The following is a 115343-nucleotide window of genomic DNA, read 5'->3' on the forward strand; positions in this document are numbered from 1 at the left end:
CGATTGCCAGCCACAGGCGGCCAGTGCACATAAACGCGCCGGCGAACAGCAGGCCCGCCGCCATGGCGCCGGCGGTGCTCAGAGCCGACGCGCCGGGGCCGGCAAGGTGCGCCGCGCCGAACAGCAGCAGCGAGAGCGCAATCGCCGGCCACGCGCCCAGGCGCGCGCTGGCGATCCGCAGCAGCACGCCGCGAAACAGCAGCTCTTGCACGAACGCGCTGGCGCTCGCACTGGCCAGCGCCGCTACCAGCACCGCCCAGCCATTTGTTCCAACCACGCGGTATGCGCCGATCAGCCACAGCGCGCCAATCACCAGCGCGAACAGCGCCAGGCCGCCCGCCAGGCCGGCGCCAAGCTCGCGCGCCGCGCCCGCGCCGCCAAGCTCGGCCGGCGCGCGCTGCTCGGCCAGCGCCAGGTACATGCGATATGCGCCGTAGGTCAGCGGCACAAACAGCGCGAATGCGGCCAGGCTCAGCTGGGTGCGCCCGGCTAGCACACCGGCGGCCCGCAGGCCATTGAGCGCAAGCTGCGCCACCACAAAGCCGGCGCCAACGAACAGCGCGGCGCACAGCAGGCGAAACAGGGTGTTGCTCAGCAGCCATTCCGGCCAGAAATGTGCGCGGCGCGGGCGGGCCTGGGTTGCCATTGTGTTACTCCTTGGCGAGGTGCCGCGTTGCCTGCGGCGGGCACGGCAGTTCTGCCAAGGAGTATACAGAAAACACCGCGCCGGCGGATCGTGCGCGCGACGGCATACGCATACATCGTTTAGCCGACTGCAGCGCTACAGCAGCACGATCTTCTCGCGGCCGGCGGCTACATTGCGTGTGGCATTGCGCGTGTCGACAATCACCGGCGCGCGGGCGACCACATTGGCGTAGTCGAAGGCGCTGTGGTCGGTGATGATCGCCACGCAGTCGGCCTGCTCGATCAGCGCATCGCTCAGCGGCGTGGTGCGGAAGGTGCGCCCGTGGTGATCCTCGAACTCGGCGACATGCGGATCGACCGTGACGACCTCGGCGCCGTCGCCTTCGAGCAGCTCGATCACCTTGAACACCGGCGACTCGCGGTAGTCGTCGACGTCGGGCTTGTAGGCCACGCCCAGCAGCACCACGCGTGCGCCGTTGATCGCCTTGCGGTGGCGGTTCAGCGCGCGCGCCACCAGGTCGTGCACGTGGCGCGGCATCTGCGTGTTGATCTCGCCGGCCAGCTCGATGAAGCGCGTGGTCAGGTCGAACTCGCGCGCCTTCCAGGTCAGGTAGAACGGGTCGACCGGGATGCAGTGGCCGCCGAGGCCCGGGCCGGGCGTGAACTTCATGAAGCCGAACGGCTTGGTGGCCGCGGCGTCGACAACCTCCCAGACATTCAGGCCCATGCGGTCGCACAGCAGCGCCAGCTCGTTCACCAGCGCGATGTTCACCGAGCGGAAAATATTCTCGAACAGCTTCGTCAGCTCGGCCACGCGCGGCGACGAGACCGGCACGACGCGGCTGGTGATGTGCGAGTAGAACGCCACTGCCAGCTCGGTGCAGCCGGGCGTCACGCCGCCGACGACCTTGGGCGTGTTCTCCACCGTCCAGCCCTTGCTGTTGGTCTGGCCGGGGTCGATGCGCTCGGGCGAGAACGACACGAACACATCTTCGCCGACCTTCAGCCCGGTCGATTCGAGCCTGGCCTGGATCACTTCTTCGGTGGTGCCGGGGTAGGTGGTGCTTTCGAGGATCACCAGCTGGCCGCTGCGCAGCGTGCGGGCGATATCTTCGGCAGCGCGCTCGATAAACGAGATGTCGGGGTCGCGCGTGATATTCAGCGGCGTGGGCACGCAGATCACGATCACGTCGCAGGCGCGCAGCCGCCGGAAGTCGGTGGTGGCCTCGATCCGGCCGTGCTCGCGCAGCTCGGCCACTTCAGCCGAGCTTACGTCGCCGATGTAGCTGGCGCCGGCGTTGATCTGGCCAACCTTGGCCTCGCTGACGTCGAAGCCCAGCACGCCGAAGCCGACCCGTCCCGCGCGCACTGCCAGCGGCAGGCCGACGTACCCCAGGCCGATGACGCCAATGCGCGCGGCCTCGGTTTGAATTTTCTGGAGCAGTTCTGTTTGAATTGACATGCGTGTTTCCTTGTTTCAAGATGGCGCTGAAGCCAGGAAGAGCCCGGCGTCTTTGCTGATATGGATCGGCCCGCCGGCCTGGATGGCCTGCTCGACATAGCGCAGCAGCTGCGCGCGCAGCTGCGGGCTGGCGTGCTCGGCGACGTGCATCGACAGTACGAACGCCACCAGCGGCTCGGCCTCGGCGACGCGCAGGCCATCGGGGTAGCGCCGCAGCTCGGCCGGCCCAAACCATGGCGCGAGCTGCGCGGCGCCGTTTTCGAGCGTGAAGTCGCGCGGCTCGGCCGAGCCCCAGGCCGCCAGGCGCGGGTCGACGCGCTGCACCAGCTCGCGCAGCTCGCGCATGTGGGCGCTGCCATTGGTGGCGGCGTAGAAGCGGCCGCCGGGCCTGAGCACGCGGCGCAGCTCGGCCAGCGCGCGTGGCCGGTCGGGCACGTGGTAGAGCATGTGGTTGGCGATCACCGCGTCGAATGCAGCGTCGGCAAAAGGCAGCTGCTGGGCGTCGGCCTGCTCAAACGCGATCTGCGTCAGGCCGGCCAGGTTGTGCCGCGCCTCGGCCAGCATACCGGCCGAAAAGTCGGCCAGCGTGATCTGCCAGCCGGGCGGGATGCGCTGGCGATTCTCGAACCAGAGCCAGCCTGGCCCACAGCCGACCTCGAGCACCTGGGCTGTGGGCGGCAATGCGAGCTGCTCGAACATCCAGCGCTGCCAGCCGTACGCGTTGGTGCTGAAGCGCGCGTGCAGCGCCACGCGGTCGTTCAACTTGCTCGCGGTGTTGTACTGCTGGGTTCTGAGGTACTGCTGGTCGTCGATCTTCGACATAGCCCCTCCGCTTATGACGCCTGTACCCGAGCTACGCGGTGGGGTTCGGGGGCGGCTTCGCCGCCCACGAAAACTTCCCCACGCTTCAGGCCTATGCCGGGCTGGCTGTACCGGCGCCTGGCTCCATGCCAAGCGCGCGGGCGTAGGCCTGCTCGAAGCGCGCGGCGGTCTGATCCCACGTCAGCTCTTCGGCGACGCGCTGGCGGGCCGCCGCGCCGAGCCGCGCCGCGAGCGGGCGGTCGGCCAGCAGGCGCGTCACGGCCACCGCAAGCGCGGCCGGGTCGCGCTCGGGCGTGAGCAGCCCGTGCACGCCGTTCTCGATCACCTCGGGGATACCGGCCACGCGCGAGGCCACGATCGGCCGGGCGGCGGCCATACCCTCGAGCAGCGCGTTTGGCAGCCCGTCGACATTGCCGCCCTGGTCGCGGATCGAAGGCACCGCGTACACGTCGGCGGCGCCGATGTACTGGGCCGCGCGCTCGCGCTCGAGCTGGCCGGGGAAGCGCACGCTCGCGCCCACCCCGAGGTCGCGCGCGCGGCGCTCCAGCTCGTCGCGCAGGTCGCCGTAGCCGGCGATCGCCAGCACCGCGCGCGGCTGCGCGGCCAGGATCGCCGGCATGGCGTCGATCAGGTAGGTCAGGCCCTTCTTATACACCAGCCGGCTCATCGTCAGCACCAGCGGCGTGTCGGGCGCGAGGCCCATCTCGGCGCGCACGCTTGCGCCGGATGCCTGGGCTGGCTGGAATGCGCCGGCGTCGACGCCATAGGGAATCACCGCGACGCGCTCGGCCGGCGCGCCCAGGCGCAGCGCGCGCTGCCGCAGGTCGCCGCTGCACGCGGTGATCGCCGCTGCGGCGCGGTAGGTGGCGGCGGCGGCGAGCGACAGCGGGGCGGCGCGCTCGGCCAGGTATACATCCGAGCCGTGCATGCTCACCACCAGCGGCAGGTGGCGCAGCCGGGCCACCAGCGCGGCCGGCGTGCCGTTGGGAATGACCCAGTGGGCGTGAACCAGGTCGAATCGCCGAGGAGCGGGCGCGCGTTCGGCCGGCGCAGCGCCTATCTCGGCGCGTGTGCCCGTCAGGCGCCACAGCGCCAGCATGCTTGCGCCAAGCGCCAGCGGGGCGGCGGCCAGCACCGCGCCGCGCAGGCCCACGTCGGCCTGGAGCGACTCGGCGTAGCCCCACACGTTCAGGGCGCGGGTTGGGCTGTAGCGGAAGAAATGCAGGTGCACGCCGCGCTCGACTGCGGCGCGCCGCACGTCGCGGTGGAATGGCGCGAGCACGTGCACGGTATGGCCGCGGCGCACCAGCCCGGCGGCGATCTCCTCGATAAATGGCGCGGTGGTCTCGCCAGCGTACTTCGGGTACGACGAGGTGAGCATGCAGATGTTGAGTGGTTGCACAGTGCTTTCTTTCATATTGCCAGCAGCTATGCGGCGGCGCGCGTCAGGGCGTCGCCGGCAGGCGATACACCCGCGTCACCAGCGTGGTGGGCTGTCCGTCGACCACCGCCGGGTAAGGCGGCGTCTGGTACGCCAGCTCGATCCCCAGCTCGTCGTCTTCGAGCAGGCCGTCGAGCAGCTGGCGCGTGGCGTCGCTGGGCTGGGCGAAGGTGTCGCGCACGAGGTAGCGCACGTGGTAGTGCCGCGCCAGCGCCAGAAACGCCGCGCGGTCGGCAGTGTTCGGCACCATCAGCGCGGGCCGCTCGCTCACCCAGTTGAGCTGCCAGGGCAGCCGGGTCATAGCTACGTCGGTGGGCGCGCTGTTGGCGCGCAGCCAGCGGTAGGCATCGGTGTCGGCCTGGTAGAGCGCCGGCTCCTCGCGCACTTTCTTGGCGATGTACGGCCACGAGGGCGCGATCATCAGCGCCAGCGCGGTGCACGCCAGCGCCAGCCCGGCCGGCGCCCAGCGGCCATCGCCGATCGCCGCCACCCGGTCGTAGCCGCGCCATAGCGCGTAGCTGGCCAGCAGCGCCAGCCAGGGCATCATCATCAGGAAGTAGCGCTCTTCGTCGGCGTGCCAGTAGCCTACCAGAAACAGCGTATACGGGCCGAACGCCAGCAGCAGCAGCGCCAGCAGGCGCCGCCGCGAGCGCAGCGCGCCGAGCGCGCCAAGCAGCGCCAGCCAGGCGCCCAGGCCGAACAGCAGCGCTTTCTTCTGGCTGTCGGCGTCGGCCAGCGCGCGCGTCTGATCGAGCCAGGGCGGCAGCAGGTAGTTGCGCACCGCGCGCGCCTGCGTGGCCAGCTTCAGCAGCGTCACGTCGAAGCCCCAGCGCAGCACCCAGCTCCGATCGGGCACGCCGGGGCCGCCCAGGCCGGCCTGGGCGGTGTAGATCTTGTAGATGTCTTCCCAATCGCCAAAGCCCAGCACCCACGCGTCGTAGCTCTCGGTCGAGTAGAACGGCTTGCCGAACAGCAGCTGGTTGCGCAGCAGGTAGGGCGCGAGAATGGCGAGCGCCAGCGCGGCCCACAGCGCCACCGGCGCCAGCGCGGCCAGGAGCGCGCGCAGCTGCCGCACGTGGCCGCGCCAGCCGGCCTGGCCGACGAACCACAGGCCCATACCGAAGGCGATCAGCGCGCCGCTGGGTTTCTGCAGCAGCATCAGCCCGGTAAGCACGGCCGAGCCGACGAGCATTCGCCATGAGATCCGCAGATCGTCCGCTGGCGCGGGGCTCCTGGCGCTCGCAACGCCCGCCTCGATGACGCGGCGCCAATGGAGCGACTGGTACAGCAGCGCGATTGCGCCGAACGAGAACAGCACGAATGCCAGGTCGCTGGTGGTGTAGATCACCAGGCGGAAGAACAGGTAGTTGGTGAGGATCAGCAGCGCGGCGGTGAGGCCCACGCGCCGATCCCACAGCCGCGCGCCAGCCGTGAAGATCAGCAGCGTCAGCAGCGCCATGAAGATCAGGTTTGGGATCTTGGCGGCCCAGGCGGCTGGCCCGAAGAGCAGAAAGAACGGCGCGATCCACACCGGCTGCAGCAGCGGCCACGTCTCCTGCGGGCGCGTGGTGCCGGGGTAGAGCTGGTAGAACTGCGTGACGTAGTCGACGACCCAGCCGCGGCCGCGCGCCAGGTTGCGCGCCACTACCGCGTTGTCGGCGTAGTCGGCGTGGCCGACATAGGGCAGCTGGCCGATCACCCAGGCCTCGTAGCCGAGCCACACCAGCGCGCCCAGCGCCAGGATGGCCAGCGCGCCGCGCCGCGATCCAATCAGCCGCACGATCGCGCCGGCCAGCCGCGGCAGGCCCTCGCGGCCGCGCACCAGAACCAGCAGCAGCAGGCCCATGCCCAGCAGGCCGTACAGCAGCGAGTCGGGGAAGCTGTCGCTCAGCAGCTTCAGGCCGGGCAGCCGCAGGCTGGCGCTCAGCCGCGCCGCGACGTACGCCAGCCAGGCCGCCACCATGCAGGTAAGGCCATAGTTCAGCGCCGCGCCGCGCGCGTAGCGCTGCAGCAGCCGCGCGAGCAGGCGCACCAGGTCGCGCTGGCGTGCCAGCGCCAGCACCACCACGAGGGCGCCGGCGGCCCAGGGCAGCAGCGTGGCGGCCCAGACGCGCGCCAGCGCCAGCGCCAGCGCCAGCCCGCTGACGAGCAGCGTGGCCAGCACAAACGCCAGTGTGGGCAGGCGCAGCAGCACCACTAGCGCCAGCAGCGCAAGCGCGCCGCACAGCACCAGCAGCGCCAGCGGCCGGGCCGCCGGCAGCGCAAAGCTGTTCTCGCGCTCGGCGCCGCGCAGGCGGAGCGCATCCAGCCGAATGCCCTTGGGGCGCGGGTCGTCGCCGGTGAATGTGGCCGAGGTGTGCAGCTGCAGCGTCAGCGTATCGCGCGACGCAACCGAGGCCGGCAGGCGAAAAGTGTACTCGGCCCACGCCGCGGTAGGCTGGAAACGAAACACTGGCACGCCGTTTGCTAAAATGTCGACGAGCGGCTGTTGGGCATCGGGTGGGAGTGCGGTGGTGGGCCAGCCCTGCGCGCGCAGCGTGACGGTCAAGTCGGCGCTGTCGCCGAGGCCGGGCAGCCAGATGCTGGCGTCCTGGCGCGTCCAGCGGCTGCGGTCGCCCTGGCTGCCAGTGATCTCATCGCCGTAAAACGTGCCGGCATCGGCGGCCCCCAGGCCCTGGCTGGCATCGAGAAACAGCCGGTCGCCGAGCCAACCGATCGCGATCGACGAGGCCGGCGGGGCCTGGTAAGCAAGAATTCCGGCGAGCAGTGCCAGCAGCAGGATGAGGATCAGGCGGCGATCACGCAGGTACGCGAGCGGTCCGCTCCGCGCGCCGGGTTGCGCAGGCCAGGTTGTAGAGGGTCGGCTCGCCGTTTCTGTGCTCACGGGCGCTATTATACCGCGAGTTTTGCTTGCGAAACAATGCGGCGCGGATGATGCCCGGCTGGCGCCAGGGCTCGTGCAACGTCTTTCGACCCCTCCCCCTACCGCTCTCCCCTGTCAGGGGAGGGGAAACACATCTGGCTGTGTGGTGCGACTGCCGCTCGAACGCTAGACATGGGGGGAGAATGTGATACAATAGGTTGATTATCTTCATCCCGCCAAAAAATTTGTCTGTTAAGCGCAGGCATAGCCACCTGCATGCGTTGCGAGAGGAAACCTACTATGTCTGTAGTTGAGCTGGACGTACTGATTGACCGGCTCCTTCCGCAGATTTTGGCCGACCGCGACCTTGGCGACGGGCGCACATTCACCCGGCTCCATCTTAATCATCTTTGGGCTCTCAGCTGCTTGTATGCGGGCGAATGTTACGACGAGGAGCTGCTTGCGAGGCGTGTAATAAATCATCTGCCGCCGCGGGTGCTGATGGCGCGCGAGGTGGTGGCGTAGGTTTCTGGCTTCAGCTGGTCGATCTGGCGCTCCGCATTGGCGGGGCGCTTTTCTTTACGCTTGTGTGCGGTTTTTCCGCGCGCAGCGTGGAAAAACGCACACTTTTTTGCAGTGCCCTGCCCAACGAAGCCGGGCAGGGCACTGCAAAAAAGTGTCAGACCGAGCAGCTATCATACCAACTCCGTTTGATTACTTGTGTTTTTAGGCGCGCGGCAGCCGCGCCGCAAAGAGGTCGCGGCGGCGAAGCCGCCCCCGAACCCCACCAAAGTGCCAGTAATCAAGCGAATTTGCTATCAGGCGTTTACGGCGCGCTCGTAGGCCGGCGGCGGGGCGTCGGCCGGGCTTGCCGCCGGGATGGCCACGCAGATCGTCGACCCGCTGGGGCCGCTGTCTTCCAGCCAGATCTGGCCGCCAAACGCCTCGATGTCGCGCCGGGCGATGCTCAGGCCCAGGCCGGTGCCGGGCGTGCCCGAGAGCGCGCGGGTGCCGCTGCCGCGATAGAACGCCTCGAACAGCCGGTCGTGCTCTTCCTGCGGAATGCCCGGCCCTTCGTCGGCGATGCTCAGCAGCACGTGGCCGTCGTGCGGCTGCGCCGCAAGCGTGACGGTGCCACCCTCGCTGTAGCGCACCGCGTTGTCGACCACCTCGTGCAGTGCGCGGCACAGGCTGGGGATGTACGCCATCACTGCCAGCTCGGCGCCGATGTGCAGGCCGAAGCGCACGCCTTTCGCCGCGGCGATCGGCAAATACGCCTCGACGATCTCTTCCAGCAGCGGCGCCAGCCGGATGGGAAGCAGCGGCGGCTGGATGTCGGTGGGTGGGTCGAGGCCCAGATCGAATGCCAGCACGCGGTCGACTAGCGCCTGGATCTGGGCGACGCCGGTGCGGGTGATGCTTGCGAGCGACTGGGGCATGCCCGCCTGGCGATCGAGCAGCTGGATCGCCAGGCTGAGCGTGGTGAGCGGCGTGCGCAGCTCGTGGCCGACGCTCTGGATGAACTCGGCCTTCATCTGGTCGAGCTCGCGCAGCTCGCGGTTGAGCCGGGCAATCTTGCTGTAGGCGCGGGCGTTCTCGAGCGCGCTGGCCACCGCAGGCGCGAGCATCAGCAGCACATTGATCACGCGCTCGGGGTAGAGCCGCCCGTTCACCGGCGCCGCGCAGCCGTAGATGCCGATCAGCTGGTTGCCAACGTGCAGCGGCAGCGCCAGCCGCACGCCCTGCTCGCTCAGCGGCAGCCATTCCGTGTCCACGCCCTCGGCGGGGAGCAGCAGGTAGTTCGGCTCGGCCGAGAGCCGGCGGGCGATCGCGCCATTCACCAGCAGGCGCCTGTCCAGCCGGGCGTCGTCGCGGCCGACCATCACGAACACCTGGTCGTGGGGCGGCTCGAGCATCCAGAGCGTCGCGCCCTGCAGGCGCAGGCGCTGCGGCAGGTCGTCGACGAGGATGGCGTGGATGCGGTCGAGGCTGATCGTGCGGCCGAGCGCCGCGCCGACATCGCGCAGCAGGGCCTGGGTGGTCTGCCAATCGCGGTACATCAGCCGGTTGAACACCAGCCCGAGCCGGTTCCGCACCGGCACGACTAGGGTGGCGATCAGCACCGCCGCGAGCGTGTGGCCGAACGGCATGCCGGGGACGTCTAACCGCGGTGCCAGTGCCGCCAGCAGGATGATGTACAGCCCGCTGAGCAGCAGCACCAGGGTGCCGATCGTCAACCCTTTCCCGATCAGCCGAGCGCGCCAATCAACCCCGACTAACGTCGTTCTGCCGTGCACCGCTCTACTCCCTTGCGAGATCGCTCTGATACGTAAAACGCTCGCATGCGGGGTGAAAGATACGCGCGCGGCCGAAAAGCTTGCGAGCCGGCGTAGCGCTGGCTCATGAGAGGCGCTCAGGCCGAATCGAGGCCGGCGCGGATGTCGTGCAGCAGCGCGCGGCAGCGGGCCGCGTCGTCGGCGAGCTCGGCCTGGCCTTGCGCGCCGGCAGTGGATGCCAGGTCGGCCAGCATTGCCTGCGCGGCGCCGGTGAGCAGCATCGGGTGTGCGCCGAGCACCTCGGCAACCGCGTCGTTGCCGTCGGCGTCGAGCAGGGCGCGCACTGCGTCGCCCAGCGCTTCGGCGCTGCCCAGGCGGGCGCGCAGCTGGGCCAGCGCCTCGCGCCGATCGTCGATCAGCTGCGCCAGGCGCTCGTTGCCCTCGTCGAGCGCGGCCTCGGTGCGTGCTGCCAGCTCGGCGTCGGCCCAGTCCTCCAGCAACACCGGGTAATCGCGCGCGGCGGCCTGCAGTGTTTCGGGCGAGGCGACGTGCAGCAGCGCCTGGTAGGCCGGGCCAGGCAGCCGCGTGCCTGGCGGCTGCTCGGCGGGTGTATCGGCCGGTGGTGCGTCGGCGGCGGGCGGCAGCAGCGGCGCGCCGCTGCGCAGGCGTGCCAGGGTGGCCCGCAGCTCGCGCAGCGCGTCGGACACCGCGCGCTCGCCTTGGGCGTAGGCCAGGTCGGCCAAGCTGCGCACCGCCGCGTCGCCAGCCTCGCTGAGCAGCGCGGGGTTGGCGGCCACAATCGCCTCGAACTCGGCGGCGTCGTCGGCGGCCAGCAGCGCGCGCACCGCGTCGCTAAGCTCGGGCTCGCGATCGGGCGTGGGCGTGGCCTGCCCGGCCGGCTCCGGCTCGGCCTGGCGCGTCACGGCGGCCGGGGCCGTGGGCAGCTGGCCCCGCAGCGACTCGACCGGCTTGCCGGCGGGCGGGCGGGCCGGCGCGGCCGCCCGCCCGCGCTCGCGGCGCAGCACGGCCCGGCGCACCCCGCCAAGCTCCTGCTCAACCTGCACATCGCCCAGGTAGGGCAGCCGATCGTCTTCCGGCAGCGCGCCCACCAGCTCGTAGAGCAGCGCCTGGGCCTGCTCGCGCCAGCGGTGCTCGCCGGTGTCGGGTGGCACCGCAAAGTACACCCGGCGGCTTGCTGGGTCGTGGAAGAGCAGCGCGGCGCCTGCCGGCGCCACAGCGCCGCAGCGTGGGCACTCGGCCAGGTTGAGGGTGCCGTCGCGCAGCGCGGCCGCCAGGTCGGGCCGCTCGGCCGCGTCGACCAGCGCCCATGCCACAGCCTCGAACGCGGCGCCGCAGCTGGGGCAGCGCAGCCGGATTGTTTCGCTCCGAGAGATCGCCATAGCATCTCGCAGCGCCGCAGCCAGCCGGCCGAGGCGCGATCGTTGATTTCGGGCGGCCGAACATCTGCCGGCCGCGCTCATTGTAGCGTATGGGCGGTGTGCGTCAAGCGCGCCGCGCGATACTGTTAGGGCCGGCGCAGCTGCGCATGTACAAAGCCCCGGCGCGCATAGGAGGCGTGCCGGGGCTTTGTATCGTGCCTGGCGTCGCGCATCAGGCCGGCGTGGCTTGTTCGGCGGGCTGTGGCGCCGATTTGGCCGCCATCTTCTGCTTTTCTTCTTCCACCAGCACGCGCCGCAGCACCTTGCCGACCATGGTTTTGGGCAGCTCGGCGCGGAACTCAACATCGCGCGGCACCTTGTAGGGCGCCAGGTGCTGCTTGCAGAACTCGCGGATCTCGTTGGCGTTGGGCTGCTCGCCCGGCTTCGGCACCACATATGCCTTCACCGTGTCGTCGCCGCGTGTCGGGTGGCGGATGCCCACCACCACGGCCTCGAGCACCTGCGGGTGCATGAACAGCACCTCCTCGACATCGCGCGGCAGCACCTTGAAGCCCGAGGCGATGATCATGTCCTTTTTGCGGTCGACGATATAGAAGTAGCCCTGGGCGTCGGTCTTGCAGATGTCGCCGGTGTGCAGCCAGCCGTCGGCGTCGATCGTATTGCGAGTCTCTTCGGGCTGGTTCCAGTAGCCCTGCATTACCTGCGGGCCGCGCACGCACAGCTCGCCCTCTTTCTCGCCGCCGATCGGCAGATCGGCGCCGGTTTCCAGGTCGATGATCTTGGCCTCGGTGTCGGGCAGGGGAATGCCGATCGAGCCATTCTTGCGCTGGCCATACACCGGGTTGCAGTGCGTCACCGGCGAGGCCTCGGTCATGCCGAAGCCCTCGACCAGCCGGCCGCCGGTGATCTGGCCGAACTTTTCCTGCACCTCCATCGGCAGCGGGGCCGAGCCGCTGATGCAGGCCTTCACCGATTTCAGGTCGTACTCGGCGACCTTGGGGTGGTTGATAATGCCGATGTACATCGCCGGCACGCCGGGGAACACCGTGCAGCGCTCTTTCTGGATGATATTCATCACGTTGTCGATCGGCCGCGGGTTGGGCACGATTACAATCTCGGCGCCGGTCGAGATCGCGTAGATCATGCCTACTGTCATGCCGTAGACGTGAAAGAACGGGATGGCGGCCATGAGCTTTTCGCCGCCAAGCTGGCCGGTGGTGAGCCAGCTGCTCACCTGCAGCGTGTTGGCCACCAGGTTGCGGTGGCTGAGCATCGCGGCTTTGGGCAGGCCGGTGGTGCCGCCGGTGTACTGGAACAGCGCCGTATCGTCGGGCGATAGTGTGACATTTGGCAGCGTGGGTGGGTGGCTGTCGATCAGATCTTTGAAAAAGAACACATTTGGCCCGGGCGGCACATCGACCCAGGCGGCATCTTTGCGCTGCTTCGCTTTCACCAGCAGGTTCGAGGGGAAGCCCAGCGTATCGAACACGTGCGTGACGATCACGCGCTTCAGCGATGTTTCGGCCTGGATCTCGTGCAGGCGCGGCCAGAACAGATTGAGGATGATGATTGTCTCGGCGCCCGAGTCCTCGAGCTGGTGCTTCAGCTCGCGCGCGGTGTAGGTCGGGTTGTTGTTCACCACCACCGCGCCGATCTTCATCGTGGCGAAAAAGGCGATCACGAACTGGGGCGTGTTCGGCAGCATCAGCGCCACCCGGTCGCCCTTGCGCACGCCCAGCTGGTACAGCGCATTGGCGAAGCGATCGACCAGCTCGTTCAGGCGGCGGTAGGTGAGCTTGCCGCCAACAGTGTAGCGCCCGCCCAGTAGGTAGCTCAGCACGAAGTTGCTGGCAGTGTTGAAGGGGTACTTGCGCGCGCTTTCGCTCAGGAAGACATCGAGGGTATGGTTCGGGTAGCCGAGCGTCTGCGGCACGCTCGGTTCGTAGTTGGTGAACCAGGGTTGTTCCATGTCATGCTCCTTCGCATAGTAACACGGCTGACGTGCTGGGTGGTTTGGGGGCGGCGCATCCGCCCCGCAAACCTCTTCATGGCCGGCCAGAAAAGAAACAACCGTGGAGGGTTGCGCGCTCGGGCAGCTTCTGGACGACCCCGCGCGGGAAGCGGCCGCGTAAGCCGTGATAATAACGCAAGGGCGGCGGCTTGTGCATGGCCGCGCGCCCGCGTGTCAACCCACCTCACATACAACCCTGCCAGGGCTGCTAGACATCGTCTTTCAGCCAGCCGCGTTCGCGCGCGATGAACTTGATCGTGGCGTCGTCGGGTGGGTACAGGCCCGCGGCCTGGTAGGCATAGGCCAGTAGCGCCGCTCCGCCGAGCATTCCCAGCATAAGCCCTATCAGAAATGTCATTATGCCAATAACCTTGCGCATTGGATCTCTCCTCGTGCAATCGTAAGCGGTGGGAGCGAGTGTGTGATGGTATGATACCGCAGGGCAATGCCTACCGTCAACCTCGCCAGCCCGATGCACAGGGTTGGTGCAACGTCGGCCCTCACCCCCCTTACCCGCCTCTCCTGGGTGCGGGAGAGGCGGGTAAGGGGGGTGAGGTGCGGTCGCCGCCGCGACCGCACCTCACAGCCAGATGTGTTTCCCCTCCCCTGTCGGGGGGAGGGGGTAGGGGGAGGGGTCGAAAGACGTTGCACCAGCCCTGGCCCGATGCAAAGCCGAAAGCTCTCGCTCCCGCCCGCCTCCGCTCGCGGGGAGGGTCAAGGGACATTGCACGACGACCGTCAACCTCGCGGCGTGTGTTTCCGGGGCGGCGCGCTACAGCGGGCGCTGGGCGCGCTGGCGCGCGCTGGCCAGCGAGCCGCTGAGCACCACGTGCTCGCTGGGCTGCCGGCTGCCGCCGCTGGCCTCGATCGTCACCATCACCTGGTCGTACTCGTTTACCGGCGCGGGCGCGTCGATCGCGAGCGTAGCGGTGCCGTCGGCGCCGACATCGAAGGTGTTTGCCGGCACCTGCACGCCGGGCCGGGCCAGCCAGAACTGGTACACCTGGCCGGACGCGGCGGGTGGCAAGCCCGACACCACCAGCACCGCGTGGACGCTGTTGGGCTGCATATACATGATCGCGCTGGCGTGCCGGTCGGGGCTGTCGAGGCGGCGCGGCACCGTTTGCGGCGCGGCGATAAACACTACGGTCTGCTGCTGGCGCGCGAGCGTGGCCTGCAGCCCGGCGATCTGCTGGGCCTGCTGATCGAGCCGGGCCGCGAGCAGGTCGGCGCGGCCGCGCGCGTCGAAGCCCAGGAAGCCAAACAGCAGCGCCAGCGCCAGCGCGCCAGCCGCCAGCCCGAGCTGCCAGCGCGGACGCGCCGGGCGCGTGGGTGCAGCCGCGCCGCCCGCGCCGGTGGCGGCAATGCGCGCGAACAGCTGCCGCTTGACGTGCGCGGGCGGCTCGAGTGGCCGCGCGGCGTAGGGCAGCAGCTCCACAACTGCGCGAAACGACTCGGCCTCGGCGCTGCACGACTCGCAGGCGGCCAGGTGCATGCTTACCTGGAATGTTTCGTGCGAGTCGAGCGTGCCAAGCACAAAGTCAGGTATCAGCTCAAGCGGATGCGCGTTTGCGTTCATGGGTGTTCGATTATATCTTCTATGCCGACCTGCTGGGCGGCGAGCACGTCGCGCATGCGGCGCAGGCCAGATCGAATGCGTGCCTTGATGGTGCCGACCGGGCTTTGCAGCCGCTCGGCGATCTCGCTCTGTGAAAGGCCGCCGAAGTATGCCAGCTCGATCGCCTGGCGCTGCTCGTTAGCCAGCTGGCGTAGGGCCGTATCGATCAGGCGCCGCTGCTCGTTCTCGATCGCGGCCGTATCGACGCTGGATCGCGTGTCGGGTAGCTCGGCCAGCGCCGCGCCATCGGCCGCGTCGGCCGCCTGGCCGGGGCGCACGCGCTGGCGGCGCAGCTCGTCGATGCTCAGGTTATGCGCGATGCCGCAGATCCAGCCCGGCACCGTGCCGCGGTGCGCCGTGAATGTTGCGCTGCGCCGCCAGACGCGCCAGAACGTTTCTTGCACGATATCATCGGCCTGCTCGGCGCTGCCGAGCATACGTAGCGCCAGCCCGTACACCACGCGAGCGTAGCGCTGGTAGAGCACTTCAAGCGCCTGAGTGTCGCGCTGGGCAATTCGCGCCATTAGGGCTTCATCATCGGGAGGCTGGGCTTCCGCCAGGCGCAGCGCACTCATGGCCAGGCTCCATAGTGGTGCAATCGCATATTCTGTACGTATAGCTTTCGGCAGCGGATGCCCGCTTGGGCAGATTGCGCCAACGCCGCCGGAATCGGGATGCGCCGGGAGTGCGGGGCTGGTGGCGGCGAGGCAGGGATGGTGCGCGGCATCGGCGCGGGCATTATAGCATAGTGCCGCGCGCCGGCAGATCGGGTACAATATCCTAGATCGCTGCTATACATCTTCAAAATCGCTTCACAATTGTGCTCTATTATAGACCCATCAACAAATCGTCGTTGATGGTTATAGAGGAGCAAGTCAATGGAACATAACGGACGTCGGCTTTCTTGGATCGCAATCGCGCTGAGCGTTGTGGCGCTGGTCGTTTCGCTCGGCGGCCGCATGCACGGGCCTGGCGCGGGCTTTGGCCCGCCTCAGGGCTGGCAGGGCCCGATGATGAGCCAGCAGGCGCCAATGCAGTATCAGCAGGGCCCGCAGGGGCGGCATGGCTGGCAGGGGCCGCAGGGGCCGCAAGCGCCTCAGGCGCCACAGCCGCCGAACGACATGCGCGGCTTCGGCAACGATATGCGCGGCCAGCGCGACTTTGGCGGCCCGGGCCGTATGGGCGGCTTCCCGTTCTTCTTCCTGCCGTTTATGCTGATCGGCGGGCTGGTGAAGCTGCTGTTCGTCGCTGGCCTGATCTGGCTGGGCTTCCGGCTGATCCGTGGCCGCGGCTTCGGCCGGCCGGGCGGCAATGGGCCATGGAATGGCCCCAAGGGCCCTGGCCCCGAGCGCGGGCCGTGGAACGAGGGCGGCGACAAACCGTCGGGTGGTTCCGACCAGCCGCCGTACACCGGCGATACGCGGCAGATCTAGCGCACACGAGTAATGCGGTGGCACGGTGGCACGATAGCGCCGGCTGTCTGGCCATCGTGCCACCGCGCTAGCGCACACCAATGGCTACACGCACGATACTGATTGTAGACGACGAGCCGGGCATCGTGGCAATCGCGCGCGATTACCTCGATCGCGCCGGCTTTCGCGTCGTCACCGCCGGCGATGGCCCCAGCGCTCTGCGGCTGGCGCGCGCCGAGCGCCCGAGCATGCTGGTGCTCGATCTGATGCTGCCAGGCATGGATGGCCTCGACGTGGCGCGGGCGCTGCGCGGCGACCCGGCCACGCGCACGCTGCCGATCATTATGCTCACCGCGCGCGTCGACGAGGCCGACCGGCTGATTGGCCTGGAGCTTGGCGCCGACGACTACATCACCAAGCCGTTCAGCCCGCGCGAGCTGGTGGCGCGCGTGCGCGCCGTGCTGCGCCGCAGCGAGGGCGAGCGCGACGCCGAGACGGTGCTGCGCGCCGGCGATCTGCAGATCGATTTCCAGCGCCGCGGAGTGCGCGTGGCCGGCGTCCCGGTAGACCTGACCGCCACCGAGTTCGATCTGCTGGCGATCCTCGCGCGCGAGCCGGGCCGCCCGTTCAGCCGCGCGCAGCTGCTCGAGCTGGCCTACGACGTAAGCTACGCCGGGTTCGACCGCACCGTCGACGCCCATATCAAGAACCTACGCCGCAAGATCGAGCCCGACCCGCGCAACCCGAAATATGTGCTCACGATCTATGGCGTGGGGTATAAGTTTGCCGACGACGCCGATGAAATCAGGTAGGGGCGGCATCGCTCCCGCCCGTACGCAATTCTGCTAGGACTTACGCAGTTGCGCTGTTCGGCTTTCCGAAGCCGTGCATAGTGCCTGCGGCAGCAAGGTACTTTGTGATCATCGTGCGCGGTTTTTCCGCGCACAGCGCGGAAAAACCGCACACCTCTACGGAATAATGGGGTACCGCTCTGCCGAAGGCTGAGCTCGCCAATTGCGTAAGTCATATCTGCTATGAAGCCACGCCTGTTCTGGACAATGCTGCTGGCCTTTGCGATGGTGATTGTGCTGAGCGTGTGCGGCATGCTCGGCTTTGTGGTGCTGGCGGTGTCGGGCCAGTGGCAGCCGGCTGCAGTGCGCGAGAGCTTTGTCGCATACCAGCGCTCGTACGCGCTTTCGCTGGGCGATTACTACGTGGCGAATGGCAACTCCTGGTCGGGCGTCCAGGAGCGCTTTGACGGCATTTCGTTCGCCGGGCCAGGCAACTTCTTCGACTACGCGCTGGCCGACCCTGGCGGCCGTGTGATCGCCAGCAACGACAGCGCCCTGCCGATCGGCGCGACGGTGGTGTCGGCCGAGCTTGATCGCGGCCTGCCGATCGACGCGCGCGGCCAGCGCGTCGGCATCCTGATCGTCCGTGGCGGGCCGCGGCCTCTGCAGCCGATGCCGCCGATGCCGCCGCAGCCGGTGGGCGGGCGCGCCCAGCGCGATATCGCCTGGCCGCTCATTCGCGGCTTCCTGATCGCCGCCGTGGCGCTGGCGGTCACGCTGCTGCTGCTGGCGATCTTCTTTGTGCAGCGCATCAGCCGGCCGCTGCGCCGGCTCACCGCCGCCGCCAAGCAGCTGGCCACCGGCCAGCTCGACGTCCAGGTCGGCCCTGCGCCCATCCGCGAAGTGAATGAGCTGACCCAGGCGTTTAACTCCATGGCGGTCTCGCTCGCCGCCGCCGACCGCCAGCGCCGCCAGATGACTGCCGATATCGCGCACGAGCTGCGCACCCCGCTCACGATCATCAAGGGCCGCCTCGAAGGCCTGCAGGACGGCGTCTACCGCGCCACGCCCGATGAGCTCGATCGCCTGCTGGGCGAGACGGCGCTGCTCGAACGGCTGATCGACGACCTGCGGCTGCTGGCGCTGGCCGAGACCGGCCAGCTTGCGCTGTACCGCGAGCCGATCGATGCGCGCGATCTGCTCGAAGGCGCGCGCAGCGCCTTTGCCGGCCAGGCTGATGCCCAGGGCGTGCAGATTGTGGTGCAGGCGCCGGCCGATCTGCCGCTGATCGATGCCGACCCGCAGCGCATGGCCCAGGTGCTGGCCAACCTGGTGAGCAATGCGCTGCGCTATACCCCCGAGGGTGGCAGCATCACTCTCTCGGCACACCAGCCGACCAGCGACCAGCGGCTGGCATCATCAGTCGTCCTGCGCATCAGCGACACCGGCCAGGGCATCGCCGCCGAAGATCTGCCGCACGTGTTCGACAGGTTCTACCGCGCCGATCGCTCGCGGGCGCGCAGCAGCGGCGGCGCCGGCCTGGGTCTGGCGATCACCAAGCAGATCGTGCTGGCCCACGGCGGTACGATCGAGGCCAGCAGTGTGGAGGGCCAGGGCGCGGCCTTCACGATCGCGCTGCCACTCGCGCCCGACCAAGCGGGATGATCTGGACTTTCCAAGCCCCTAGGTGCTGGTGCCTGCCAGCGCCCCGAGGAACTCGCTGATGATCGGCCCCTGCGGCTGGTAATCCACCAGAAACGCGTCGTGGCCGGCGCTCGACTCGAGGCTGGCGTACGTAGGCGCGCGGCCCAGGCGCGTGAGCGCGTCGGCGATCAGCTGCGACTCGCCCGGCGGGTATAGCCAGTCGCTGCTGAACGAGAGCAGCAGAAACTCCGAGCGGCTGCGCGCCAGCGCGGCGTCGAGCGAGCCGTAGCGCGCCGGCAGATCCCAGTAGTCCATCGCCTTGGTAATATACAGGTACGAGTTCGCGTCGAAGCGCGCGTTGAAGATCGCGCCCTGGTAGTCGAGGTAGCTCTCGATCGCGAACTCGCGGTCGAGCGAGAACGCCGGGCCGCTGCCGTCTTGAAACGCGCGGCCGAATTTGTGCTCGAGCGCCGGCTCGCTGAGGTAGGTAATATGGCCGATCATGCGCGCAATCGCCAGGCCGTCGGTGGGCGGCTCGCCGCCGTAGTAGTCGCCGCTGCGCCAGCGCGGGTCGCTGACGATCGCACGCCGGCCGATCGCGTTCCACGCCACCGTCTGCGGCGATGAGCGCGCGCTTGTGGCGAGCAGGATGGTGCCGCGCACGCGCTCGGGCAGTGCGGTGGCCCACTCAAGCGCCTGAAAGCCGCCCATCGAGCCGCCGGCCACCGCCAGCAGCTGCGCGATCCCCAGCCGGTCGATCAGCCGGGCCTGGGCGCGCACCATATCGCCGATCGTAATCACCGGAAAGCGCGCGCCGTAGGCCCGGCCGGTGGCTAGGTCGGCGCTGCTGGGGCCGGTGCTGCCCTGGCAGCCGCCGATCACATTCGAGCAGATCACAAAGTAGCGATCGGTGTCGAATGGCCGGCCGGGGCCGACCATCGCGTCCCACCAGCCCGGCTTGGCCGCGCCGGCGTGCCAGCCGGCGGCGTGGGCGTCGCCCGAGAGCGCGTGCAGCAGCAGGATGGCGTTGTCGCGCGCCGCGTTGAGCCGGCCGTATGCCTCGTAGGCCAGCGTGACCGGCGCCAGCTGCGCGCCGCTCTCGAGCACCAGCGGATCGAGCCAGGTCATCGTGCGCCGCTCGACCAGGCCAAGGCCGTCGCTCTGTCGCTCGCGTGTCATAGCGATCATCGTCTCGACTCCACATGTAAGGGCGAAGCATCGCCGGCACAACCTCGGGCTGGCATTCACGGGCGGCGCATCGCCCTTACCTAGTGGCGCCGGCTACACCTGGGCCAGCGCGTGATCCAGGTCGGCGAGGATGTCGTCGATCGTCTCGATGCCGATCGACAGCCGCACGTAGTCGTCGGTCACGCCGGTGATCGCCTGCTCTTCGGGCGACAGCTGGCTGTGGGTGGTGGTGGCAGGGTGAATGGCCAGGCTCTTGGCGTCGCCGATATTCGCCAGGTGCGAGAACAGCTTCAGGCTGTTGATGAACTTGGCGCCGGCCGCGCGCCCGCCCTTGATCCCGAAGCCCAGGATGCCGCTCTGGCCCTTGGGCAGGTACTTCTTGGCCAGCTCGTACGTCGGGTGGCTGGGCAGGCCGGGGTAGTTGACCCAGGCGACCTTGGCGTGCTCTTCGAGGTACTTGGCCACGGCGAGCGCGTTCTGGCTATGGCGCTCCATGCGCAGCGGCAGCGTCTCGATGCCCTGGAGCAGCAGAAAGGCGTTGAACGGGCTGATCGCCGCGCCGATGTCGCGCAGCAGCTGCACGCGCGCCTTGATGATATACGCCAGCGGGCCGAGCGCCTGGGTGTACACCAGGCCGTGGTACGACTCGTCGGGCTCGGTCAGGCCGGGGAAGCGGCCGCTGGCGGCCCAGTCGAACTTGCCGCTGTCGATCAGCAGGCCGCCGATGCTGGTGCCGTGGCCGCCGATGTACTTGGTGGCCGAGTGCACCACAATGTCGGCGCCCCAATCGAACGGCCGCGACAGGTACGGGGTGGCGGTGGTCGAGTCGACGATCACCGGCACGCCGGCCTCGTGCGCGATCGCCGAGATCGCCTCGAGGTTCAGCACGTCGAGCTTCGGGTTGCCGATAAACTCAAGGAAGAACGCCTTGGTGCGCTCGTCGATCGCGCTGCGGAAGCCATCGAGGTCGCGCGCATCGACGAAGCGCGTGGTGATGCCGAGCTTCGGCAGGGTGTGGCGGAACAGGTTGTAGGTGCCGCCATACAGATCCGACGACGAGATGATGTTGTCGCCCGCGCCGGCGATATTCAGGATCGAGAATGTCTCGGCGGCCTGGCCCGAGGCCAGCGCCAGCGCTCCCACGCCGCCCTCGAGCGCGGCAATCCGCTGCTCGAGCACGTCCTGCGTCGGGTTCATGATCCGGGTGTAGATGTTGCCGAATTCCTGCAGGCCGAACAGCCGCGCGGCGTGGTCGGTGTCTTTGAACTGGTACGACGTTGTCTGGTAGATCGGCACCGCGCGCGCGCCGGTGGTCGGGTCGGCCTGCTGGCCGCCGTGCAGCGCCAGCGTCTCGAAGCCGGTGAACGTGATATCGTCCGCCATAGTGGTGTGCCTCCTTGGGCGTTTCGCTAATTGCCAGCAGCGATCTTCCAGCGTGATCGAGAGCGCGGGTGCCAAATGGCCCGGTGAGCGGCGATGGGGCCTCAGCCGGCGATGCACGTGAGCTCGGCGTGATCGTGGCGGCTGGCAGCGAAAAGCCCTCATCGAATAGACGGATGAGGGCCAGCACTAGCTTCAAACAAAACGCCCTTCCAAACAAATTTGGAAGGGGCGTACGTCTGCGTATGCCTCTCATCTTCCAGTCGCGCTGCCGGATTTGGCACCCTAATGATTGAGGTTTGAGCCTTGAGCTTTGAGCCCTGAATAGTTCAGAACTCGCAGCCGAGAACTCAAACGTCTTTCCAGGGTTGCCGAGGTTTCACAGGGCCGGTCCCTCCACCTCTCTGGATAAGAGTCGCGCTCTTCAGTTGTTGCGGCCAATGATAATTGAGTCACGCAATTTTGTCAAGGAGCGCCCATGCCTTGACAGGGCTCGTGCAAGGTCGCTCGACCCCTCCCCCTACCCTCCCCTGTCAGGGGAGGGGCAACACATCGTACGCATGCCTTGACAAAATTACGCAATGCCGGCCCTGTGCCCCGTTTTTCGCACGCGGAAGAGAGGTGCGCTCGAAACACGTTGCGCGAGCCGCGCGCCTTGATAGCGCCGCGCGCGGCTGGTATAATCGCCAGCATCGAACCAACCATCCAAAAGGATCGTTTGTGGCAACAACCGGCCAGTCGCCTTCAGCAGAACCCCGTGGCCCGGCGCGCCCCCGGCGGCGCTGGCTGCCTTTTGCGATCGGGATGCTGATCGGGCTGGCGCTTGGCGGCGCGGCACTGCTGTACATGCAGGCCCGCACCACGCTGCAAAGCATCCAGCAGCCCGATGCCCGCCGTGCGCCCACGCCTACGCCGCGCAGCATTATCCAGCGGATCATTGGCGGCGGCGAGCTTTACCCGACCCAGCCCCCGCTGCCCGACGCGCTGCGCGAGCCGTTCACCACGCTGCTGATCGGCGTGGACACGCGCCCCGACCCCGGCGAGGGCGTGCGCAGCGATACGCTCATCCTGGTGCGCGTCGACCCGGTGGCTAAGTGGGCTGCGATGCTGTCGATCCCGCGCGACTCGGTGACCAGCATTCCGCACCTCGGCCGCGCCAAGATCAACGCGGCCTACTCGCATGGCTACGCTAACGCCGCCGCGCTGTATGGCCCCGGCACCACCCCCGAGGCCGGTGGCGCCGCGCTGGCGGCCGAGGCGATCGAAAATTTCCTGGGCGTCAAGGTCGACTACACCGCCCAGGTCGATTTCCACGGCTTTGCCGCGCTGGTCGACTCGATCGGCGGCGTGCTTGTCGACGTGCCCAAGCCGCTGCTCGACGCCGAGTACCCCACCGACGACTACGGCGTCGAGCGGATCTACATCCCCGCCGGCCTGCAGGTGCTCGACGGCCGGCACGCGCTGATCTACGCCCGCTCGCGCCACGCCAGCACCGATTTCGACCGCAGCCAGCGCCAGCAGCGCGTGCTGCGCGCCGTGCTCGACCAGGTGCGCGCGCGCGGGCTGCTCGACAACATCGCCACGCTGCCGCAGTGGGCCGATGTGCTGGCCCAGAATGTGCGTACCACGCTGCCGATCGGCCAGCTGGGCATGATCAATGGCCTGGCCGGCCTGGCCCGCGAGCTGCATGGCGACCGCGTGCTGCAGTTCAGCATCAACCCGCTCGACGTGGCGATCGACTACGAGGATGGCTCGGATATCTACTGGAACGCCGCCGACGTGGCTACGGTGGTGTCGCGCTGGCGCGCCGGCCCGCAGGCTGCCTCGCAGCGCGGCCGCATCCAGGTGCTCAACGGCGCAGCAGTGGCCGGGATTGCCGGCAAGGTCAGTAGCTACCTGCGCGGCCAGGGCTTTGTGCTGGCCGACCCTGGCCAGGCGCCGCAGGTGTACGAGCACTCGCAGATCATCGACTACACCGGCCAGCCCGAGACGCGCCAGCGCCTGGCGAGCTTGCTCGGCATCGACGCGCGCTACATCCAATCGTCGCCTGCCGCCGATGCGCCGGCCCGGCTCGATCGCGCCGATATTGTTCTGATTGTCGGGCAGGATTACCAGCCGCGCTGGGCCGGCGAGTAGGCTGCGCGCAGGCTGCGCCATTCTCGTGCTGTGCCGAGCTCCGCGGCTGCATTCCGCCGGCCGCTCGAAAGGAGAGCTGCTATGCGGCGATTTCGCTGGCCCGCGCTTGCGGCGCTGTTGCTCGCGCTTCTGGCGGCGCCGCTGCCGGCGCGCGCACTGGGTGGCTGGTCGCCGGCGGCGCCGATGCTCGGGCAGCATACGTTCGGCCGGGCGGTGGCGCTGAACGACGGCCGGGTGCTGGTGATCGGCGGGCAGAACACCGCCGCGACTGAGATCTACGACCCGCGCGCCGATCGCTGGACGGCAGCCGGCGATATCGAGAACAGCTCGGGCGCGGCCGTGCTGCTGGGCGATGGCAGCGTGCTGGCGAGCGGCGGCCGGCCGCTGCTCAGCCCGCACGGCGTGTTCGCCAGCGCGCTGCGCTTCTTCCCCGCCAGCAATAGCTGGCAGCCGGCCGCGCCGATGCTGCGCCCGCGCGCCGGCCACACCCTCACACTGCTGCGCGACGGCCGCGTGCTGGCGGCCGGCGGCGTCGACCAGATCGCTGCGACGGGGATCCGCACGAATAGCACCGAGATCTACGACCCCGCGCGCGACAGCTGGGCCGAGGGGCCGCCCATGCACACGCCGCGCGCCAGCCACACCGCCACATTTCTGGCCGACGGGCGTTTTCTGTTCGTTGGTGGCGACGAGGGCGGCGCCGAGATCTACGACCCCGCCAGCAACAGCTGGCAGGACGCCGCCCCGCCCGCGCGCGCGCGGCAGGCCCACACCGCCACCTGGCTGCCAAACAATACCGTGCTGCTGGTCGGCGATGGCTCGGCCGAGATCTACGACCCCGCCAGCAATCGCTGGCGCGACGCCGGCCCGATGCTGACGCCACGCACCGGCGCCGAGCACAGCGCCACGCTGCTGCCGGGCGGCCAGGTGCTGGTGGCCGGCGGCTGGCAGCAAACCGCCGGCGGCGCCGAGCTGGCGATCCTGGCGGCGGCCGAACTGTACGACTGGCAGCTCGACCGCTGGCTGCCGGCCGCGCCGCTGAGCGCCCCGCGCGCCGGGCACATCGCGATCGTGCTGCCCAGCTTCGCGCTGCTGGTTGCCGGCGGCTACAGCGACGGCGGGCGCGGCCCGCTGCCGGGCGGCGCAAATGGCGTGCACCTGGCCAGCGCCGAGCGCTACGCCGAGTCTGCCGCGCCCGAGCAGTGCTTCGCCGAAACCGGATTCTGCGTGAGCGGGCCGTTTCTGCGCTACTGGCAGGCCCACGGCGGCCTGCCGATCAATGGCTACCCGATCAGCAACGAGTTCGCCGAGGTGCTGGAGGATGGCAACGCCTACATTGTGCAGTACTTCGAGCGTGTGCGCATGGAGTACCACGCCAACAACGCGCCGCCCTACGACATCCTGCTGGGCCAGTTCGGCCGGCGCATTCACCCGGCCGATCCGCCCGCTGCGCCGATCGCCGGGGCGCGCTACTTCGGCGAAACCGGCCACAATCTGCGCGGCGGCTTTTTGCGCTACTGGGAGCGCAACGGCGGCCTGGCGCAGTTTGGCTACCCGCTGAGCGAAACCTTTGCCGAAGCGCTCGAGGATGGCAATACCTACACCGTGCAGTACTTCGAGCGCGCGCGCTTCGAGTACCACCCCGAGAACCGGCCGCCCTACGACATCCTGCTGGGCCAGTTTGGCCGGCGCATCCTGAGGGAACGCTAGCCGCACGTGCGCCGCTTCAGTTTCACGCGTAGCTCGTGTAAATAACACGAGCTACGGGGTGGGGTTCGGGCGGCAAAGCCGCCCCCGAAAACTTCCTTTTGCGCAGGTCGCGGCCACCGCCGTGGCCGCGAACGGCCAAAAAGAGATGATTTGGAGGGCGCAAGCCCTCCAAGGCTCCCGCGCGGGAGGCACCGCGTAAGTAGTGTACATAACATGCAACGAGAAAGAAAGATACACCAAATGACAACAACCAACGACCTGTGGTGGCAGCGCGGGATCATCTACCAGATCTACCCGCGCTCGTTTATGGACAGCGATGGCGATGGCGTGGGCGACCTGCCGGGCATCCTCAGCCGGATCGACTACCTGCACGAGCTGGGCGTCGACGCAATCTGGCTCTCGCCGATCTTTCCCTCGCCAATGGCCGACTTTGGCTACGACGTGGCCGATTACACCGCCATCCACCCGCTGTTCGGCACGCTCGGCGACTTCGATCGGCTGCTGGCGGCGGCGCACGCCCGTGGCATGAAGGTGATGCTCGACTTTGTGCCTAACCACTCCTCCGACGAGCACCCCTGGTTCGTCGAGTCGCGCTCGTCGCGCGAGAACCCCAAGCGCGACTGGTACATCTGGCGCGACCCGGCGCCCGGCGGCGGGCCGCCGAACAACTGGATGAGCTACTTCGGCGGCAGCGCCTGGGAATACGACCCGCCCACCGGCCAGTACTACCTGCACCTGTTCGTCGATAAGCAGCCCGACCTGAACTGGCGCAACCCGGCGGTGCGCGAGGCCATGCTCGGCGCGATGCGCTTCTGGCTCGACCGCGGCGTCGATGGCTTTCGGATCGACGTGATCTGGCTGATGATCAAGGACGACCAGTTCCGCGATAACCCGCCCAACCCCGAGTACCAGCCTAGCCAGCCGCCGCTGAATGCCACCCTGCCGCTGTATACTTCGGATCGGCCCGAAGTACACGAGCTGATCGCGGCCATGCGCCGGCTGCTCGACGCGTACGACGAGCGCATGATGGTCGGCGAGATCTACCTGCCGCTGCACCAGCTGATGATCTACTACGGTACGGCCGACGCGCCCGAGTGCCACCTGCCGTTCAACTTCCAGCTGGTGCTGCTGCCCTGGCAGGCCGCGACGATCGGCGAGGCGATTGCTGCCTACGAGGCGCTGCTGCCGGCCGGCGGCTGGCCCAACTGGGTGCTCGGCAACCACGACCAGCACCGCGTCGCCAGCCGCGTGGGCGAGCGCCAGGCCCGCGTGGCGGCGATGCTGCTGCTGACGCTGCGCGGCACGCCGACGCTGTACTACGGCGACGAGATCGGCATGCACGATGTCGAGATTCCGCCCGACCTAGTGCAGGATCCGCAGGAGAAGGGCGTGCCCGGCTTTGGCCTCGGGCGCGACCCCGAGCGCACGCCGATGCAGTGGAACGCCAGCCCCAATGGCGGCTTCACCCACGGCACGCCATGGCTGCCGCTGGCCGACGATTTTGCCGAGAACAATGTGGCCGCGCAGATCGACAACCCGCGCTCGGTTCTGGCGCTGTACCGCCGGCTGATTGCGCTGCGCCGCGCCACGCCGCCGCTGGCGATCGGCAGCTATGCGCCGCTCGCGGCCGAGGGCGATGTGCTGGCCTACCTGCGCGAGCACGCCGGGCAGCGCGTGCTGGTGGCGCTGAACTTCGGCCCCGAGGCGCGCACGCTGGCTCTGGGCGAGCTGCGCGGCCGGGTGCTGCTTTCTACCCACCTCGACAGCGCCGACGACCCGGTGGGCGATACGCTGGCGCTGCGCCCCGACGAGGGCGTGATCGTGGCGATTGACGCCGGCAGCGCGCCAGACTCCGTTCTGCGCACGAAAGCTTGAGAAGCTTAGAAGCTGTTTGTAAAGGGTGATTTGGAGGGACTTTGTCCCTCCAAGTTTCCACTTTTCTGGCGGGTGGCGGCCACGAATGTGGCCGCCACCCGCCAGAAGGAAGTGCGAGGGGCTATGCCCCTCGCGCACCCCTTTTCAAACAGGCTCTTAGGAGTTGCGCACGTGCGTGATTCGGCTTCCTCAAGCGATGCGTTTTCACCTGCGGCAGCCTTCTGTGCGGTTGTCCGCGCGGAGCGCGGAAAACCGCACATACTACACGAAGGGAGTACCCTATGCCCGAGATCACAACCCAACGCCTGCGCCTGGTGACTTGCTCGGTGGAGGCGGCACAGGCCGCGCTCGACGACCGCGCGGCGCTGGCGGCGCGGCTGGGCGTGCATGTGCCTGGCGACTGGCCTGGCGCTGATCTGCGCGATTTCCTTCCGCTGTACGGCCAGCTTGTCGGCGCCGAGACCGCCGCCCAGGGCTGGGGTATCTGGCTGATGCTGCTGCCGGCCGAGGCCGCGCTGGTGGGCGATATCGGCTTCAAAGGCCCGCCCGACGCTGCCGGCGCCGTCGAGATTGGCTACAGCGTGCTGCCGGCATTCCGGCGGCGCGGCTACGCCGCCGAGGCAGCGCGCGCCCTGGCGGCGTGGGCATTTGCCCAGCCCGGCGTGCAGCGCGTGCTGGCCGAGTGCCTGCACGACAACATTGCCTCGATCGGTGTGCTCGAGCGCATCGGCATGCGCCAGGTTGGGCGCGATAGCGAAAACATCAAATGGTCGCTCGACGCGCCTTCTGTGGTACAATAGCCGCGCAGCTTGTTAAACTATTTTTATACCTTCAGCTTGAATGGCGAAAGAAAGGGCATGACCACCAAATCAACCCTGTCGCTGGTGCACCTGAGCCAGCGGCCGCGCCAGCGCGGCAATGGCCCGCCGCCGCTGCTGATCCTGCTCCACGGCTATGGCAGCAACGAGGCCGACCTGTTCGGGCTAGCGCCCTACCTCGACCCGCGCTTTCTGGTTCTCAGCGTGCGCGCCCCCTACACCCTCATGCACGGCAGCTACGCCTGGTTCGAGCTGGGCTGGACGGCGAGCGGCATCTCGATCGACGCGCGTCAGGCCGAGGCAAGCCGCAAGCTGACCGGCGAGTTCATTCATGCGGCCACGGCCGCCTACGAGGCCGACCCGCGCCGGGTGTATGTGTGCGGCTTCAGCCAGGGCGCGATGCTGGCCTCGAGCATCGCGCTTACGCAGCCCGAGCTGGTGGCCGGGGCGGTGCTCATGAGCGGCCGCGTGCCCGACGAGCTCAAGCCGCTGATCGCACCGGCCGCGCGTCTGGCCGGCAAGCCGTTCCTGGTGGTGCACGGCATCCGCGACACAGTGCTGCCGATCCAGAACGGCCGCGCCAGCCGCGCGATCCTCGAAAAGCTGCCGGTCGAGCTAACCTACCACGAGTACCCCATGGCCCACGAGGTCAGCACCGACAGCCTCGCCGATGTCACAAGCTGGCTGAGCACGCGCTTGAACAGCCCTGCCTGACCTGCGCCGCTGGCATGGGCACTTGCGCAGGTGCGTGGTGATAGTGGTGGTGAGGGTGAGGGTGGTGGTGATGTTGGGGTTCGGGGGCGGCGTTGCCGCCCCCGACCCCCCCCGCGTAACTCGGGTTATTTTAAGGGTGCGCGCGGGGCCTAGCCAGGGTGCCGACAGGGCTCGTGCAACGTCTTTCGACCCCTCCCCTCTCCTGTTACGGAGTGGGGGTATGGGGGGTGAGGGCCGACGTTGCACGAGCCCTTGGGCGCCGCACAAGAAAACACAAGTAATCAAACGGAGTTGGTATAATAAGGCGGCTTCGCGCCACTGCGCTCTCGGCCTGGGCATCGAACCTGTGAAGAGGAGAAAATATGCGCTTGCTCGTATGCGCGCTGATCGCGCTGGCCCTGTGCTGCCTCGCCGGTGTCGCTGGCGCCGCCCCGCGGCTCGCCCCGCCACCGCCCGCCGCAGTGCGCGCCGCTACCCCCGGCCCATGCCACGACGCCACCCTGGCCACCGGCGCGATCACGCGGACCTGCGTGCCCGCTAGCGGCTGGAACGGCGACCTGATCGTGTTCGCGCATGGCTACGCGGCCCCCGGCCAGCCGCTCGCGCCACAGGATCCGTCGTTCAACGGCGCGCCGCTCTCGTCGTCGATCCAGGGCCTCGGCTACGCCTTCGCTACCACCAGCTACCGCCGCAACGGCCTGGCCGTGCTAGAGGGCGCCGCCGACATCCGCGACCTGCTTGGCGCCTTCCCGGCCGCCGCCGGCCAGCCCGCCGCGCACACCTACCTGCTGGGCTTCTCCGAGGGCGCGCTCGTCACCACGCTGCTGGCCGAGCAGTCGCGCACGCTCGTGAGCGGCGCGATCGCGGCGTGCGGGCCGATTGGCGATTTCGAGCGCCAGACCGGGCACTTCGGCGATTTCCGCGTGCTGTTCGATTATTTCTTCCCCGGCAAGCTGCCGGCCAGCCCGGTCAGCATTCCGCAGAGCGTGATCGATACCTGGGCCAGCGCCTACGCCCCGACGATCGCCGCCGCCGTGGCCGCCAATCCCAGCAAGGCCGGCCAGCTGATCGCCACCTCGGGCGCCGCGATAAACAGCGGCGACCCGGCTACGGTCGTCTCGACAACGCTCGATCTGCTGTGGTACAACGTGTTCGCCACCAACGACGCGCGCGGCCAGCTCGGCGGCAACCCCTACGACAACCGCACGCGCGTGTACAGCGGCTCCAGCGACGACACGGCGCTGAACGCTGGCGTGCAGCGCTTCGACGCCGACGCGGCCGCGCTGGCCGCACTGGCGCCCTACCAGACCAGCGGGCGGCCGCAGGTGCCGCTGGTGGTGCTGCACACCACCCTCGACGACGTCGTGCCGTTTGAGCAGTTCACGCTGTACAAGTCCAAGGCGCAGGCCCAGCGCAGCCCGAACGCGACGTTCGTGCCGGTGGAGCGCTATGGCCACTGCCAGTTCAACAGCGGCGAGATCCTGGCGGCGTTCAGCACGCTGGTTCAGCAGGCGCACACGCCGCGCCCGCAGATCTACCTGCCGCTGGCGAAAACATAACCAGGAATACTGGCCGCGCCGCTGCTGCGCGGCTTGTTTGCAACCCCTGGGGCTTCCTTAGGAGGCCCTGCAGTTGCGCTGTTCGGCTTTCCGAAGCCGTGCATATTGCCTGCGGCAGCAAGGTACTTTTTGATTATCGTGTATGCGGTTTTTGCGCCCGCCGCGCGGAAAAACCGCATACCATACACGAAGAGAGTACCGCTCTGCCGAAGGCTGAGCGCGCCAACTGCGTAAGTCCTAAGCTAGTTTACCACCAAGGCACCAAGGCACCAGGCGCTCATACGCTGAAAAAACACCAACACGACATGCTCGATCGTGGTGTCTTCGTGTCTTGGTGGTTGCTTCTCAGACAACCTCTCAGGCGGCCCTGAACAAGCTTCGCGGCGTGCCAAATGTTCCGCCCAAAGCCCGATAGACGCGATCCTCCGCTGTGGTAGAATACTGCCAAGGAATAGCTGACGGAGCAACCAGGCTGTGATGATCGAGCGCACAATCCTCAACGATCTGCCGCTCGCCCTCCTCGATCCCGGAGGGCCACTCGGCGGTGGGAGGCTGTGCGCATGATTCGCTAGCGCGAACTGATCTGCCCCGGCAGCGGGCGCATCACACAGCCTTCCCACGCGGGAAGGTTTTTTGTTGCCTGCGGTGCGTTTGTGCCTGGCAGCACGAGCACACTGTTCTTAGGATTTACGCAGTTGCATTGTTCGGCATCTCAATGCGGCACATTTGCCTGCGGCAGCATGGTACTCAGCCATTTGTGTGCGGTATTTCCGCGCGAAGCGCGGAAATACCGCACACAGATACAGAAGCAAGTACCGCTCTGCCGAAGGCCAAGCGCGCCAGCTGCGTAACATACGTTCAGCTGTTCGCGCGAACCGCGAGCAGCTGGTAACCAAAGCAATCACACTGGAGAATACTTCCATGCGTACCAAGAAAGAAACACGCTCCCTTCTCCCTGGCGTGCGCCGCCTGCTGCGGCTGCTGGCCAATACGCACCCGCTGGTCGTTGCCGTTTCGCCAACCAGGGAGCAGATCCATGAGCGAGGAGTATACCCCCACCGAGATTGAGGCGCGCTGGCAGCAGCGCTGGGCCGCCGAGCGCCGCGGCGTGGTCGATCTGGACCACGCCGCGCGCCGGTTCTATAACCTGATGGAGTTCCCTTACCCCAGCGGTGAGGGCCTGCACGTCGGCCACGTGTTTAGCTTCGGCGGCGCCGATACCTACGGCCGTTTCATGCGCCGGCGTGGCTACGATGTCTTTCAGCCGATCGGCTTCGACGCCTTCGGCATCCACTCCGAAAACTACGCGCTGAAGATCGGCGCGCACCCCCGCGACCTGACTCCGCGCGCCGTCGCGCGCTTCCGCCAGCAGCTGCGCCGCCTGGGCGCGGCCTTCGACTGGAGCCGCGAGGTCGATACCACCGACCCGCGCTACTACCGCTGGACCCAGTGGATCTTCACGCGGCTGTTCCGCGCCGGCCTGGCCTACCGCGCCGAGGCGAGCGTGAACTGGTGCCCGGCCTGCAAGACTGTGCTGGCCAACGAGCAGGTGATCGACGGCCGCTGCGAGCGCTGCGATACGCCCATGGCCCAGCGCCAGATGACCCAGTGGTTCTTCCGGATCACGCGCTACGCCGACCGGCTGCTGGATTTCGGCCAGGTCGATTTTTCGCCTGCGGTGGTCAAGCGCCAGCAAGCCTGGATCGGCCGCAGCGCGGGCGCCGAGGTCGACTTCGCGGTTGCAGGTTCGAGCGTTGGAACGTCGGCGGGTTTGCCTGCGTTTTCCGGCGTTGCTGCGGTGCGCGGCGATGAGAACATGCAATCTTCAAACGATGTCATCACGGTCTTCACCACCCGCCCCGATACGATCTTCGGCGCGACGTTCGTGGCGCTGGCGCCCGAGCACCCGCTGGTGGCCGGCATTGTCGCGGCGGGCGGGCCGCATGCCGAAGCCGTGCGCGCCTGCGCCGAGGCGGCGCGTGGCCGGCTCGAGCTGGAGCGCCAGCAGGGCCAGCCGCAGGGCGTGTTCAGCGGGCTGTACGCGCACAACCCCGCCAACGGCGCGCGCCTGCCGGTGTGGCTGGCCGACTACGTGCTGGCGAGCTATGGCACCGGCGCGATCATGGGCGTGCCGGCCCACGACGAGCGCGACCGGCGTTTCGCCGAGCAGTATGGCCTGATGCCGGCGAGCGCCGAGCAGGTACCTGCGGGCGGCCCCGAACACCAGGAGCAGGGCGACCTGGCGACGCTGACCGCGAGCTGGCAGGCGCCCGGCGCCGCCCGCCCGGCGGTGCGCTATCGGCTGCGCGATTGGCTGATCAGCCGCCAGCGCTACTGGGGCCCGCCGATCCCGGTCGTCTACTGCGCGCGCTGCGGTACGCTGCCCGTGCCCGACGACCAGCTGCCGGTGATGCTGCCGCCGCTGGAGCACTTCCGCCCGACCGGCGCGGGCGTGTCGCCGCTGGCCACCGCTGCCGGGTGGGCCAATACCACGTGCCCGCAGTGCGGCGGCCCGGCCACGCGCGAGACCGACGTGTCGGACAATTTTCTGGACAGCGCCTGGTATTTCATGCGCTACCTGTCGAGCGAGCGCGACGACGTGCCGTGGGACGGCGCGCGTGCGCGCGCCTGGCTGCCGGTGGATATGTACACCGGCGGCCCCGAGCACGCGACCATGCACCACCTGTACGCGCGCTTCGTGGCTATGGCCCTGCACGACCTGGGGCTGTCGCCGGTGGCCGAGCCGTTCGCGCGCCTGCGGCTGCACGGCACGATCACCAAAGGCGGCCGCAAGATGAGCAAGTCGCGCGGCAATGTGGTGAACCCCGACGAGTACATCGCGCGCTACGGCGCCGACGCAACGCGCATGGCGCTGCTGTTCCTGGGGCCGTTCGACGAAGACGCTGACTTCAGCGATCGCGGCGTGGCCGGCATGGTGCGCTTCCTGGGGCGCGTGTGGGCGCTGTGCATCAGCGACGGCGGGCGGGCGGCTAATGCCGAGGGCAACCGCGCCGACCCGCCCGCGTTCGCCGTTCGCCGCTCGGCGTGTGTCAGGCGCGTAACCGAGGCGCTTGAGCAGCGCAGCTTCCACACCGCAATCGCCGCGCTGATGGAGTACGCCAACTGGCTGCGCGGCGTGGGCGCGGCCGACCCGGCCGCGTATGCCGAGGCGCGGCGCACGCTGGTGCTGCTGCTGGCGCCGTTCGGGCCGCATATCGCCGAGGAGCTGTGGGCGCGGCTGGGCGGCGCCGGCTCGGTGCACGACCAGCCCTGGCCCGCGGCCGGCGATGTCGCCGAGCAGTCGATCGAGCTGCCGGTGCAGGTGAACGGACGGTTGCGCGAGCGCATTCGCGTGCCCGCCGGCGCCGACGAGCCCGCCGTGCGCGCGGCGGCGCTGGCCGCCCCCAGAGTCGTCGCGGCGATTGAGGGCCGCACAGTGCAGCGGGTGATCATCGCGCCCGGCCGCATGATCAACATCGTCACCGCGTAGGCGCGGCCCCGGCCGGGCGGCTGCAAGCGGCCGCCTGGCCGGCGTTGCCCTGGGCACGTGGGAACCATTGGGCTGCCGGCGGCGTCCTTCCCCTAACAAAGAAGGAGGCCAACCCATGCAAACCCAACCGAACCCTCGCAGCCGGCGCTACGTTGTCGCGGCCCTCGCGGCGGTGATTATACTGGGCCTGGGCTACTGGCTGCTCGCGCCCTGGCTGTCGAGCGCGGCCGCGCCCGAGATTGAAGGCGTCACCTGGCAGCTGGTGAGCGTGAACGGCCAGCCGGCGGTGCCGGGCAGCCACGCGACGGTCGCATTCAACGGTGGGAAAGTCGGCGGCAGCGGCGGTGTCAACCAGTTTGGCGGCAGCTACCGCGCCAGCGGCGGCAGCCTGGCGATCACCGATCTCGCCTCGACAATGATGGCCAGCGCCGACGCGGCGCTCAACCAGCAGGAGGAAGCGGTGCTGAGCATTCTGCAGGGCCAGAGCACCTACCGCGTCAGCGGCGGGCAGCTCGAGCTGCGCTCGGCCGCCGGCACGCTGATCTTCCGGGCGTAATACCAAATTCGATGGTACTTTTTCATCTTCTTGTATGCGGTTTTTCCGCACTCCGCGCGGAAAAACCGCATACGATTAGTAGATACATTACCGCTCTGCCGAAGGTTGAAGGCGCCAACTGCGTAAGTCATATTGTGTTGCATCGCGTGGCGAAACCACGCGGTGCAGCGCTACAGGCTGTACAGCTCGGCGAACTTGCCGCGCAGGTAGCGAATATATGGCGCAAAGCTCAGTGGGCCGCCGGTAGCGCGCTGCACCAGCTCGGGCGCGGTGAATGTCCGCCCGTGGCGGTAGATGTTCTCCTTCAGCCAGCCGTGCAGCGTGCCGAACTCGCCCTGGGCGATCTCGGCCGGGATGCCGGGGTGCGCGCGCGTGGCGGCGTCGTAGAACTGCGCGCTCAGAATATTGCCGATTGTGTAGCCCTGGAACACCCCGCCGATCCGCCCGCCGTACCAGTGCACATCTTGGAGCACGCCGTCGCGGTCGTCGGGCGGCGCCACCCCCAGATCCGACTCCATACGCTCGTGCCAGGCGTCCGGCAGGTCGCGCACGCGCATGCTGCCCTCGAGCAGCGCGAGCTCGAAGTCGAAGCGCAGCATCACATGCAGGTTATACGTCACCTCGTCGGCGTCGACGCGGATGAGCGAGCGCTGCACTTTGTTGATCGCGCGGTAGAACGTGTCGAGTGATACCTCACCAAGCTGCTGCGCGAAGCTCTGCTGCAGCTGCGGGTAGAAGTGCTGCCAGAAGCTGCGGCTGCGGCCGACGATATTCTCCCACAGCCGCGACTGGCTCTCGTGCACCCCCGACGACGTGCCGTTCGCCAGCGGTGTGCCCTCGAACGCGGGGTTGATGCCCTGCTCGTACATGGCGTGGCCAGATTCGTGCAGCGTGCTGAACAGCCCATCGCCGAGGTCGTGCTCGTTGAAGCGCGTGGTGATGCGCACGTCGCCGATCGAGAACTTGGTCATGTACGGGTGCAGGGTTTTATCCTGGCGGCCGCGGCTGAAGTCGTAGCCGTAGCGCTTGATCACCGCCTCGCCAAACGCGCGCTGCTGGTCTTCGGGGTAGCGCAGCTTCAGGCAGCTCTCGTCGGCCGGCGGCTGCGCGGTGATCGCCTGCACCAGCGGCACCAGCTGGTCGCGCAGCTCGCGAAACAGCGCCCGCACCGACGCCGCCTGCATGCCTTGGTCGGATTCGTCGATCAGTGGGTCGGCGATGTGCTCGTAGCCGGGGAAGAACTCGGCGTAGCGCCGGCTGAGATCGAGCGTCTTCTCGAGCATGGGCGCCACTGCGTTGAAGTCGTTGGCCGGGCGCGCCCGCGCCCACGCCTCGTATGAGGCCGCCGCGTGGGTGTACAGCTCGGTCAGAAACGCGGCCGGCACCTTGATCGCGCGCTCGTAGTCGTGCTGCACCACGCGCAGCAGGCTGGCCTCGGCCGAGTCATACGGCTGGCTGGCCTCGAATGGGCGCAGGTCGTCGAGCAGCCGGCCAATCGCGTCGTCGGTAAACTTCTCGTGCGCTACGCGCGCCAGGGTCGCCAGCTGGCGTCCACGCGCCTCCGCACCGCCCGGCGGCATGTAGGTTGTCTGATCCCAGTTCAGCAGCGCGGCGGCGGCCTCAAGATCGTTGATCTCGCGCAGCCGCGTCTGCAGCTCCTCAAATTTTGGTTCCACGGCGACCTCCTTACTGTTACGCGCCGCGACAGTGTACCACGTTTCTGCTCTCCCAGAGCCGCCTAGCAGGCAGGTTGCCCACCGGCCCGCGCTAGGCGGCTTCGGCGGCGCGCGCGCGCAGGCTCGCCAGCAGAAACGCGTCGATCTGGCCGCCCTGCAGCACTGCTCCAACATCGGCCACGCGCGCGCCGGTGCGTGGGTCGCGCACCGAGCGGTGGCGGCCGCTGCTGGTGTAGATGCGCGCCAGCGCCCCGTCGTCGTCGGCTGTGTCGCCGGCAAGTGCCAGCTGCGCCAGCGCCCCGTACAGCTCGGCCGGGTCGTCGTCGGGCACGCCCTGCGCCGGCAGCACCGTCACGCGCGCCAGGTCGCGCTGGCGGTCTTCGGCTGGCCCGCTGAGCAGCTTGTGCAGGCCAGCCTCGCCGCGCAAGAACTCGTACACATTGCTGCCGCGCACATACAGCGTTGCGGTGCCGCGCGGCCGCGCCCCTGCGCCCTCGGGCGCCAGGATGGTGTACTCGTGGCCTTTGTGCGCGGCCCAGGCGCTATACATTGCCAGCAGCTGGTCGGCCCAGGCGTCGCTGGCGCGCCCCAGCGGCGCGATCTTCAGCAGCGCCTGGTCGTGGCCGCTGCCCGCGCCCGCGCCGGCCAGCTCCATGCGCACATACGCCAGCTCGGCCTCCAATGTGTCGAGGTCGCGCGCAAGCTCGGGGATGCCGCGCCGGTCGCGGCGGATGCGGATCTGGCGGCCTTTCTCTTCGAGATACTCGGCGCGCTCGGCAAGCTCGTCGAAGCGCTTGAGCACGCGCTCGAGGTGGTACACCCGGCCCAGCACCTCGCGCGCGGCCTGCGGCGCGTCCCAGAAGCTCGGCTCGCCGGTGCGCCGCAGCAGCGCCGAAACCTCGCGGCGCAGGCCGCGCACCACCGGCCCGGCGGCCTCGTCGGCGGCTTGCGCGCGCAGCTCGCGCACCGCGCGCAGCACTGCGGCCAGGTCGGTCTCGATCCGCGCGTCGGCCGCGCGCGCCGCAGGCGTCTCGGCCGGCTCGTCGGCGACCTCGAGCGACACCAGGCTCAGCTGGATCTGGCCCTCGCGCACGCCAAAGCGCAGCAGCTGGCCGGCGCCGGGGTTGTGCTCCACCACCAGCCGCGCCAGCGGCAAGATCACCAGCCGCTCGATCTCGCGCTGCAGCGGCCGCGCGCCGTACAGCGGGTGGAAGCCCTGTGCCAGCAGGCGCTCGATCACCGCGTCGTCGATCTCGACCAGCAGGTTGCGCCGCACCACGCCCTCGCGCATCAGCAGCTTGCCCAGCTCGCGCCGGGTGATCAGCCGCATGGCTGCGAGCGTTAGCGGCCGGAACGCGACGATCCGGTCGATCCGGTTGAAGAACTCTGGCCGGAAAAACTGCTCGGCCTCTTTGGTAAAGTGCGCACGCAGCCGCGCATCGTCGCTGGCCTGCCCGTCGCGCCCGTTCGCCGCGAAGCCGATGTCGTGCATCTCGCGGCGGCTCGCCCCCAGGTTCGAGGTCATGATAATGATCGCGTTGCGGAAGTCGGCCGTCCGCCCGGCGGCGTCGGTCAGCCGGCCCTCGCCCAGCACCTGCAGCAGCGCGTCGAATACGTCGGAGTGGGCTTTCTCAAGCTCGTCGAACAGCAGCACGCAGAACGGCTGCTCGCGCACCCGGCGCGCCAGCTCGCCGGCGCTGTCGGGCTTCCAGGCCGTGCCAATCAGCCGTGGCAGTGCGTCAGGCCCGGCGTACTCGCTCATATCGAAGCGGATCAGCCGGTCGCGCGCGCCAAACAGAAATTCCGCCAGCACTTTGGCCAGCTCGGTCTTGCCCACGCCGGTCGGGCCGACGAAAAAGAAGCTGCCCAGCGGCTTGGCCGGGTCGTGCAGGCCGGCTTTGATCACCGTGATCAGGTCGACCATGGCGGCTACCGCGTCGGGCTGGCCCAGCAGCCGCTCGTCGAAGTACGCCCGCACCTCGTCCGCGCGCATGCCCTGCTCGTCCGACACAATGAACGCCGGCAGGCCGGTGGCGCGCGCGAACGCGCGAATGGCCGCGTCGCGGCCGAGCCGGGCGCCGGGCTGCTGGGCCGCGTCGCGCGCGAGGTCGGCCAGAAAGCGCACAGCCTTGCCGGGAAAGGCGCGGTAGGGCATGAAGCGGCGCGTCAGGCTCAGCGCGGCGGCGGTGGCATCCGGCTCGATCGCCACGCCGTGGGCGGCTTCCAGGCGGCGCGCGGCGGCATGCGCGATCGCCAGCGTGTCGGCCTCGTCGGTCTCGCCTACGTCAACGCGGCGGAAGGCGTGCATAAAGCTCGGCTCGACCTTCACCCCGGCGTCGAAGCCCTCGGGCGCGCACTCGCAGATGATCGTCAGCTCGCCGCTCTCGATATATGGCCGCAGAAACCGGCCCATGTTGTTGTCGCTGCCGCTCCAGCGCCCGGCGTCGAGGATCTCGTTCGGGTCGGCCATGTACAGGATCTGCCGCCCGCGCCGCGCCTGCTGAACCAGCTTCTGCGCTCGCCCCTGCCACTCGCCGGTGTATTTCATGCCGGCGATCAGGTTGTTGGCGGTTACGAACCACACCTCGCGATCGCGCAGCGCCGGCGGCACGCTGCCGGCGCGGATACGCTCGACCACCTCGTGCAAGATCGCGGTTTTGCCCACGTCGGCGCGGCCTACCAGCACGACGCTGCTCATGCGCTCGCCCGCCAGCGCGGTGAGCACGTGCTCCACTAGCGTGTCGCGGCGGTCGGCGCGGCCAAGCTTGCCGCGCCCGGCCTGCTCGCTCAGGTTCAGCCCGCACAGCGCCAGTACCTGCTCGCCGCCGGGCGGCCCGCTCGGCTCGGCCGGCGCGGGCGCGTCGGGCAGCTCGATCGTCAGCGTCGCCAGCGTCTCTTCGCCGTCCAGGTCGGCCGCAACGATCGCTGGCGAGCGCCACTTGCGCATGTGGTGCAGCAGCGCGGCGCGTGCCAGTTCCTCGATCTGCTCGGCTGCCGGCGCTACCACGTGAAAGTCGGCGATGCGCGGGGCGGTGATCAGCAGGTGGCCCGCGCCGCCGCGCCGCGCGTCGGTCACCAGCACGTTCACGCTGATCGCGATCGGCGGCTGCGGGCCGCCGCCCTTTGGCGAAACCTCAAGCGCGATCGGCCGCAGATCCTGGCGCTCGTGAAATGGGTAGCGCCCAACCGCGCGCGGTCCGGCGCTGGCCAGGTGTGCGCTGAGCTGGGCCGCGATGTCGCGAATGGCTTCGTCACGGGTGGCGGCGTAGGCCGCGAGCGCTGGCGCCGCTGGCACCAGGATCGTCCAGGCGCCGCCGCTGTGCTGCTGGACGAACAGGCGAAATCGTAGCTGCATTGTTGGTTGTGTGCGATTCAGGCGGGGCGCTCGGCAGGGGCGCGCCCCGATGCCCCATAAGTAAGAACGCGCAGCGATGCTAAATTAACAGGGCTTAGGCGGTGTCCTCCCGCGCGGGAGGTTTGGTTTGCGCCGGTTCGGGCCAGATGCTATACTCCACCTGCGTGAACCATCCTTCGCAATCTGCAATCGACAAGAGGCTGCATGTCCGCTCATAAGAAGCGCTGGGTGCTGCGCGACCCGGCCCCGGCCGATTTCCTCGCCACGATGCGTGATCGCCCTGCCGTGGTGGCGACGCTCCTGTACCAGCGCGATCTGCGCAGCCAGGCCAGCATCGCGTCGTTCCTCTCCTCCGACTACAAGAGCGGCCTGCACGACCCGTTTCTGCTCAAGGGCATGGACGCCGCCGCCCGCCGCGTGGCCGCCGCGATCGCCGAGTCCGAGCCGATCGCCGTCTACGGCGACTTCGACACCGACGGCGTCACGGCGGTGACGCTGCTCATGCAGGCGATCGGCGCTATGGGCGGCGATATTCGCCCCTACATCCCGCACCGCCTGCGCGAAGGCTATGGCCTCAACATCGAGGCGATCGACCAGCTGGCCGCCGAGGGCGTGCGCGTACTGATCACCGTCGACTGCGGCATCAGCAATCTGCGCGAGGTTGCCCACGCCAACGCCCACGGCATCGACGTGATCGTCACCGACCACCATACCCCGCCTGATACGCTGCCCGATGCCTATGCCGTTGTGAATCCCAAGCAGCCCGGCTGCGCCTACCCCTACAAGCAGCTGGTCGGCGTCGGCATTGCCTATAAGCTGGTGCAGGCGCTCGCTCGCCTGGGGGTGAAAATGCCGCTGCGCGGGCGCGACCTGCTCGACGTGGTCGCGCTCGGCACCGTCACCGATATGGGGCCGCTGAACGGCGAGAACCGCGTGCTGGTGCGCGCCGGCCTCGAGTCGATCAATGCCAGCCAGCGCCCCGGCCTCAAGGCGCTGGTCGTCGCCGCTGGCCTGGTGCAGGGCAAGATCACCTCTACCGACATCAGCTTCATGCTCGGCCCGCGCCTCAATGCCGCCGGCCGCCTCGACGACGCGGTGCTGGCGTACCAGCTGCTGCTGGCCGACGATTTCAGCGCCGCGCAGCAGCTGGCCGAGCGCCTCAACCAGGCGAATCGCCAGCGCCAGGAGCTTACCAAGCAGATCCAGCAGTCCGCACGCCAGCAGGCCACCGACCAGAGCAAGCACGAGAACCGGATTATCGTGCTCGACAACGCCGAGTACCCAGCCGGGCTGGTCGGCCTGGTCGCCGCGCGCCTGGTCGAAGAGCTTGGCCGCCCGGTGCTGATGCTCGAGCGCGGCGAGGAAGTGTCGCGCGGCTCGGCGCGCTCGGTGCCCGGCTTTAATATCTTCGAGGCGCTCACCAGCTGCGAGGATCTGTTCGTGCGCTATGGCGGCCACTCCGCTGCCGCGGGCTTCACCATCGCCACCGCGAACCTGCCCGCCCTCGAGCAGCGCCTGCTGGCATATGCCGACGCGCACCTCCCCGACGACCTGCTGACGCCCGCGCTCGAGATCGACGCCGAGGTGCCGCTGGGCCAGCTCAGCTGGGAGCTGCTGGCGCAGATCGCGGTGCTCGAGCCGTTCGGCCAGGCCAATCCACAGCCGGTGCTGCTCAGCCGCCATGTGCACGTGGCCGGCGCATGGCCGCGCGGCGCCGAAGGCCAGCACCTCAAGCTGCGCATCGACGACGGCGCCGGCGGCCCGGCCTACGAGGCGATCGCCTTTCGGCTCGGCAAGCTCGCGCACTACTTCGAGCGCCACCCCTGGCTTGATATCGCCTATACCCTCGAGGCTCACGAGTGGAACGGCACGCGCTCGCTCCAGCTGAATGTCAAGGATCTCCGCCGCGCCCAGTGAATCAGGCTGCATTGTAATCAATAATTTATGCCTGCGCGCCCGGCTTCTGCTATGATGGCGATCGGAGGACGATCGCGGGCATGAGCGCCCGCGTTCGAGTGTGCTCTGATTCGAGCAGACTAGCGAGGAGACGACTATGCGCGATGCGGCGACACAGACCGAGCGCGAGCGAGCTTTTGCCAGCGCTGCGATGATACTGCGCGCGCTGGCCGAGGGGGCGCTGCTCGTCGATACCGCCGGTACGCTGCGCCAGATCAATGCTGCCGCTGCCACCTTGCTGGCGGTCGACGCCGACACCGTGCTCGACCGGCCTGTCGCCGGGCTGCCCGGCGGCGCGCTCTTCGCCGGGGTGGGCGGCGCCGCTGCCGGCGCGTTTGAGTGCGCCGGGCGGCCGCTGGGGTTTCGTCGCCAGCCGCTGCTGAGCGACGACGATCGCGGGCAGGTGGTTGGCGAGCTGATCCTGCTGAACGATCTCGCCAGCGAGCTGGCCGAGCATCGCCGCCAGTACGATTACCTCTGCCGCGCATTGCACGATGTGCGCGTGCCGCTGCAGGCGATCGGCGGCGCGGCCGAGGGGCTGATGCGCGGCTGGTTTGGCCCGCTGAACGACGAGCAGCGCGAGTTCGCCGGCATGATCAAGGAGAACGCCAACCACCAGGGCCAGCTGTTCTCGCAGATCTACGACGCCTACGCGCTCACGAATGGCTTTGTGCAGATCTACCCCGAGCCGATCAGCATCGACGGGGTTATTCACGAGGTCGAGCACGAGCTTGCTGGCCGGTTTGCAGCCCGGCCACTGAGCTTCGCCGTCGAGCTTGCAGGCGGCCTGCCGCTCATCCAGGCCGACCGCCAGCGCTTGCGCCAGGTCGTGCTGTTGCTGCTCGAAAACGCCCTGCGCTACACTTTCCCCGGTGGCGCCGTAACGCTGCGGGCCGTGGCGCACGCGGATGGCGTGCGCGTCGACGTGGCCGACACAGGCGTGGGTATTCGCGCCGCCGAGCATCCCCAGATCTTCACGCCATTCTTTCGCGGCGAAAATCCACTGAAGGAAGGCCGCTACGGCGGCCTGAGCCTGCCGATCGTACGGCAGATTGTGCTACTGCACGGCGGCCAGATCTGGTTCGAGAGCGTCGAGGGCCAGGGCAGCACCTTCAGCTTCTCGCTGCCTGCGGCAGCTTAGCCATGGCTCATACCAAATTCGCTTGATAACTTACACTTTGGTGGGGGTTTGGGGGCGGCGATGCCGCCCCATTCACCTTCTTGTGCGGCGCCCGGCAAAGCCGGGCTTTACTGAAAAACACAAGTAATCAAACGGAGTTGGTATTAGCCCAGCACGAGTAGCACCATGCCCGCCGCCACCAGCGGCACGCTCAGGTTGTCGGTGCCGTGCGGCGATATCGCCTCCGCTGCGGTGGCCGTGCCGGCTCCCAGCAGCGTTGCCGCGAGCGCGCGCCCTGCCCCCGGCGTCGCCGCGAGCGGGCTGAGCGCCGAGCCGGGCATCCGCGTCAGCACCAGCCATATCGCCACGGCCGTGGCCGCGAACATCGCCACCGAGCCCTCCCATGAGCGTGTGCTGCGGCCGACCGTGTAGCGGTGCCAGCCGTAGCGCTGGCCAACCAGCGCGGCCAGCGCGTCGCCCCAGGTCATGGCCATCGCGCCGGCCACGGCGATCGGCGCCCGGTCTAGCGGCCCCTGCGGGCGCCACAGCAGCCCGAACAGCAGCGTGATCGCCAGCGCGAAATACACCGTGCCGGGCGTGCTGTTCTCGCTGTCCATCGAGCCGAACATGCGGTAGCGGTAAAACAGGTAGTTGCCGCCGATAAACGTCGCGAATGGCAGAACCCCCCACTGCCAGTGATCGAAGAGTGCCAGTACGCCGAACACCCACATGCCGGCGCCGATGTGCACTAGCTTGCGCGTCAGCTCTTGCGGCACGCTCAGCAGGCGGCGCAGCGCTTCGGCCAGCGCGATCAGGCCGATCGCGTAGGCGTACGAGGCTGCCAGGCCAATCACGTCGTTTGTTGTCATACCCTGCTTTGTGTTTCAGGCGCGAAGTAGCGCGGGCATACGGCCGGCACTTTGCACGAAGCGGCTACAATCCTTCGACATAGCGGCCAGGGTTGATCTGCCCGGCCGGGTCGAACTCGCCCTTGATCCGGCGCATCAGATCGAGCCCGGGCGGTTGCTCGCCCCAGCGCGGCACGCCCTGCAGCGCGCACGCCACCCACTGCAGCCCCGGCAGCGCTGCCAGCAGCGCGCGCTCGGTTGTGGCGCCCAGCGGGCGCAGCCGCGCGTAGATCACGCCGTTGAGCGCCCGCGCGCTGATGCTGGCCTGCCCGCCATTGCGCGCCGCCAGCGCCTCGATCTGGCCGATCGCCTGCTCGGTGGCGCCCGGCAGCGTCGCCAGCTTGATCACCGCCTCGTCGCCAGCCAGATCGGCTAGCTGCGGTAGGTCGGCCACGCGTAGCCAGAACTCGGTGTCCTGATCGTGATCCAGGCGCGTTGTGTCGGTCGCCTCGTGCGCCAGCGCCAGCGTGCGCAGGTCGCTCAGGTGGCGCTCGACTGCGGCCGGCAGCCCTTCGGCGCGCAGCGCCAGCGCGCACTCTCCGCCAAACTCCAGCGCGCTCAGCGCGCCGCGGTTCAGGTACTCGGCGGCTGTGGGCGTCAGCTGTGTGCGCTGCAGCGCATCGATCGCCGCGAACGCCGCTGCCGACCGCCCGAACCGGCACAGCAGCGTAGCCGACGCGCGCGGCAGCGGCAGCAGCTTAAAATTGGCCGACGCGATGACCGCCAGCGTGCCGAGGCTGCCGTGGTACAGCTTCATCATGTCGAAGCCGCTGACGTTCTTTACCACCATGCCGCCCGCGCGCGAGACGCGCCCGCCGGCTTCGACCACGGTGATGCCAATCAGCAGCTCGCGCAGCGTGCCGTAGCCCAGGCGGCGCGGGCCATCCGCCGCAGTGGCGATCAGCCCGCCGATCGTGGCGCGCGCCGGCAGCGGCGGGTCGAGCGGCAACATCTGGCGGTGCTGCCCGAGGTAGTCGCGCAGCGCGCCGATCGTCATTCCGGCCCCAACCGAGATCGTCAGATCGGCAGGCTCGTGCATCAGCACCGCGTTGAGTCTGCCCGTACGCACTACCAGGCCGAGCCGGCCGGGCGGGTTGCCGATCTGCTGGTGCGTGCCGCCGCCCCACGGCGCGACAGCAGCGCCGTGCTCGTGCGCTATGCGCAGCACTGCCGCCAGCTCCTCCAGGCTTCCGGGCGCAGCCACGCAGCCGGGCACCACGCCTTGAACCGCGTAGCCCGCGCGGCCAGCTAGGTCGCCAAGCACGTAATCTGATCCCACAACCGCGGCCAGGGCCGACGCAAGGGCATGCTGCTCACTCATACGACTCCTAGCTCTTTCTGCATTGCTTTTGGTCGCGCTAGCGTGTCAACCGCCGTGCTCATAGCCATGCCGCGCTTGGCGCGTCGCGCTGGTCGCGCACGCCCGAGACGTCGGCCGGGCCGAGCGCGCCGCGCCGCAGCGCCGCCAGCTCGCCGCAGCCGCGCCCGGCCGGAAACACCTTGCCTGGGTTGAATAATTCAGCGGGGTCGAAGCACTGCTTCAGGCCGGCCATTGCCGCGAGGTCGTCGGTGGAAAACAGCATGGTCATATAGTCGCGCTTCTCGACGCCAATGCCATGCTCGCCGCTGATCACCCCGCCCTGGTTGATCGACTCGTGGAGCACCTGCGTGGCCGCCAGCAGCGCGCGCTCGAGCTGGCTTTTGTCGCGCCGGTCGAACAGGATCAGCGGGTGCAGGTTGCCATCGCCGGCGTGGAATACATTCGCGATCGGCAGGCGAAACTCCTGCGATACCTCGCCGACGCGCGCGAGCGTGGCCGGCAGGCGCGTGCGCGGCACAACCGTGTCGACCAGGTAGTAGCTTGGCGAGAGCCGCCCCATCGCGCCGAATGCGTTCTTGCGCGCGGCCCACACCTGCGCCTGCTCTTCGGCAGTTTTGGCCGGCCGTACCTCGATCGCCCCAAAATCACGGCACGTGCTCGTCACCTCGGCCAGCAGATCGTCTAGGCCGTCGGCCACGCCGTCGAGCTCGATCAGCAGCGCCGCACCAGCGCTCTCGGGCAGGCCCAGCCGGTACATCCCATTCACAGCCTTGATCGCCAGCTGGTCCATCATCTCGAGCGCCGCCGGCAGAAAGCCGCGCGCTACCACCGTCGAGACCGTCTGCGATGCTGATGGAATGTCGGGGAATAGCGCCAGCACGACGCGCTGGGCCTCGGGCAGGCGCGTCAGCCGCACCCACGCCTCGGTGATCACGCCGCACATACCCTCGCTGCCCGTCAGCACGCCCTGCAGGTCGTAGCCGATCCGGTCGGCGCGGCCGTCGCCAGTCCAGATCACGCTGCCGTCGGGCAGCACCACCCGCAGCGCCAGCACATGGTCGGTGGTGGTGCCATACTTGAGGCAGTGCGGCCCGCCGCTGTTGTTGGCAATATTGCCGCCTACGGTACAGGCTTTTTGCGATGAAGGGTCGGGCACGAACTGGTAGCCTTGCGGTGCGAGAAACTGGCTCAGCTCCCAGTTGATCACGCCGGGCTGCACGCGCGCGCGCCGGTTGCGCGTGTCGACCTCGAGCACCTTGTCCATGCGCGTAGTCGAAATCACGACGCCGCCCTGCATAGGCGTGGCGCCGCCGGCCAGCCCGGTGCCGGCGCCGCGCGGCACGATCGGTACGCCTGCGCGTAGTGCCAGCCGAACCACGTCGGCTACCTGCTCGGTGGTGGCCGGCAGCACCACCAGGTTTGGCGCGTGCAAGTCCATAACGCAGCCGTCGGCTTCGTAGGTCATCAGCGCGGCGGCATCGTCGACGACGGCACGCGCGCCAACGACACGTCTAAGCTCCGCGGCGAGGTTAGCGCGATCCATGCCTGCTCCTTGCTGATCAATGGATGTATGTGAGCCTCTATGGTAGCACGTTTTTGGGCAAGCGTGGTCGGCGTCGTGCAGCGAAAAGGGCGGCTTGCGCCGCCCCTGCTCCGAAAGTGGTATGTGCGGCTCGTTTATTTCTTCGGAATGCGCAACACCTGGCCGACGCGCAGGCTGTCGGGGTTCGCGATCTGGTTGTTCGCGATGATGTCTTTGACTGTGACGCCGTATTGCTTGGCGATCGCCTGAAGTATGTCGCCGCGCTGCACTGTGTATTCGGCGAAGCCGCCCGTGGCCTCGGCAGTGGCAGCGGGCGCGCTGGTGGCCTCGGCGGTGGCTTCGGCAGTGGCTTCGGGCGCGCTGGTGGCCTCGGCGGGAGGCGCGGCGGTGGCCTCGGGCGCGCTGGTGGCCTCGGCGGTGGCTTCGGCAGTGGGCGCACTGGTGGCTTCGGCGGCGGGCGCCGCTGTCGGGTTCGTGGGCGTTGCCTGCAGGCTGGTCGGCGCCGCAATGCCGGCGCTAATCACTGGGCCTGTTTGCGCCGACATCCCAGTGACAATGTACCCGGCCGCCGCCGCAACCACACCAAAAAGCACACACACGAGCACAATCATTCTTCGTTGCATACGCACTCCTTTATGGACAACTATACTCAACAATCACAATGTTCTAAATAGCGGCTTTATGTAGTAAACGTCGTCGGGTGGCTCGGCGCTACGCTGTGAGATAAACAGTTTGTCATAATTGCGGCTGAATTATGCCAGTTGCCAGGCTATCTTCTGGTATAATAGCCCAGACCGACGCCATGGTCTATACGACATAGGGAGAGTCGTGAGCATGGAGCAAAAACCAACTATTCTCATCATGGACGATGATCTTGCTATGCAGACAGTGCTTGAGATCGCGCTGCGCGAGGCAGGCTATCAGGTCATTCTTGCCAACGACGGCCAGGAGGGCATCGATAAAATTCGCTCGCTCAAGCCGAACTTGGTGGTATCGGATATCATGATGCCACAGATGGACGGTGTCGAGGCGTTTAACCTGATCAAAGAAGAGCTGCAGGACGACGGCATTCCGATCTTTATCATGACTGCGCTCAATCGCAAGCCCTGGTTCGCCGATATGGAAGCCGATGGCGCGGTGATCATCCAAAAGCCGTTCGAGGTCGATCAGTTCGTGCAGCTCGTCAACGATATGCTGCTCTGATACGCCGGCCGTTCTCCGGCCATTTCCTCTCTCATCGCCTAAATTCGGGGCTGCCAGGCTGCTGAAGCCTGCCGCCCCGAATTGTTTTTCCCTCCCCTCCCCGCCGCTGGTTTGGGCCGCCCCCTGCCCATTGCCCTTCGGCAGGCGCCCCGCTTTGTAGGCTGCTCCGCCCCCTGCTACGCTCCATAACATAAATTGACGCCAGATTCGGCTCATAATGATCTAATTGTCGTAGTAATTGCTTTCATTTCGCAATACGCTTACGTAACAAATTGAACGGTGTATCGGTCTATTCGTAGAGCGTTCGGAGCTGATTAGCGAAAGAACGGTCTAGCTGCATACTAAAACGCAAGAGCTTCATTATCCCACGGCATACGGATCTGGCTAGCATATCACCCGCGATGCCAACGTGCTAGTGGCATAGGTATCAACGAGTATCGTAACCGAGAAATGACCTTGCGTGTCATTTCGCCGGAACCGTGTTCCTCAGCAGGATATGGTTGCCGGTTGTATTTGCGTCTGTACGCTGAAGACAGGAGGCCCGCTTGTGAGTCGCCGCAGAGGATGGATCTTCTTTGTTGTGGGCCTTGCGCTTGCGCTAGGCACCGGGGTGCTGGTGTTCATTTTCCTGCAGCGCCAGGCGGTGATCGCCGAGCAGCAGTCGCGCCAGGCCGCGCTCGAAAAATACGCGCCGCCGCCTACCATGCCGATCGCCGTAGCCGCGCGCCCGCTTGAGGCTGGCACAACGCTGACGCCGAACGACTATGTGATGAAAGAGTTTCCGCTCGATCTGGTGCCGATACAGGCAATCACCGACACCACCAAGCTCGATAACCAAATGCTGGTGCGGCACGTCGGCCAGGGCGAAACGTTTCAGACCGCGCAGTTCCTGGGCGGCCAGGGCTCGTCGATCAGCCAGCAGATCAAAAAAGGCTACGTGCTGTTTGCTTTTCCAATCATCGATCTTATGAGTCAGAGCAATGTTCTCCAGGAAGGCGATCATATCGACCTGTATATCACCCTGCCGCTCAAAGAGCTGGGCAAGGGCCAGGATCAGCCCGATAAAGATCTGGGCAAAGCCACCGCGCTGACACTGCAGAACATCGAGGTTTTCAAAATTTTACGCTCGGTCAAGCAGCAGGACGACAAAGAGGAAGGCGCGCCAACCGCGCTGCTGTGCAGCGTGACGCCTTCCGACGCGGTGATCTTGAAATATGCTAAGGACTCGGGTGGCACGATCGACTTTGCGCTGCGCTCGCCAGCCGACAAAGATCCGTTCACCACGCCGTGGATCGATCCACTGGAGTTCTCGCGTCGCTACTTGCTCTCGCAACAGTAGCGTGTGGCTACGATGGCCAACAAGGGTTCGTAGAAAGGAACCTTGCCGTGATTGGTAACACACTACCCCATATCGTCGTCATTACTGCCCCCGAGCGGCTGGAGCAAGACTGGATCCAGCGGCTGTCGAACGAGGCTAGCTTTGGGCGAGTCGACCGTGCCGGCGTAGTGCAGGCAGGTCTGGATCTCGTTCGCCAGACCAATCCGGCACTGGTCATTGTCGATCGCGATTTCGAGCAGGCCGAGGCTTGCGTGCGCCAGATCTTTACGACCATGCCCACCACAATCTGCATTGCGATTGTGCCGAAGCCCGATGTCGCCGCGCTGCGCCGGCTGGTGGCCGCCGGTGCGCGCGATGTGCTGGTGCGCGCGGCGTTTGAGTACAACGAGCTGCTCGAGAGCGTGCGCTCGCTGGTAGCCGCCGAGCAGGATCGCCGCACCCGCGCTCAGGCTGGCCCGGGCGAGGGCCGCTCGAGCTCTAGGGGCCGGCTGGTGGTGGTGTTCTCGCCCAAGGGCGGCTCGGGCACCACCACGATCGCTACGAACCTGGCGGTGGCGCTGCGCCAGATGGGCGCGGGCCGGGTGGTGCTGGCCGATTTTAGCTTCCAGTTCGGCGATGTTGGCGTTCAGCTCAATATCTGGTCGAAATATACCATCCAGGATCTCTTGCCACGGGTCGACGAGATCGACGATGCCATGCTCGCGCCGGTGCTCCAGCAGCATAGCTCGGGCATTCAGGTGCTGCTGGCGCCTACCACGCCCGACGGCGCCGGCGAGGTCACGGTCGATCAGCTGAACGTGGTGCTCGATCGGCTGCTCGAGCGCAACAGCTATGTCGTCGTCGATACCTGGTCGTTCCTCGACGATGTGGCCGGCACGCTGCTGCGCCGCGCCGACGAGGTGCTGGTGGTGGCCACGCCCGAGGTGCCGGCGCTGCGGAGCGTCAAGCAGTTCCTCGAGTTTATTCGCCAGCAGGGCCTGATATCCGGCCGGCTCACTCTGGTACTCAACCGCTTCCCCAGCGTCAACAACATCTGGCTCGAAGATGTGCAGCAGCACCTACGGCATCAGGTCGGCGCGAATATTCCCAGCGAGGGCCGCCTGATCACCCACAGCATCAACCGCGGCGTGCCGATCGTCATCTCGCACCCGCAGAGCTGGGTAGGCCAGTGCATGATCAAGCTGGCGGCGCATATCGCCGGCGATGCGATCGACCCGATCTCGCTGGCGCCCGACAAAAACCAGCTGAAGCATATGTCGCAGCCCGAAGACAAGGGCCGGCGCAACTTCTTCCGCTTTGTACGGCGCGAGGCATAGCGCGCCACAATACCCGGTGAACCTGCGAACGCGGTGGCAGATTGAAGGAGCTTGACCCATGAATCGAATTCGCTTTTCGCGCCCTGCTGAGCCCAAGCCGGCGCCAGCCGAGCCGAGCGCCCCAGCCGAAACCCGCCAGCCTTCGGCCGAGGCGCAGCCGGCGCTGGCCAGCGGCATTGTGTCGCGCGAAGACCGCGAGCTGATCGAGCAAGTACAATCGCGCCTGCTCTCGGAGTCGACAGCGCTCAACGCCGGTCGCGAATCCGATTATCTGCATCGCCGGATCGCGACGCTCGTCGGCGAGCAGCTCGACCTCACCGGCCGGGTGATCTCCGACCGCGAGCGGCTGCGGCTCACGCGCTTGGCGCAGGCCGAGCTGCTCGGCTTTGGCCCGCTGGAGCCGCTCCTCGCCGACGAGAGTATCTCGGAGATCATGGTGAATGGCCCCGATCAGATCTGGGTCGAGCGCAACGGCAAGCTCCAAGAAACCAATACGCGCTTTGCCGACGACGACCACGTGCGGCGAATTATTGATCGCATTATCTCGCCGCTGGGGCGCCGCTGCGACGAGACCATGCCGATGGTCGACGCGCGCCTGCCCGACGGTAGCCGCGTCAACGCGATTATTCCGCCGCTCTGCCTGAATGGCCCATCGCTGACGATCCGTAAATTTTTCAAAACTCCGCTCTCGGGTGCCGACCTCGTGCGGCGCGGCAGTGCCTCGACCGAGCTGATGGATTTCTTGTATGCCTGCGTGCTCGGCCGGCTGAATGTGATTGTTTCGGGCGGTACCGGCACTGGCAAAACCACGCTGCTGAACGTGCTTTCGTCGTTTATCCCCGAAGACGAGCGGATTATTACGATCGAGAATGCCGCCGAGCTGCAGCTGCAGCAGCGCCACGTCGTGACGCTCGAGTCGCGACCGGCCAATATCGAGGGGCGCAACGAGATCAGCATCCGCGATCTGGTAGTCAATGCCCTGCGTATGCGCCCCGACCGGATCGTCGTCGGCGAGTGCCGCGCGGGCGAGTCGCTCGATATGCTCCAGGCCATGAATACCGGCCACGACGGCTCGATGACCACGCTGCACGCCAACAGCCCACGCGATGCGCTGCACCGCATGGAGACGATGGTAATGATGGCCGGCATGGACCTGCCGATCCGCGCCATCCGCGAGCAGATCGCCTCGGCGATCAATGTGATCGTGCAGCTCGAGCGTATGCAGGATGGCTCGCGCCGGATTACGTATGTCTCCGAGATCACCGGCATTGGCAGCGAAGCCATCACTATGTCGGATCTGTTCTTGTTCCAGCGCCAGGGCGTGCAGGACGGGCGGGTGATTGGCAAGATTATGCCGACGGGTATTCGGCCACGCTTCATGGAGCGCCTGCAGCAGCTGAACATCACGCTGCCCCCGCAGGTTTTTGGCGGAAACCCGGCTGCGCGCTGATCGATAGGTGGATGCTGCGATGAGTATAATTGTCGATCTTTTGCCATATAGCGCGGCAATGTTGGGCAGCGTGGCGGTGCTGACGTTTCTGTTCGGCCTGCGTCGCATCCTCCGCCGCGACATCACCGTCGACACCCGCCTGAGCACATACCTGGAGCCGGGCAGCGTCGCGCCACAGCTGGAAGAAGCGCCTGCGGCGCCGGCGCTGGCCGAGCGGCTCAACAGCGTGATCAAGCAGCAGAGCTTTGCCGAGCGCATCGAGCAAGATCTGCAGCAGGCCGATCTGCCGCTCACCGTGCCGGAGTATCTGCTGGTGCGGGTTGGCGTGGCGCTGCTGCTGGCCATCGGCGCGCTGCTGCTCTGGCGCTCGATCCTGGCGATCCCGCCGGCAATGCTGGTTGGCTATATCATCCCGATCTTTTGGCTGCGGCGGCGGCGCACCCTGCGCAACCGCGCGTTCAACGACCAGCTGGCCGAAACACTGGCGCTGATCGCCGCCTCGATGCGCGGCGGCTTCAGCTTGCTTCAGTCGGTTGCACAGGTGGCGAAGGACGCCCCCGAGCCGACCAAGCGCGAGCTGACGCGCGTCGGGCAGGAGATCCAGCTTGGCTTGAGCCTGCCGCAGGCGCTCGATAACCTGGTGGTGCGCATGGAGAGCGAAGACCTCGACCTGGTGGTGACGGCGATCAAGATCCACGCACGGGTCGGCGGTAACCTGACGACCATACTCGATACCATCAGCAATACCATCCGCGAGCGTGCGCGCTTGCGCCGCGATGTGCGCGTGATCACATCGATGCAGCGGATGTCGAGCTATATCATTGGCTTTCTGCCGATCGGCCTGGCGCTGATTATTTTCACCATCAACCCGAAGTACATGAGCAAGCTATTTCTGCCGGGCTGGACGCTCTGCATCCCGATTGGCGCGATATTCTTCTGGCTGATCGGCTTTTTGGTCATTCGCAAGATCGTCGATATCAAGGTGTGAGGCGCGCGCGATGGTAATGATAGTAGCACTGAGCGTCATGGCCGCCTTGAGCATAGGCTTTGTGGTTGTCGGTGTGATGGCAACCCAGCGCGATAAACAGCTCAGCCGGCGGCTCGACGTGTACCTTTCGACTGGCGACCCCGAGCAAAGTGTGACGCTGAAGGAGCTTGAGCTTTCGAAGCCCTTTCGCGAACGGGTGATCTTTCCTGCCGCGCAGCGCGCTGCACGCCTGTTCGTATGGATGCTGCCGAAAACTCGCGTTCAAGCTTTGCGGCAGCGCCTGGTGATGGCCGGTAACCCTTCGAATATTCAGCCAACGGCGTTTATTGGCGTCAAGGGCCTGGTGATGGTGCTGACGGTCGGCATGTCGTTGGCCTTCGGCTACCTGACGCATTACCCGGCGACGTTTTTTAACATGCTGATGCTGGGCTTGCTCGCGTTTTGCTCGTTCGCGCTGCCCGACTTCTGGCTTTCGCGGCGTGTTACGCAGCGCCAGCTGGCGATCGTGAATGCGCTTCCCGACGCCCTCGACCTGCTGGTGATCGCCAACGAGGCCGGCCTGAGCTTCGAGAGCGCAATGCAAGAGATCACCAGCAAGTGGGATAACGAGCTTGCGGCGGAGTTCGGGCGAGCGCTCGCCGACATGCGCATGGGCCAGGCGCGCCGCGAGGCGCTGACGGCGCTTGGCGATCGGACTGGCGTGCTTGATGTGAACACCTTTGTCTCGGCGGTGAACCAGGCCGAGAGCATGGGCGTGAGCATTGGACGGGTGCTGACGGTGCAGGCCGAGGAGCTGCGCGTGAAGCGCCGCCAGCGCGCGCAGGAGCGTGCCAACCAGGCCCCGGTGAAAATGATGATCCCACTGGTGTTTTTGATCTTCCCGTCGATCTTTGCGGTGCTGCTCGGGCCGGCTGTGCCCGAGCTGCTGACGGCTTTCGGCGGCCTGTGAGCGCGTGCGAGCAAGTTCGGCGTATCGAATAGTATTTCAGGAATGACACCGCAATGTACGATGAGCAGAATCTCAAACCCGAAGAGCTATACGAGCGCGGCTTAGCTTACTACCGTGCGGCCGAATGGGAAGCTGCCATTCAGGATTTTTCGCGGCTGCAGGCTACGAGCAATGCCTTCCCCGAGGTCGATGATCTGCTGGCCAATGCCAAGTTGAAGATCGAGATTGAGCGATCCGAGGCGCCGCCCGGAATTCTGCCGCCTAAATACCGTACGTTTCTGCGCCCGCGGTTTGCCACTGCGGTGCCGGTGCTGCTGATCCTGGGCTTGCTCCTGCTGGCGCTCCGGCCCAAAACCGACCCAGCGCCAACGAGCGCCCCCGCGCCGACGCAGGCGCTGGCGCTGCCCACCCGCGCCCCGACAAATACGCCGGTGCCGGCGCCGACGGGCACGGCCGCGCCAACAGGTACGCCAGCGCCTACCGCGACGCCTGGCCCCGGCACGCTGGTAGTGCGCCTGGCGGCGCAGCAGTCGCAGCCACAGCTCGACAGCATCGAATTGATCCTTGATGCGTCGGGCAGCATGGGCGCGCTGGTTGGCAATCGGCGCCGTATTGATATTGCTCACGACGCGCTGGCAACCCTGATCGGCCAGATGCCGGAAGGCGTTAATGTCGGGCTGCGCACGTATGGCCACCGCCGCTCGGGCGACTGCAACGACATTGAGCTGGTGGTGCCGCCTGGGCCGCTCGACCCGGCCAACATGACGGCGCATATCAATGCGATAAACCCGGTGCGCTTGGGCCAGACGCCACTTGGCGCCAGCCTGAGCCTGGCGGGTGAAGATCTCAAGGCGGTGTCGGGTGATGTTCGCGTGGTGCTCGTGACCGACGGGGAAGAAACCTGCCGTGCCGACCCGGTACGTGTGGCAGCGCAGCTGCGCGCGAACAACCCCCGCCTTACACTCGACGTGATTGGCTTCAATGTCGACAGCCGTACGTCGGCGCGGCTTGGCGCGATAGCGCAGGCTGGCGGCGGGCGCTACTTTGACGCAGCCGATGCCCAGCAGCTGGTTGATGCGCTGCGCCAATCGGTGCTGCGTACGTACCGGGTGCGCGACGCGGCTGGCAACGAGGTGTACACTGGCCAGCTGGGCAGCAGCGCCAACCTGCCTGCCGGCCGCTATACCGTCGAGATCGCCGGCGCGGCGCCGCTGACGATCGGCGGTGTGACTGTGGATGGCGCACATCCGGCTACAGTCGAGCTGCACGAGGAGAATGGCAAACTGGTAGCGACTTTAGCGCCCTGACCGGGCTTCGAGCTAGGCACCGGCTGGCGCGTTGAGCTGGTCGAAGAACGGCCGCAGTTTGGCGTAGGTCTGGTCGAGGGCTTCGGGAATAAGCTTGGTGCCGCCGACGATCGGCATAAAGTTCGAGTCGCCGTTCCAGCGCGGCACGATATGCATGTGCAGGTGTTCGTCGATGCCGGCGCCGGCGGTGCGGCCGAGGTTCATGCCGATGTTGAAGCCATGCGGCGCCAGCGCTTCAGCAAGGATTGCCACGCAGCGCTGGGTAAGATCGAACAGCTCGTGCGCACTGGCAGGCGCCAGGCCGGGCAGATCGGCAGTGTGGAGGTAGGGCACTACCATCAGGTGCCCGGTGTTATACGGGTAGAGGTTCATCAATACATAGCAGCCGGTGCCACGGTATAGCACCAAGCTGCTCGAATTCGGCTCAGTTTGGCCGTTTGCGCATAGCACGCATGCCGGATCGGCAGGGGTAGCTGCGCTTTTGATATACGCCATGCGCCATGGTGTGAATTTAATGTCCATGTGGAAACGCTCCTCTTGGTAGGGTGCCCGACAGGCGCATCATACCACGACCGCTGCCAAGTGGTAGCAGGCGCACGCCGCGACCGCGAGAGGAACGTTTTGGTGGTAAGGAGGATGTTGGGCAATGCGAGCATATTCTACACGACATCGCAAGCCTCGCGCGCAGAGTATGGTCGAGTTTGCGCTGATTCTGCCGGCCTTGGTGCTGCTGATTGTTGGAATTGTTGAGATGGGCTATGCGACGTTCATCTATGTTGAAGTGAACAACGCAGCACGCGAGGGCGCTCGTTCGGCGGCGGTACACGCCTGCCCAAACAACGACGATTATATCGCGATTCGAGCAGCGGCGCGCGCTCGGGTGGTCGCGCTGGTCGATCAATCGAGCATTACGCCGCGGCTCGACTATATCGGCGTATCGGTCGACACCGCGCCGAACACCCCGCTGTCTACCGGCACAACCGGGTATGTTGGCCTGCCGAAGCAGAGCTTTGGCGACCCAGTGACGGTGACGGTGCAATACTCGTTTGATCTACTCGACCCGCTTACGCGCAGCGTCATCCCGCATGTGAACGTTGATGCGGTGGCGAGCCGTACGATCACGACTGGCTGCCAGGTGACATCCGGGTTCGTGCCGACGCCGACGCCGGTGCCGCCGACGCCGACGCCAAGCGACACGCCGACGCCAAGCGACACGCCGACGCCAAGCGACACGCCGACGAACACAGCGACGAGCACGGCCAGCCCGACCAGCACTTCGACCAGCACGCCGAGCAATACGCCGACGCGCACCAACACGCCAACGATTACGAATACGCCGAGCAATACGCCGACGCGGACGAGCACGCCGACGCCGAGCAATACGCCGACGCGGACGATCACGCCGACGCCGAGCAATACGCCGACGCGGACGATCACGCCGACGCCGAGCAATACGCCGACGAATACACTGACGCCAACCGCGAGCGGCACGCCAACCAAGACGCTGACGCCGACGAATACGAGCACGCCGACGATCACGCCGACGCCGACAAACACGCCAACAGCGCACCAACACGCCGACGATTACAAACACGCCGACGCGCACCAGCACGCCGACGATTACAAACACGCCAACAAACACGCCGACGCGCACCAACACGCCGACGGTTACGAATACGCCGACGCCGAGCAATACGCCGACGCGCACAAGCACGCCAACGATCACGCCGACGCGCACAAGCACGCCAACCGCCACCAGGACATCGACGCCGACGAATACGCCGCTGGCGCCACCGACAAACACGCCGACGCCAACGCCGCAGCCGCTGGCGGTGAGCGTGCTGCCTCAGAAGTATACGGTGACGAATGGTGGAACTGTAGCGGCGCCGTTCTACCTGCAGGTGCAGGTGTACAACCCGCTCACCGGCCAGGGTATTGCCGGTGTCACCGTCACGATCTATCGCTCGAAGAATGGTGTTGCCCAGTCGTCGCTCACGCTGACAACCGACTCGAATGGCATCGCGCAGATCTGTGGTATGTCGGGGTACACCGTGTCGGATCAGCTGCAAATCGGCTACCCGGATGTTTCGGCGCCGGGGTATATAACCGCGCCAGGCGATAGCAACGTGCCGGTGACGACATCGCCGGGCGTGCCATCATTCTGCTAGAGACGAAGCTGATGAAGAGTAATCGTACACAACATGGGCAGGCGTTGATCGAGTTTGCGCTGGTGGCGGTGCTGCTGCTGACGCTGCTGATGGGCGGTGTTGATTTCGCGCTGGCCTACTCGTCGCAGGTGGCGCTGCGCAATGCAGTGGCCGAAGGGGGCTACTACGCCATGCAGCACCCGCGCGACGAGCCAGGCATTCGCGGGCAAGTCGAGAGTGAGCTGGCCCAGCGCACATTTCTCGAAGAGGTGAGCGTCACGATAAACCAGTGCATCGACGACGCGGTAGGCAGCAAGGAAACGACGATCGAGGCGACATACCACCACAATCTGCTGTTTAGCTACCTGGTGCCCAGCATGCAGGTGACGCTGCGCAGCCGGACGGTGGTTCCGCAGCTGGGTTGTTGAGCGAGGAGCAAGGACATGATCCGACGACATGCGCATCAGCCGGGCCAGGCGGTAGTACTGGTGGCGCTGGTGCTCGTGCTGCTGGTGGCGCTGGTGGGCTTGGGCGTCGACGGCGCATATGCATTTGCGCAACGCCGCAATGCCAATATTGCGGCCGACTCGGCGGCGATGGCCGGCGCTCGCGCGCTGCTCGATGCGAACCTCGACAGCTCGCAGAATCATAACAGCACGGTGTACAACGCGATCGACAGCTACCTGAACGCGCATCTTAGCGGCAGCTCGGCCGGGTCGATCAGCTGGACAGCCTACTATATCAGCAAGGTCGGCACGCCGATTGGCAGCGCGATCGCGAACAATAGCAGCTCGGTGCCGCAGGTGAAGGGCATCAACGAAACCTCGGATGATATTCGTGGGGTTTCGGTTGAGCTGCACTATACGTTCCACACGTTTTTCATGCCGCTGATGGGGCGCGACACGCTGAACGCCCAGGCGTTTGGGCTGGCGTTCGTCGGCCCGCTAGGCGGCGCGAGTGGGGTGGACATTGTGCCGCTGGCGATCAATCGTACCTGGGCGTCGCTGTGGTCGCGCTCGGTGACGGGAACGGCGTGGGATATTGATATGTTCAGCTCGACCGTCACGACCTCGACAAGCGGGCATATTGGCACGGTGGATCTGCGCCAAGTGACGCTGCTGCCGGATGGGCCGGCGCCGCCGCTGGGCTCAACCAGCAGCTGCAACAGCTACAGCGAGACGGCATTTGAAGACAACCTGAGCTACTGGTGGTGCAAGGGCTCGGCGCATCGGCTGGTGAGCGACACCGAGCAGCAGACGCTGGCTGTGCCGGTGAATAGCGCGCTGAAAAATGCGGTGGACTGGCGGATTAGCCAGGCCGATCGTTCGACGGTGCTGTTTCCGGTGTACGAGCGGCTTTCGTCGGGCGGCGCGATCTCATATAACATACGCGGCTTTATGGCGATCAAGCTGGTGAGCCGCAGCGGCAACGTGGTGCGTGGCGAGCTGGTGAAATACTATAGCGCGCCCGGCCCGATCAACGGCAACACTACCTCGTTCTTTGGCACATTCGCGATCAACCTGGTGCAATAGATTTTATGCGCTCTCGCTTGATCATGTATAGATTGTGTGTCACTGCGTAGCTTCGCCACGCAGTGACACACAAAATAGGAGATTACCCAGTTGGCGTGCTTAGCCTTCGGCAGAGTGGTACTTTCCTTTTGGACGTGTGCAGTTTTTCCGCGCGGAGCGCGGAAAAACTGCACACAGAAGATGAATAAGTACCATGCTGCCGCAGGCTCGATCTCGTCGCTTGAGCAAGCCGAAACACGCAAATGCGTAACTCTTAACAAAAAGAAATTTGGGGGCGACGAGGTCGCCCCCAAACCCCCATCAAGGCGAAACTGCCCCAAACCCCCACATCAAACCAAGCGATTGGCCTTTATGCGCGCCCGTCGGGCAGGGCTGGCGGGGCTGGCTGGCTTGCCAGCAGCTGGGTGATGATCTCGCTGCGCGGCGGCACCAGGGTGATCGGCACCTTACCCTCGATAAGCCGCTGGTTCTCGAGGATCTCGAAGAGCGCCTGGGCCACCTCGGGATCTTGCGCGATCTCGTTGAGCGCAGCGCCGACAATCGTCGGGCGCATGGCTTCGGCCTTGGCAAACTCGATGGCGGCCTGGCGCTCGGCGGTGCTGGTGATGATGCTGACCTGGTTGGCGCCATCCTGCTTGATCGCCGAGGTGACCTGGCGCAGCCGGTTGACGACCTTGGCCTCGATCTGGCGAATCATGCCCTCATCGCGGAAGTGCACTTTGCGGATGTAGATCGAGCCGAGCTGGTAGCCCCACTCGTGCGACTTGGGCGAGACTTCGGCGCGCACGGCCTGGCTCATGGTATGGCGCGTCTCGAGCATATCGGCCAGCGGCATGTTGCTGAGGTTGCGCACCACCGCATTGCTGACATTCGCCGCCAGCGAGCCGCGCGGGTCGGCGTTTTTGAACAGGTAGGCCACCGGGTCGCTGATATACATCTCGTACCAGATGCCGATGCCCATGGGTGCGCCTTCTTCGGAGTTGACCGGCTGGCTGCGCAGGTACACCTGGTCGCGGCGCATGTCGAGCACGTGGCGGCGGCCGGCGAAGCTGATGATAAACGCGGCCGGGCCGAGCTTCAGCGGCAGGAAGTACAGCCCTGGCTCGCGCAGCACCGCCTGCACCTTGCCGAACAGCACGTACACGTGGCAGGTGCCCTCGTTGACGATTGCGTAGAGGCCGAAGAAGCGCGCGAACCCCAGCACAACCGGCACGAGCAGGAAGCTGAGGATGAAAGTGACAAACGCGCTGATCAAGAATGTGCTCATTCTTTCACCTCCAGGATGGCGCGCTGGGCCTGGTTGTAGAGCCGCAGGCGCACATTGCGCAGGTACAGCTCGAGCGCGCGCGGGCCGTTGCGCTTGAGCTCGGCGAGCTGCCCCGCCAGCGCGCGCAGCGGCTCGACCTCGGCATGGGCCTTGAGCGTCTCGATCTCGACAGCGCGGCGCGACTGCACGATCTTCTGATCGGCGGCGGCCTGGGCCAGGCTGATGTCGGACGACACCTGGTTATGGGCGGTGTTGATCGCCGCGAGGGCCGACTCAACCTCGGGCGGCGGGTCGATGCCGGTGATCAGCGAGGCGTCGAAGGTAATGCCGTAGCGCGCCTCCGACGAGAGGCACTCGCGGTCCATGAGCTCGTTGAGGTCGCGCAGGTTTTTGCGCAGGTCGTTGATCGAGACGCCGGTGACGATATTGCTGTCGAGCTGGATGGTATCCATGGCGTTGGCGCGCGGGGCCTCGAAGTTCGCGATGCGCTCGCGCAGGATCGAGATGAAGTAACCGAGCACGTGCACCACCGGCTGCTTCACGCCAAACAGGTAGGCGTAGAGGTTGCGCTCGCAGACGCGGTAGCGGATCTGGCCGGTGAGGCCGATATTGAGCTGATCTTTGGTGACGGCGGCGAGCTCGGTGCCCTGCTTGTTGGCGGTAGGGTCTTCGGGATCCGAGGCCATGTTCACCGTCTGCGTGGCCACCGAGACCTTGTAAATGCGCTCCCAGGGCCACTTCCAGTAGGGGCCGCCGGGCGGGATGACGCGCACCTGCGGGTAGGCGTAGCGCTCGCGCTCTTCGGGGCGCAGGTATTCGGCGAACGGGTCTTCGAGCGTGGATTTGCCCAGGCGCTCGGCGCGGCCGAAGATCGTTTTGACGGCGCGCTCGTTCTGGTTGACGGTATAGAAGCCACCGATCAGGTAGCGCACCAGAAACCAGGTGACGAAGCCGAAGATGAGGCCGGTGAAAAGCATATTTCCTCCTCCGCTATTCCGATGCAGATTGCAGCTGCCACACGAGCAGGGCTTTCGCGGTTGGCGTGCTCCGCCTTCGGCAGAGCGGTACCGCCTGATAGACTGCGTGGTTTCCCCGCGCGGGAACACCGCAACGCAGAAGATGAGCAAGTACTATGCTGCCGCAGGCGAAAACGCGTACCTTGAGGAAGCCGCATCACGCAGGTGCGTAACTCCTACCTAGATCTACGCAGAGTAGGCCGCCGGGTTTCGGCGGGCGCTATAGCGGAGCACTTGGGCGCTCTGATGCGCTCGAGCGACACTCCACCGCTATCTCGGCTCCTGGCCACTAGGAGAGGCGAGCGACCTCCTGGCGCAGAATGCGCCGGGCGATCGCCAGCGACGTGGCGTAGGTCGGATCCATGCCGAAGTACGACAGATTGCGCGAGCCGAGATTGAGCCCTTTGCTGTAGGGAGTATCGGAGGCGTAGTGCAGGAAGCCGATATCGAAGGGCGGGCGTAGAAAGCTGACGTTCTGATCGCGCGGGTAGCGCTCGGCGAAGGTGTGCTCGTAGATCGCGTTGAGATACGGGCCGGCCTCCATCTCGACATCGGTGAAAAAGTCGCGGTAGAGTGCGTCGAGGAAGGCAGTGTTTTGCAGGAATGTGCCGCGCGACGTGACGGCCTTCTGGTTATCGAGGACGCTGCCGTGGGCCAGGTAGGGCTCGATGTCGGCGGCGCTGAAGGCCGAGGCGAAGCTGTAGGTGTTGTCGGTGTGCTCGTCGTAGACCATGTTGGGGATGAGCACATCGCCGATCTTGCCGTTGAGCGTGGCGGCTTTGCCGAGCACATACACGCCGCGCAGCTCGCCAACGCTACGGCCGACGATCTTGAGAATGTGGTAGGCGGCCAGGCCGAGCGGGTAGTCGATATTCACCAGCAGCGCGTCGCTCGCGCGCAGGCGTTCGGCACCCTCCACGCGGATGCGCGGGTCGAGGCAGGCCGGGTCGAGCTTGCTGAGCTCGATGACCTGGGCGTCGACATCGACATAAAATTTGCTGGGCACGCGATGAATGCCGAGGGCGCGCTCTTCGGCGGCGCGCTGCTCGAAATAGGCGGCGCTAGCGGGGGCGGCCTGGTACTTCTTCTGGACATAGTAGAAGAAGTTTTCGAGCGACGAAGGCACCTGCTCGTCGACGATCTTCTGGTACTCGGCCAGCAGGCCGCCGTGGTCGCGCGCGCGGATGAAGCCGAGCAGCTCGTCGGTGTGGCGCAGCGCGAAGCCCGAGAGGAGATTGATCAGGCTGTGAGTATTGCTGGAGACGAAGTAGACCGGGCGTTGGCTGAAGCAGATCGGCTGAAGCTCGTGCTCGATCTTCCACCACCAGCGCAGCGTGGCGCGCTCGTAGTCCATGAGCGAGCCGCCGAGCATACGCACGGCGAAGCGCTTCTTCCACTGGCCGATGCGCAGCAGGCGCTCGGCCAAGGCCTCGCCCCAGATCGTACGGAGGCGCGCGATGTCGTCGCGGGCGAGGCCGGCGGCGGCCAGCAGCTCGTTTTGCTCGTCGCTGGGGATGGCGACCCGGTCGCGCAGGCGCTCGAGACCGCTGAGCAGGCGGTGGTCGGCCAGCAGCGTATGAATTTTGTTCCACTCAATCTGGAACGCCACCAGGATGGGGATGAGGTCGTCGAGGTCGGATGGGCTAGCGATCAGCACGGCGAGCGTCTCGTGGCCGTCGAAGAAGATCTTGCGGCGGCGGCCGGGCGCGCTGACCGGCTGCCAGGCGAGGACATCGCCGTAGCCGTGGCGGGCGAAGACCTCGTGCGACTGGCCGAGCAGCACAAGGCGCACGGCGTCGATGCAGGCGGGCAGGCGCAGCGAGGTATAGGTGAGCGCGGCGAGATCGGGGGTTTGCTCGCGCACGAGGTGGTGCAGGCTAGGCTCGAAGGCGGCGTACTGCTCGACGAGCGCCTGGATCTGGATCTCGCCGGTGCTGCGCAGCAGTGAGTGGTAGGTGCGGTGGAACAGGTCGAGCGGTGCGCGGACGGTATGATCTCTCAGGTGCATGAGTGCCTCTTGCGCGGTTCGCCGGCTGGATGGGCCTCCCGCCGATCGGGCGCGCTCGCCGGCTCTGGCGAATCGTTTCTGGTGATCAGTATACCAGATGTTGTCTGCGCCGGTCTGACGTACTATTCAGGTTGGTATTGCAGTTTGTTCAGGCGCGGCCCTCGCGCCTCAGCCCCTCCTCGGCGCGCGCGAGATGGCGATGTTTGCTGCGGCCTGGCGGTTTCGGCGAAGCTGAAACCGCCAGGCCGCAGATCATTCTGCGGTATGATATGCGCCTGGAGATGCATATATCGTGGAGACTATGGCAAGCAGATCAATCGCGCGCGGCGGTGCGGCGCGCCAATCGTACCTGGCGGTGCTGGCGATGGCCGGCATCAATATCATCTGGGGTGCGGCATTTCCGCTGACCAAGCCGGCGCTGGCGAGCATCCCGCCGCTGACATTTGCGCTGCTGCGGTTCGTGCTGGCGCTGGCGGTGCTGCTGCCGCTGGCGCGCGGCGCGGCCTGGCGGCTGCTGCGCGGCCCCGACGCCGGGCGGATTGTGGCGATGGGGCTGAGCGGCTTCTGCTTTGTGCAGCTCAGCCAGACGCTGGCGCTGCAGCTGAGCCCGGCGGCCGATATCGCGATGATCGCCACCACCACGCCGCTGTGGGTGGCGGTGCTGGCGTGGCCGTGGCTCGGCGAGCGGCTGAGCTGGCGCGGCGGGCTGGGGTTTGTGCTGGCGATCGGCGGGCTGCTGCTGATCCTGTGGCCGCAGGGCGGCGACGGGGGCGCGTTCGCCAGCCGCCTGCTGGGCGACGCGATCTTTGTGGCTGGCTCGCTTGGCTGGGCGGTGTACAACCTGCTGGGGCGCGACCTGATGCGCCGCCACGCGCCGCTGCCGGCAACCGCCGCGGCCGGGCTGGTGGGCACGCTGGCGATGCTGCCGTTCGGCGCGTACGAGTGGGCCGGCGGCCAGCTGCCGCGCTTCACGCCGATCGGCGTGGCGGCGCTGGCGTACACCGGCCTGCTGGTAACGGTGTTCGGCTTTCTGGTGCTGTTCTGGGCGCTTGGGCGGGCAGGCGCCGCGCCGGTGGCGGCGATGATGTACTTTCAGCCGCTGGCCGGCGTGCTGCTGGCCTGGCTGTTTCTGGGCGAGCCGCTGGGTGCGGCGTTTGTGCTGGGCGCGGCGCTGATGCTGGTGGGCGTGAGCCTGGTGGTGCTGCGGCCGGAAGGTATTGCTACAGATGATGATCCGGTTCTTTGATAAGAGGAGCGGCCTAGCGTGACAACAACTGATTTCACACGGCCGTGGGTGCCGGCCGAGCTTGAGGCAGCGATCGAGGAGCGCGCGGCGCACTACCGTGGGCTTGGATCGGACGCGCTCGAGCGCGAGGTGCACGAGCTGCTGGCGCGCCACGAGCAGTACATGGATCGCGAGTGCCTGAGCCTGTACGCCGGCACGAACGTGCTGAACCCGCGCGCCGCGCGGCTGATGGGCGCGAGCGTTGGCAGCCGGCCGAGCCTGGGCTACCCTGGCGCGAAGTACGAGATGGGCATGCAGCACGCCGAGCAGCTGGAGATCATCGCGGCCGAGCTGCTGAAGGAGCTGTTTGGCTGCGCCTACGCCGAGTTTCGGGTGGGCAGCGGCTCGCTGGCGAACCTGTATGCGTACATGGCCTGCACCAAGCCGGGCGACCGGATCATGGCCTTTGCCGACAGCGCGGCCGGCCACGTGACGCACCACCAGGCCGGCGCGGCCGGGCTGTATGGCCTGGAGATCCACGACGTGCCCTACGACGCGGCGCGCATGTCGATCGACGTGGCAGGGCTGCGCGCTGCGGCCGAGCGCATCCGGCCAAAGCTGATCATTGTGGCCGGCAGCATGTGCCTGTTCCCCTACCCGGTGGCCGAGGCGCGCGCGGTGGCCGACGCGGTGGGCGCATACCTGATGTACGACGCGGCGCATATGTCGGGCCTGATCGCCGGCGGCGCGTTTCAGCAGCCGCTGGCCGAGGGCGCGCACCTGATGACCAGCTCGACCTACAAATCGTTTGGCGGGCCGCCCTCGGGCATGATCCTGACGAACGAGCCCGAGCTGGCGCGGCGCCTCGACGCAATCGCCTACCCAGGGCTGACGGCGAACTTCGACCTGGGCAAGACGGCCGCGCTGATCGTGGCGATGCTCGACCTGCGCGAGTTTGGGCGCGCGTATGCGCGCACGTGTATCGCGAACGCGCAGGCGCTGGCGGCGGCGCTGGCCGAGCGCGGCTGCCCGGTGCACGCGGTGGCGGGACGTGGCTACACCGAGTCGCAGCATGTGGCGATACACGCGCAGGCGTACGGCGGCGGCACGGCGGCCGCGCGCGTGCTGGAGCGGGCGAATATTCTGACGAGCGGGATCGAGCTGCCGCTGCCGCCGGTGCCGGGCGACTTCAACGCGCTGCGGCTGGGGACGCAGGAGATCACGCGCTGGGGCATGCAGCCGGCGGATATGCCGCGCGTGGCCGAGCTGATCGCGCGGGTGCTGGTGGCCGGCGAGGCGCCCGAGCGGGTGCAGCCCGACGTAGTGGCGCTGCGGCGCGGCTTTCAGCAGCTGCACTTTGTGCGCCAGTAGGGCGAGAAAACGCAGCCGGCGGCTGGCATTGGGTTGCTGCCAGCCGCCGGCTCGGCGCTACTGCCCGCAGGCTACTCGATGCCGACCAGCTCGAGGTCGAATGTGAGGTCGTAGCCGGCGAGCGGGTGATTGGCGTCGAGCGTCACGGCGTCGGCGGTGATCTCGCTGACGGTGACGACCATGGGCGTGCCGTCGCCCTGCTGGATCTGGTACTGCTCGCCGAGCGTCGGCGTGAAGTTCGGCGGCAGCTGCTCGCGCCCAACCTCGAACACCATATCGTCCTGATACTGGCCGTAGGCGTCGTCGGCGGGGATGACCACCTGCTTGCTTTCGCCGGGCTGCATGCCGAGCACGGCCTGGTCGAAGCCGGGGATCACCTGGCCCTCGCCGAGCGTGAACGCCAGCGGCTCGCGCTCGCGCGAGCTATCGAAAACCGTGCCGTCGGCCAGCGTACCGGTATAGTGAACCTGCACGGTATCGCCGTGTTTTGCCTGTGCCATAACCCTCTCCTTCTCGGCTGTGCTGGGCGCGGCCAGCACAGGTTGCCAAGCGCTTTTATGAGGCGTCAGCATAGCACACTCGCAGTGCCGGCGCAATGAAGGTGGCTCAGGCGAACCAGAACGGCGAGCCGGCGGGCAGGTGTGTGGCCGGGACGCCGGGCAGGCGCTCGCCAAGCCACTCGGCGAGGTAGGCCATGCCGGCCTCTTCGCTGGGCGCGTGCCCGGTGACAATCAGGCCGCGCGCGAAGCCAAGCAGACCGGCGTCGCGCACGTACTCGCTGGTCTCCCACTCGGCGATCTCGCCGCACACCAGCACGTCGACCTCGTGCTGGCTCATCACGTCGATCTGCACGCGCCCGCCGATCGCGCCGACCAGCAGGCCCACGCGGCGGCAGGGCAGATCGGGGCTGCCGACTGCGCGCAGCATCGTGATGCCGAGCTTGTGCTTGAGCTGCGCGGCCAGGTCGGCCAGCGTGGTGGGCGGGATGTCGAAGATGGGCGCGTCGGGGTGGGCCGGCTGCCAGCCGAGCGCGCGCAGCACGCCGGTGTAGATGCCGTCGGGCTGGTGCATGTGCCAGTGATCGTGGAAGCGCCAGATCACCAGGCCGTGGCGCTCGATCAGCGCGTGCTTGGCCTGGTACACCGGGTCGTGCTCGAGCCAGTCGGTGGTGTCGAGGTGGTTGTAGAACGTTGGCTCGTGGGTGATCAGCAGGTTGGCGCCGGCGGCGGCGGCGCGCTCGATCACCTCGCAGGTGGCCATGAAGGTGGTGGCGATGCCGCGCAGCGGCTGCTGCGCGTCGCCAATCTTCACAGTATCGACAGTATCGTAGGCCGGGTCGAATGGCGTGGCCGCCAGGATCGTGTCGATCGCGGCGGCGATGGTGAGTGGCGATGGCATAGCGCCCCTTTCGAAAATCAGCCGAACAGCGGTTGCGGGCAGGCCAGCCGCCATGATACACCGTTTCTAGCCGGCGACGACTATAGTCTACTACTACATCCGGCTGAACATTTGCTGTATGTGAGGGGGTTTGGGGGCGGGGAAGCCGCCCCAAACCCCAGCAAAGCGTACGTAATCAAGCGAAGTTGGTATAAGCTAGGATCGAGGAAGCGATGACGCGAGGGTTCTGGTTCGCGCTCGGCGCGGCGCTGCTGAGCGCGGTGGGCGGGATGATGTTGCTGGGGCTGCCAGGCGCGCTGATCTTCGCGGTCGCGACGCCGGTGATCACGCTGCTGTTTGGCGCGGGCGCGCTCGATGCGCTGCCGGCCGACAGCTACTGGCCGATCGCGATCTTCATAACGCTGCTGTGGCCGCCTTCGATCGTGGCGGGCTACCTGCTGGCCTACCGCAGGCTGGCAGGGGCGACGGCGATGCGGCGGCACGCCAGCTTTGTGGCGGTGCTGGCCGTGTGGGGGCTGGTGTTGTCGGTGGCGATGTTTCTGCTGGGGCGGAAGACGTAGGCGCGCTGGGAATGCGGCACGGGGGCGGCGAAGCCGCCCCCCAACCCCCCACCAATTGGTATTAGGCTTCTTCGGCGCGCACGTTGATCATCGTGGCCATGCGCGTCAGCTCTTTGTCGGTGGTGCCCTCTTCCTGCAGCGTCGCGTCGAGCTGGCTGGCGTCGTCGCGGAAGCCGAGCAGCTGGGCGTAGGTGCGCAGCGTGCCATACGAGGCGATCTCGTAGTGCTCGACCTTCTGAGCCGCGCCGATCAGGGCGGCGTCGAGCACATCGGGGCTAGCCTTTTCCTTCATGATCTCGTCGCCCTCGGCGATCAGGCCCTTCATGGCCTTGCAAGCCTTGCGCTCGGCCTTCGCGCCGTGGTTTTTGAACACCGTCTCAAGCCGCCGGATCTGCTCCTCGGTCTGCTTGAGGTGCTTCTCGAAGCCGGTCTTGAGCTGTGTCGACGACGCGGCCTTGATCATCTTGGGCAGCGCCTCGGTGATCTGGTGCTCGGCGTCGTACATGTCTTGCAGGTCGGCCATGTACAGGTCTTCCAGCGAAGTCATTTTCATGGAAGTGCTCCTCTCGTGTGGCGGCGGCGCTTTTCAAAGCAACGGGGCCGGTACTGCGGCCAGGCCGCGTCCCCAAGCCCCACAAACCACCGCCGCTTGTTGCAATGCCACCATTGGCATAGCCGAAAGGGAGCAAGCTGCGTGCCATCGCGGCTATCGCGCCACCAGGCCGCCGTCGACGGCGAGCGCGTGGCCAGTGACAAACGCTGCCGCTTCGGAGCAGAGCCACACGACCGCCTCGGCCACCTCCTCGGGGGTGCCGAGCCGGCCGAGCGCGTGGGCGCGCGCCAGGCGCGCGTTGGCCTGGGCGTCGTCGTTGGTGAATCGCACGAGCATGGGCGTGTGGATGAAGCCAGGGCAGACGGCGTTGACGCGCACCCCGGCGCGGGCATATTCGAGCGCGGCGGTTTTGGTGAGCCCGACGACGCCGTGCTTGCTGGCGCTGTAGGCGGCCAGGCCCTCGGAGCCCACCAGCCCGGCCACCGAGGCGGTATTGACGATCGCGCCGCCGCCCTGGCCGATCATCTGGCGGATCTCGGCCTGGAGGCACAGCCACACGCCCTTGAGGTTCACGGCGATGATCCGATCCCACTCGTCTTCGCCGCATTCGAGCATCGGGCCGGGCTGGCCCTCGATGCCGGCGTTGTTGTGCGCGTAGTCGAGCCGGCCGAAGCGCGCGACGGCCTGGGCGATCATCGTGTGCACGTCGGCGCTGCGCGACACGTCGGCGTGCAGGAAGAGCGCGGTGCCGCCGTCGCGGCCGATCGCGTCGGCGGCGGCCTGCCCTGCATCGTCGTTGGTGTCGGCCAGCACCACTGCAGCGCCGCGGCGGGCGAATGCCAGCGCGGTGGCGCGGCCAATGCCCGAGCCGCCGCCGGTGACGAGTGCGACCTTGCCAGCCATGTCGTTATTCATTGCAGTTCTCCTTATACTAGTACGCTCTTCGCTTGATCACGTATAGATTGTGTTGCACTGCGTGGCGAAGCCACGCAGTGCAACACAAAGAATGGGGCGGCGAAGCCGCCCCCAAACCCCAACCAAAGTGTAAGTAGCGGCGAAGCCGCCCTCGAACCCTCACTGTACAGCAATCGAGCATATGTGTTTAGCCGACGACCATCCCGGTATGCCCCTGGGTCGCCCCGCAGGATTGCTATCGCTGCCTTTGGCTAGAGCGTGGCGAAAGCATCGCGCGCGGCATCGAGCGTGCGCTCGACGAGCGCGTCGTCGTGCGCGAGCGACACGAACGCGGCCTCGAACTGCGAGGGCGCGAGATACACGCCGCGCTCGAGCATGGCGTGGAAGAAGCGCGCGTAGCGCGCGGTGTCGGCGTGCTGCTTGGCGCTGGCGTAGTCGCGCACGGGCGCGGCGGTGAAGAAGAAGCCCCACATGCTGCCGGCTGCGGCGGCCTGGAGCGGCACGCCGGCGGCCTCGGCGGCCTGGGCGAAGCCGTCGCGCAAGCGCGTGGCGGCGCTCTCGAGCCGCGCGAACGCGCCCGGCGCGCCGATCGCCTCGAGGGTCGCGATGCCGGCGACCATCGCCAGCGGATTGCCCGAGAGCGTGCCGGCCTGGTAGACCGGCCCGGCCGGCGCGATCTGCTGCATGATCTCGCGGCGCCCGCCGTAGGCCGCAGCCGGCAGACCGCCGCCGATCACCTTGCCGAGGCATGTCAGGTCGGGCGTAACGCCGTAGCGCGCCTGCGCGCCGCCGTAGGCCACGCGAAAGCCAGTCATCACCTCGTCGAACACCAGCAGCGCGCCGTGTGCATCGGCCAGGGCGCGCAGGCCGGCCAGAAAGCCCTCGGCCGGGAGCACCAGGCCCATGTTGCCGGCCACCGGCTCGACGATGATCGCCGCGACCTGCTCGGGGTGCTGCTTGAGCAGCCGCTCGACGGCCGCGAGGTCGTTGAATGGCGCGCTGAGCGTGCCGGCGGTGGCGGCAGCGGGCACGCCGGGGCTGTCGGGCAGCCCCAGTGTCGCGACGCCCGAGCCGGCCTGCACCAGGAACTCGTCGGCGTGGCCGTGGTAGCAGCCGGCGAACTTGATGACCTTGGCGCGGCCAGTGTAGGCGCGCGCCAGCCGCACGGCGCTCATGGTGGCCTCGGTGCCCGACGAGACAAAGCGCACCAGCTCGACGGCCGGCATGGCCCGGCTGATCAGCCGCGCCAGCTCGCTCTCGATTGCGGTTGGCGCGCCGAACGAGGTGCCGCGCGCGGCCTGCTCGGCCACAGCCGCCACAACGCGCGGGTGGGCATGGCCGAGGATCAGCGGCCCCCACGAGAGCACGTAATCGATGTACTGGTTGCCGTCGGCGTCGGTGAGGATGGCGCCGGCGCCGCGCTCGATAAAGCGCGGCACGCCGCCGACGCCGCGAAACGCGCGCACGGGGCTGTTCACGCCGCCGGGGATGAGCTGCTGGGCCTCGGCGAACAGCGCGGCCGAGCGAGTGGTACCGAGCATTGCAATGCCTCCTTGAGCGGCTTGAATGGGTACATTCAAGCCAGAGTAGTGTCCGGCTGTATGCCTGTGGGCGCGCCGGCCGCCAGGGCTTCGAGCCGGCCGATCGCGGCGCGCACCTCGGCGAGCAGGCGCGGGTAGTCGAGCGCGGCGAAGTCGGTGGTGTCGACGTCGATGCGCGCGCCGCCGATATCGAGAAAATCGTTGCGCGGGCCGGCGCCTTCGCGCGCCACCGGCTCGTACACGGCGACGTTCAGGTGATCGAGGTGGCCAGGGTGGCGCGTGCCGCTTTCGGTGCGGCGCTTGAAGCGCTCGAACAGCACCGGGCCATCGGCCATGCAGCGCACCTGGAGCGGCAAAAATGGGTGCTGCTCGGCCAGCGCGCGCAGGCGCTCGTGGTCGTGGGCCGGGTCGAAGTTGCTCTCGACGATCAGCGAGCGGCCGGCGCGCAGCAGCGCCTCGGCGGTATGGTACAGCAGCGCATAGCTGGCCCCGCCGAGTCGCTGCGACCAGGCCAGGTCGTCCCAGCCGAGCGTATCGAACAGCAGCTCCTTGAATGCGTCGCGGTGGAATAGCGGCAGCCGCAGCTCGGCGGCCAGCCAGGCGCCGAGCGTCGTCTTGCCCGAGCAGGGCGGCCCCGAGATGATCATCAGCAGTGGTGTTGGCATCGACTCACTCAACTGCGGCGGCGCGGCCGCGCACAAAGGCCGCGGCCATGGCGGCGCCAAGCCACGCCAGCGCCGCGCACACGAGCATCACCGTGCGAAAGGTATCGACGAACGCCAGCCGCACGGCCTGCCGAGCGGCTTCGGCCTCGGCGGGCGCGAGCGTAGCTGGCAGCGCCTGCGCCCGAGCTGCGCGCCACGCTGCAGCGTGGCGCGCGCGGCAGGGCTGAGCGGCAGCGCGGCGGCGTGGCGAGCGAGCGCGCCCGAGTAGAGCGAGAGCGCCAGCGCGCCGACGACGGCCAGCGCCAGCACCCCGGCGACGCGTGAGATTGCGTTGTTGATGCCCGAGGCCGTGCCGGCGGCGCGCCCCGATACCGCGCCCATCACCGCCGCCGTAAGCGGCGCGACAGTGATGGCCATGCCCAGGCCCAGCAGCAGCACGCACCGCAGAAAGGTGCTCCAGTACTGGCTGGGGCCGCGCGTCAGCCCGACAAGCGCGAACGCGGCGAAGCTCAGGCCCACCAGCGCGGGGCCGGCGATCAGCGGCCCGCGCGCGCCGTAGCGGTCGGCCAGGGCACCGGCGCGGCGCGCCAGCAGCGCCAGCGTGAGCGCGAACGGCGTGAAGGCCAGCCCGGCCAGCGACTGGCTGTAGCCCTGGGCGTTCACCAGGTTCAGCGACAGAAAGAAGGTGGCGACGGTGAGCGCGCCATACAGGAACAGCGTCAGCAGGTTGGTTCCGCTGAATGTACGCGACTGGAACAGGTGCAGCGGCATCATCGGGTGGGGGCTGCGCGCCTCGACGGCCACGAACGCCGCCAGCGCGGCCAGGCCGCCCAGCAGCGTGCCGAGCACCAGCGCGTCGGTGAAGCCGCGATCGGGCGCGGCGATGCTGCCGTAGGTCAGGCCGGCCAGCCCGAGCGAGGCCAGCGCCGCGCCGGGGTAGTCGATCGGCCCGGCGGCAGCGCTGCGGCCCTCGGGCACGAAGCGCGCAAGCACTGCCAGCGCGGCCAGGCCGATCGGCAGGTTGATCAGAAACACGCCGCGCCACAGCCCGGCCTGGGCCAGCAGGCCGCCGAGGATCGGCCCGGCGATCGTCACCAGCGTGGTGGCCGACGACCACGCGCCGATCGCGCGGCCGCGCCGCTCGGCCGGGTACGAAGCGCTGATCAGCGCCAGGCTGCCGGGGATCATCAGCGCGCCGCCGAGGCCCTGGAGCAGCCGCGCGCCGATCAGCACCGCGATGCTGGGCGCCAGGCCGCAGGCCAGCGAGGCCAGCAGGAACAGGCCAATGCCGGCCATAAACACGCGCTTGCGGCCGAGCGCGTCGCCGAGCGCGCCGCCGAACAGGATCAGCGCGGCGAGCATCAGCAGGTAGGCGTTCACCACCCACAGCAGCTGCGCGCCGCTGGCGCCCAGGCTGGCCTGCAGCGCTGGCAGCGCCACATTCAGCGCCGACGAATCGATAAACGCCATGCTCGACGCCAGGATCGCGGCGGCCAGCACCCAGCGCAGCTGGCGGTCGGGAAGTGGTTGCAATCGGCTACCCCTCTTGGGCTACAGCGCCAGCTCGCCGCGCAGCACCGTCACCGCGCCGCCGCCGACCCGGACCGTCTCGATAGCATCGGGCGTGCCGACGACCTCGACCTGCGCCTGGCCGGGGCGCTGCATCCAGTGGCCCTGCTCGGCCACGAAGCGCGGCTGGGCTATCAGGCGGTAGCGCCACAGGTAGGCGGCCATGCCGCCGGTGGCCGAGCCGGTGAATGGATCCTCGGACGTGTCGGGCGGCGTGCCGAAGTGCCGCGCGAATGTCTGCCCGGCCGGGGTGGCACCGCCGAGGCAGAACAGGTGCGGGCTGAAAAATCCGGCCGCGCCGCGAAAGCGCGCATAGGCGGCGGCATCGGCGATCGTGGCGCGGCGGAGCGCGGCGTGGTCGCGTAGCGGCAGCATCAGCTGTGGCGTGCCGGTGCTGACCACCTGGATCGGCACGCCAGGCAGCGCGTCGCCGGCAGCGAGGCCGAAGATCGGCAGCACCTCGTCGGCCGGGAAGGTCGCCAGAAACTGCGGCTGCTTCTGCGACATCGTCACCGTATGCACCAGGCCGTGGCTGGCCTGAACGTCGACGCGGATCGGGCCGACCTTCAGCTCAAGCGCGATCGTCGTGTGGTCGCCGGCAAGCCGAAGCCGCCCGCTCTCAAACAGCGCGAATACCGTGGCGACGGTTGGATGGCCGGCGAGCGGGATCTCTTCGGCCGGCGTGAAATAGCGCGCGCCGACATCGGCCACGGCCGATCGCACCACGAACGCAGTCTCCGACAGGTTCATCTCGCGGGCGATCGCCAGCATGGTCGCGTCGTCGAGCGTGTCGGCGTCGAACACGATTGCGCACGGGTTGCCGCCAAGCGGGTGGTTGGTGAAGGCGTCGACCTGCATAAACGGAAACGTGGGCATTGCTCTTGGGTCCTTCTGCTCCTTCCCGCCGAGCGGGGAGAGGCATCTGTGGGTGCGGCGGCCTTGCCGCCGCCACCGCACCATGTTCAGGCAGCTTCTAAGAAGCTGTTTGAACATGGTGGTTTGGAGGGACGAAGTCCCTCCAAGTATTCACTTTTTCTGGCGGGTGGCGGCCACGAATGTGGCCGCCACCGCCAGAAGAAGTGCGAGGGACATAGGCCCTCGCGCACCCCCTTCCCAAACAGGCTCTAAATGCGCTGCGCGGTGCTCGGCTCAGGCGTGCGCGAGGGCGGAATGGCGGGCCTGCGCCAGCAGCAGCGCGATCGCGCACGATGCCATGCGGCTGAGCGGGTTGTCGGCGCTGCTGGTGAGCACGATCGGCACGCGCGCGCCCAGCACTACCCCGGCCGACTCGGCGTCGGCCAGGTATTCGAGCTGCTTCACCAGCATGGTGCCGGACTCGAGATCGGGCACGACCAGGATGTCGGCCTGGCCGGCCACCGGCGAGGTAATACCCTGCGCCTGGGCCGCTTCGGCCGAGACGGCGGTATCAAAGCCGAGCGGGCCGTCGACCAGGCCGCCGCTGATCTGGCCGCGCTCGACCATCTTGCACAGCGCGGCGGCGTCGAGTGTCGAGCGGATGCGCGGGTTGATCGTCTCGACCGCCGAGAGCAGCGCGACTTTTGGCTGCTCGATGCCCAGAACGCGCGCCAGGCGAATGGCATTCTGTACGATGTCGCGCTTGTCGTCGAGCGTGGGCGACACGTTCATCATCGAGTCGGTCAGAAACAGCGGCCGCGGGTATGTCGGCACGTCGAGCACGAACACGTGGCTCATGCGGTGGCCGGTGCCCAGGCCGTTGGCAGGGTCGACCAGCGCGCGCAGAAACTCCTCGGGGCGCAGGCTGCCGTTCATGAGCGCGTCGGCCTCGCCGGATCGCGCCAGCGCCGCAGCCTTCGCCAGGGCGGCGTTGCGATGCTCGACGGCGACCAGCTGGTAGGGGCCAATGTCGACCCCGGCCTCGTCGGCGACGGCGCGGATCTTGGCCTCGGGGCCGATCAGCAGGGGAACAATCAGGCCGGCGCGCGCGGCCTCGATCGCCTCGAGCAGCGCGCTGTGCTCGACTGGGTGCACCACGCCGGTGCGGATGGGCGGCAGCCCGGCGGCGGCGGCGATCAGCTGGCGGTAGCGCGCGCCGTGGTCGTGCAGGTGCACGTCGGGCAGGCTCACGCGCGGGCGCTTGACCTTCTCGCTCGGCGCGATCACCTCGGCGGTGCCGCCGATCACCGGATCGCCGGCCTGGTTGACGCACGCGCAGTCGAAGGTAATGCGGTGCTTCTCGGCGTCTTTGAGCGTGGCCTGCACCGACACCGTGATGGTGTCGCCGACGGCGACCGGCCGGCGGAAGCGCAGCGTCTGCCCGAGGTAGATCGTGCCGGGGCCGGGCAGCTGGGTGCCGAGCAGGGTCGAGATCAGCGCGCCGCCCCACATGCCATGCGCAATGATCTTGTGGAACATGTCGTTGCGAGCGTACTCTTCGTCGAGGTGGGCCGGGTTTACATCGCCCGACATCACCGCGAACAGTTTGATGTCAGCCTCAGTGAGCGTGCGGGTGAGGCTGGCGCTATCGCCGACTGCGATCTCGTCGAAAGTGCGGTTCTCGATGTATTCCATGTGGCTACTCCTGAGCGAGCCAGCGCAGCGCCTCCTTGGCATAGTAGCTAATGATCAAGTCGGCGCCAGCGCGCTTGATGGCGATCAGGCTCTCGAGCGCGGCACGACGCTCGTCGATCCAGCCGTTCTGCGCGGCCGCCTTGATCATAGCATATTCTCCGCTCACCTGATACGCCGCCAGCGGCAGGTCGTAGCGCGCACGCACGGCGCTGATGATGTCGAGGTACGCGCCGGCGGGCTTGACCATGAGCATGTCGGCGCCTTCGGCGGCGTCGAGCGCGACCTCGCGCAGCGCCTCGCGCGCGTTGGCCGGGTCCATCTGGTAGGCCCGCCGGTCGCCGAACTGGGGTGTGCTCTCGGCAGCCTCGCGAAACGGCCCGTAGAATGCCGAGGCGAACTTGGCGGCATAGGCCAGGATCGGCACGCCCTGGTGGCCGGCGGCGTCGAGCGCGGCGCGGATAGCGGCCACCTGGCCGTCCATCATGGCGCTGGGGGCCACGATATCGGCGCCGGCGTCGGCGTAGGCCACGGCCGCGCGCGCCAGCAGCTCGAGCGTCGGGTCGTTCTGCACGTCGCCGCTGCCTGGCTCGGGCGAGAGCACGCCGCAGTGGCCGTGGTCGGTGTACTCGCACATGCACACGTCGGCCACCACGGCCATGTCGGGGGCGCGGCGCTTGATCGCGCGGATGGCGCTTGGCACCGGCCCATTGGCGGCCCACGCGCCGCTGCCCTGGGCATCTTTCTGCGCCGGGATGCCGAACAGCAGCACGGCGGGCACGCGCAGCTCGGCCAGATCGTCGACCTCGCGGTCGATCCGGTCGGCCGAGAGCTGGGCGTGGCCGGGCATCGAGCCGATCGGGCGCGCGATGCCACGGCCCTCGGCGATGAACAGCGGCGCGATCAGATCCTGCGCGCCCAGCGTCGTCTCGCGCACCATGCGGCGCAGCGTGGCGGTGCGGCGCAGCCGGCGCGGGCGGAAGAGTAGCGACATACAAAGGTCTCCTTGGGTGTTGCAGGTTTGCAGGCTGAACGTTCCAACGTTTAACGTGCAACGTCCTGGCGCTCCGGCGTGCCAACCGCCGGCCCGCTGAACCACTGAACTAGCGCGTCGAGCAGGCCGCTCTCGGTGTACTCGCGTGCCTCGGCGGCCACGCGCAGGCCCTCGGCGCGCGCGGTAGCGGCGGTGATCGGGCCGATACAGACGACGGCTGTGCGATTGAGCGCCGCCACCGCCGTGGGCCGGTCGAAGCCGTGCGCGCCGAGGCCGTCGAGCAGGTAGCGCACGGTCGACGAGCTGGTGAAGGTGATCGCGCCGAGCGTGCCGGCGCGCAGCCAGCTGGCCAGATCGGCCGCGCCGGGGCCGGGCACCGTGCGGTAGGCCGCCACCTCGTCCACCTCGGCGCCCTTGGCGCGCAGCCCAACCGCCAGCGCCTCGCGCGCGATGTCGGCGCGCGGCAGCAGAATGCGCTGGCCGGCCACGTCGCCGATCTCGTCTACGATCGCCTCGGCCACGTAGGCGCCGGGCACGAACGACGCGCGCAGGCCGTGCTCGGCCAGCGCCTCGGCGGTCGCCGGGCCGATCGCGCCGATCGCAATTCGGCGCAGCGGCATGCTGCTTGCGCCGAGCTCGGCCATGCGGCCGAGCAGCGCCTGCACGCCATTCGCGCTCGTGACGATCAGCCAGCTGTAGCTGCCCAGCCGCGCGATCGCCGCGTCGAGCGCGGCGGGGTCGGCCGGCGGCGCGATGGCGATCGACGGGCAGGCCAGCGGCTCGGCGCCCAGCGCGCGCAGCCGAGCCAGCAGCGCGGCGGCCTGGTGCGCCGGGCGGGTGACGGCTACGCGGATGCCGGCGAGCGGCAGTGATGGTGTGCTGCTCATATGGTTAAGCGAGAGGGTGCGGCGCAGCCGCGCGGGCGCCCGCGCTGGGCACGTGCTCATTCTTCCCCGGCTGGTATGGGCAAAACGGGTCTTCGGCCAGCGGGTCGCCGCTGGCGGCGAAGGCGCGCGAGCGCGATCCGCCGCAGATCACCCGGTGATCGCAGCTGCCGCACTTGCCGGTGAAGCCGCTGGGCTGGTGCAGGCTGGCGAACAGCGGCGCGCTGCGGTACATTTCGGGCAGCGAGTCGTGGCGGACATTGCCGGCCGCCAGCGGCAGAAAGCCAGCCGGGCAGATATCGCCGGTATGCGAGACAAACACAATACCGTGGCCGTCGCGGATGCCAAACCCGCGGTAGGCCGGCGTCTGTTTGATCTCGGCCGGCGACAGCCCCTCGGCGCGCATGAGCTCGAGCGCGACCCTGCGGTACGAGGGCGCCTCGGTGGTGGCCACGGCGAATGGCGCCACGCGGCTGGTGGCATACACCCAGCGCATCAGCGCCTCGCCCTGCTCGGGGCTGAGCGCCTCGAGCACGCGCCCGCGCCCGACGGAGATCAGGAAGAACAGGCTCCAGCGCGCCACGCGCAGGCCCTTCAGTAGCTCAAACACCGCTGGCAGATCGGCGGCGGTCTCGGCGGCCACCAGCGTGTTCACCTGCAGCGGGATGCCCAGCTCGGCGGCCCAGCGCGCGGCCAGAATGGTGCGCTCGAAGCAGCCGTCGATGCCGCGAATGGCGTCGTGGCGCTCGGCCGCCGCGCCGTCGAGGCTCAGGCCCAGCCCGGCCACGCCATGCTGCCGCAGCTGCTCGAGCACGTGGTATGTCAGGCGCGGCGTGGCGGCCGGCGTGATCGACACGCTGACGCCGAGGCGCACGGCCTCGTCGATTAGCTCGAACAGATCGGGCCGCTGCAGCGGGTCGCCGCCGGTGAGAATGACCTGCGGCCGCGGCTCGCCGAAATCGGCCACCTGGCGCAGCAGCGCCTTGCCCTCTGCGGTGCTCAGCTGGCCGGGGTGGGCCGCCAGCATGGCCTCGGCGCGGCAGTGGCGGCAGGCCAGCGCGCACGATTGGGTCATCTCCCAGTACACATTCAGCGGCGTGCTGGCGTAATCGCGCGGGGCGTGGTGGCGGCTGTGCATTGCCGGTACGGCAGTGTTCATGATGCGTTACTCCGCTTGTAGAAGCGCCAGGCCGCCGTTGGCCAGCAGTTCGTCGGCCAGCGCCGTGCCGAGCGCGGAAGGGTTGGCGGCCGGGCCGCGCCGCGCGCCGCGCACCACGCGGCCATCGCGCGCGCCGACCATGCCGCCAAGCTGGATCTGGTCGCCCTCGGCCTGGGCGTAGGCCGCGATCGGCACCTGGCATCCGCCGCCAAGCCGCGCCAGGAACGCGCGCTCGGCGGTGACGGCTAGGCGCGTGGCCGGATGATCGAGCGGCGCCAGCAGCGCCGCCAGTTCGGCGTCGCCGGCGCGCGCCTCGATGCCGAGCGCGCCCTGGCTCACCGCCGGCAGCATCTGCGCCGGGCTCAGCAGCTCGGTGATCTCGCCTGCCAGCCCCAGCCGCCGCAGCCCGGCGGCCGCCAGCACGATCGCGTCGTACTGGCCTTCGCGTAGCTTGCGCAGGCGCGTGTCGACATTGCCGCGCAGGTCGGCGACGCGCAGGTCGGGCCGGATCGCGCGCAGCTGGCAGGCGCGCCGCAGGCTGCTGGTGCCGACGCGCGCGCCCTCGGGCAGCTCGGCCAGGCGCTCGCCGCGCAGCGACACCAGCGCGTCCAAGGGGTTCTCGCGTGCCGGGAGGGCCGCCAGCGCCATGTCGGGCGGCAGCTCCGAGGGCAGATCCTTGGCGCTGTGCACGGCCAGGTCGACCCGCCGCTCGCGCATCGCCTGCTCGATCTCGCTGACGAACAGGCCCTTGTCGCCGATCGCGCTGAGCGGCCGGTCGAGGATCAGGTCGCCTTTCGTGGTGATCTGCTCGACGCCAACCTCCAGGCCCGGCCAGGCCGCCAGCAGCGCGTCGCGGATGGCGTATGTCTGCGCCAGGGCCAGCTTGCTCGCGCGCGTGCCGATCACCACGAGCGACGGCAGATGGACGGCGGCTGGCCCGCCGCTTGCCATTCCTCGGGCGATACGCGAGATTGTGTCAGAAGCCATAGTGTTGCTCATCGCAGGGTGTTCTTTCAGCTGCCCGCGCTCTCTAGCACCACCGCGCGAATCACCTCGACGAACTCGGGGTCGGCGTTGGGCATGCGGATGCGCCGCAGCGTCATGCCAAGCGCGCGGGCTTTGGCCTGCGCCTCGGTGTCGATATCCCACAGCACCTCGAGATGCTCGGCCACGAAGCCGAACGGCACGCTGAGCACGTAGCGCACGCCCTCGCCGTGCAGGGTTTGCAGGTAGTCCACGATGTCTGGCCCGAGCCACGGCTCGGGCGTGGGCGCGGCGCTCTGGAAGCAGAAGCGGTGCTCGCGCAGGCCCACCAGCGCGCTGATCGCGGCGGCGCTCTCGCGCAGCTGAGCTACGTACGGGTCGCCCATGGCCACGATTTTCTCGGGCAGGCTGTGGGCGCTGAACAGCACGGCGACCTGGCCCTGGGCCTCGGGCGGGAACTCGGCCAGCGCGGCGCGAATGCGGTCGGTGATCAGCGCGCGGAACAGCGGGTGATCGTGCCAGTGTTCGACGAAGCGGAAGCTGAACGGCCGATCGAGCTGCGCGAGCGCTTTTTCGGTGTAGCTGCGGTAGCCCTCGAGGCTGTAGCGCGAGTAGTGCGGCGCCAGCACCACGCCCACCACCTCGCGGATGCCGTCGGCGGCGATCTGCGGCACGACCTCGGCGATATATGGGTGCCAGTGCTTCATGGCCAGGTACACGCGGTAGCGGCCGGGGAACTCGTGCTCAAGCCGGGCGCGCAGCTGATCGGCCACGCCTTTGGTCAGCTCGTACAGCGGCGTCTGCCCGCCGACTTTCTCGTAGCGCCCGATCAGGTCGGCCAGCTGCTCGGGCGAGGGCTTGCGGCCGCCGCGGATATGTGTGTAGTATGGCTCGACATCGGCCAGCGTCTCGGGCGTGCCGTAGGCCATCACCATGATGCCGGTCGGAGTGGTTTCGCTCATATGTTGGTGCCTTTGAGTGCCCCCAATGCGCAGGGGCACGGTGCCCTTCCTGTCAGTGCGAAGAGTATTCATGCACGAAGTCGGCCAGCCGCGCGACGTGCTCGACCGGCGTTTCGGTAAGGATGCCGTGGCCGAGGTTGAAGATGTGGCCGGGCCGGCCGGCGGCGCGATCCAGAATAGCGGCGGCGCGGCGCTCGATCGCCTCCCACGGGCCAAACAATGTGTGCGGGTCGAGGTTGCCCTGCACGGCCACGCCCGGCCCGAGCTGCGCCCAGGCGTCGTCGAGCGCGATGCGCCAGTCGAGCCCGACCACGTCGGCGCCGGTGTGGCGCAGCATGCCGAGCATGCCGCTCATGTCGGTGCCGAAGTAGATCACCGGGGCGCCAGGGCCGCCTGCGCCGGGCGCCTGGTCTTGAGTTGTTGGCTCGTGGCGCTTGATCGCGGCAACGATCTGCTGCACATACGGCAGCACGAACTCGGCGTAGTCGTCGGGGGCGAGCGCACCGGCCCAGCTGTCGAACAGCTGGATCGCGTCGGCGCCGGCCGCGAGCTGCGCCAGCGCGTAGTCGCTCACCAGCCGCGCGAGCTTGGCCATCAGCGCGTGCCAGGCGTCGGGCTGGCGGTGCATCAGCTGTTTGGTGCGCCGGTACTCGCGCGAGCCGCCGCCCTCGATCGCGTAGCTGGCGAGTGTGAACGGCGCGCCGCTGAAGCCGATCAGCGGCAGCGTGGCGCCAAGCTCGCGCCGCACCAGCCGGATGGCCTCGAGCGTGTAGCCCACGGTCTCGCGCGGGTCGGGCTGCGCGAGCGCGGCGATATCGGCCGGGGCGCGCAGGGGGTTGTGGATCACCGGCCCCTCGCCCTTGGCGTAGCTCAGGCACAGGCCCATGCCCTCAAGCGGCGGCAGGATGTCGGCGTAGATAATCGCCGCGTCGACGGCAAAGGCGCGTATGGGCTGGAGCGTGATCTCGGCGGCCAGCTCGGGCGTCTTCACCATCTCGAGAAAGCCGTAGCGCTCGCGGATGGCGCGGTACTCGGGCATATAGCGGCCGGCCTGGCGCATAAACCACACCGGGGTGCGGTCGGCCGGCTGGCGGCGGCAGGCTTTAAGAAAGCGATCGTTCAAACGATACCTCATGAGTGCTAAGTACAGGCTACCGCAGGTTCGATCCGAGTTTTCAGGACGAAGGACGAAACAGCGCCGTCTTTCGTCTTCCATCTTTCGTCAAACCCGGTTCGGATGTGTGATAGGCTGCACTCAGTTTTGAGTTTCGAGTTCAGCTCTATGCAAAACTCAGAACTTACAGCTCAAAACTACCCAATCAGCTCAAGCGCCTCGCGCAGCGGCCGGTGGATGCCGGTGATGATCGGCGTGTCGCGCAGCGTGTAGCGCCGCGCCTCGGTGTCGCGCAGCACCGTCACCAGCTCGCTGAAGCGCGGCAGATCGTCCATCTCGTAGGCCACCACAAACTCCTGGTCGTCGAGGCCGGTCGAGTACAGCAGCACCTGGCGGATGTCGGCGTAGTCGTGGCCGATGCGCATGTGCTCGTTCATCATGCCCTGGCGCGCGTCGCGGCTCATCAGGTACCACTCGGTGGTCTTGCTGAACGGGTAGACCGTCAGGAAGGTCTGGCGGTCGTTCAGCTCGATCGCCTGCTCCTGGGTGGTCGGGCGCTTGGTGTAGTTCGAGGGCCGGGTGAAGCCGTACAGGTTGTGGGCAAGCTCGAGGTACGCGCCCAGGCCGGTTTGCAGCAGCCGCGCGGTCATCTCCTGCATGCCGATCGGGTCGGCGCCGCGCCGCCACAGCAGCAGGTCGCAGCCGGTCTTCATGCCGATCGTGCTGTAGGCCCATGTGGCGACGCCGGGCGCGTACTCTTCGATGGCGCGCGCGAATGATTCGCGGCCGTCTTCGCGGGCGCCGTGCGGCAGCCGCCGCCAGGCTGGGTCGGCTTTGAAGGCGGTGTACTGCACGAACCAGCGCTCGGGCGTATGCTCTAGAGATGCCATGGACTGTCCTTTCCGTGTCTACTATCTCACAGGCGGCGGCGCGGGCTAGGTGCCGAGCTGAAACAGCTCTTGCACGAGCGCGGCCAGCTGGCCGCCGCTGTGAGGGTCTTTCAATGCGCTGATCGGCTGGTGCAGCAGCTTGTTGACGATCGCGGCGCTCAGCGCGCCGATCGCGGCCTGCTCCTGCGGCGAAAGGTGCGCGAGCTTGGCCAGCGTGCGCTCGAGCTCGGCGGCGCGAATGTGCTCGGCGCGCTCGCGCAGCGCCCGGATGGTCGGCACCACGTGCTGCGTGCCCCACCACTCCTCGAAGCGCGCGATCTCGCCGTCGACCAGCCGCTCGGCGTGGGCCACCTCGGCCTCGCGCGCGCCCCGGTTCGCCTCGCAGATTACCTGCAGGCTGTCGACATCCCACAGCCGCACGCCGGGAACTTGCGCGGCCAGCGGCTCGATATCGCGCGGCACCGCTAGGTCGAGCAGCAGCAGCCCGGCGGCGCGGCCGGCGCTGGCACGCGCGACCATGCTGGCGTCGACGACGTAGCCGGGCGCGGCGGTGCAGCAGATCGCCACGTCGGCGGCGGCCAGCGCCGGCTCAAGCTGACCATACGGCAGGGCGCTGGCGCCGTAGGCGTCGGCCAGGGCGCGGGCGCGCTCGGCGGTGCGGTTGACGATCGTCACCTCGGCGTGCGCGCCGCGCAGGTGCTTCAGCGCCAGCTCGGCCGTGCGCCCGGCGCCCAGCAGCAGCACGCGCCGCCTCGCCAGATCGCCTAGCTGCTCGCGGGCGATGTCGAGCGCCACCGACACCACCGACAGGTGCTGGCGGGCGATGCCCGTTTCGGTGCGTACGCGCTTGCCCACCGCCAGGGCGTGCTGTAGCAGCCGGGTGGTGGCCTGCCCGGCCGTGCCGGCAGCCTGCGCGTCGGCCAGCGCGCCCTTCAGCTGTGTCTGGATCTGCTCCTCGCCCAGCACCATCGAGTCGAGCCCGGCGGCCAGCCGGAACAGGTGCCGCACGGCGGCCGGGCCGCTGTAGGCGTAGAGGTGCGCGGTGAGCTGCTCGGCTGGAATATGGTGGCGCTCAGTCAGAAAGGCGATCAGCGCGGCCGAGGCATCCTGGCCATCGGCCACCAGCCCGCCGATCTCGACGCGGTTGCATGTCGAGATAATAAAGCCCTCGCCGGCGTGCGCGCGCAGATCGGCCAGCGCAGCCTGGGTATCGGCCGGGCTAATCGCGAGCTGCTCGCGCATCGCAACCGGGCAGATGCGCTGGTGGGTTCCGATAATGGCGAACTGTGTCACGTGTATGTCCTTTTGGGAAAAGAGACCGCCGGCGGTGCTCTGCTCTCGGTGTCGCTAGCCCTGCGCGTGATTCTCGAAGCCGGCGATCACGCCGAGCAGAATCGCGTCCATGAAATGATCGAGGCGCGCGTGCAGCCCCGCCGCCGCGGCCAGATCGGTCGGCTGGGCGATGCCCGGCAGCGGCATGGCCAGCTGGGCGAAGGCGCTGCGGAAGAACAGAAACGCCTCGACGGTGTCGTGCAGGCTGACGCCGCCGGCGCGCGACTCGCGGCCGTAGCTCTCGCCGATCGCGCGCGCCTCGACCAGAAAGCGGCTGTCGTCTTCGCGCCGGTTGATATACTGGATCAGCAGGCCGAGCAGGCGCTGCCCCAGCCCGCGCATGCGGCTTGTGAGTGGCGCTGCGCTGAAGCGCGTGTGCCACTCTTGCTGCGCCAGCATGTGGCTGTCAAACGCCCAGGTGGTGCCGGCCGGCGGCTTCGCAGGGCTATGATGCGGCACCAGCGCGGCGGTCTGCGGCGCGTCGACCAGCCGGGCGATCGCGGCGCGCGAAAAGCGCCGGTGCCCGCCTAGCGTCCGCTTCATTGGCACGCGCCCACTGTCGCCCCAGCGGCGCAAGGTCGAGGTATTGACCCCCAGCAGCGCGCTGGCTTCGTGCAGCGACAGCCACTCGGCGTCGTCGGGCGTCGGGATGTCGGCGTGTGTGTTCATCGGTGCTTCCTGGCAGGTGCGAAAGCGAGCATGGGCAGTGCGCGAAGGTGCCTAGTTGCCTGTGATGCTGGTGGCCGCGCCGGCCGCGCGCGCCTGGCGCACGAAGCCCAGCGCCGCAGTGGCGGCCTGCTGGCCCTGGCGCACACAGTCGGGTATGCCGACGCCGCGGTAGGCACTGCCGCTCAGCAGCAGGCCCGGCGGGCACAGCGCGTCGAGCCCGTCCATCCGCTCGAGGTGGCCTACGTCGTACTGCGGGTTCGCGCGCGGCCAGCGGTAGATCCGGCTCCACAGCGGCTCGGCGCGAATGCCCAGGATCGACTCAACCTCGGCCCGCACGAGCGCGAGCAGCGCCGCGTCGCCCAGCTCGGCCACATCGGGGTTGCGCGAGCCGCCCACGAACACCCGCAGCAGCACGGCGTCGTCGGGGGCGCGGTGCGCGAACTTGCTCGATGTCACGGTGATCGCATTGATCCGCCGCCGTTCGCTGCGCGGGATCACCACTCCGTAGCCGTCGGGCAGCTGGCCGAGCGCGTCGCGGCGGTAGGCCAGCGACACAGTGCCGGTGGTGACGTAGCGGATCTGGCGCAGGCCCTCGGCCAGCGCTGGCGCGAATGGCGCCACCAGGCCAGCGGTGGCATAGGCCGGCGTGGCCAAGATCAGCGCGTCGGCGTCGAGCGTGGCGCCGTCGTCGAGCCGCAGCCGGTACGGCCGCGCGGCCGTCGGGTCGTGCGCCAGCGCGGCCACGCCGCGCCCGCTCATCAGCGTGCCGCCGATCGCGCTCACCAGCGCGCTGGCGAGCCCGGCCACGCCGTTTTTCAGCGTCACAAAAGGCGCGCCTGCCGGCTGCTTGCCCGCGCCGGCCGCGCGCTGGGCGATCATGCCGCGGATCAGGCTGCCGTGCCGTGCTTCAACCTCGCGCAGCCGCGGAAAAGTTGCCAGAATGCTCTGCCGCTCGGTTTCGGAGTTGTAGATGCCCGACATGAGCGGGTCGGCCAGCTTGTCGAGCGCCTCGCGGCCCAGGCGCCGGCGGATGAACTCGGCCAGCGTCTCGTCGGCGCCGTCGCGCCGTGGCGGCGTGAGCAGGTCGAGCGCCATGCGCAGCTTGCCCCACGGCGAGATCAGCGGCGAGAGCGCGAATGGCAGTATGCGCGTCGGCACTACCAGCATCATGCCGTCGGGCATCGGGCGCAGCCGCCCGCCCGAAAGCACATACACCTTGCCGCGCCGCTCGCTGATTGGGATCAGCTGGTCGGCCAGCCCCAGGTCGCGCGCCAGCTGCAGGCCCCACGGCTTCTGGGTGATGAATGAGTCCGGGCCGCCCTCGACCACAAACTCGCCGACGGTTTCGCTGAGCAGCTTGCCGCCCCAGCGCGCGTCGCGCTCGATCAGCGTGCACTGCAGCGGAATGCCGGCCGCGCGGGCAGCCCGCTCGAGGTAGAAGGCCGCGCTCAGCCCGGTGATGCCGCCGCCTACGATCGCGACGTGGCCATGCTCGTGGCTCGCTGCGCCGCGCTCGCTCAACACTGCTTGGTGTGCCATACGTTTAAATCTATCAGGAAATCTATCAAATCTATCAAATCTCGCATTATTTTAACCGTAAGATCGCCGGATGTCAAGGCAGAGAATGGATAGATTTGCCCGATTCTAGTGCGCAAAGCTGACACATTTGCTGCCCAACAGCTGTGCAGCGCGCGGCTGCTACTGGCCGAGCGCCTGGCGCAGCGCCGTCAGCAAAGCGGGGTAGTCGAGGCGTGTGAAGTCGCTGGTGTCGAGGTCGATCCGCGTGCCGCCGATCGCGAGTGGTGGCATGGCGCCGACCATACCGGCGGCGCTGAGGCCCACAAGCTCCTGCTGCTCGACATGGCCGGGGTGGCGCTCGCCGCTGCCGCTGCGCCGCTGCATGCGCTCGAGGATTGCCGCCGGGTCGGCGTAGCAGCGGATCTGGAAAGGCTGGTAGCTGTAGCGTTGTGCGAGTGCCGCGATCCGCGCCGAGTTTGGCTCGTGCTGAAAGTTGCTCTCGAGGATGAACGGGCCACCGGCGCGCATGAGCAGCTCGGCGGCGTGGAACAACAGCTCGTAGCTGGTGGCGCCTAGCCGGCGCGACCAGGCGCGGTCGCTCCAGCCAAGCGTATCAAACAGGATCTCTTTGAGCGCGTCGCGCGCCAGCAGCGGGAGGCGCAGGTCGCTGGCCAGGCGGCGGCTGAGGGCGGTTTTGCCGGTGGCTGGCGGCCCGGTGACGACGACCAGTGTGGCCGGGGTGGGCGGGCTCATTCCGCCAGCTGCTCGGCCGCCAGGCGCAGCTCGCCGTAGACGCGTGCGAGATCGGCGGCCTGGTAGTGCGCATTCAGCCCGCTGGGGTTGGGCAGCACCCACACCAGCGTGTCGCCCAAGCGCGCATCCTGGCGGCCCGGCGTGGCGCGTGGCTGGCCGAACGCGGCGCGGTATGCCGTGACGCCCAGCACCGCCAGGATGCGCGGCCGCAGCTCGCCGACCTTTTCGCGCAGCAGCGCGCCGCCCGCAACCAGCTCGGCCGGGGCCAGCTCGTCGGCGGTGGCGGTGGCGCGCGCAACAAGATTGGTGATGCCATAGCCCAGCGGCAGCAGCTCGCGCTCTTCGCTCGGCTGCAGCCGGCGCGGCGTGAAGCCGGCGGCGTGCAGCGTTGGCCAGAAGCGATTCCCCGGCCGCGCGAAGTGATGTCCGGTGACGCCGGAGTACAGGCCGGGGTTGATCCCGCAGAACAGCACAAGCAGGCCAGGGGCGATGATATCGGGGATCGTGCGGCCGGCCGCGGCCAGTAGCTCGGCGCGAGTGGGTGGGCGAAGGTTGCTCATGGCGCTCCTGTTTGCTTGCGCGGCCTGGCCACAGGGTGTTCGTGGCGCGATTAGACTTTCTCGGAAACAGCTGAAGTCTATTATACCCCGTCTGCGTGCTCGTAGCCGCTTGCGGCCATGGAACGGGATGTGCTTAAGATGCCGGTGTACCGCGAGCCGCATCAGAAAGGGGCGCCCATGAGCACAATCTACGATGCGCTGATTGGCCTGTCGCCGTCGCGCGATGCCGAGTTGATCGAGGGGTACCGGCGCTACGCCGGCCAGCTGGCGGCGCTGCTGACCCCCGACCAGGTCGAAACGTACGCCGCCTACATCCGCCGCACTGGCACGCTGCCGATCTTCGAGGATCTGGATGCCGAAGAGCTGGTCGCGCTCACGCCCGAAGAGAACGTGATCGCCACGTCGATCATCGCCGACGAGCAGGCCGCAATGGAGAACCGGCGCGTGGTCGCGCTGTTGCTGCAGCATTCCGCGCCTGGCGCGCCGGCCATGCCTGCGCCGGGCGGCTAGGGGCTGCTGCGAAGCTGGTTCGAGCGCCGCACCGCGCCCGTACACGTTCCGATAGATGGCTTTAGGGCTTACGCGGTTGGCGTGCTCAGTCTTCGGCAGAGTGGTACTTTCCTTTTGGACGTGTCCATTTTCCGCGCGCAGCGCGGAAAATGGACACACGATGATCACTGCCACAGGCAACGTGCGCGGCTTTGGGAAGCCGAACAGCAGCTGCGTAAGCCCTAGGCTTATTCGGCTTTGGTGAGGCCGAGGGTGAGCGGGCGGCCGTCGAGCTCGATCGCGCTGACCGCCGCCCCCGACGCAGGCGCCGCCAGCGCCAGCCGCGCCGCCAGCGTCTCCGCGCGCAGATACCCCTCCCACGCCGCGACCACCCCCGCCACCTCCGCATCCGCCCCCTCCAGCGTCACCGCCACCCGGTCGGCGATCGCCAGCCCCGCCGCCTTGCGCGCATCCTGGATCTGCCGCACCAGCTCCCGCGCCAGCCCCTCCGCTCGCAGCTCGGCCGTCACGCTTGTGTCCAGCGCCACCAGCACGCCCTCGTGCTCCGCCACCGCGTAGCCTGCTGGCGCCGTGCTGCTCACCAGCACATCCTCCGCCTGCAGCTGCAGCGCCTGCCCATCGACGACGAGCTCGAACGCCGTGCCGGCCTCGGCCGCCTGCGCCACCGTACGCGCCGCCTCGCCCGCCAGCCCCGCCAGCGCCTGCGTCAGCGCCGGCACCTGCCGGCCGTACTTCTTGCCCACCACGCGCAGGTTCGGCTTGACGCGATACTCGACCAGCGTGGCGGCGGCGTCGAGGTAGTGCACGACCTTGACGTTCAGCTCGTCGCGCAGCTCGCTCTCGAAGCGGCGGATGCCGTCGAGGGCGGTGGGCGGCACGCGCAGCCAGAGCACGCCGAGCGGCTGGCGCAGCTTGATGCCGGCCTGGCGGCGGGCAGCCCGGCCCAGGCGGATGGCCTCGAGCAGGGTGGCGGTGTCGGCGAGCAGGGCGTCGTCGCGGGCGGCAGGGTCGGGCTGGGGCCAGGCGGCGAGGTGCACGCTCTGCGGCACGCCGGGGCGCTGAGAGGCGACGAGGTTGTGCCAGAGCGCCTCGGCGAGGAAGGGGGTGAAGGGCGCGAGCAGGCGCGCGAGGGTGGTGAGGCAGGTGTAGAGGGTGATGTAGGCAGCCTGCTTGTCGGCGTCGCTCTCGGCCTTCCAGAAGCGGCGGCGGTTGCGGCGGACATACCAGTTGGAGAGGTCTTCGACAAAGGCCTCGATGGCTTTGGCGGGCGTGGATGTCGTAGGTGTCGAGGGCGGCGGTAACGGTTTGGACGAGGGCGCTGGGGTGGGCGAGGGCCCAGCGGTCGGTGGGGAGGAGCGTGTCGGCGGGCGGGGCGAGGTCGGGCGGCGCCCAGCCGTCGAGGTTGGCGTAGGTGGTGAAGAAGCTGCAGGTGTTCCACAGCGTCAGCAGAAGCCAGCGCAGCATCTCGCCCACTGCTCGGGGCCGAAGCAGCGTGGATTGTAGGCGGGGCGCTGGCGAACATATACAGCGCACGGCGTCGGCGCTAAACTCGTCGAGGGCAGCGCGAACGGGTCGACGACATTGCCGCGCGATTTCGACATCTTCGCCCTTGGTGTCGATGGATGTGGCCAAGGCGGATCGCATTTTGAACGCCGGGCGGTCGAACAGCAGCGTGGCGACGGCGTGCAGCGTGTAGAACCAGCCGCGCGTTTGGTCGATCGCTTCCGAGATGTAGTCGGCCTGGCCGGCGATCTCGAACAGCTGCTGGTTTTCGAACGGGTAGTGCCACTGCGCCACCGGCATCGCGCCCGAGTCGAACCAGGCGTCGGCCACGTCGGGATCCGCCGCATCAGGCCGCCGCGGCGCGGGCCAGGTGAGCTCGTCGACGTACGGGCGTGCAGGTCGAGGTCCTTCAGGCTGCGGCCGACCTTCTGCTCAAGCTCGGCCAGCGAGCCAATGCACTCCATGCTTGCCGTCGTCCGACACCCAGATCGGCAGCGGGGTGCCCCAGTAGCGCTCGCGGCTGATCGCCCAGTCGATGTTGTTGGCCAGCCAGTTGCCGAAGCGCCCATTCTTGATATGCTCGGGCACCATGAACCGCCTGGTTGTGGGCGATTAGCCGTTTTTCTGGCGGTGGTGCGGATGTACCAGGAGGGCTTGGCGTAGAGCAGCAGCGCGTAGGCGGCCTTGCAGCGCCAGCAGAACGGGTAGGCGTGGCGCACTCGCCCGCTGCGGAACAGCAGCCCGCGCTCGTGCAGGGTGCGCGTGATCACCGGGTCAGCCGTTTTGAAGAACAGCCCGCCAAAGCCCAGCGCGTCGTACTGCGCGTAGGTCGTGCCGCTCAGGTCGACCGAGAACAGCGTCGGCAGGCTGCAGGTGCGGCCGATCTCGAGGTCGCCGTAGGCCGGCGCGATGTGCACGATGCCGGTGCCGTCCTCGAGCGAGACAACGCGTCGGCGATGGCCAGGTAGGCGCGGGCGAGGTCGGGGGTATCGCCGGAGCCGGGCACGTTGTCGAACAGGCGCTGGTAGCGCACGCCCCAGAGCGCGTCGCCGCGGAAGGTCGCGAGCACGCGGTAGGTGCCTTCGCCGAGCACGCGATCGGCGAGGGCAGCAGCCAGCACCAGCCGCTCGGGGCGGCGGCGCCGTGATAGTCCACGAGCAGATAGTCGGCGTCGGGCTTGAGCGCGAGGGCGACGTTGGCGGGCAAGGTCCAGGGCGTGGTCGTCCAGGCGAGAAAGGCGGCGCCGGCGAGCTGGTCGTCATGGGGGTGGCCGGAGGGGGTGTGGCGGAAGCGCACCCACACGCTCGGGTCGTCGACATCGTCCTCGAAGCCCAGGGCCACTTCGGCATCGGCCAGGGTGGTGCCGCAGCGCGGGCAGTGCATCGTCACCTTGTAGTCGCGGAACAGCAGGTCGTTGTCCCAGAACTGGCGCAAGATCCACCACAGCGACTCGATGTAGCTGTTGTCGTAGGTCGTGTAGGGGTGCTCGAGGTCGAGCCAAAAGGCGATCCGGTCGGTCAGCCGCTCGAACTCGTCGACATAGCGATTGACGCTTTCTTTGCACCTGGCGTTGAACTCTTTGATGCCGTATTTCTCGATGTCGGGCTTGCCGTTAAAGCCCAGCTCTTTCTCGACCTCGACCTCGACGGGCAGGCCGTGGGTGTCCCAGCCGCCGCGCGCGCCGATCACATAGCGGCCGCGCATGCGCTGGTAGCGCACGATCAGGTCTTTGGTGACGCGCGCCTCGACATGGTGCACGCCAGGGCGGCCATTCGCCGTCGGCGGCCCCTCGAAGAAAATGAACGGGTTCGCCCGGTCGCCAGCGGCTAGCGCCTGCTTCACAATATTGTGCTCGGCCCACCACTGCGCTACCGTCTGCTCGAGCGCCGGAAACGCGAGCTTCGAATCGACATCTTGAAACGGCATAGTGTGAACCCTCCCGGAAAACAAAAATCCCCGCCCCTGCAATCAGGGACGAGGTTACAAAACCCCGCGGTACCACCCCGCTTGGCGCATGCGCGCCCGCTTGGCCAGGTGCTCGCTGCACCTGCGCCCGTGTAACGTCGGGCGAGTACGGAGCCAACTACTGCGCAAGCAACGGCGGTATTACTCGATAACGCCATGGCGTTAACGCCAAACTTGCGGTTCGTCGCTCAGCTCGGGAGGGATATTCGCCGGTTCGCCGGGCGCGCCTCACACCAAATGCGCGCTCGCTGGGCCAACGTTTGCCGGGTACTCTGCTCCTTCGGCGCCTGTATCCATATTGTACCACAGGCTGGCGTGCGTGCAAAGCGCTTGACGTGTTGCGAACATGTGTGCTATAGTGCAAAGAGAGCGCAGTGCTGGCCTTGAAAAGGAGTGTTGCAATGGCGAAAGATCTGAACAAAGTGCAGCTTACTGGCCGCCTGGGCGCCGACCCGGAAATGCGTCAAACGCCGCAGGGGCACGCTGTCGTCACTTTTCGCGTCGCATCCAACCGCTCCTGGCGCACCGCCGAGGGCGAGGCGCACGAGGATACCGAGTGGTTCAGAGTAGTCGCCTGGAACAAGCTAGCCGAGATCTGCGGCCAGTGGCTCAGCAAAGGCTCACGGCTGTATGTCGAGGGCCGCCTGCAGACGCGCCAGTGGGAAGATCAAGAAGGCCAGACGCGCTACCTCAGCGAGGTGATCGCCAGCGATATTATCATCCTGGACACTCGGCGCGAGCCAGCTAGCGCATCGGAAGTGGCAGCTGCCGCTCGCCCTTCGAGCATGCCGGCGGGCGAGAGCAGGGCGGTTGGCACTGGCGCGCGCGCCGCAAAAGTTGCCGCGCTGCCACGTGGCACCACCAGTTTTGAAGAAGAAGACCTGCCGTTTTGAAGTTGTAATCAAAAAGCTTCACTCCGCAGGCTATATGGTGTACAATAGAGTACCAGCGGTGCCGTGATGGCCCGCTGGTTTTGCGTTTGTATACGGGCCAATATGCGCGTGCCCCGCGCCGCCTGTGCAAGCAGTTGTCTCAAAGTGATAACAAAATCGCTCCGAATACGCGTAACTTTTTCGTCATAGGAGCAGTTTATATGAATAGAAAGAATTTATGCAGCCGACATTGTCAGACAGAAACCGCACAACAGCGTAGCCCTAGGCTAGCGCTGTGGTTGATGCTGATATAACAGCAAGGAGTGCCCGCAAATGCATATTTTAGTTGCCGATGACGATCTGCCCAGTGTGAAATTGACTTCCTTCTTGCTTGAAGAAGCCGGCTACCGAGTGTTCAAGGCTTACGATGGCCCGAGCATCCTGCAGGTCATCGAGCAGTACAACCCCGACCTGGTGCTGCTCGACGTTTCGATGCCAAAGTCGAATGGTTTTGATATCTGCCGCCAGATCCGCCGCACCTCCGACGTGCCGATCATCTTTCTATCGGCGCGCTCGCAGCTGCAAGATCGCGTTATGGGCCTGCAAATCGGCGGCGACGACTACTTGGTCAAGCCGTTCGAGCCCTCCGAGCTCCTCGCGCGCGTCGAGGCCGTACTGCGCCGGCGCAACAGCGACATGCTCAATCCTTCAGCCCGGCTGAGCCAGGGCGGCATCACGCTCGACCCTGTCGAGCACAAGGTGCTGTTTGAAGACGGCCGTACGATCGAGCTGACGCCGCTTGAGTTTCGCCTGCTCTACTACCTGATGAAGAACGCCGGCCGGGTATTGAACACCAGCCAGATTCTCAGCAAGGTGTGGGGCTACGACTACGAGGGCGAGAGCAACCTGGTGGCGGTGTATATTCGCCGCCTGCGCACCAAGATCGAGAAAGATGCCGAGCATCCGCACCATGTGCTGACGGTGCGCAACCTCGGGTACAAGTTCGAGATATAAGCTCTACATCGGTTCGGCCACGATATAAGGAGAGCGGCGGCAGCCATGGCAGCTGGCGAGAGTATAACGACCCATAACCGGTTCGGCATCCAAACCGCCCGGCGGGAGCTACTACGCGCTGTCGCTCCGCTCTTCGCACTCGTCTATACCTGGTGGCTCGCGTCGATGGCCCCCTCGCCGCTGCTTGGCCTCGCCCTGATTGTGTACGCGCTGGTTCAGCTTAGCCTGATTTTCATCCGGCGCCGGCCCCGCACCACTGTGTTTACCTCGTCGATGCCAACGACAGCCTGGATGGCGGTTGGCATCGACCTGCTGTTTAGCATCGCGCTGATCAGCTATGCCAGCCTGCTTGGCAGCCTGGTATACCCGCTGTATGTTCTGCTGATCGTGCGGGCGCTCTCGACATTCCGCCGATTGCCGCTTGCGCTGGTGCTGCCGTTTCTGTTCAGCCCGATATATATCTACGTCAAGCAGCTCGGCATGGCTACTCCGCTCTCGCCGCTCGACCCGCGCGCCGACTGGGGCTTGCTACTGGGTAGCCTGGCAATCGGCACTGCCGCGATCTGGGCTAACTCGCTGCAGCAGCGGCTCAACGGCGCGCTCCACCAGGAGCTGCGCACCGAGCGCATGGGCCGGGAAGCGCGCATTGGCGACCTCGAGCGCAGCGCCAATGATCTGCGCGCGCGCATGCGCCAGCTGCACGCCCTTGAAGAGGGCCTGCGCGTGATCACCAGCACGCTGAGCCTCGACGAAGTGCTGAATCAGATCGTCGATAGCACAGTCCAGATGCTCGGCGCGGCACGCGTGCATGGTGTCGTGCTTTCGCTTCAGCAAAGCGGCGATTTCGACCATCGCCTGTTTATGCTCGAAAGCCGCAAGGGCTACGACTGGGCCGCGTCGCTTACGCGCCGAGCGATGCGGCAAGAGGTGCCGATTATTATCACCGATGCGGCGCTGGATGCCGAGCTAGCCGAGACGATCCCGGAAGGGATGCGCTCGGTGCTGTGCGTGCCGCTGTTCGTTGGCGATGGCCCGGCCGAGGGTGCGCTGACGGTGGTGAGCGGCACTGTTTCGGCGTTTTCAAGCAGCGACGCACGCCACCTGACGGCGCTCTCGATGCAGGCTGGTATTGCGATCAATAATGCCGAGCTGCATAATCAGCTGAGCCAGCAGCAGCAGCTGTTGAAATCGGTGATCCGCGATATCAACGATGGCCTTGTGGTAGTCGACGTGCACTCGCAGGTTGTGATCACCAACCCGCGTGGCGAGGCGCTGCTCGACGGATCGGGCGATATGCAGCCGATCGGCGAGCGGCTGATCGCCCTGGCCGAGCAGATCCGCAGCGAGGGCAAGCCGACGCTGATGACGGAGATGCAATTCAAGCCCAGCGATGACGACGCTGGCCGCTTTTTCCAGGCGTACGCCTCGCTGGTGCGCTACGACGAGAGCGACGAGCCGCTGGTAGCGATCGTGCTGCACGATATTACCGCCCAGAAGCTCGAAGAGCGCTCGCGTAGCGAGTTTATTTCGATGGTGGCGCACGAGCTGCGCAACCCGCTCAACTCGCTCAACGGCTTTATCAAGGTAGTGCTGCGCGGCCAGGCCGGTGCGCTCACGGCGCTGCAGAATGAGTTTCTAACAATTGCCGACGGCCAGGTCGAGCTGCTGAAAAGCCGGATCTCCGAATTCCTTGAATACAATCGGGTTGAGGCTGGCCGCCTCACGCTCGATCCGCGCTGGAACGACCTTTCGCTGCTGGTGGCCGGCACCGCCACGCGCCTGAGCCTGCAGGCCGAGCAGAATGGCCTCGAGCTGGTGAATGCGATCGATATGAACCTGCCGGAGTGCATTTTCGACAGCGAGCGGATCGGCCAGGTGCTGAACAATCTGATCGAAAACGCGATCAAGGCCACTCCGCCCGGCGGCACGATCACGCTACGCTCGGAGCTTTACGCCAACGAGGTTTGGATCCGGGTGTACGATACAGGCGTCGGTATCCCGAAAGAGGAGCAGGAAAAGATCTTTCAGCGGTTCTACCGAGCGCATAACCGCGCCTCGAGCAAAGGCAACCACCTGGGTTTGGGCCTCACCATCTGCCAGCAGATTGTGGCTGGCCACAATGGCCGGCTGTGGGTCGAGAGCGAAGAAGGGCACGGCAGCTGCTTTTCGTTCTCGCTGCCGCTGACGCCGCGCGAAATGAAGTTAAATCAATAGCTGCCTGCGGCAGCATGGTACTTGTTCATCTTCTGTGTGCGGTGTTTCCGCGTTTGCTTGATCACGTATAGATTATGTTGCACTACGTGGCGAAGCCACGTAGTGCAACATAATAAGAAATTTGGGGGCGGCGGAGCCACCCCCAAACCCCCACCAAAGTGTAAGTGATCAAGCGAATGTTGGTATAAGTCCTATTCTTTTTGCGATGCTGGTAGGGCACACAGCCCAAAGCGTGGCGCGATACGAATCGCGCCGCGCCTTTTTTTGGCCGCGTGAATGTTTTGTTAACCTTTCATTTTATTTGTTCATTGATGAATCAGCGCAGTAAACTACAATCGTGTAAGAAGGAGCCAAGCCAGATCGGCGCCGGCAGTGAGAGCCGGCGGAAGAGAGGGAGCAGTGAAAATCGCGTTTGTTGCGCTTCCCGACCCCCAAAACCCCAATATTGTACCTCCTCTGCCGATTGGCTATCTTGGAGCACTGCTCGAGCAGCAGCGCCACATTGTGCGCATCTATGACCTAGCGCTGCACGACACTGCATCGATCGGCGATGGCCTGGCGCCAATGCGCGCGTTTCGGCCACATATTGTTGTTCTTGCCAGCACGAGCTCGGCGGCGCTAGCGGCCACCGAGGCAGCGCTCGATGGCTTGCATGCCGTGGTAATGCCGCTGGCGTTGCAAAACCGCCAGGCTGCGCCGGGCGAGGTGATGGCCCAGGCGCTCTGGAAGTACGAGCGGCCGCTTGCCCCCACCGATGAACAGAGTGTCATTTTCGAGGCGCTGCTTGGACTCGACGACGACCTTGACGCGCTGCCGTTCCCGGCGCGCCACTTGCTGCCGCTTGAGCAGTACCCATTGTTTACGCCGATGGGCGACCTGCAGACGACGATTTTAACCGGCCAGCAATGCGGCGCCGACAGCTTCGTGCCACGCAGCCCGCTGGTGATTGTCGCTGAGCTGCGCAGTGTTGCGCGCGAGCATGGCATCCGGCACTTTGTATTCAGCGGGCCGCCGTTGAATGCCGAAACGAGCTGGCTGCCCGATCTGCTGTATCACCTGGCGACCTCGGATCTGGGCATCAGCTGGGAGGGCAGCATTGCGTACACCCAGCTAAATCCCGACCTGCTGCGGATGTTTCGGCGCGCCGGCTGCGAGGTACTGAGCCTGCCGCTTGATGCGATTGAGGTGCTCGGCTCGAAGAGCGCGCGCGCTGACCTGATCGAGGTCATTGCGCAGGCTCACGAGCTTGGCATGGCGGTGCGCGCGCAGATCAGCCTGAATCCCTCGTATGCGGCTATGCCGATGCTGGTGGATATCGCTGCTACGTTTGGGCTCGACGACGTGCGCTTCAACGTGCCCGGCCAGGTGAGCGACGCACCGCGGGTCGCCGAGCCGGGGCTGGAAAACATCACCGAGATGGTGCAATCGCGCTACCGCACCAGCCTGAGCCGCCAGTTCTTTGTCGAGCGCTTTGGGCCGCGGATTGGGCCGGTGCTGTGGCGAGTGGGGCGCGCCGGATTGCTCGGGCGCACCTGGCAGCGGCGCGCCGATGGCAGCGACGATATGCCCTGGCCGCTGCCGCGCGGCGCTGGCGCGTAGAACCAGCAGGCCGCAAGCGACAAGCTCGAAGGCGGTGCCTTCGAGCTTTTGATTCTGCGCTGTGGCGCGATCGGGGTATAATAAAGGCCGTTTCCTGCTATGTTGTGGTACAGCTATGAGCGGCTTCTTCGCAGATGGCGACCTATCGCCCAACCGGATCGAGCTAGCCCGCCGGCAAGCCGCAGCAGGCGCCGGCTATATCGACCTAACCAGCAGCAACCCGACCGAGCAGGGGCTGCTGTTCCCCGCCGATGTGCTGCAGCAGGCTGCGGCCGAGTACCTGGCGGGCCGGCGCTATGTGCCCGACCCACGCGGTGCGCCAGCCGCGCGCGCCGCGATCGCGGCCTACTATGCCGCCCGCACGCCGCCGCTGCTGCTCGCCGACGACGACATCTTCATCACCGCAAGCACCAGCGAAGCCTATGGGCTGCTGTTCGCGCTGCTGACCGAGCCAGGCGATAATGTGCTGGCGCCGGTGGTGAGCTACCCGCTGTTCGAGTACCTGGCTGCGATCTACCACGTGGAGCTGCGGCCATACGCGCTCGACGAGGCACGCGGCTGGCGGATCGACCCGGCCAGCCTGCACGCCCAGGCCGACGAACGCACCCGCGCGGTGTTGATCGTTTCGCCGCATAACCCCACCGGGATGGTGGTGCAGCAGGCTGTGCCCGCGCTTGGCAGCCTGGGCCTGCCGATTGTGTGTGATGAAGTGTTTGCGGGCTTCCCATACCGGGCGGCAGCGGTGCCGCCGCTGGGCGCCCTGCACCCCGAGCTGCCGGTGTTTCACCTGAATGGCATCTCGAAGCTGTTCGCGCTGCCCGACCTGAAGCTGGGCTGGATTGTGCTGAGCGGCGCGGCGAGCGCGCAGTATGGCGACAGGCTTGAACTGCTGAACGACACCTTTCTGAGCGCCAACTCGCTCACTCAGGCGCTGCTGCCGCAGCTATTTGCACGCGGCATGAGCTTTGTCGGCTCGATGCGCGAGCACATCCATCGCAACCTCGACCTGGCGCTGGGCAAACTAGGCAGCTGCGCCGGCGTGCGCGTGCAGCCGCCCGACGGCGGCTACTACCTGTTCCCCGAGGTGCGCGGCTGGAGCGATGAAGAGGAGCTGGTGGTACACTTATTGGCGCATGGCGTGCTAGTGCATCCCGGCTATTTCTATGGGTATGAAGTTGGCACGCACATCATGATCTCGTGCCTGACCGAGCCGCGCAACTTTGCCGAGGGGCTCGACCGCTTGCTGGCGGCGTTGTAGGCCGGGGTTTGGATCGAGGAGTACTTCATGGCAATTTCGCTTCGCTCGCGCCAGCAGATCGCGCTGCTGCGCGAGGCTGGCCGCCTGGTCGCCGAGACATTCGAACACCTGCGGCCGCATGTGCAGCCTGGCATCACCACGCGCGAGCTTGACCGCATGGCTGAAAAATTTATTCGGGCGCGTGGCGCGATACCCGTGTACAAGGGCTATAACGGCTTTCCGGCTACGATCTGCGTGGCGATCAATAATGTGATCTGCCACGGCATCCCCGACAAGACCCAGCTCCACGAAGGCGATATTATTGGCGTCGACATTGGCGCGAAGCTCGATGGTTGGATTGGCGACTCGTGCGTGACGCTGCCGGTTGGCGCGGTTGCACCCGAGGTGCAGCGATTGCTTGACGTGACCGAGGAGTGCATGTGGCGCGGCATTCGCGTGGCGAGGGCCGGCAACCGCCTGGGCGATGTTGGCGCGGCGATACAGGAGTACGCCGAGGCTAATGGCTTCTCGGTAGTGCGCGAGTACACTGGCCATGGCGTGGGCCAAGTGCTGCACGACGAGCCGCGCAATATCCCGCACTATGGCAAGCCCGGCACCGGCCTGCGGCTGCAGCCCGGGCTTGTATTCACGGTTGAGCCGATGATCAACGTCGGCAAGCCGGATACCACGCTGGATCGGCGCGATGGCTGGACGGTGCGCACGGCCGACGGATCGCTTTCGGCGCAGTTCGAGCACTCGATTGCCGTGACCGACGGCGAGCCGATTATTCTGACAGCGCTGTAGGGGCGGCGCGCTAGCGCGCGGCTTGTACGGCCTGCTCGATCGCCAGGCCTGCCGCGAGCACGGTGCGCTCGGCACCTGGTGCGCCAACGATCTGCACTCCGACCGGCATGCCGTTGCCCGCTCGGCCGAGCGGCACGGCCAGGCCCGGCAGCCCGGCCAAGTTTACCCAGGTCTGGTAGCCCATAGCCAGGAACAGCGCGCGCCTGGACCAGCCATGGCGTGGTGTGCTGGTGGGGAAGATCGGGCTGATCGCCACGCCGCCCTCGCCGATAAGCGCGTGCACCTGGGCACGCAGCGCCGCGCGCCAGGCCGCGCCATCGACATGCAGCGCGCCGAGCAGGCGTGAGCTGGCTTCGGCGCCGCACCAGTAGAACAGCGAGCCTGGCGTGACGCGCGGGTGTTTGCACAGCGCGCGCCACAGCTCGCCCAGCAGCGCCCAGCGCGCGCCCCCGCCGAAGCCATTGGCAATGGCCAGGCGCTCCTCGCTGCGCAGGTACGCGTTCCACCCCAACACCGCGAAGCGCCGCGCCGCCGGGGCTGCATGCACCGGCGCCATGCCGGCGCGCTCGAGCGCGCCTATGGCGGCTTTCACCGCAGCGCGCACAGCGTAGCTAGCTGGCACCACACCGTCGCTCAGCCAGTAGGCCGCGGGCTGGGCGCGCAGCGCCGCAAGATCGAGCGGCCTGGGGGTATCGCCGCGCATGATCGCGAACGCCAGCGCCAGGTCTTCGACGCTGCGCGCCATTGGGCCGAGCGCCTGCAGATCGGCCAGGCGCCCGCGCGACGGCGGCCAGTGGCCGTCTTCGGGCAGGGCCGCGCTAGTAGGACGTAGCCCGGCGATCCCGGTGAAGTGCGCGGGCAGGCGAATGCTCCCGGCGATGTCGGAGCCGATGCCGAGCGGCGAGCCGCCCGCGGCGATCAGCGCGGCCTCGCCGCCGGTGGAGCCGCCGCTTGTGCGGCGAGCATCCCAGGGGTTGTTGGTGCGGCCAAACAGCAGGTTGATCGTCTCTTGATCGAAGCAGTTGTCGGGGGTGTTGGTTTTGCCCAGCAGAATAGCGCCGGCGGCGCGGAGCCGGGCGACCACCAAGGCGTCGGCGGCGGGCACGTGCGCCGAGCGCGCGGTGAGGCCGCATGTCGAGCGTACCCCGGCGACGTCGAGGCTATCTTTTGCGGTAAACGGCACGCCGTGGAGCGGGCCGAGCGGGCCGCCGCGCGCCACCGCCGCTGCTGCGGCCTGGGCCTCGCGGCGGGCCTGGGCGAACGTGGGCGTGACGAGCGCATTGATCGCCGCGTGGCTAGCCTCGGTGCGGCGAATATGGGCTTCGACCACATCGACGGGCGAGAGTGCGCCGGAGCGAATGCGGCGCGCCAGCTCGGCTGCAGAGAGCGTTGTGATTGTCATAGGCGCGGCCTAACTGCGGTTGTACTCAGGGCGAGAGGCGCTCGATCTGCCAGGTGCCATCGGCGGCGCGACGGTAGCGCAGCCGATCGTGCAGCCGGCTTGGGCGACCTTGCCAGAACTCGATCGTATCGGGCCCCACACGGTAGCCGCCCCAATGTGGCGGGCGCGGCACTGCGCCGGCGGCATACTGCGCGGCAAGCTCGGCGACGCGCTGCTCGAGTGGCGCGCGGCCGGCGATCGGCTGGCTCTGGGCCGAGGCCCAGGCGCCGATGCGGCTGCCAAGCGGGCGGCTCTCGAAGTAGGCATCGGCCTCGGCGGCGTCGACTGGCTCGACGCGGCCTTCGACGCGGATCTGGCGCTCGAGCTCGGGCCAGAAGAACACCAGCGCGGCGTAGGGATTTTCGGCCAGCTCGTGGCCCTTGCGGCTCAGGGTATTGGTGTAGAACACGAAGCCGCGCGCGTCGGCGCCCTTGATCAGCACCATACGCGCCGAGGGCCGGCCGTCGGCGGTGGCGGTGGCGAGCGTCATGGCGTTGGGCTCGGGCAGGCCGGCCGCCAGGGCCGCGCCGAACCACTGCTCGAACTGCGCGATCGGGTCGGCGGCGAGGTCGGCCTCGAGCAAGCCATGCTGGGTGTACTCTTTGCGAAGATCGGCGACGGACATAGCGCTATTCCTTGTTGTATGCGCTGGGCGCCAGCGGGCGCTGGATGGCGCCATGATACCTGGTGGCGCGGGCCGCTGGCGCTACTGAGCCGTTCCGCGATTGGTTGTGAGGGGCGTATGCGGCTAGCGGCTGGGCGGCAGGCGGCAGGCGAGCACCAGAATGGCAATACCGCTGGCGCCGACGATCAGCAGGGCCGCCCTGAGCGAGACCAGGTCGGCCACCAGGCCGGTGATCGGAGGGCAGATCACAAAGCCGGTGTAAGCCAGCGCCATGATCCCGCCGGCGACTGCGGCGCTGCGGCCGGGCGCCAGCCGGGCGCCTGCGGTGAGCACAGTTGGCACGATCCCGGCAACCGACAGGCCCATCAGCGCGAAGCCGGCGATCGCCAGTGCCAGGATGCCGGGCAGCAGCAGCACATTGGCCAGCACCAGCCCCAGGCCCGAGGCCAGCAGCGAGGCGCGCGCGCCCCAGCGCGCCACCACCCACGAGTTTGCGAGGCGCCCGGCGAACATCGCGCCGTTGAACAGCGCGAATGTTGCGCCACCCAGCAGCGCATCGGCGCCTAGGCCGTGTAGGTAGATCACCGACCACAGGTTTGAGACGCTCTCGCCGATGACGCCGAGCACGCAGACCACCGCCAGCGCCAGCATGACGGGCATGCCGAGCAGCAACCGCAGCGTATCGGCCGGCCCCAGCCCGGCGCCGTCGCCGGACTCAGCTGGCGGAAAGCGCACTGGCAGCGAGATCAGCAGCAGCAGCATACACAGCAGCGCCAGCAGGGTAAGCACCGCCGGGTAGCGCCAGCCCTGGCCGAGCAGCAGCCCGGCCGCGAACGCGCCAAGCACCGCGCCGGCGCTGAAGCCGGCGTGCATCAGGTTCATTACGCTGCGGCCGGTGGCATGCTCCCAATCGAGCGTCGCGCTATTGGCAGCGGTTTCGAGCAGCGCGTTGCCAGCGCCCGAGAGCAGCAGCGCGCCGAGCAGCAGCGCAAGGCCGCCAGCCTCGGCCAGCGCCAGCTGCGACACCGCCAGCAAGGCCAGCCCGACAATCGCCAGCGATTTCTTGCCAAGCCAGTGCGCCAGCTGCGCGCCGGCTACGAGCAGCACCACCGAAAGAATCGGCGAGGCCAGCTGCACCAGGCCGAACATACTTTTGCTTAGCTGTAGCGCGCCGATGATCTCGGCCCACAGCACGCCCTGGCCGCCGATAAGTACGCCGAATAGCGCTAGGTAGCCAAACAGCAGCGCAAAGACCGCGCGTGGCTGCCAGGCGATAGAAGCGATCGGTTGGTTCGTGATCATAGTTGCCCGAAAACCTAGTTGTTGGGTGGTAAAACACAAGTATTCCACCGCGACACGCGCGACATGCGCGTCGCAGACAAAGACATGCGGAAGCAGAGCAGATATAGAGACTTGCGTGTAAAAACTGTGTGCTTTCAGAATACCGCTTTCAGCTCGATATTGCAATCTAACGATAGGATATTTCTATTGAAACCCTTGAAACAATATATTTCTCAACTGGCCTCGCAGGGGCTATAATAGGGCCATACGCAGGTGCTCCGTAGCCGCAAGGGCCTAGCCAGGGAGCAGGCCAAGAAAGGTTTATTACCATGAGGGATGCCCTGAACGATCCGTTTGGAGCGCGCGCACCGCTCAATGTTGGCGGGAAGCAGTACACGATCTACCGCCTTGATCAGCTGGCCGCTCGCGCCGGCGCTGATCTAGCGGCGCTGCCGTTTTCGATCAAAGTAGTGCTGGAGGCGCTGCTTCGCAATATTGGCGACGGCTTCACCAGCGAAGATGATGTCACCGCGCTGGCTCGCTGGACGCCCGCCAGCGCCGGCAAGCGCGAAATTGCCTTTAAGCCGGCGCGCGTGCTGATGCAGGATTTCACCGGCGTGCCGGCGGTGGTGGATCTCGCGGCCATGCGCAACGCCATGCAGCAGCTTGGCGGCGACCCGGCGCGGATCAACCCGCTTTCGCAGGCCGACCTGGTGATCGACCACTCGGTGCAGGTCGACGCGTTTGGCAACGGCATGGCGCTATTGTTTAACGCCCAGCTCGAGTTCGAGCGCAACCGCGAGCGCTACGAATTCCTGCGCTGGGGCCAGCAGAGCTTCTCGAACTTCAACGTCGTGCCGCCGGCCACCGGCATCTGCCACCAGGTGAACCTGGAGTACCTGGCGCAGGTTGTGCTGGTGAAAGACGCCGACGGCGAGACGATCGCGCTGCCCGACACGCTGGTAGGCACCGACAGCCACACCACGATGATCAACGGGCTCGGGGTGCTGGGCTGGGGCGTCGGCGGCATCGAGGCCGAGGCGTGCTTGCTGGGCCAGCCGCTGGCGATGCTCACGCCCGAGGTGATCGGCGTGAAGCTGGTGGGCGCGCTGCGGCCGGGCGCCACCGCCACCGACCTGGTGCTGCGCGTGACCGAGATGCTGCGCAAGGAGGGCGTGGTCGACAAGTTCGTCGAGTTCTGCGGCGCCGGGCTGAGCGCGCTCAGCCTAGCCGATCGCGCGACGATCGCGAACATGGCGCCGGAGTATGGCGCGACCTGCGGCTTCTTCCCGGTGGATGAAGAGACGCTGCGCTACCTGCGCGGCACCGGCCGCGAGGCCGTGGCGCCGCTGGTAGAGGCCTACTGCAAGGCGCAGGGCATGTTCCGCAGCGACGACAGCCCGATCCCAGCCTTCAACAAGCTGCTGGAGCTGGATCTTAGCACGATCGAGCCGAGCATGGCCGGCCCGCGCCGGCCGCAGGATCGCGTGCCGCTGAACGACCTGAAGCGCTCGTTCTGGCAGGCGATGAAGACGACCTTTGGCCGCGAGGTGCAGCACAACGACACGGCCGGCAAGGGCTATATTCGCTGGCTGGGCGAGAGCGGCAACGAGGCCGAACCCGAGCAGGCGCCGGTGGTGAGCCGCTACGATATCTACAAGGGCAACGAGGCGGCAGTGACGACGGAGGGCGGCGAGAGCAAGCTGACCCACGGCGCCACGGTGATCGCCGCGATCACCTCGTGCACGAACACCTCGAACCCCTCGGTGATGATTGCCGCAGGCCTGCTCGCCAAGAAGGCCGTAGCCAAGGGCCTGACGCGCCAGCCGTACGTGAAGACCAGCCTGGCGCCGGGATCGCGCGTGGTAACCGAGTACCTGAAAAAGGCCGGGCTGCTGGGCGATCTCGACGCGCTGGGCTTCAACGTGGTGGGCTATGGCTGCACCACCTGCATTGGCAACTCGGGGCCGGTGGCCGACGAGATAGCGGCGGCGGTGAAGGACAACAACCTGGTGGTGAGCGCGGTGCTGAGCGGCAACCGCAACTTCGAGGGCCGGATCAACCCGGTGGTGCGCGCGAACTACCTGGCCTCGCCGCCGCTGGTGGTGGCCTTCGCGATCGCCGGCACGGTCGATATCGACATGCGCTACGAGCCGCTGGGCACCGGCAGCGACGGCCAGCCGGTGTACTTGGCCGATATCTGGCCGAGCCAGGCCGAGGTGCAGGAGGCCATGGCCAACTCGGTGACGGCCGACCTGTTCCGCCAGCAGTATGCCAATGTATTTACCGGCAACGAGGACTGGAACCAGATCCCGGTGGCCGGCGGCGCGCTGTACGCCTGGAACGATAGTTCGACCTATATTCAGAACCCGCCTTACTTTGTGGGTATGACCCGCACGGTGCCGCCGCTGCGCTCGATCCATGGCGCGCGGGCGCTGGCCATCCTGGGCGACAGCGTGACCACCGACCATATCTCGCCGGCGGGCAGCATCGCCAAAGACAGCCCGGCGGGCAAGTACCTGATCGAGCATGGCGTGCAGCCGAAAGACTTCAACTCGTATGGCGCGCGGCGCGGCAACCACGAAGTGATGATGCGCGGCACATTCGCGAATATCCGGCTGCGCAACGCGATGGTGCCGGGGGTCGAGGGCGGCTACACCGCGTACCTACCCACCGGCGAGCAGATGAGCATCTACGACGCCGCGATGCGCTACCAGGCCGACGGCACGCCGCTGGTGGTGCTGGCTGGCAAAGAGTACGGCACCGGCTCGAGCCGCGACTGGGCGGCGAAGGGCACGTTCCTGCTTGGCGTGCGCGCGGTGATCGCCGAGAGCTTTGAGCGTATCCATCGCTCGAACCTGGTGGGCATGGGCGTGCTGCCGCTGACCTTTCTGAACGGCCAGAACGCCGCGTCGCTGGGGCTGACCGGGCGCGAGACGTTTACGATCGAGGGGATCGAGGAGCTGCAGCCGGGCCAGGAGCTGACGGTGCGGGCGGCGGCCGAGGACGGCAGCGAGAAGCGCTTTGCGGTGCGGGTGCGGATCAACTCGGAGGGCGAGCTGACGTACTACCGCAACGGTGGCATTCTGCACTACGTGCTACGCAACCTGGCCGCGCAGAGCGAGCCGGTGGCGGCATAGCACCAGCGAACGGCACACACCGAGCCGCCCCAACCGGGGCGGCTCGGTGTGTTGGTGCGGCTATACGGTGGGCTTGTGCCCGGTGACCTTGCAGTAGAACGAGTAGAGCGCGCTGCCGGTGTCGGTGGTGATAGCCGAGGCCGTGCCGCCCCAGCCGCTTGCGCTGGCCGCAGGCTGGCCGCCGGCCGGATCCACGGTAAACGTTGCCATCATGCCTGCGGTGATATGGTCGTTCACGTGGCAGTGGAACAGCCATGTGCCGGGGTTATCGGGCACCATATCCAGGATCTTCATGCTGCCCGGCAGCAGCTCGACCATATCGGTGCGCATGCCCATTGAAGCGCCGCCATTCATCAGCAGCGTATTGCCGTGCCAGTGCGGCGTATGCAGATCGACCTCGGTGCCCATGCCGATCACATACCAGCGCACGTGCTGGCCGACGCTCATTCGCAGGCCGGGCAGGTTGCCGTAGACATAGCCGTTGATCGAGTGCATGAGGTTGCTCTCGTGGAACTCCTCGTCGTCTTCGTTTACAGTATTGGGCGCGGCAACATGCTCGGCGATATTGTCTTGCAGGTAGAGCGACTGGTTTTCGTCGGATACCAGGAACATCGTCACAAACTCGCGGTCGACATCTTTGGGCGAGCCGTCGGGCTTGGCCTGGCCGCGCGCAGTGATGATCATGGGGCCGATCAGGCCGCTGTAGCTGTCGCCGACCTCGTCGGTGTGCGAGTGGTACATCCACAGCACCGAGCTGCCGTCGCCGGGGCCGGGGCCGGCGCGCTCGGGCACATCCCAGGTGTAGGTGTAGGTCTGGCCGGGCGGCACCGCGTCGTCGCCCTGGTCGGCCGGGCCGGTGCCATCGGCGTAGGGCGCGCCCTCGGCGTTTTTATGGTAGAACACGCCGTGGGGGTGAATGCTGGCCGGGTGCGGCGTGTTGTTTTTGAAATCGACGATAATCGTATCGCCGACCTCGGCGTGAATTGCCGGCCCGAGCGTGCCAAGGTGCTGCCACTCGGGCGGCACCGGCTTGAGCGTAGTGAATGTCGCGTCGGTGTACTCGCGGTAGAGCGCCTTACGATACACGCGCCCGACCCGGTTGGGGCCGGGCTGCACAAACACATTGGCGGCGTCGTCGAACGGCTGGCCGGTGATTAGGTTTTTGCCCGAGGGCGCGTAATCCCACTGGACAACATCGGCCGCAATGTAGTAGTGGCGTGTTTGCCCGGTGGTCGCATTACCGGGCGACACATTCCGGAATGCGAAGAAGCCGACGATTGCGATCAGCAAGCTGTAGCTGAGGAGCATGATAAGCCGTGCTCCGCTGAAAAACTCCCGAATTTTCCCCATTGTCCCACCCCTACCTTATCGACAGGCCGCTGCGGGAGGCCAGCCGTGCTGAAATCTGCACTCCTATCGTATCGAGACGCGCATACCCTGGGCAAGGTTTCTGCGCAGTGTTGCAATCCTGTTGCAATGGATTGATGAACTTCGCCGATTGTAGCATGCGGTATAAGGCAGAACAATGAAATTTATAACAGTCAAACTATATGTTCGTTTATCTGAAAATCGGCGTTAAAAATAGGTTTTCGCGTTATGGGTAGGTGGCTTGTTTTATTGATACACAGTGTATTAATTGCACATAAAATGACAGTAAAAACATCTCTGTGCCAAAGAAACAAGAAAGCCATACGGCGCGCAGTCAAGCGCCGTATGGCTGTGGCGTGGATATACTGATGAGCAGGGTGCGCGGGCTGCCTAGGCTGCGCAGCAATGGGCTGGCTACGAGCCGAGCAGCGGGGGCAAGAGCGCCAGCAGCACGATGCCAAGGCTTAGCATACCAGCGCCAAGCACCGCCGCTCGGCCGGGCGATGCTTTGGTTTCGTACAGGCGGATCATTTGCTCGACGCGGGTGCGTGGCGCCGAGCTGGGCAGTGCGAATGTGGTAGCGCCGATCATCGAGGGCAGCTTCACGTGGCTGCTGGCCCCGGCTACTTTCACCAGCGCGCGCGCCAGCGCCAGCGGCTGGTGCGTCATTGTGGCCGCGAGCATGTCGCAGTCTTCGTCTTGGCTTTCGAGCATCGAGTGCCAGGCGAGGTGGCTGCCGGGCAGGAACCAGAGCATATCGCGCAGCAGCCGCACCAGCCAGTTCCACAGAATATCGCGGCGCATCACGTGCGCCCACTCGTGGCAGAGCACCGTCACGGCCTCGTCCATAGTGAGCAGCTGGAGCAGCGTGCTCGCGATGTAGATCCGCGGCTGCAGAATGCCGGTGGTGAAGGCCAGCGGCACGTCGAAATCGCACACCAGTATTGGCGGCAGCGAGCGCCCGCCCATGTTTGTCGTGGCAAGCAGGTGTGAGAAGATCGGGCTGTATGTGCTGCTAGCTAGCGGCGTGGCGTGGGCCACGGCGCGATTGAGCTGGCGCGTGCCGAGCACGAAGCGCACGAGCGAAATCAGCGAGATGCTCGCGAGCAAAACGATCAGCAGCTCGCTCACCACCGGCGAGAGAAACGAGTCGATCGGGAGCCTTTCGATGAATTTGGCGTGGAAATGTGTCAGAACATAGCCAAGCGGGGTTTCGGGCGCCGGCCGGGCCATGAAGATCAGGTATGCCAGGGCTTCGGTGCCGAGCGGCAGCGCTATCGCCAGGGCATACAGCGCGACGCGTATGCGCGGGTGCCGGCCGAGGAAGTACTGGCTGTAGAGCGCGATGCTGCCCCAGGCCAGCATCGAAATAAATAGGGTGTAACCGAGGTGCGGATGGTATGGCTCGTAAGGTATGACGTCGGTGCCCATAGAACTCGGCCTCACTAGCCCTTAGCGGCATGGCTATATTGTATGTCGGCGTGCCGGTGTGGTTCGGTGTGGTTATGATTGGGCTTTCCTGGCCTCAGCCTCGTTGATCAGTTTAGTCAGCTCGTTCAGCTGCTCGGGGTCGGCCGACTGGATCTGGTCGAAGAATTGCGCATAGACCGGCGCGCCAAAGCCGGCGAATAGGCCATCGATGATCTCGCGGATCGCCGATTTGGTGTACTCATCGCGGTTCAGCTGCGCTTGGTAGATGTACTGGTTGCCGTCGAGCGCGCGTGCCAGCACCTGCTTTTTCACCAGGCGGTCGAGCACCGTTTTGGTGGCGCCGTACGAGATGCGCTGGCCCTGGTCGCGCAGCCCTTCGAAAATATCGCGCGCCGATGCCTCTTTGCGCTCCCAGATCAGTGTCATAATATCGGCCTCAAGCGAGCCAAAGAGCTTGCCCAGCCCCTGGCTGTGCGGCTTGAAGACCGAAACAATTTTTCGTTTCATTCCTCGCTCCTCTTTTTGCACCATACCTGCATTGGGCGGATGTTTGTGGCATAGGGCTGCCGCAGTTGGGCTTATGCATCAATACTACGCAATTCAACAGGGATGCTTGCCCACGCCTATTACTATTTCCTTACCGGTAGGGGTATTATAGCACGGCATATCGCGCGATTTCAATTCATGGCTTTGTAGAGCAAATAACACTTTTTTCATAGCCATTAAGACAGCTTGTATTAACCGCGAGAGTACCAGCGCGTCTGGAAGCCATTCGCAATTTGGTGGCACCGTGGCAGCTGCGCGTGTTGAAATAACAATGTTTTTAGGACTTACGCAGTTGGCGCTCATCCTTCGGCAGAGCGGTACTCTTCTCCGTATTGTGTGCGGTTTTCGCGCGGAGCGCGAAAAACCGCACACAGAAGATCAACACGTACCCTGCTGTCGCAGGCTCAATCCCCTGCCTTCGGGAAGCCGAATCACGCAAGTGTGTAACTCCTATGTTTTTATCTATGGCACAGGCCCTCGGCGCCGCGTAGCTGGCGTGATAGCGCATCGGCTGATCACCTGCTTCATCATGCAGTTAAGGGTGGCGAAGCCGCCCGCGGAAAGAAAGTGATCAGACGGAGCTGGTATGATTGACACTGGCCACCGGCCGGCTTATGATTCAGGCCCACGCGCGGGCTGGCCCGGCGCGACCTGAGGAGCGCGAATGATGCGGCGATTAGAAGCTCTTGCCCGGCGCTGGCCTGCCGTGCTGGCGGCCGCCGGGCTGCTGGCGGCACTGGGGCTGGGCTGGCTCACGCGCGCCGGCGCTGTGTCCTATGGGGCGCTGCTGCGCGCCGACGCGCTGAGCGCCTGGACGGCGCGCTGGCGCTGGCTGGGCTGCTGGCCAGCCTGGCGGCGAGCCGCGTGCCGGCGCGGCGCGCGCTGGCGCTGCTGCCGCTGCTGGCGAGTTACGCGCTCGCATCGACGCTGGGCATCGCGCTGGGCTTTTTGGCCGCTGCCGTGCTGCTGGCGCTGCCCGGGCGTGCCCAGCCGCGCCGCGCCTGGCTGGAAGCGGCGCCGCTCTTGCTGGCGGCACTGTGCCTGCTGGCCGGCTACGGAGCGCTGGCGCTGGGCGGCGCGGCGGTGTACGACGCGCGCCTGGCCGGGGCGGCGCTGAGCAGCCCGGCGTTTGGGCTGGTGCTGCTGGCGGCGCTGCTGCCGATCGGCGCACTGGCGCGCGCCGAGTATGCCACCGGCGCGGGGCTGCTCGCGCGCTGCCTCGCGCCGGCCTGGCTCTACCCGCTGGCGCGCCTATACAGCCTTGGCCCCTGGAACGCGGGCTGGTCGCTGGCGGCGCTGCTGCTTGGCGGCGCGCTGGCGTGCTGGTGTGCGCTGGCAGCGCTGTTCCGCGCCCAGCCGGCAGGCCGCGCATGGCCTGCCTGAGCGCCAGTGCGCTGGCTGCTGGCGCGCTGGCCGGGCTGGGCCTGGGAACGAATGCCGGCGCCGCGGCGGCCTGCTATGCCGCGCTCTGCTACCTGCTGCTGGTGGCCGGTCTGGCGCCACCCGCCTGGCTGGGGCGTGCCGCGCCGTTAGCACCAACCGAGCTTGGCACGTGGCTGCCATGGCTGTTTTCCAGCGCGTTTCCGTTCGCGGCGCCATTTGCCGCCGCCTGGATGCTGATCGGCGCGAGCATGGCCGGCGGCGCGGCACTGCTGGCCGGCGCGCTGTGGCTGGCCGCTTTGCTCGGCGGGCTGGTCGGCGCGCTGTGGGGCCCGCCCGCCGACGCGGCCGGCCTGCATAGGCCGGTAGCGCTCGCCAGCGCGCTTGTGGGCATTGGCGCGCCGCTGGTGCTGCGCGGCCCGATCGAGCCGGTGGTCGCGCAGCTTCAGGGCGGCCTTTCGCTGTATGGCGATGTCAATGTGTGGCCGTGGGTCGGGCTGGCAGCTGCCGATGCGGCGCACGTGCCCGTGGCCACCTGGCCGTCGATCGCGCTTGCGCTGCTGATGCTGGTGCTGTGCGCGCTGGTGTACACATGCGCGCGGCTCGGCACCAGCACGCCGGCTGTGCCCTCCGCCCCTGTTGCGGAAGCTGCGCCCGCTGGCTCCGGCGCGGCGCTGCGTACGCTGCGCGACGACGTGCCCTGGCTGGCGCTGGTGCTTGGCCCGGCCTCCGCGCCCGACGAGCTGACCCATGACGTTGAGTGAGCTGCTGACGCTGGTTGGCCTGGCCTGGTCGCGGCTGCTGCTGTTTCCCGGCGGCGCGGCGGCGCTCGCGGCTGCCTGGCTGGTGGCGCGGGCCAGGGCCGCGAGCCTGGCGAAGAGCGCCGCTGCAGCGCTCGCGGCCGGCGATATTGTGGCGCTGGCGCTGCCGTGGCTGGGGCTAGCGCTGCTGCCGCTGCCGTTCGCGCCGCCGATGGGCCGCAAGACCGACCTGGTGGTAGCGCTGGCGCTGCTGGAGTGGCCGCTGCTGCGGGGGATCAAGCCGGGCGCTGCGCGGCCGCGCCAGCGCGCGTGGCTGGCCGGCGCGCGCTGGCGGCCTGGCTGAATGGCCTGCCAGCGCTGCTGCTGGCGCTGGCGCTGGCCCAGGCTGCGGGCACGCTCGACATCGCGCCGCTGGCGCCGCCACCCTGCCGATGCCCTTTCGACCAGCAGGCGCTGCACTGGGGCGGGGCGCTGGGCCTGGCGCTGGCGCTGGCACCGCTGCTTGGCCGCGGCCCGTTTGGGCCTGGGCTGGGCCGCGCGCCGGGTGGCCTGGCGCTGCGGCTGCGCGAGGTCGGCCTGATCGCGCTGGCGAGCCTGCCCTGGCTCGGGCCATTCGGCGCGCTTCAGGAAGAAGGCCCGCTCGGCGCGCCGGCGATCGGCGCGTGCGTGCTGGCGCCTGCGCTGCTGCTGGCGCTGCTCTTGGCATGCGATCGGCTGGCGGCGGGCCATTCGCCGCGCCGCTGGGCCTGGGCGTATGTGGGGGTGGATGGGCTGCTGCTGGCGCTGCTGCTCTGGGCGGCCTACGCCGCGCTGCTACGGCAGCTCGCGTGACCGCGCAGGCTTTCATATGCTCTTCGCTTGATCACTTTAGAAGCTGTTTGAAAAGGGTGGTTTGGAGGGACTTTGTCCCTCTGGTTCCACTGCAGCGAGGTGGCGGCCACGAATGTGGCCGCCACCTACCAGAGAAGTGCGAGGGGCTGCCCTCGCGCACCTTTTCAAACAGGCTCTTAGGAGTTACGCAGTTGCGCTCTTCGGCTTCCTCACGGTACGCGATTGAGCCTGCGGCAGCATGGTACTTGTGCATCTTCTGTATGCGGTTTTCCACGCGGAGCGCGGAAAACCGCATACAATTCTGAAGGCCCATACAACAAGCGTTCAGCCGAATGTGGTATAAGCCTAGCGCTATTTGCTCTCGGTTGTATCTTCAGGGTAGGCGCCGACGCGCTTGGTATGAAGATATCGGGCCGGCCGCGGCCATTGGCGTCGGGCAGCACCCCGACGATCGTAAAGCCGCATTTCCGGTAGAACTCACGTAGGGGTGGCCGCGCAGATTGCGGATCGCCGCGATATGCGGCCATACGTCGGGGTATAGGTCGGCGCCGGCGAACTGGCCAGTGCGGTTAGTTTCGTCGTCGGTGCCGAGGAAGAGCGTCTGGATGCCGCGTGCCGCAGCCTGGCGCTCGAGGTCGGCGACAGCGCCCGGCCGATGCCGCGCCTGCAGATCGGGCGCACCTACCAGCGGATGCAGCTGAAGCACGTGGCCGCCATACTCTGGGATCCCGCCAACCCAGCCGGCAATCGCGCCGCCGGGCAGGCGCATCGCGGCGCGGCAGATCCGCCCTGGCGCGAGGGGCTTCGCGCACCTCGTCCAGCGCCGAGGCGTGGTCGGGCCAGGCGGCGGGCGCGGTGCTCGCGGAAGGCATCGACCAGCAGCGCGGCGGCTTGCGCGCTACTCCGGCCTGATCGTCGGAGTGTGGTCGTCAATCGGCAGCATGGCGCACCTCGTCGAGCTTTCGGGCTCTCTGGGCATGTTTCAAACGTACTTTGTGGTGGGCGCAGGGGGCAGATCGCTTTCCGCACAGGCCCTGCCCAACGCTCGCGGGTGCCGGGTGATGAAGCGCAAAACGCTTCGTCGCCCGGCACAAAAACTGTCTTCTTGGAGGATCGACGCCCCCAAAGCTCCCAAGCTTGTAAAGCTCAACTGTGGAGCGAGATGACGTCAAGCGGCACGTCGCCATCGCCGAGAAAGCGCGCGATCATCGCCGGGCGGTAGATGCCGCGATGGGTGACGATCGCGCTGATCTGCTCGGGCGCAATTTGTGTCGGCGGGCGCGCCTGCCAACTGCGCCGCGCCGAGCGGCGCAGACCCAGATCGGGCCGTCGGTGCTGAGGATATAGCACGGCAGGCCAGCACGGCGCGCCCGCCACCAGCTCGGCCGCGCCGGGCCCGGCCGCAACGCTGCCGTCGAGCGCCACCTGGGCTGCGGCAACCATGCACGCTGCATCCGTCGTGCTCGCCTCCGGCCTGCAGGCGGCACCAGCCGCGCCGCGGCAAGCCGCTCGGCTACGGCCAGCGTCATCGCGGGGCGACCTGAGCCGGCGTGCAGCGACGCTCAGGCGTACCTCGCCGCTGCCTTTGGTGGCCAGCAACCCGGCCCAGCGCCGGCCCGGCGTAGCCACCTGTCAGCAGGTGGTCGCCGTCGTCGAGCAGGCCGGCGGCCACGCCCTGGCGCTCGGCGGTGCGGTCGGCACAGCCAGCGCCGCGCCGACATATTCGGCCAGCGCGTGCCCGGCGTCTTCGCCCGCAGTCGCTGCGTCGGCGTGGGCCAGCGCCGGCTCGAGCAGCCCGGCCAGCCGGCGATCGGCGGGGCGGGCCTGGCGCAACCACTCGCCGGCCTGGATGATCGCGGCGCGGCGCGCCTCCAGGCCGATCAGCCCAGGCGCGCCGCGGCGCCGGCCCGTAGCCGGCCAGAAACGCGGCCACAGCGCTGTCGGCCACTAGCTCGCCGGCCAGCGCGCGCGCCCGAGCTGCTCGGCAGTGGCGAAGCTGGCCCACTCCAGGCGCCCCGGCAGCTCGCGCCGGTCGAGGCGCCGCCAGGCCATGCGCGGTGTCGTAGCGCAGCATGCCGGTGTAGCGTAAAATCGCTGGCTGTTCCACAAACGTTCGCTTTCTGATGCCAAGATCGCTTTGCATACTGCCTCGCGTTCGGGCGGCGCGGCGCTCCGAGCCCAGGGGTAGCACAGCGGCAACCAGCGCCGCCGCCACAGAGCCGATCGCCAGGCTGATCTGCATGTCGCGTACCGCGATCTGCTGTAGCGCCAGCCGCGCGGCGCGCAGATCGCCAGGGCGGCCCCTAGAGCCCGCGCGCAGCGCGCCGCCCGGCACGCCTGCGCGAGCAGCGGCGTTGGCGCACCAGCAGCAGCGCGCTACCGATCGCGCGCGCCACCAGGGCCAGGCCAGCGCGCCCGTACCCCAGCGTTGCGGCCAGGCTCGCCGGCCACGCGGCCGGCCAGGCGCGCGCCGCGAGCTCAAGCCGGGGCATGGTCGCGATCGGCTGCATCGTGCAGCGCCGCGTACACGACGCAGTGCGCAATCGCGCGGAAGCGGCCCCAGTCGCGCCACGACCCGCCGATCTCGGCGTCGGTATAGTCCGGGCAGGCGCGCCAGCGTCGGCCTGGGCCGTCAGCAGGGGCCAGGAAGCCCGAAAGCCGGCGATCCGCTCGGCCGGGTCGTTCCACGGCCAGCACGCCGCCGATCTCGTCGAGCAGAAACGCGAAGGTGGCGAACCGGCGCGGCGCCGCGCCGGCATGGCGTACTCGATCACCGCGAGAAACCGGCGCACCGCCACCTCGAGCCCGGTTTCTTCGGCCACCTCGCGCAGCGCGCCTGGGCGATCTGCTCGCCGTGGTGCACGCCGCCGGTAAGCAGCCGGAACGCCTCGGCGAGGTGGGAATGCCCTGCGCGCGCTGATCAGCGTGCCGTCAGTTCGCCGCACCGCATGCACCTCGCCATAGCGATCGTCCATGGTCAGCGGGTCGAATGGCGCGCCCGCCAGCGTGGCCTCGACGCGCCTCGGCGCCCCGTAGCGCGCGGCCAGCGCGGCGATCTCGGTTTCGATCTGGTCGGAAAGCATCGCTTCACCTACTTTTACTGTTGCGCTTCGCGCTCATTGCTCGCTCATATTTGCGCCGCCGCACGGGCGCTGCCAGGGCGAGCTGAGCGTGTAGCCATGCTTTGCTGAAGCGGGATGATCAGGTAGCCAGGGCATAGTCTTGCCCCCCTCGACTATGGAGAGGGCAAGAAGGCGGGTTATCCATACGGCTTTGGTGTACCCTAGGTAGTCGGCGACAGTGCATAGGGAAGGGTTGTGAGCTCGTTTGGTGTAACTTCTGTGTATTTGCTCAGATGGCCACAGAAGCTCTAATAGCTGATGCGGAAAGTCGTTGTAGTACTCTTAATAGGGGCATCGCCTAGAAAGTTAAGCTTGAAGCACGTATTAATCGGAACGTAGAAAGAGAGCGTTACGAGCTGCCCTGCCGCCGTCACATGCTGGTAACCAGTAGACCATGGCAGCTCCCCTCCATAACAATTCACAGCCTTAACCTTATACCCGCCCGTAGTGCTGACAGCCCGGTAGCGGATTTGATTGTATGGAGGCGAAACATCGTGCGCGCCAGTGGTACGAAACACCTGGTTGAATGTGCGCGATCCAAAGGCTCCACCTGGCATTGTGAATGTATAAGTGCTCGTGGCAGCATGAGATGCCTTTGGCGATAAGCCAATAGCCGACGTTAGCACCACACAAACCGCGAGAAGGAACAGAAGGTGCGATCGGCTTATCCGAAGAGCGTAATTCATGGGTTTTCCTTTCATGTGTGCCATTTTAGGCACAGCTTGTTCAGCACTCATCCTCTAGAGGATGAATGTTGCAAACGGAATTAGATAATCGTTATGAGTATGACGTGTGGAGCCAATAGTTGCACTACTGCTATTTAGTACAACTAATGGTTGGACGAGAAGCGTGCATTCCGGCGATAACGTGGTGGTTTAAGTGCTCTTTGTCCGCCTTTCAAGGCTTAAGCGATGAATTATCGGCGATAATAACTCACCTCCTTTCAGCTATGTGGGATAACCTATCAATGTCTGCCTTCGTGGTAAATGTATCACATAGCTTAGGATTCGCGCATCAGGTGTTTCCCTAAATCCTCTAGCGAAATCAAGCCCTGCTGAATCGCCCGAAGCGCTGCCTGAGTGCGGCTTGTGACGTGAAGTTTGGCAAAGATACAAGTCAGACGATACTCGACCGTTTTTTCGGCAATCCTGAGCCGATCTGCAATGGCTCGATTACTTAAACCAGACGCTACCATCGTAAGCACATCGTGCTCGCGTGCGGTCAGGCGATCATGAGGATGTGATCTGAGGTTGAGCGGTCTTTCTTCTCTCTGCATTGAGCATGCCTCCCCAGTGGCCCAAACTCCATTGTTTGAGCCACCAGA

Annotated in this window: 97 protein-coding genes, 2 pseudogenes and 1 riboswitch; of the genes and pseudogenes, 40 read left to right on the forward strand and 59 right to left on the reverse strand. The window is 67.2% G+C overall.

The features are described 5' to 3' along the window. The 5 genes from U0177_RS06185 to U0177_RS06205 all read right to left on the reverse strand — a co-directional run. A partial coding sequence (locus U0177_RS06185; protein WP_409569735.1) for a CPBP family intramembrane glutamic endopeptidase occupies nt 1-646 on the reverse strand: 646 nt, incomplete at its 3' end. A 135-nt stretch (nt 647-781) separates the two neighbouring features. Then, nucleotides 782-2107: a nucleotide sugar dehydrogenase gene (locus U0177_RS06190; protein WP_409569736.1), complete on the reverse strand. Its 1326-nt coding sequence runs from the start codon at nt 2105-2107 to the stop codon at nt 782-784. 15 nt (nt 2108-2122) lie between these two features. Continuing rightward, nucleotides 2123-2929: a class I SAM-dependent methyltransferase gene (locus tag U0177_RS06195; RefSeq protein WP_409569737.1), complete on the reverse strand. Its 807-nt coding sequence runs from the start codon at nt 2927-2929 to the stop codon at nt 2123-2125. A gap of 91 nt (nt 2930-3020) precedes the next feature. Next, nucleotides 3021-4331, reverse strand: a complete 1311-nt coding sequence (locus U0177_RS06200) for a glycosyltransferase (protein WP_409569738.1) — start codon at nt 4329-4331, stop codon at nt 3021-3023. Between the two features lie 43 nt (nt 4332-4374). After that, on the reverse strand, nt 4375-7254 hold the full coding sequence (locus U0177_RS06205) for an ArnT family glycosyltransferase (protein WP_409569739.1): 2880 nt from the start codon (nt 7252-7254) through the stop codon (nt 4375-4377). A 279-nt stretch (nt 7255-7533) separates the two neighbouring features. On the opposite strand from U0177_RS06205, the gene U0177_RS06210 reads away from it, so the two are divergent. Then, nucleotides 7534-7758, forward strand: coding sequence for a hypothetical protein (locus tag U0177_RS06210; protein WP_409569740.1), 225 nt, complete (start codon nt 7534-7536; stop codon nt 7756-7758). A 293-nt stretch (nt 7759-8051) separates the two neighbouring features. Here U0177_RS06210 and U0177_RS06215 read toward each other — a convergent pair whose 3' ends face one another. The 6 genes from U0177_RS06215 to U0177_RS06240 all read right to left on the reverse strand — a co-directional run bounded on the left by U0177_RS06215 (nt 8052) and on the right by U0177_RS06240 (nt 15062). Beyond that, nucleotides 8052-9470, reverse strand: coding sequence for an ATP-binding protein (locus U0177_RS06215; protein WP_409569741.1), 1419 nt, complete (start codon nt 9468-9470; stop codon nt 8052-8054). 176 nt (nt 9471-9646) lie between these two features. Continuing rightward, entirely contained in the window at nt 9647-10909 is a 1263-nt protein-coding gene (locus U0177_RS06220) for a CpXC domain-containing protein (protein WP_409569742.1), read from the reverse strand. 211 nt (nt 10910-11120) lie between these two features. After that, the gene (locus tag U0177_RS06225; protein ID WP_409569743.1) at nt 11121-12878 is read right to left on the reverse strand and encodes a long-chain-fatty-acid--CoA ligase; all 1758 of its coding nucleotides are present in this window, start codon (nt 12876-12878) and stop codon (nt 11121-11123) included. A gap of 250 nt (nt 12879-13128) precedes the next feature. Then, nucleotides 13129-13278: a hypothetical protein gene (locus U0177_RS06230; RefSeq protein ID WP_409569956.1), complete on the reverse strand. Its 150-nt coding sequence runs from the start codon at nt 13276-13278 to the stop codon at nt 13129-13131. A gap of 414 nt (nt 13279-13692) precedes the next feature. After that, nucleotides 13693-14499: an anti-sigma factor domain-containing protein gene (locus U0177_RS06235; RefSeq protein WP_409569744.1), complete on the reverse strand. Its 807-nt coding sequence runs from the start codon at nt 14497-14499 to the stop codon at nt 13693-13695. Continuing rightward, entirely contained in the window at nt 14496-15062 is a 567-nt protein-coding gene (locus tag U0177_RS06240) for an RNA polymerase sigma factor (protein ID WP_409569745.1), read from the reverse strand. Before U0177_RS06240 ends, U0177_RS06235 begins: the two co-directional genes overlap by 4 nt. 354 nt (nt 15063-15416) lie before the next feature. Between U0177_RS06240 and U0177_RS06245 the strand changes: the two genes are divergently transcribed. From U0177_RS06245 to U0177_RS06255, 3 genes are all read left to right on the forward strand, one after another. Continuing rightward, nucleotides 15417-15971 (forward strand): hypothetical protein, encoded by a 555-nt coding sequence (locus tag U0177_RS06245; protein ID WP_409569746.1) that lies wholly within the window; start codon nt 15417-15419, stop codon nt 15969-15971. An 80-nt stretch (nt 15972-16051) separates the two neighbouring features. Further along, nucleotides 16052-16762 carry a response regulator transcription factor gene (locus tag U0177_RS06250; RefSeq protein ID WP_409569747.1) on the forward strand — a complete coding sequence of 237 codons (711 nt, stop codon included), beginning with the start codon at nt 16052-16054 and terminating at the stop codon, nt 16760-16762. A gap of 222 nt (nt 16763-16984) precedes the next feature. Then, nucleotides 16985-18406, forward strand: coding sequence for a sensor histidine kinase (locus tag U0177_RS06255; protein ID WP_409569748.1), 1422 nt, complete (start codon nt 16985-16987; stop codon nt 18404-18406). A gap of 18 nt (nt 18407-18424) precedes the next feature. Here U0177_RS06255 and U0177_RS06260 read toward each other — a convergent pair whose 3' ends face one another. Both U0177_RS06260 and U0177_RS06265 read right to left on the reverse strand, forming a co-directional pair. Continuing rightward, nucleotides 18425-19564 (reverse strand): homoserine O-acetyltransferase, encoded by a 1140-nt coding sequence (locus tag U0177_RS06260; RefSeq protein ID WP_409569749.1) that lies wholly within the window; start codon nt 19562-19564, stop codon nt 18425-18427. A 102-nt stretch (nt 19565-19666) separates the two neighbouring features. Continuing rightward, a complete protein-coding gene (locus U0177_RS06265; RefSeq protein WP_409569750.1) occupies nt 19667-20956 on the reverse strand; it encodes a homocysteine synthase in 1290 nt (429 codons plus the stop codon). A 246-nt stretch (nt 20957-21202) separates the two neighbouring features. Next, nucleotides 21203-21368: riboswitch (SAM riboswitch) on the reverse strand. Between the two features lie 305 nt (nt 21369-21673). Between U0177_RS06265 and U0177_RS06270 the strand changes: the two genes are divergently transcribed. From U0177_RS06270 to U0177_RS06305, 8 genes are all read left to right on the forward strand, one after another. Continuing rightward, nucleotides 21674-23089, forward strand: a complete 1416-nt coding sequence (locus tag U0177_RS06270; RefSeq protein WP_409569751.1) for an LCP family protein — start codon at nt 21674-21676, stop codon at nt 23087-23089. A gap of 81 nt (nt 23090-23170) precedes the next feature. Then, on the forward strand, nt 23171-24799 hold the full coding sequence (locus U0177_RS06275) for a Kelch repeat-containing protein (RefSeq protein ID WP_409569752.1): 1629 nt from the start codon (nt 23171-23173) through the stop codon (nt 24797-24799). A gap of 240 nt (nt 24800-25039) precedes the next feature. Further along, the gene (locus U0177_RS06280; protein ID WP_409569753.1) at nt 25040-26674 is read left to right on the forward strand and encodes an alpha-amylase family glycosyl hydrolase; all 1635 of its coding nucleotides are present in this window, start codon (nt 25040-25042) and stop codon (nt 26672-26674) included. Between the two features lie 281 nt (nt 26675-26955). Next, nucleotides 26956-27474 (forward strand): GNAT family N-acetyltransferase, encoded by a 519-nt coding sequence (locus U0177_RS06285; RefSeq protein ID WP_409569754.1) that lies wholly within the window; start codon nt 26956-26958, stop codon nt 27472-27474. Between the two features lie 57 nt (nt 27475-27531). After that, nucleotides 27532-28206, forward strand: coding sequence for an alpha/beta hydrolase (locus U0177_RS06290; RefSeq protein WP_409569755.1), 675 nt, complete (start codon nt 27532-27534; stop codon nt 28204-28206). Nucleotides 28207-28568: 362 nt separating this feature from the next. After that, nucleotides 28569-29765 (forward strand): hypothetical protein, encoded by a 1197-nt coding sequence (locus U0177_RS06295; protein ID WP_409569756.1) that lies wholly within the window; start codon nt 28569-28571, stop codon nt 29763-29765. 1036 nt (nt 29766-30801) lie between these two features. After that, nucleotides 30802-33255 carry a leucine--tRNA ligase gene (gene leuS, locus U0177_RS06300; RefSeq protein WP_409569757.1) on the forward strand — a complete coding sequence of 818 codons (2454 nt, stop codon included), beginning with the start codon at nt 30802-30804 and terminating at the stop codon, nt 33253-33255. Nucleotides 33256-33370: 115 nt separating this feature from the next. Beyond that, a complete protein-coding gene (locus U0177_RS06305) occupies nt 33371-33811 on the forward strand; it encodes an META domain-containing protein (protein WP_409569758.1) in 441 nt (146 codons plus the stop codon). Nucleotides 33812-33981: 170 nt separating this feature from the next. On the opposite strand, the gene U0177_RS06310 is transcribed toward U0177_RS06305, so the two are convergent. Both U0177_RS06310 and U0177_RS06315 read right to left on the reverse strand, forming a co-directional pair. Further along, nucleotides 33982-35487 carry a carboxypeptidase M32 gene (locus U0177_RS06310; protein ID WP_409569759.1) on the reverse strand — a complete coding sequence of 502 codons (1506 nt, stop codon included), beginning with the start codon at nt 35485-35487 and terminating at the stop codon, nt 33982-33984. A gap of 91 nt (nt 35488-35578) precedes the next feature. Further along, nucleotides 35579-38842, reverse strand: a complete 3264-nt coding sequence (locus U0177_RS06315) for an AAA family ATPase (RefSeq protein WP_409569760.1) — start codon at nt 38840-38842, stop codon at nt 35579-35581. Nucleotides 38843-39046: 204 nt separating this feature from the next. On the opposite strand from U0177_RS06315, the gene recJ reads away from it, so the two are divergent. Together recJ and U0177_RS06325 are read left to right on the forward strand one after the other, a co-directional pair. Beyond that, nucleotides 39047-40759, forward strand: coding sequence for a single-stranded-DNA-specific exonuclease RecJ (gene recJ / locus U0177_RS06320; RefSeq protein ID WP_409569761.1), 1713 nt, complete (start codon nt 39047-39049; stop codon nt 40757-40759). 136 nt (nt 40760-40895) lie between these two features. Further along, a complete protein-coding gene (locus U0177_RS06325; protein WP_409569762.1) occupies nt 40896-41939 on the forward strand; it encodes a sensor histidine kinase in 1044 nt (347 codons plus the stop codon). Between the two features lie 143 nt (nt 41940-42082). On the opposite strand, the gene U0177_RS06330 is transcribed toward U0177_RS06325, so the two are convergent. The 4 genes from U0177_RS06330 to U0177_RS06345 form a co-directional block, all read right to left on the reverse strand. Then, nucleotides 42083-42787, reverse strand: a complete 705-nt coding sequence (locus tag U0177_RS06330) for a diacylglycerol/polyprenol kinase family protein (protein WP_409569763.1) — start codon at nt 42785-42787, stop codon at nt 42083-42085. A gap of 64 nt (nt 42788-42851) precedes the next feature. Then, nucleotides 42852-44147 (reverse strand): FAD-binding oxidoreductase, encoded by a 1296-nt coding sequence (locus U0177_RS06335; protein WP_409569764.1) that lies wholly within the window; start codon nt 44145-44147, stop codon nt 42852-42854. 58 nt (nt 44148-44205) lie between these two features. Next, a complete protein-coding gene (locus U0177_RS06340; RefSeq protein ID WP_409569765.1) occupies nt 44206-45690 on the reverse strand; it encodes an FAD-binding oxidoreductase in 1485 nt (494 codons plus the stop codon). Between the two features lie 134 nt (nt 45691-45824). After that, complete coding sequence (locus tag U0177_RS06345; RefSeq protein WP_409569766.1) at nt 45825-46313, reverse strand: LysM peptidoglycan-binding domain-containing protein; 489 nt, start codon at nt 46311-46313, stop codon at nt 45825-45827. Nucleotides 46314-46524: 211 nt separating this feature from the next. Here U0177_RS06345 and U0177_RS06350 point away from each other — a divergent pair, with 211 nt between their 5' ends. The 7 genes from U0177_RS06350 to U0177_RS06380 all read left to right on the forward strand — a co-directional run bounded on the left by U0177_RS06350 (nt 46525) and on the right by U0177_RS06380 (nt 54242). Then, a complete protein-coding gene (locus U0177_RS06350) occupies nt 46525-46893 on the forward strand; it encodes a response regulator (RefSeq protein WP_409569767.1) in 369 nt (122 codons plus the stop codon). 547 nt (nt 46894-47440) lie between these two features. Further along, nucleotides 47441-48232, forward strand: coding sequence for a Flp pilus assembly protein CpaB (cpaB, locus tag U0177_RS06355; protein WP_409569768.1), 792 nt, complete (start codon nt 47441-47443; stop codon nt 48230-48232). 47 nt (nt 48233-48279) lie between these two features. Next, nucleotides 48280-49548, forward strand: a complete 1269-nt coding sequence (locus U0177_RS06360; RefSeq protein ID WP_409569769.1) for an AAA family ATPase — start codon at nt 48280-48282, stop codon at nt 49546-49548. A 58-nt stretch (nt 49549-49606) separates the two neighbouring features. Then, the gene (locus U0177_RS06365) at nt 49607-50998 is read left to right on the forward strand and encodes a CpaF family protein (RefSeq protein ID WP_409569770.1); all 1392 of its coding nucleotides are present in this window, start codon (nt 49607-49609) and stop codon (nt 50996-50998) included. Between the two features lie 19 nt (nt 50999-51017). Further along, a complete protein-coding gene (locus U0177_RS06370; RefSeq protein ID WP_409569771.1) occupies nt 51018-51986 on the forward strand; it encodes a type II secretion system F family protein in 969 nt (322 codons plus the stop codon). 76 nt (nt 51987-52062) lie between these two features. After that, the gene (locus tag U0177_RS06375) at nt 52063-52935 is read left to right on the forward strand and encodes a type II secretion system F family protein (protein WP_409569772.1); all 873 of its coding nucleotides are present in this window, start codon (nt 52063-52065) and stop codon (nt 52933-52935) included. Between the two features lie 53 nt (nt 52936-52988). Next, entirely contained in the window at nt 52989-54242 is a 1254-nt protein-coding gene (locus U0177_RS06380; RefSeq protein WP_409569773.1) for a vWA domain-containing protein, read from the forward strand. A gap of 12 nt (nt 54243-54254) precedes the next feature. Here U0177_RS06380 and U0177_RS06385 read toward each other — a convergent pair whose 3' ends face one another. Further along, on the reverse strand, nt 54255-54764 hold the full coding sequence (locus U0177_RS06385; RefSeq protein ID WP_409569774.1) for an HIT family protein: 510 nt from the start codon (nt 54762-54764) through the stop codon (nt 54255-54257). A gap of 169 nt (nt 54765-54933) precedes the next feature. Between U0177_RS06385 and U0177_RS06390 the strand changes: the two are divergent. Further along, nucleotides 54934-54993, forward strand: a pseudogene (locus U0177_RS06390) (TadE/TadG family type IV pilus assembly protein); the annotation flags it as partial. Between the two features lie 173 nt (nt 54994-55166). Here U0177_RS06390 and U0177_RS06395 read toward each other — a convergent pair. Next, complete coding sequence (locus tag U0177_RS06395; protein WP_409569957.1) at nt 55167-55799, reverse strand: hypothetical protein; 633 nt, start codon at nt 55797-55799, stop codon at nt 55167-55169. A 302-nt stretch (nt 55800-56101) separates the two neighbouring features. On the opposite strand from U0177_RS06395, the gene U0177_RS06400 reads away from it, so the two are divergent. Genes U0177_RS06400 through U0177_RS06410 form a run of 3 tightly spaced genes read left to right on the forward strand, consistent with a single transcriptional unit; the run spans nt 56102 to nt 57921 of the window. Next, on the forward strand, nt 56102-56410 hold the full coding sequence (locus U0177_RS06400; RefSeq protein ID WP_409569958.1) for a hypothetical protein: 309 nt from the start codon (nt 56102-56104) through the stop codon (nt 56408-56410). A gap of 11 nt (nt 56411-56421) precedes the next feature. Then, nucleotides 56422-56817 carry a TadE/TadG family type IV pilus assembly protein gene (locus U0177_RS06405; RefSeq protein WP_409569775.1) on the forward strand — a complete coding sequence of 132 codons (396 nt, stop codon included), beginning with the start codon at nt 56422-56424 and terminating at the stop codon, nt 56815-56817. Between the two features lie 15 nt (nt 56818-56832). Beyond that, nucleotides 56833-57921, forward strand: coding sequence for a pilus assembly protein TadG-related protein (locus U0177_RS06410; protein ID WP_409569776.1), 1089 nt, complete (start codon nt 56833-56835; stop codon nt 57919-57921). A 349-nt stretch (nt 57922-58270) separates the two neighbouring features. Here U0177_RS06410 and U0177_RS06415 read toward each other — a convergent pair whose 3' ends face one another. From U0177_RS06415 to U0177_RS06425, 3 genes are all read right to left on the reverse strand, one after another. Then, nucleotides 58271-59188 carry an SPFH domain-containing protein gene (locus tag U0177_RS06415; RefSeq protein ID WP_409569777.1) on the reverse strand — a complete coding sequence of 306 codons (918 nt, stop codon included), beginning with the start codon at nt 59186-59188 and terminating at the stop codon, nt 58271-58273. Further along, nucleotides 59185-60165: an SPFH domain-containing protein gene (locus U0177_RS06420; RefSeq protein ID WP_409569778.1), complete on the reverse strand. Its 981-nt coding sequence runs from the start codon at nt 60163-60165 to the stop codon at nt 59185-59187. Before U0177_RS06420 ends, U0177_RS06415 begins: the two co-directional genes overlap by 4 nt. 328 nt (nt 60166-60493) lie before the next feature. Further along, entirely contained in the window at nt 60494-62212 is a 1719-nt protein-coding gene (locus U0177_RS06425) for a DUF6909 family protein (RefSeq protein ID WP_409569779.1), read from the reverse strand. Nucleotides 62213-62513: 301 nt separating this feature from the next. Here U0177_RS06425 and U0177_RS06430 point away from each other — a divergent pair, with 301 nt between their 5' ends. Both U0177_RS06430 and glyA read left to right on the forward strand, forming a co-directional pair. Then, the gene (locus U0177_RS06430; protein WP_409569780.1) at nt 62514-63458 is read left to right on the forward strand and encodes a DMT family transporter; all 945 of its coding nucleotides are present in this window, start codon (nt 62514-62516) and stop codon (nt 63456-63458) included. An 18-nt stretch (nt 63459-63476) separates the two neighbouring features. Further along, the gene (glyA, locus tag U0177_RS06435) at nt 63477-64808 is read left to right on the forward strand and encodes a serine hydroxymethyltransferase (protein WP_409569781.1); all 1332 of its coding nucleotides are present in this window, start codon (nt 63477-63479) and stop codon (nt 64806-64808) included. 71 nt (nt 64809-64879) lie between these two features. Here glyA and U0177_RS06440 read toward each other — a convergent pair whose 3' ends face one another. Both U0177_RS06440 and U0177_RS06445 read right to left on the reverse strand, forming a co-directional pair. Further along, nucleotides 64880-65308, reverse strand: coding sequence for a peptidylprolyl isomerase (locus U0177_RS06440; protein WP_409569782.1), 429 nt, complete (start codon nt 65306-65308; stop codon nt 64880-64882). Nucleotides 65309-65414: 106 nt separating this feature from the next. Continuing rightward, on the reverse strand, nt 65415-66206 hold the full coding sequence (locus U0177_RS06445) for a Nif3-like dinuclear metal center hexameric protein (protein WP_409569783.1): 792 nt from the start codon (nt 66204-66206) through the stop codon (nt 65415-65417). A 212-nt stretch (nt 66207-66418) separates the two neighbouring features. Between U0177_RS06445 and U0177_RS06450 the strand changes: the two genes are divergently transcribed. Continuing rightward, a complete protein-coding gene (locus tag U0177_RS06450; RefSeq protein ID WP_409569784.1) occupies nt 66419-66766 on the forward strand; it encodes a hypothetical protein in 348 nt (115 codons plus the stop codon). 61 nt (nt 66767-66827) lie between these two features. Here the strand turns inward: U0177_RS06450 and U0177_RS06455 are convergent, their stop codons facing one another. The 19 genes from U0177_RS06455 to mug form a co-directional block, all read right to left on the reverse strand. Beyond that, nucleotides 66828-67319 (reverse strand): ferritin-like domain-containing protein, encoded by a 492-nt coding sequence (locus U0177_RS06455; protein WP_409569785.1) that lies wholly within the window; start codon nt 67317-67319, stop codon nt 66828-66830. Nucleotides 67320-67472: 153 nt separating this feature from the next. Then, nucleotides 67473-68234: an SDR family oxidoreductase gene (locus U0177_RS06460; protein WP_409569786.1), complete on the reverse strand. Its 762-nt coding sequence runs from the start codon at nt 68232-68234 to the stop codon at nt 67473-67475. A gap of 251 nt (nt 68235-68485) precedes the next feature. After that, nucleotides 68486-69775 carry a glutamate-1-semialdehyde 2,1-aminomutase gene (gene hemL / locus U0177_RS06465; protein WP_409569787.1) on the reverse strand — a complete coding sequence of 430 codons (1290 nt, stop codon included), beginning with the start codon at nt 69773-69775 and terminating at the stop codon, nt 68486-68488. 35 nt (nt 69776-69810) lie between these two features. Then, nucleotides 69811-70440, reverse strand: a complete 630-nt coding sequence (locus tag U0177_RS06470; protein ID WP_409569788.1) for an AAA family ATPase — start codon at nt 70438-70440, stop codon at nt 69811-69813. Between the two features lie 87 nt (nt 70441-70527). Next, complete coding sequence (locus U0177_RS06475; protein ID WP_409569789.1) at nt 70528-71973, reverse strand: MFS transporter; 1446 nt, start codon at nt 71971-71973, stop codon at nt 70528-70530. Between the two features lie 18 nt (nt 71974-71991). Beyond that, complete coding sequence (locus U0177_RS06480; protein ID WP_409569790.1) at nt 71992-72885, reverse strand: PhzF family phenazine biosynthesis protein; 894 nt, start codon at nt 72883-72885, stop codon at nt 71992-71994. A gap of 273 nt (nt 72886-73158) precedes the next feature. Continuing rightward, nucleotides 73159-74559, reverse strand: a complete 1401-nt coding sequence (locus U0177_RS06485; protein ID WP_409569791.1) for a bifunctional enoyl-CoA hydratase/phosphate acetyltransferase — start codon at nt 74557-74559, stop codon at nt 73159-73161. Nucleotides 74560-74563: 4 nt separating this feature from the next. Continuing rightward, on the reverse strand, nt 74564-75550 hold the full coding sequence (gene hemB / locus U0177_RS06490; protein ID WP_409569792.1) for a porphobilinogen synthase: 987 nt from the start codon (nt 75548-75550) through the stop codon (nt 74564-74566). A 50-nt stretch (nt 75551-75600) separates the two neighbouring features. Then, entirely contained in the window at nt 75601-76437 is an 837-nt protein-coding gene (locus tag U0177_RS06495) for a uroporphyrinogen-III synthase (RefSeq protein ID WP_409569793.1), read from the reverse strand. 4 nt (nt 76438-76441) lie between these two features. Next, nucleotides 76442-77593, reverse strand: coding sequence for a TIGR04053 family radical SAM/SPASM domain-containing protein (locus U0177_RS06500; RefSeq protein WP_409569794.1), 1152 nt, complete (start codon nt 77591-77593; stop codon nt 76442-76444). A 6-nt stretch (nt 77594-77599) separates the two neighbouring features. Continuing rightward, nucleotides 77600-78544, reverse strand: a complete 945-nt coding sequence (hemC, locus tag U0177_RS06505) for a hydroxymethylbilane synthase (protein WP_409569949.1) — start codon at nt 78542-78544, stop codon at nt 77600-77602. A gap of 62 nt (nt 78545-78606) precedes the next feature. Then, nucleotides 78607-79539 carry a ferrochelatase gene (gene hemH / locus U0177_RS06510; protein WP_409569795.1) on the reverse strand — a complete coding sequence of 311 codons (933 nt, stop codon included), beginning with the start codon at nt 79537-79539 and terminating at the stop codon, nt 78607-78609. Between the two features lie 52 nt (nt 79540-79591). Further along, nucleotides 79592-80755 (reverse strand): uroporphyrinogen decarboxylase, encoded by a 1164-nt coding sequence (hemE, locus tag U0177_RS06515; RefSeq protein WP_409569796.1) that lies wholly within the window; start codon nt 80753-80755, stop codon nt 79592-79594. A 95-nt stretch (nt 80756-80850) separates the two neighbouring features. Then, the gene (locus U0177_RS06520; protein WP_409569797.1) at nt 80851-81543 is read right to left on the reverse strand and encodes a chlorite dismutase family protein; all 693 of its coding nucleotides are present in this window, start codon (nt 81541-81543) and stop codon (nt 80851-80853) included. A 45-nt stretch (nt 81544-81588) separates the two neighbouring features. Then, the gene (gene hemA, locus U0177_RS06525; protein WP_409569798.1) at nt 81589-82836 is read right to left on the reverse strand and encodes a glutamyl-tRNA reductase; all 1248 of its coding nucleotides are present in this window, start codon (nt 82834-82836) and stop codon (nt 81589-81591) included. Between the two features lie 54 nt (nt 82837-82890). Next, on the reverse strand, nt 82891-83544 hold the full coding sequence (locus U0177_RS06530) for a MerR family transcriptional regulator (protein WP_409569799.1): 654 nt from the start codon (nt 83542-83544) through the stop codon (nt 82891-82893). 51 nt (nt 83545-83595) lie between these two features. Continuing rightward, nucleotides 83596-85083: a protoporphyrinogen oxidase gene (gene hemG / locus U0177_RS06535; protein ID WP_409569800.1), complete on the reverse strand. Its 1488-nt coding sequence runs from the start codon at nt 85081-85083 to the stop codon at nt 83596-83598. 159 nt (nt 85084-85242) lie between these two features. Then, nucleotides 85243-85815: an AAA family ATPase gene (locus U0177_RS06540; protein ID WP_409569801.1), complete on the reverse strand. Its 573-nt coding sequence runs from the start codon at nt 85813-85815 to the stop codon at nt 85243-85245. After that, the gene (mug, locus tag U0177_RS06545; RefSeq protein WP_409569950.1) at nt 85812-86375 is read right to left on the reverse strand and encodes a G/U mismatch-specific DNA glycosylase; all 564 of its coding nucleotides are present in this window, start codon (nt 86373-86375) and stop codon (nt 85812-85814) included. The genes U0177_RS06540 and mug overlap by 4 nt, the downstream gene beginning before the upstream one ends. 177 nt (nt 86376-86552) lie before the next feature. Between mug and U0177_RS06550 the strand changes: the two genes are divergently transcribed. Beyond that, nucleotides 86553-86885: a hypothetical protein gene (locus U0177_RS06550; protein ID WP_409569802.1), complete on the forward strand. Its 333-nt coding sequence runs from the start codon at nt 86553-86555 to the stop codon at nt 86883-86885. A gap of 227 nt (nt 86886-87112) precedes the next feature. Here U0177_RS06550 and U0177_RS06555 read toward each other — a convergent pair whose 3' ends face one another. The 3 genes and pseudogenes from U0177_RS06555 to U0177_RS06565 all read right to left on the reverse strand — a co-directional run bounded on the left by U0177_RS06555 (nt 87113) and on the right by U0177_RS06565 (nt 90314). Further along, nucleotides 87113-88141 (reverse strand): DUF5915 domain-containing protein, encoded by a 1029-nt coding sequence (locus tag U0177_RS06555; RefSeq protein ID WP_409569951.1) that lies wholly within the window; start codon nt 88139-88141, stop codon nt 87113-87115. A gap of 331 nt (nt 88142-88472) precedes the next feature. After that, nucleotides 88473-88979: pseudogene (locus U0177_RS06560) on the reverse strand (class I tRNA ligase family protein); the annotation flags it as partial. Between the two features lie 183 nt (nt 88980-89162). Continuing rightward, entirely contained in the window at nt 89163-90314 is a 1152-nt protein-coding gene (locus tag U0177_RS06565) for a class I tRNA ligase family protein (RefSeq protein WP_409569803.1), read from the reverse strand. 440 nt (nt 90315-90754) lie between these two features. On the opposite strand from U0177_RS06565, the gene U0177_RS06570 reads away from it, so the two are divergent. The 6 genes from U0177_RS06570 to map all read left to right on the forward strand — a co-directional run bounded on the left by U0177_RS06570 (nt 90755) and on the right by map (nt 98093). Then, on the forward strand, nt 90755-91246 hold the full coding sequence (locus tag U0177_RS06570) for a single-stranded DNA-binding protein (RefSeq protein ID WP_409569804.1): 492 nt from the start codon (nt 90755-90757) through the stop codon (nt 91244-91246). Between the two features lie 312 nt (nt 91247-91558). After that, nucleotides 91559-92239 (forward strand): response regulator transcription factor, encoded by a 681-nt coding sequence (locus U0177_RS06575; RefSeq protein ID WP_409569805.1) that lies wholly within the window; start codon nt 91559-91561, stop codon nt 92237-92239. A gap of 45 nt (nt 92240-92284) precedes the next feature. Further along, complete coding sequence (locus U0177_RS06580) at nt 92285-94453, forward strand: ATP-binding protein (protein WP_409569806.1); 2169 nt, start codon at nt 92285-92287, stop codon at nt 94451-94453. 504 nt (nt 94454-94957) lie between these two features. Next, on the forward strand, nt 94958-96052 hold the full coding sequence (locus U0177_RS06585) for a hypothetical protein (protein WP_409569807.1): 1095 nt from the start codon (nt 94958-94960) through the stop codon (nt 96050-96052). Nucleotides 96053-96167: 115 nt separating this feature from the next. After that, on the forward strand, nt 96168-97310 hold the full coding sequence (locus U0177_RS06590; RefSeq protein ID WP_409569808.1) for a pyridoxal phosphate-dependent aminotransferase: 1143 nt from the start codon (nt 96168-96170) through the stop codon (nt 97308-97310). Between the two features lie 27 nt (nt 97311-97337). Then, nucleotides 97338-98093, forward strand: coding sequence for a type I methionyl aminopeptidase (gene map / locus U0177_RS06595; protein WP_409569809.1), 756 nt, complete (start codon nt 97338-97340; stop codon nt 98091-98093). Between the two features lie 10 nt (nt 98094-98103). Here map and U0177_RS06600 read toward each other — a convergent pair whose 3' ends face one another. The 3 genes from U0177_RS06600 to U0177_RS06610 form a co-directional block, all read right to left on the reverse strand. Continuing rightward, a complete protein-coding gene (locus U0177_RS06600; protein ID WP_409569810.1) occupies nt 98104-99495 on the reverse strand; it encodes an amidase in 1392 nt (463 codons plus the stop codon). 25 nt (nt 99496-99520) lie between these two features. After that, the gene (gene pdxH, locus U0177_RS06605; protein WP_409569811.1) at nt 99521-100159 is read right to left on the reverse strand and encodes a pyridoxamine 5'-phosphate oxidase; all 639 of its coding nucleotides are present in this window, start codon (nt 100157-100159) and stop codon (nt 99521-99523) included. Nucleotides 100160-100282: 123 nt separating this feature from the next. Continuing rightward, nucleotides 100283-101461: an MFS transporter gene (locus U0177_RS06610; protein ID WP_409569812.1), complete on the reverse strand. Its 1179-nt coding sequence runs from the start codon at nt 101459-101461 to the stop codon at nt 100283-100285. Between the two features lie 308 nt (nt 101462-101769). Here U0177_RS06610 and acnA point away from each other — a divergent pair, with 308 nt between their 5' ends. Then, nucleotides 101770-104580, forward strand: a complete 2811-nt coding sequence (gene acnA / locus U0177_RS06615; protein ID WP_409569813.1) for an aconitate hydratase AcnA — start codon at nt 101770-101772, stop codon at nt 104578-104580. Nucleotides 104581-104640: 60 nt separating this feature from the next. On the opposite strand, the gene U0177_RS06620 is transcribed toward acnA, so the two are convergent. The 3 genes from U0177_RS06620 to U0177_RS06630 all read right to left on the reverse strand — a co-directional run bounded on the left by U0177_RS06620 (nt 104641) and on the right by U0177_RS06630 (nt 107886). After that, on the reverse strand, nt 104641-105888 hold the full coding sequence (locus U0177_RS06620) for a multicopper oxidase domain-containing protein (RefSeq protein WP_409569814.1): 1248 nt from the start codon (nt 105886-105888) through the stop codon (nt 104641-104643). Between the two features lie 474 nt (nt 105889-106362). Then, a complete protein-coding gene (locus U0177_RS06625) occupies nt 106363-107379 on the reverse strand; it encodes a M56 family metallopeptidase (RefSeq protein WP_409569815.1) in 1017 nt (338 codons plus the stop codon). A gap of 72 nt (nt 107380-107451) precedes the next feature. Further along, a complete protein-coding gene (locus U0177_RS06630; protein ID WP_409569816.1) occupies nt 107452-107886 on the reverse strand; it encodes a BlaI/MecI/CopY family transcriptional regulator in 435 nt (144 codons plus the stop codon). Between the two features lie 903 nt (nt 107887-108789). On the opposite strand from U0177_RS06630, the gene U0177_RS06635 reads away from it, so the two are divergent. From U0177_RS06635 to U0177_RS06650, 4 genes are read left to right on the forward strand one after another with little or no spacing between them, the layout of a single operon-like run. Next, a complete protein-coding gene (locus U0177_RS06635; RefSeq protein ID WP_409569817.1) occupies nt 108790-109308 on the forward strand; it encodes a hypothetical protein in 519 nt (172 codons plus the stop codon). Continuing rightward, a complete protein-coding gene (locus U0177_RS06640) occupies nt 109296-110069 on the forward strand; it encodes a hypothetical protein (RefSeq protein ID WP_409569818.1) in 774 nt (257 codons plus the stop codon). The genes U0177_RS06635 and U0177_RS06640 overlap by 13 nt, the downstream gene beginning before the upstream one ends. After that, the gene (locus U0177_RS06645) at nt 110056-110409 is read left to right on the forward strand and encodes a hypothetical protein (RefSeq protein WP_409569819.1); all 354 of its coding nucleotides are present in this window, start codon (nt 110056-110058) and stop codon (nt 110407-110409) included. Before U0177_RS06640 ends, U0177_RS06645 begins: the two co-directional genes overlap by 14 nt. After that, nucleotides 110376-110897 (forward strand): hypothetical protein, encoded by a 522-nt coding sequence (locus U0177_RS06650; protein ID WP_409569820.1) that lies wholly within the window; start codon nt 110376-110378, stop codon nt 110895-110897. The genes U0177_RS06645 and U0177_RS06650 overlap by 34 nt, the downstream gene beginning before the upstream one ends. Before the next feature lie 373 nt (nt 110898-111270). Here the strand turns inward: U0177_RS06650 and U0177_RS06655 are convergent, their stop codons facing one another. The 5 genes from U0177_RS06655 to U0177_RS06675 form a co-directional block, all read right to left on the reverse strand. After that, nucleotides 111271-111666, reverse strand: a complete 396-nt coding sequence (locus U0177_RS06655; RefSeq protein WP_409569821.1) for a hypothetical protein — start codon at nt 111664-111666, stop codon at nt 111271-111273. Nucleotides 111667-112043: 377 nt separating this feature from the next. After that, nucleotides 112044-112340, reverse strand: coding sequence for a hypothetical protein (locus tag U0177_RS06660; protein WP_409569822.1), 297 nt, complete (start codon nt 112338-112340; stop codon nt 112044-112046). Between the two features lie 189 nt (nt 112341-112529). After that, nucleotides 112530-112730 carry a hypothetical protein gene (locus U0177_RS06665; RefSeq protein WP_409569823.1) on the reverse strand — a complete coding sequence of 67 codons (201 nt, stop codon included), beginning with the start codon at nt 112728-112730 and terminating at the stop codon, nt 112530-112532. A gap of 470 nt (nt 112731-113200) precedes the next feature. After that, nucleotides 113201-113980 (reverse strand): hypothetical protein, encoded by a 780-nt coding sequence (locus U0177_RS06670; protein ID WP_409569824.1) that lies wholly within the window; start codon nt 113978-113980, stop codon nt 113201-113203. A 1039-nt stretch (nt 113981-115019) separates the two neighbouring features. Continuing rightward, on the reverse strand, nt 115020-115295 hold the full coding sequence (locus U0177_RS06675) for a response regulator transcription factor (protein WP_409569825.1): 276 nt from the start codon (nt 115293-115295) through the stop codon (nt 115020-115022). Nucleotides 115296-115343 lie beyond the last annotated feature (48 nt).

This window comes from Kouleothrix sp. (assembly GCF_046328425.1).
Lineage (GTDB): Bacteria > Chloroflexota > Chloroflexia > Chloroflexales > Roseiflexaceae > Kouleothrix.

Excerpts from the sequence above, each read along its gene's own strand:
- U0177_RS06190 (WP_409569736.1), bottom strand. The coding sequence starts at position 2,107 with ATGTCAATTCAAACAGAACTGCTCCAGAAAATTCAAACCGAGGCCGCG.
- U0177_RS06195 (WP_409569737.1), bottom strand. The coding sequence starts at position 2,929 with ATGTCGAAGATCGACGACCAGCAGTACCTCAGAACCCAGCAGTACAAC.
- U0177_RS06210 (WP_409569740.1), top strand. The coding sequence starts at position 7,534 with ATGTCTGTAGTTGAGCTGGACGTACTGATTGACCGGCTCCTTCCGCAG.
- U0177_RS06220 (WP_409569742.1), bottom strand. The coding sequence starts at position 10,909 with ATGGCGATCTCTCGGAGCGAAACAATCCGGCTGCGCTGCCCCAGCTGC.
- U0177_RS06225 (WP_409569743.1), bottom strand. The coding sequence starts at position 12,878 with ATGGAACAACCCTGGTTCACCAACTACGAACCGAGCGTGCCGCAGACG.
- U0177_RS06230 (WP_409569956.1), bottom strand. The coding sequence starts at position 13,278 with ATGACATTTCTGATAGGGCTTATGCTGGGAATGCTCGGCGGAGCGGCG.
- U0177_RS06235 (WP_409569744.1), bottom strand. The coding sequence starts at position 14,499 with ATGAACGCAAACGCGCATCCGCTTGAGCTGATACCTGACTTTGTGCTT.
- U0177_RS06240 (WP_409569745.1), bottom strand. The coding sequence starts at position 15,062 with ATGGCGCGAATTGCCCAGCGCGACACTCAGGCGCTTGAAGTGCTCTAC.
- U0177_RS06245 (WP_409569746.1), top strand. The coding sequence starts at position 15,417 with ATGGAACATAACGGACGTCGGCTTTCTTGGATCGCAATCGCGCTGAGC.
- U0177_RS06250 (WP_409569747.1), top strand. The coding sequence starts at position 16,052 with ATGGCTACACGCACGATACTGATTGTAGACGACGAGCCGGGCATCGTG.
- U0177_RS06255 (WP_409569748.1), top strand. The coding sequence starts at position 16,985 with ATGAAGCCACGCCTGTTCTGGACAATGCTGCTGGCCTTTGCGATGGTG.
- U0177_RS06260 (WP_409569749.1), bottom strand. The coding sequence starts at position 19,564 with ATGACACGCGAGCGACAGAGCGACGGCCTTGGCCTGGTCGAGCGGCGC.
- U0177_RS06265 (WP_409569750.1), bottom strand. The coding sequence starts at position 20,956 with ATGGCGGACGATATCACGTTCACCGGCTTCGAGACGCTGGCGCTGCAC.
- U0177_RS06275 (WP_409569752.1), top strand. The coding sequence starts at position 23,171 with ATGCGGCGATTTCGCTGGCCCGCGCTTGCGGCGCTGTTGCTCGCGCTT.
- U0177_RS06280 (WP_409569753.1), top strand. The coding sequence starts at position 25,040 with ATGACAACAACCAACGACCTGTGGTGGCAGCGCGGGATCATCTACCAG.
- U0177_RS06285 (WP_409569754.1), top strand. The coding sequence starts at position 26,956 with ATGCCCGAGATCACAACCCAACGCCTGCGCCTGGTGACTTGCTCGGTG.
- U0177_RS06290 (WP_409569755.1), top strand. The coding sequence starts at position 27,532 with ATGACCACCAAATCAACCCTGTCGCTGGTGCACCTGAGCCAGCGGCCG.
- U0177_RS06295 (WP_409569756.1), top strand. The coding sequence starts at position 28,569 with ATGCGCTTGCTCGTATGCGCGCTGATCGCGCTGGCCCTGTGCTGCCTC.
- leuS (WP_409569757.1), top strand. The coding sequence starts at position 30,802 with ATGAGCGAGGAGTATACCCCCACCGAGATTGAGGCGCGCTGGCAGCAG.
- U0177_RS06305 (WP_409569758.1), top strand. The coding sequence starts at position 33,371 with ATGCAAACCCAACCGAACCCTCGCAGCCGGCGCTACGTTGTCGCGGCC.
- U0177_RS06315 (WP_409569760.1), bottom strand. The coding sequence starts at position 38,842 with ATGCAGCTACGATTTCGCCTGTTCGTCCAGCAGCACAGCGGCGGCGCC.
- recJ (WP_409569761.1), top strand. The coding sequence starts at position 39,047 with ATGTCCGCTCATAAGAAGCGCTGGGTGCTGCGCGACCCGGCCCCGGCC.
- U0177_RS06325 (WP_409569762.1), top strand. The coding sequence starts at position 40,896 with ATGCGCGATGCGGCGACACAGACCGAGCGCGAGCGAGCTTTTGCCAGC.
- U0177_RS06330 (WP_409569763.1), bottom strand. The coding sequence starts at position 42,787 with ATGACAACAAACGACGTGATTGGCCTGGCAGCCTCGTACGCCTACGCG.
- U0177_RS06335 (WP_409569764.1), bottom strand. The coding sequence starts at position 44,147 with ATGAGTGAGCAGCATGCCCTTGCGTCGGCCCTGGCCGCGGTTGTGGGA.
- U0177_RS06340 (WP_409569765.1), bottom strand. The coding sequence starts at position 45,690 with ATGGATCGCGCTAACCTCGCCGCGGAGCTTAGACGTGTCGTTGGCGCG.
- U0177_RS06345 (WP_409569766.1), bottom strand. The coding sequence starts at position 46,313 with ATGCAACGAAGAATGATTGTGCTCGTGTGTGTGCTTTTTGGTGTGGTT.
- U0177_RS06350 (WP_409569767.1), top strand. The coding sequence starts at position 46,525 with ATGGAGCAAAAACCAACTATTCTCATCATGGACGATGATCTTGCTATG.
- U0177_RS06365 (WP_409569770.1), top strand. The coding sequence starts at position 49,607 with ATGAATCGAATTCGCTTTTCGCGCCCTGCTGAGCCCAAGCCGGCGCCA.
- U0177_RS06370 (WP_409569771.1), top strand. The coding sequence starts at position 51,018 with ATGAGTATAATTGTCGATCTTTTGCCATATAGCGCGGCAATGTTGGGC.
- U0177_RS06375 (WP_409569772.1), top strand. The coding sequence starts at position 52,063 with ATGGCAACCCAGCGCGATAAACAGCTCAGCCGGCGGCTCGACGTGTAC.
- U0177_RS06380 (WP_409569773.1), top strand. The coding sequence starts at position 52,989 with ATGTACGATGAGCAGAATCTCAAACCCGAAGAGCTATACGAGCGCGGC.
- U0177_RS06385 (WP_409569774.1), bottom strand. The coding sequence starts at position 54,764 with ATGGACATTAAATTCACACCATGGCGCATGGCGTATATCAAAAGCGCA.
- U0177_RS06405 (WP_409569775.1), top strand. The coding sequence starts at position 56,422 with ATGAAGAGTAATCGTACACAACATGGGCAGGCGTTGATCGAGTTTGCG.
- U0177_RS06410 (WP_409569776.1), top strand. The coding sequence starts at position 56,833 with ATGATCCGACGACATGCGCATCAGCCGGGCCAGGCGGTAGTACTGGTG.
- U0177_RS06415 (WP_409569777.1), bottom strand. The coding sequence starts at position 59,188 with ATGAGCACATTCTTGATCAGCGCGTTTGTCACTTTCATCCTCAGCTTC.
- U0177_RS06420 (WP_409569778.1), bottom strand. The coding sequence starts at position 60,165 with ATGCTTTTCACCGGCCTCATCTTCGGCTTCGTCACCTGGTTTCTGGTG.
- U0177_RS06425 (WP_409569779.1), bottom strand. The coding sequence starts at position 62,212 with ATGCACCTGAGAGATCATACCGTCCGCGCACCGCTCGACCTGTTCCAC.
- U0177_RS06430 (WP_409569780.1), top strand. The coding sequence starts at position 62,514 with ATGGCAAGCAGATCAATCGCGCGCGGCGGTGCGGCGCGCCAATCGTAC.
- U0177_RS06440 (WP_409569782.1), bottom strand. The coding sequence starts at position 65,308 with ATGGCACAGGCAAAACACGGCGATACCGTGCAGGTTCACTATACCGGT.
- U0177_RS06445 (WP_409569783.1), bottom strand. The coding sequence starts at position 66,206 with ATGCCATCGCCACTCACCATCGCCGCCGCGATCGACACGATCCTGGCG.
- U0177_RS06450 (WP_409569784.1), top strand. The coding sequence starts at position 66,419 with ATGACGCGAGGGTTCTGGTTCGCGCTCGGCGCGGCGCTGCTGAGCGCG.
- U0177_RS06455 (WP_409569785.1), bottom strand. The coding sequence starts at position 67,319 with ATGAAAATGACTTCGCTGGAAGACCTGTACATGGCCGACCTGCAAGAC.
- U0177_RS06460 (WP_409569786.1), bottom strand. The coding sequence starts at position 68,234 with ATGAATAACGACATGGCTGGCAAGGTCGCACTCGTCACCGGCGGCGGC.
- hemL (WP_409569787.1), bottom strand. The coding sequence starts at position 69,775 with ATGCTCGGTACCACTCGCTCGGCCGCGCTGTTCGCCGAGGCCCAGCAG.
- U0177_RS06470 (WP_409569788.1), bottom strand. The coding sequence starts at position 70,440 with ATGCCAACACCACTGCTGATGATCATCTCGGGGCCGCCCTGCTCGGGC.
- U0177_RS06480 (WP_409569790.1), bottom strand. The coding sequence starts at position 72,885 with ATGCCCACGTTTCCGTTTATGCAGGTCGACGCCTTCACCAACCACCCG.
- U0177_RS06485 (WP_409569791.1), bottom strand. The coding sequence starts at position 74,559 with ATGGAATACATCGAGAACCGCACTTTCGACGAGATCGCAGTCGGCGAT.
- hemB (WP_409569792.1), bottom strand. The coding sequence starts at position 75,550 with ATGTCGCTACTCTTCCGCCCGCGCCGGCTGCGCCGCACCGCCACGCTG.
- U0177_RS06495 (WP_409569793.1), bottom strand. The coding sequence starts at position 76,437 with ATGAGCAGCACACCATCACTGCCGCTCGCCGGCATCCGCGTAGCCGTC.
- U0177_RS06500 (WP_409569794.1), bottom strand. The coding sequence starts at position 77,593 with ATGAACACTGCCGTACCGGCAATGCACAGCCGCCACCACGCCCCGCGC.
- hemC (WP_409569949.1), bottom strand. The coding sequence starts at position 78,544 with ATGGCAAGCGGCGGGCCAGCCGCCGTCCATCTGCCGTCGCTCGTGGTG.
- hemH (WP_409569795.1), bottom strand. The coding sequence starts at position 79,539 with ATGAGCGAAACCACTCCGACCGGCATCATGGTGATGGCCTACGGCACG.
- hemE (WP_409569796.1), bottom strand. The coding sequence starts at position 80,755 with ATGGAAGACGAAAGACGGCGCTGTTTCGTCCTTCGTCCTGAAAACTCG.
- U0177_RS06520 (WP_409569797.1), bottom strand. The coding sequence starts at position 81,543 with ATGGCATCTCTAGAGCATACGCCCGAGCGCTGGTTCGTGCAGTACACC.
- U0177_RS06530 (WP_409569799.1), bottom strand. The coding sequence starts at position 83,544 with ATGAACACACACGCCGACATCCCGACGCCCGACGACGCCGAGTGGCTG.
- hemG (WP_409569800.1), bottom strand. The coding sequence starts at position 85,083 with ATGGCACACCAAGCAGTGTTGAGCGAGCGCGGCGCAGCGAGCCACGAG.
- U0177_RS06540 (WP_409569801.1), bottom strand. The coding sequence starts at position 85,815 with ATGAGCCCGCCCACCCCGGCCACACTGGTCGTCGTCACCGGGCCGCCA.
- mug (WP_409569950.1), bottom strand. The coding sequence starts at position 86,375 with ATGAGCAACCTTCGCCCACCCACTCGCGCCGAGCTACTGGCCGCGGCC.
- U0177_RS06550 (WP_409569802.1), top strand. The coding sequence starts at position 86,553 with ATGAGCACAATCTACGATGCGCTGATTGGCCTGTCGCCGTCGCGCGAT.
- U0177_RS06565 (WP_409569803.1), bottom strand. The coding sequence starts at position 90,314 with ATGCCGTTTCAAGATGTCGATTCGAAGCTCGCGTTTCCGGCGCTCGAG.
- U0177_RS06570 (WP_409569804.1), top strand. The coding sequence starts at position 90,755 with ATGGCGAAAGATCTGAACAAAGTGCAGCTTACTGGCCGCCTGGGCGCC.
- U0177_RS06575 (WP_409569805.1), top strand. The coding sequence starts at position 91,559 with ATGCATATTTTAGTTGCCGATGACGATCTGCCCAGTGTGAAATTGACT.
- U0177_RS06580 (WP_409569806.1), top strand. The coding sequence starts at position 92,285 with ATGGCAGCTGGCGAGAGTATAACGACCCATAACCGGTTCGGCATCCAA.
- U0177_RS06590 (WP_409569808.1), top strand. The coding sequence starts at position 96,168 with ATGAGCGGCTTCTTCGCAGATGGCGACCTATCGCCCAACCGGATCGAG.
- map (WP_409569809.1), top strand. The coding sequence starts at position 97,338 with ATGGCAATTTCGCTTCGCTCGCGCCAGCAGATCGCGCTGCTGCGCGAG.
- U0177_RS06600 (WP_409569810.1), bottom strand. The coding sequence starts at position 99,495 with ATGACAATCACAACGCTCTCTGCAGCCGAGCTGGCGCGCCGCATTCGC.
- pdxH (WP_409569811.1), bottom strand. The coding sequence starts at position 100,159 with ATGTCCGTCGCCGATCTTCGCAAAGAGTACACCCAGCATGGCTTGCTC.
- U0177_RS06610 (WP_409569812.1), bottom strand. The coding sequence starts at position 101,461 with ATGATCACGAACCAACCGATCGCTTCTATCGCCTGGCAGCCACGCGCG.
- acnA (WP_409569813.1), top strand. The coding sequence starts at position 101,770 with ATGAGGGATGCCCTGAACGATCCGTTTGGAGCGCGCGCACCGCTCAAT.
- U0177_RS06620 (WP_409569814.1), bottom strand. The coding sequence starts at position 105,888 with ATGCTCCTCAGCTACAGCTTGCTGATCGCAATCGTCGGCTTCTTCGCA.
- U0177_RS06625 (WP_409569815.1), bottom strand. The coding sequence starts at position 107,379 with ATGGGCACCGACGTCATACCTTACGAGCCATACCATCCGCACCTCGGT.
- U0177_RS06630 (WP_409569816.1), bottom strand. The coding sequence starts at position 107,886 with ATGAAACGAAAAATTGTTTCGGTCTTCAAGCCGCACAGCCAGGGGCTG.
- U0177_RS06640 (WP_409569818.1), top strand. The coding sequence starts at position 109,296 with ATGGCCTGCCTGAGCGCCAGTGCGCTGGCTGCTGGCGCGCTGGCCGGG.
- U0177_RS06645 (WP_409569819.1), top strand. The coding sequence starts at position 110,056 with ATGACGTTGAGTGAGCTGCTGACGCTGGTTGGCCTGGCCTGGTCGCGG.
- U0177_RS06655 (WP_409569821.1), bottom strand. The coding sequence starts at position 111,666 with ATGCGCCTGCCCGGCGGCGCGATTGCCGGCTGGGTTGGCGGGATCCCA.
- U0177_RS06660 (WP_409569822.1), bottom strand. The coding sequence starts at position 112,340 with ATGGTTGCCGCAGCCCAGGTGGCGCTCGACGGCAGCGTTGCGGCCGGG.
- U0177_RS06670 (WP_409569824.1), bottom strand. The coding sequence starts at position 113,980 with ATGCTTTCCGACCAGATCGAAACCGAGATCGCCGCGCTGGCCGCGCGC.
- U0177_RS06675 (WP_409569825.1), bottom strand. The coding sequence starts at position 115,295 with ATGCAGAGAGAAGAAAGACCGCTCAACCTCAGATCACATCCTCATGAT.